The sequence below is a fragment of the Candidatus Pacearchaeota archaeon genome (genome assembly GCA_035404185.1).
GTDB lineage: Bacteria > Patescibacteriota > Minisyncoccia > Minisyncoccales > Minisyncoccaceae > UBA2211.
This window is the reverse complement of the sequence record DAONGN010000001.1, coordinates 286,548-401,890: the sequence shown is the minus strand read 5'-3', so window position 1 is coordinate 401,890 and position 115,343 is coordinate 286,548. Positions and strand designations below refer to the sequence as shown.

Genomic DNA, 115,343 nt, shown 5'->3' with positions numbered 1-115,343 from the left:
GACAAGGAAAATCATATTTTTCTAAAATTGTTTGTGCTTTCTTCTCATCTATTAGCTTAGATAGTTTGGTTTTTTGTGTAACTTTCATATTATCTACTCATCCTCTTCTACTTCTACTCCATTTTCAACTTCAATTGCTCCATATGGACATAAATCTACACCGCCACATTCTTCAACCTTAGCAGAGCTAATAACTTTTGCTTTGCCATCAGTATCCATTTCTGTTCCTTCTGGACAAGATAACGAACAGCTTCCACAACCAAGGCACTTTTCCTTGTTTACTTTGTATTTCTTGTTTGTATTTTCCATAATTTTATTTTTTACACTTTTCTATTATTCTTTCCGCTTCATCTTTTGATTTAAATCCCACTACTTTAACCCATTTATTTGGTTCAAGTCTTTTGTATGTTTCAAAAAATTCTTGAATTTCTTTTTTCTGATGTTCTGGCAAATCATCAATACTGTTAATGTGTTTAAATCTTGGATCAATTTTGTCATCAGGAACAGCAATAATTTTGTAATCAATTCCACTCTCATCCTCCATGTCTAACATTCCAATAATCTTACAAGGAATGACACAGCCAGGAAAAGTTGGTTCATTAACCAAGACTACAGCATCCAATGGATCTCCATCTTCTGATAAGGTGTTTTCTATAAAACCATATTCAAAGGGCCAATAAACAGAAGAATATAAAGCTCTATCAAGCATTATCTTTCCTGATTCCTTATCTAATTCATACTTATTTGAACTGCCTTTTGGATTCTCAATAAAAATATTTAATTTCATGTTTTTAATTATTATTCTTTATTTAACCTTATCTTAAAAAGGTAAATTTTTCAAGATTATTCTGGCTTTCTTTTTCTTTTCATCATATCAGATAAAGCATCTTTTGGAGCCTTATTCTTGTATAAAACTTGATAAACAGATGAAACAATTGGCATATCTACTTTGTATTTTTTACTTAATTGATATACTACTTCGGCGGTTGTTGCTCCTTCAATTATACTTGAGGTTGAATTAACAATCTCTTCTAGCTTCTGTCCTTTTGCAATCTTCTCTCCCAAAGTTCTGTTCCTACTCTCAGGACTAATACAGGTAGTAGATAAGTCTCCTAGTCCAGCTAAACCGTAGAAGGTTTTTCTTTTGGCTCCCATTTTTTCTCCCAATCTTTGTATTTCCACTATCCCTCGAGATAATATGGCTGCCTTAGTATTAGAACCAAAACCAAGACCATCAGATATTCCCGCCACCACAGCAATAATATTCTTTAATGGTCCACCAAGTTCAACTCCAATAACATCAGTAGAAGTATACACTCTGAAATATTCATTGCTAAATATGTCTTGAATTTTTTTAGCAATAGCATGATTTCTTGAAGCTGCAACAACTAAAGCTGGTAATTCTCTTGCTACTTCGACAGCAATTGTCGGACCAGATAAAACAGCTGTCTGAACATTTCCTAGTTCTTCTTTTAAAATCTCTGTCATTCTTTTTAATGTTTTTTGCTCTAATCCTTTAGCAACATTAATAAATACTTTCCCTTTTAAAGAAACATTTTCTTTTTTAATCTTCTTGGCTACATCTCTAAAGAATTTAGATGGAATACTGAAAACAATATATTCACCAAATTCAATTGCCTTGCCTAAATCTTTTTCAAAAACAATATTAGAAGGAATCTTTATTCCTTTTAAATATGTTTTATTCTCCCTTTCTTTATTCAGAATATCTAAATATTCCGGAAAAGCACTCCAAACTGTAACCTCGTGTCCATTTTTAGATAATAAAATAGCTAAGGTTGTCCCCCATGCTCCATCTCCTAAAATTATTAATTTTGTTTTTTTCATATATATAATTATACCTCAAATCTTCCTGTGAGCGCAAATATCTTTAAAGTCACAATATTGGCAGTGCCATCCAGGCGTAGGCTTGAAATTACTCCTTTTAATTTTCTCCAATAACTCTCTAATTTCTGTTTCTGTATTTTCAATATCTCCATCTTTAATATCGAAAGAACAGGTCGTTCCATCATCAAGATAATAATAAGTTAACTTAAGAGGATTTAATCCTAAAACTTTTTTTGCTGCCACAGCATAAATCATTAATTGAAGCTTTTCTTCTTTGGCTAATGTCTTTTTAGGCGAACCAGTTTTATAATCTATAATTTCTACCCCATCGCCTAATTTATCTATCCTATCTATGGTTCCTATAAAAACATCTCCGTTTAATTTTAAATTAAAATTCTTTTCTAGCGCTGGTTCGTCATTAATAAAAAGAATCTCTGGTTTATTTTTAATAAAATCTTCATAAAAAAGCTTCAAGCTTTCTTTTCCTTTTTCATAAAATTCTTTTTTAATTATTGATGATTCATACCAATCACTAATCCATTCTTTTTCATAGATTTTCAATAAATCTTCAAAACTCAATACTTCCGAACTAGTATTTTTACCAAAAAGAGTTTTCTGTTCAATTGAAGAAAATTTTAATGATTCCAAAACAAAACTATGCAATGTCTGATGAATACTTTTTCCAAAACTAAACACTGACTTTCCCCTTATCGGTATTTTAAATATACTTCCGAACTTATACCCTAAAGGACACTTTCTAAAAGATTCTAATTGAGAATAAGAAAAATGATCAGGAAGGAATGTTCTTAAATCTCGCCCCGAACCATTTGTTTCATTCGATTCTAATTTAAATCCCATTGAACGCTTAATACAAAAACCAGAACTTCTTGTAAACTTCTGTTTGTCTAATACTTCTTCAATAATTAATCCTGATTCAATCAAAAACCTTGACGGCTTCTTTAAATCTTTGCCTCCGTAATCAGCAGCCCAAGTCAAAAATAACCCTCTTTTAGCTCGTGTTAAAGCAACATAAAATAACCTTCTTTCTTCTTGCATGTGAAAATCTCCTTCTGGCAAGACTTCTTTAATTAAAGCTTCGGGAATTTCTATTGGATTCTTTTTCTGATCAGAGGGAAACTTTCTTGAAACTAAATTAGTTAAAAAAACGTATTTAAATTCAAGACCTTTTGAAGAGTGAATGGTCATGACTCTAACCGCCTCAAAACTCAAATCAATACTATTTCTTATAGAACCATCTTCACCAGCATCTAGTTCCATTTGTAGATTTTCCACAAAAGAAAGGATAGTTGGATCAACCTGTGAATTTTCAAAGCTTTTTATTTTCTCAAAAAACTGATCAATCATCTCCCATTTTTTCAAACTCTCTTCATTGCTTTCTGGAATATACTTTCCATATTCTAAATCATTAATAATGTGAATAAAAACTTCACTAGCATTCTTTTCTTTTGATAATTTATAGTGTTTCTTTAAGTTTTCAACAATCTTTCTTAATTTAACAACTGTGTCTGTTGTAAATTTACTTAAAAGATGACTATCTGTTATGGCTTCGAATATTGGAATTCCTTTTTTGTCGCTATATTGAATAATTCTCGAAACTTCTTCAGGAGAAAAATCCATCATCCTTAATATTCTATAAAAATTAGGAGAATCATAAAAATTAATAATAACCTTAAGGTAAGAAATTAAATCAAGTATCAAAGGATTAGTGTATAAGCCTTTTGAAGAAACGAATTGATAAGGAATACCAGCTCTTTCTAATGCTCGACTAAAATTATTAGCCGATTCATTAGTTCTTGTTAAAATAGCAAAATCAGAAAACTCTGCCTTATCGTCAATTTCTTTCAATTCCCAAATTTTACCAATAACTCCTGATAACTCATCATCAATCGTTTCAAAACCTAATAATTCTATTGCTCCAGATTTATCTTGATTACTTTTAAGCTTTTTATCAATTTTCTTAAATGATTTCAAATCTATTCCCCTTTCTTCTGCCCTTTTATTAATCCCCTCTATTTCATTTAATTGATACTCTAAACGATTAGGGTTGTTTAGCTGTATAAATTGATACGATAAATCAAGAATGTTTTGAGGTGATCTATAGTTTTCAACCAAAACAATTTCTTTTGATTTAGGATAATCTTGTTTAAATCTTAATACATTATTAAACGAGGCTCCTTGAAAACCCATTATTGATTGATCATCATCACCGACCACCGTAATATTATTCTCTGGATAAGTTAATTTTTGAACTAATTCATATTGAACCCAGTTTGTATCTTGAAATTCATCAACCATTATGTATTTAAATTGATTTCTGTATTTCTCTAAAATCTCTGGTCTTTTATCAAACAATTTCAAAGTATAATTTATCAGGTCACCAAAATCCAAAACATTATTATCAAGTAAAAGCTTCTGATAAACATGATATGCTTCGGCTACTTCTTTTATTCTTTCATATTCTGCCTGTTTATTGCTTAAATCTTTTTTGTCTTTCGATTTAACTGATTTAGATCCAACAGGAATATCATCCATGTTTAATTTTAAAGAATCGGCGTGTTCCAAATAATTTTCTGGATAAATGCCCTCATTTTTACAGTGACCAAAATGAGAAACTAAGGCTTCTATAAATTTAGTCGGATTTCCCAGAGGACGATATTCTTTTAAAAAATTAAATTTATCAAAATTCTTTTTAATTAAAATCCAGCTTCCAGTTTGCTCTAATAACTTGTAATTAGTTGGTATCCCAATACTTAATCCATATCTTTTTAAAATTCTATCGCAAAAAGAATGAAAAGTTGATATCCAAAAATCGTAATATCCAAAAGGAAGTAATTTTTCAACTCTTTCTTCCATCTCTCTGGCTGCTTTTTCAGTAAAAGTAACAGCTAATATTTCTTCTGGCTTAATCGCCTTTTCCTTAATTAAATAAGCTATTCTGTGGGTTAAAACAGTAGTTTTGCCAGTTCCTGCCCCAGCAACAATCAAAAGAGGCCCCTTATCAAAGGTAACAGCCTCTTTCTGCTCTTTATTCAATTTAGATAATAAATCTGACCCCATTAATATTCTTATACCACAAATTAGAAAAGCAAAAAAGGACATATGTCCTCAATTTGCAAAAAATCATTTAATCAAAAAACTTACTTTTTATTAATGTTTTTATTCTCATCAACTATCTTGTCATGCAATTCATCTAAACCGTACGCTCCCAAAGCTTTCCTCGCTTTACCTATCACTTTCGAACCAAAAATACGAAATTCCTTAACAAAACTATCAACTTTTTTTTCAACAACATCATTTGTTTCTTTAATTTCTAGTTTTGCACTTACCACATCATCCTTATTGTATATTTTTTTAAGAAGATCTTCTTTGTTCGGTTCATTGCTTTCTTTTATCGCTTCAATTTTACGATTATCATCTTGTCCTTCTTTGGTTTGTTCTAAATTAATAACCTCCCCTATTTCTGGTTTTTCTATTTTTTCTTGCATTTTATTTTTTACTTAAAAGCTCTTCTTGCAATAAAACAATTTGTTCGGATAATATTTTATCAAAATTAGGAACTTTCTCATCTAATATTTTAATAGTTTCTTCGGTATTTCCAGAGGTTAAACCAGTATTAATATTCTTAACTTCTTCTTCAGACAAGCCTTCTAGCGCCTTTAAAATACTTTTTCTTAAAACTATATCTGTCATTCTTTCTGCTATTTTTTCTTGAATCTCGAGAGGAGCTTGATCTATCCCAAGTTCTTTCATTATGTCTATTTCTTTTCCTTTAATTATTATTTTATCTAAAGCCATAATTTATTTATTATTTTAACTAATTATATAAATTACTCTACCCAGTCCAAACCCTTCTCTTTTGTATCTTTCTTAATTAATTCTTGAACTTTTGCATTTAATCCTCCACTAACAGGAATGTCATCATAATGACCTTCGAATGGACTTCTCTTTTGAGATAAATAAAGTATTCTATTTTTCAATGTTTCTGCACCATCTATTCCTAATCTATTATAAACTTCATCAATTTTTTTATATAATTCTTCAAAATTATTAACTTGCTTAAATTCATCATCTTTTATTAATTTTTTCTCAATCCCACTATTATCTTCTTTCTTTTCGATAGATTCTGTTTTAGAAATAGGAGATTCTGGTGTAGGAATTTCCTCTTGCTCTTTGTTTTTGTCTTGAGGAATTCTAGATTCTGCATCTTCTAAATCTTTTATTGCCTTGTGTAATAAAGCCCCTCCGCCACCAATGCCTCCGACAGCAAAAGCTGTATTACCAACTGCTAATCCCAAAGCAGTTGAATAATGAATAAAAGAATAACCAATTAATGCTTCACCTAGTCCCATTCCTAAAGCTCCAGCAGCTATTCCTGCGACAGGAAAAGCAATCATTCCTCCAGCAATAGCAACTTTTATAGCAAACTTTACCCTTTCATCTTTTATCCCAGTAAGTTTTTCTATTAAATCTTTTTTCTCTTTGCTTTGTCCTTCTTCAGTCTTTTCTAATCCAGCCTCTATATCGTCTAAATTTTTATTTACGTTTTCAACAGAATCTTCATTTCTTTCTTTCCCACTTAAATATTCTTTTATAATCTGATCTTTTGATTTTCCTGTAAGAGCTTCGACTTCTCCTAATGATTTACCGTATTCATCATAAACAGACCCGTACTCATCTGCTGTTACTGATTCGCCGTCTTTATCGCCAAATAAAGCTTTAAGTTTATATGACAAACTCTTTTGCTTTTCTTTTTGGGCAAAAAGTTTGTTCTTATTATCAAATAAAGCTTTAAGATTTTCAATCGCTCTCTCTGTTCTAGCTTCTTTCTCTTGTTTAGCCTCTAAGTCAATTTTCTTTGTTTCTTCAGACTTTATTTCTTCGGGAGTTTTTACTTTCTCAGGATTTTTTATTTCTTCAGGTTTCTTTACTTCTTCAGGGGTTTTTACTTTCTCAGTACTAGGCTGTTTTATTGATGATTCTTCTTCTATATTTTCATCTTCGCCTTTATTAGCTAAATACTGGTCAAATTCAGGCTTATAATCACTCTGATGTTTTGTATTTTCTATCTTCATTTTTGCAAGTTCTTCTTCGGCAATTTCAGCCCTAGTTCTTTCTGGCTGCTCTAATAATGGTTCTTTTGGTTCATTCATATTATTTATTATTTATTTTATTAAATTCTTCTTTGTTTTATTTCCTGCTCTATAAAATCCTTACTCCTTCCATAAGTTAAAGCATAGTATTCTTTAATATCTTTAACTCTTTCAAAATCTCCTTTAGTTGGAGGATAAGTTTTTACATTAAACGGCTTAGATATCTGTCCGTTCATCATCATTTTGACATAGAAATTAAAGTTGTCAATATTGATTAAATCTTGAGCACCAAAAGATGGAATGAACTCTTTTTCTAAAAATTGTGCATCTTCTGCTCCAACCCTAAAGGAAATTATTGTTCCAATATTGCCAAAAACGCTATCCCTAATTAAATCAGGGAGCTGTCCGATAAATTGATGAGAAATAATTAATGATAGTCTGTATTTTCTTGCCTCCGATAATATTTGAGAAATACTATTTGTAGCAAAGTTTTGAAATTCATCAATATATAAGTAAAAATCTTTTCTTTCACTTTCCTGAGTATCAGCCCTAGAAAAAGCTGCCATGGCTAATTTGCTAGTCATAATCAAACCAAGCAAAGAACTATTCATTTCTCCTAATTTTCCCTTACTTAGATTAACTAAAAATATTCTTCTATTATCTAATATCTCTCTAAAATTAAACGAACTCTTAGTTTGTCCGATAATCGGACGCATATAATCATTAGAGATAAAAGTATCAAATTTAGAAGTAATATAAGGAACCATGTTTTTCAATGCTGCTTCTCCTCCGGCCTGTTCAGCTTGTTTCTCCCAAAATTCTTTAACTAATATATTATTACATTTTGCTAATAATCTATGTCTAAATTCCGCATCAGCTAAAACCTTAGGAACTTCCATTAAAGTATATGTTTCATTGGGGTCATCCATTAAAAGCATCAAAGCGTTTCTAGTATACTGCTCAAACATTGGTCCTCCGGTTTGTTTTAAGTCGTACAACTTATCAAAAATGTTAATCATCTCATTTACAATAAAAGTTTTCTGCTCAGGAAAACGCTTATCATATTCAAGCATGTTTAAACCAACTGATCTTTCTAAATTAGTTGGGTCAAATAAAACAAGATCTTTAATTCTTTCATTGGGAATCTTACTCAAAATATCATCCACCAAGTCTCCGTGAGGATCCAATAATCCAATCCCTTCACCATTATTAATATCCTGCAAAGCCATGTTAGATAATAAAGCAGATTTACCTGTTCCAGTCTGACCGATAATGTAAGTATGTCTTCTTCTGTCGTCTTCTTTCATTCTAATATCTTTCTTTTCTTCCCTATATTCATTATATCCCAGTAATAATCCATCTTTTGGTAAATCGGTAGGAGGAGCAGAATTCTTCGCCTTTACTCCTTTAATATTAGGAGTTGAAGTTAATGGAGTTGGAAAATGAAAAACACTAGTCAATTCTTCTGAATTTAAAATATTTCTTTGTGAATGGTCAAATAATCTAAAACTGTATTGATAGATTAATTCATTAGCACTTTTTCCCTTAAGTATGGTTAATCTAAAATTGTTTGTCTTTGGAGAATTGAATTGCTCAAAAGAATTAGCCATTTGTATAAAAACTTCTTCGCATCTCTTTTTGTCTTCTATTGAAACAACTAAACGGATATTTGCTTCAAAGTTATCCTTGCTTATTTTCTCTTCAAGCATTTTCAAAAGAACTTCATCAACCTTAGGTTGAGTAAGCTTATTTTCTTCTTTTCCTTTAATCACGCTTAAAAAATTAGTAGCTCCCATTGCTTGATTAAAATTCTTTCCTTTAGCAACTTCATCAATAATCATCTTCGCTCTGGTATACCAATCATTATTGCCCTTCTTTATAACAAGCTGTATAGCTGCCTCTTCATTTTCATCAAGCTTAGTTAAAGCGCTGGTTATACTTGATAAAGGATCTGTTTCAATATAGTTATATGTTTTTATAGGAAGATAAAAAGGTTTTGTTGTCTTTAAGTATCCACAAGAAATATTTTCAGTAGGAGAAAATATATTATAATCATCTGTTTTTTCAATCTGAGCATTAGGATAAATACTATATATTTCTTTTTCTATAAAGCCTTCGAATCTTTTTGGAGCAGCAACATAAAAAAATATCTGTTCTTTTATCTTCCCGATCTCTAAAGCAATCCATGGATCTATTCCCAAAACCCCTTCCTTATTAAATGAAGTCAAACTACTATAAAAATCTTCCATTAATCTTATCCAATCTTTTTCCTGTTTTCCCGCCTTCTGCAAGTCTTCATTAGACTCCTTAGTCATTTTGACCGAAAATAAAACAAATTCTAAAGATTCTTTTAGTTCTTTAGCTTTGTTTCTTTTTTTAAACCAGAATACAAAAACAAGCAATAAAATAATTAAAGCTGCAGTAACGCAATAATAAATGTAGAAATTATTAATAAAATCAAACATGTTATTTTGAATTCATTATATAATGAATAAAATAAAAAAGGAAGCTAATTAAGCCTCTTTTTTCATATATTTTTCTTTTTCTTTTAAATTAAACTTCTCAATTGAATATCTTAACATTGTTCTGGGCATCACTCTATGGTATTTTTCCAAAAATTTAATCTCTATCTCTTTATCTCTCTTGCCAATCTCTCTTAACATCCAGCCAAGTGCCTTGTGTATCAAGTCATGCTCGTCTTTTAATAATAATTCTGAAATCTTTAAAACATCTTCATATTCTTTTTCTCTTAAAAGAGTAAAAGTAGATAAAACAGAAATTCTTCTCTCCCATAAATTATTTGATTTAACTAAAGAATATAATATTTTCCTTTCTTTTTTATTTTCCAAAATAAAACCGCCAACGATATGAGGAGCGGTCAAGTCAACTAAATCCCAATTATTAATATTTTTAGTATTTTTTAAATAAAAATCGTAAATCTCTTTTTTGTTTTCTGCTTTCTTATTTTTTTCAACCAAGATTAATAATCCAGTAAGCCTATGTTCATGAACTTTGCTATTTAACAATTCCTGAATATCTTTTAAAGAAGCTTCTTTAAATTTCTTAACTGTCTCTCTTATAGCTGGGACCTTAATTCCCCAAAAAATATCTCCTTCTCCATATTGACCCTTTCCGGTTTTAAAAAATCTAGACAAATTTTTTGCCTGCTCAGCATTCTTTTTAGATTTTAACTCTTTAAGTATTTTATCAATCATTTTACATTAAAAATTGAAATAAAGCTCCGATTAAACAAAGGAGTCCAAATATTAAAGTAAACTTAGAAAAATTAACCTTCTTTGAAAAATCTAATAAAATCTTCAACGATATTATCCCGAAAATAAAACTGAAAACTACCGCAATCCAAGAGGAAGAAGCAATAGTAGGATTATCCAAATAGAGATACAAAGATGAACCCAAAACTACTGGCACTGATATTATGTATGATTTCTTTAATATTTCAGTTGGATTATTCTCAGTTAAGGATAACCCAAATACCGTTGAGCCAGAACGAGAAACTCCAGGAATAGCTGAAATTGCTTGCAATAATCCCACAATAATTGAAGATAAATCTTTGTTAATGTTTAACTTAATATTTTTCTTTTGAAACCATGAAGTCAATAAAAGACCTAAACCTGTTAAAGCCAAAAGTCCCGAACCCATAGAAACATCTCTGGCCATTTTATAAACAAAAAAACCCAGTGTTCCAGAAATAAAAGTTACAATAATAAAAAACCTTAAAAACTCTTTGTCTTTGAATAAAGCTAAACTAATCCAATCTCTCCAAAAATAAACTATTACTGCAAGCACTGTTCCTAAATGCAAAAATAAGGCTAAATCAACACTATTAAAATCTTTAACTAAATAATTAGAAAAAATAGCTACCACTCCTTCACTTGAAACTGGTATCCACTCAAAAATTCCCTGCAAAGCTCCTAATAAAATATATTCCCACATATTATTTTTCTATTTTAATAAACCTGTATTTATTGAACTGATCTTTTAAAAATTCAAATCTTGAATACTTACCATTAATTATTTCTTCTATTGAATCTTTTTGCTCTGGGTCAAATTCAAGATAAATAATTCCATTATCTTTCAAATATTTAATTGCTTCATTCAAGAAAATTTTAATATATTCCATTCCATCGTCTCCACCATATAAAGCGATAGACGGCTCAAACATTTTAACATCTTCTCCAACTTCATCAATCCTATCTTCTGCAACATAGGGAGGATTAGCTAAAATATAATCATATTTCTTTTTAATATTTGAAAAAACATCTGTCTTAATCAAATCGTATCTTTCCTTATTTATGTTATTCAAATCAAGACTAATTTTTATTTGTTCTAAAAATAAATCTTCTTTTTCTCCAAAATCACAAAAAGAATTTTTAATATTCTTTAAAATCGATACTCCTATACATCCTGAACCAGCAAACAAATCAAGACATTCTGCCCCTTCTTTAATTTCTTCAATTGCAATGTTCACCCAATATTCAGTCTCATCTCTCGGTATCAATGGTTTTTTTGATAAATCAATTCTTACTCCTAAAAAATCTTTAAAACCTCTTTTGTAATCTTCTGGCAAATCCATGTGCTATCCAATGATTATAACCGCTGCTAATATTCCAATAATAATTCCTCCTAATATTTCAATCATACTATGTCCCAGTCTTTCTCTCAATTTATCCAAATCTTCTTCTTCCTCCTCGTTATAAGTCTCTATTAATATATTTAATGATTGAGCCTGTTTACCAGCTGCTCCCCTAATAACCTTTGCATCATAAATCATAAAAAAGGCTAAAATAATCGAAATAGCAAAAGCAACCGAATCAAATCCAGAAATCATACCTACAGCTGTTGATAATCCGACAACAGAAGCAGTATGAGAAGAAGGAAACCCTCCTGGCAAAGAATACAAATCAAATCTAAATTTCTTTTGTTTTATAGTTAAAAAAATAGCTTTTATTGTTTGAGCGATAAACCAAGATAATACTGCTGATGCTAATGCCTTATTTAATAATAATTCTTGTATCATATATATGTATATTATCAGATTTAATCTTTAATATCAAAAATTTTACTAGACTCTTTAAACCCCTTGATCATCTTTGCTTTGTGTTGAGGAATATTAAAATAATCTGCTATTAATTCAATAATTCTTTTATTAGCCATATTTCTTTCCGCCTCTTCGCAAACAAAAACATCAAAACTATCAATACTTTTTTTAACTATCCTTTCTTCTTTTGAGCAAGGAAAAGCTTTAACTTTAATCAACATACTTTTTTAATATTTTAAAATCATCTCTTAAAACATCTTTCATTTTTGGATTATACAACGCTACTGCTGGATGATAAAAAGGAATAATTATTTCTTTTCCTTTAAAAACCTTACCATGAATTTTACCAATAACATCAATATCATCAATAAGTCCAAATTTTTCCATAACAAATCTCATTGAGTGCCTGCCTAGAGGACAAATAACATTAGGAGAAATGATTTCAATCTGCTTTTCAATAAAACAACTACAAGCTTTGATTTCTTTTTCCACTGGATCTCTATTTTCTGGTGGCCTGCATTTAATAATATTGCAAATATATACTTTTTCTCTGTCTATCTTGGCTGATTTCAATAATTCGTCTAAAAATTTACCAGACCTTCCACAAAAAGGGATACCAGTTGCATCTTCTTTGGCTCCCGGAGCTTCCCCAATAAACATTATTTTTGCTTTTAAGCTTCCCTGTCCAATAACTGGAGCCTTTCTTTTCTTATACAAAACACATTTCTTACACAAAAAAGCATCCTTGGTTATCTTTTCAAATTCTTTCTCTTTTTTACTTAACATATAAAAATATTAACACAATTTTAGGAAACAAAAAAGCCCCGAGAACGGGGCCTTTTAATTAATTTATTTTCAGCAACTCAACTTCAAATATCAAAGTAGCATTGCCTGGGATAACGCCAGGGTAGCCCTGAGGACCGTATCCTAAATCTGAAGGAATAGTTAACCTTCTTTTTTCTCCAACTTTCATATTAAGCATTCCCTGCTCCCAACCTTGAATAACTCTATTTTCTCCTAAGGTGAAAGAAAATGGTGTTTTTCCTACACTTGAATCAAACTGAGTTCCATCTGTTAATGTTCCCGTATAGTTAACAGTAAGAGTATCTCCTTTTTTTGAAACCTCCCCTGTCCCTTCTTGTAATACCTCTATTTTAACTTCGTCCATTTTGTTTACTAAACTGGCTTGATCTGTATTTTTCGCACCGTTAGGAGCCATTAATTCTTTTGGCTTCATTAAAAGAAAAATAGCCAAAGCAATAACCAGCAATATTACTATTAATAAAACTGTCTTTTTTTCAACTTTCATATATTATTTAATATCGTAAGAAATGTTAACTGTTACTTCTATCTTATTTTCTCCAACAACTATTTGGAAATTACTTCCTGTACCAGAAGTAGCTGTTCCTTTTGAATTATAAACTGGAGAATAATATGATTCAGTAAAGCTTACTGGATTACCTAGTCCCACTTTTAGATTTTTAGCAATTTCTGCTGCTTTAGCTTGAGCACTAGCAACAGCTTGTTCTCTTGCTTGTTTTTTAAGTGCTTCTTCATTGCTAATTATAAAGGTTAAACCTGAAACTTGACTGGCTCCAGCATCAAGAGAACCTTGTATATTCCTTCCAATTTGTTCAGTATCTCTCATGGTTACTTCAACTGATTCAATAGCTTCGTAACCGACAATAACTCTTTTACCCAAAGGATAAACAGTTAAATCAACCCCCTTTGTTTGCCATTCATATTGAGGATAAATATTAAAATCAACTGTCTTTACGTCGCTATCTGCAACATCCTGCCTCTTTAAAAAATCTAGAATCCTGTTTGTTTTTTCTTGATTATTGGTTAAAGCTGCATTAATTGTTGTTGCATCAGTCATTGTTGTAAATGTTACTAAAGCAACATCAGGAACAGCATAAACTGTTCCGGTCTCAGAAACATTAATAGTATTTTCTCCTGTAGAAGATCCTATATATTGGGTTGTTTTTGAAGTGTATTGAATTCCAAAAATAGTATAGATTGTTAAAACTAGCAAGAAAATAATTCCCACTATCATTAAAGTCTTAATCATGGGATTCTCTGTTCTTGCTTCTTTTTCGAAATATTGTGCTTCCATTTTTTTAAAAAAATAAATTAATTTTGTTATCTATGCGACCTTTAGCTAATTTTGGAACCGGGGACTATTTCTTTTTCCGGAACCAAAACTGATAAATTATTATTGTCTTTGACGGCCAGGACCATTCCTTGACTCTCAAGACCCATTAAAACTCTAGGCTCAAGATTGATTATAACAATGACTGTCTTATTAATCAATTCTTCGGGAGCATATGCCTTGCCGATTCCCGCCAAGATTTGTCTTTTTTCTTCTCCCAAATCAATTTGTAACTTTAAAAGCTTGTCCGAACCTTCGACTCTTTCCGCTTCCAGTATCTTTCCCGCTCTCAAATCAATTTTTTCAAACTCCTCAAAATTAATTACGTTTTTGATTTCCATAGCCCGTGTATATTACAGTATATTCTTGCCGAAACTTCTCCCGAAACATTAAATTCGGCAGAAGGATTATCTCCTGGTTTCAAAAATACCTTACAATTATTTATTTCTATCCATTCGATATAATGACCATCTTCCATCGGATGAGAAACTTCTCCGACTTTAACTAAAATTCCTTTTTCCGTCTTCTCAATCACCGGAACGTGCTTTTCTTTTCCCTCATCAATTTCTTTTTCTGTTTGAAGTTCCATCGGCTGACCGCAGCAAACAAGTTCTCCGGCGCCAGTGTGAACCATTTCAACAATATTTCCGCAAATATTGCATTTGTATATTTGTTTTTGTTTTGTCATATACAAATATTTTAACATTGAAAAGAAAATAAGAAAAGACCCCCGAATGGGGGCCTTGTGAATTATCAACGATTATTCACCTTTGAAGTTGTTTTCCTTCATTGGTCTAGCTTCGTCAACGATCATCTTTCTTCCTTCTACCTCAGATCCGTTGAACATTTCTTTTGCTTTAGCAGCCTCTTCTTCAGTGGCCATTTCAACAAAACCGAATCCTTTTGATCTTTTGCTAAACTTATCGATAATGATTGAAGCTGCGGCTACGTTGCCAGCGGCTGCGAACATATCTTTTAGAGAAGCATCAGTTGTTGAGTAAGGAAGATTTCCTACGTATAACTTCTTTTCCATTTGATTTTGAAAATTGATTAATAAACGACCTACTCTCACTACTCTGTAGAGAAGAGCACGACACCTAATGTGTATATGATAAGGATACAGTAATTAGTTAATAATGTCAAATATTAATAACAACGATATTTCGTATAATTATCTAACAGTAAAAGACATTATTGTTTCCGAAACTAATCCCGAATATTTATCCCAATCATTTTTACCTGTATTAAAAGAAACTATCCAAACCCCGTCTTCTTTTCCCTTTATAACAACAGCGAGCAATTTAAAATCAGCTCCCTGTTGACTTAGGCTGCCCTCTACAACATAACTTTCATTGGCATTAATTATCAGTGCCTCTTCTTTGTCTACTTTAAAATTACTATTTACGGCAACAATTTCTTCTTCAAGATATTCTGCGTACTGTTTAATGGTTTTTCCGTTTAATTTATCATAAGTTACGGCAAAATAGCTTCTGAAATTAATATTTTTCAATTCCGGCTCTTCGTGGTCTTCAAACTTCTTAATGATCATAGCGGAAATTCCGGTAATGGCCTGCGTCTCTTCCCATCCCTCAGGAATCTTTATCGAAAAACCGTCTTTTAATAAATAGCCATTACTGTTTTCTTTTTGTGATTCAGTGTTAGAAAAATCATAATTCACCAAAAAATATCCTCCGATAATAAGAATAAGCGCTATTATAAAAAATATTATTGCTTTTTTATTCATATTTTTTGTTCTTTTATTATATGCTATAATTATAACATAATATTATTTAAAAACCATGCATAGAATACTAAAAATAAGCTTAATTGCCGTTCTTCTTTTTATAATTACTTATTTGGGATACATCTACTATGAAGATCGGAATCAAGATTACGAATTAAAACAAAAAGTCGGACAGATGCTGATTATCGGATTCCGCGGAACTGAAATTGACCGAACATCATATATTTCCAAAGCGATAAACATTCTAAATATTGGAGGAGTAATTCTTTTTGACAAAGATAATCCTTCGGGAGAATTTCCTAGAAATATTGTTGACTACAATCAGACAAAAAAACTAATAGAAGATTTGAACAGATATTCACCTACTCCTCTTTTTGTTTCGATTGATGCAGAGGGAGGATATATAAACAGATTGAAAACAAAATACGGATTCACCAACATTCCCTCAGCTGAAGAATTGGGGAAAGGAACCACAGAAGAAACAAAAAATCAGGCTAACATTTTAGGCCAACAATTAAAAGCTCTTGGATTTAATATGGATTTTGCACCTGATGTTGATGTTAACGTTAATCCAGAAAATCCAGTGATAGGATATTTGGAAAGGTCTTTTAGTGCCGACCCGATTAAAGTTTACGAACACGCTTCAAGCTTTATTACCGGACTTCATCAAAATAATATCATTACCGCCATCAAACATTTTCCCGGCCACGGCAGTTCCACCTCTGATTCTCATTTAGGAATAGTTGATGTGACTAATACTTATCAACAAGACGAACTGATTCCCTATCAGAAACTAATTGAAAACGGATATTCTGATATGGTTATGACCGCCCATATTGTCAATACAAATGTTGATCCAAATTACCCCGCAACACTATCTCCCCTGTTTATTAAAAATATTTTAAGAGACCAATTGAAATTCACTGGTATTGTCGTTTCTGATGATATGCAAATGGGAGCCATTGTTGATAATTACGGATACGACGAAGCAATCATCAAAGCCATTAATGCTGGCTGTGATATATTGATTATTTCTAATAATGGAAAAACCTACGACGAAAAAGCTCCCTACGATGCTGTTGATATTATCTTAAAAGCCGTGAAGGATGGAAAAATATCTATCGAACAAATCAACGATTCTTATAATCGAATCCAAGCTTTAAAAGAAAAATACGGAATAAAAAAATAAGGAGCAATCCTTATATTTCTATTTTTAAATTTGTCAATGTTTGAGCGATGTATTTTGCATCGCTTCGACTACCTTCTTCAAGTAATTGAAAGACGCTGTTTCTAAAATTGCCAATGTTTTTAACTTCAACACTGGGAAAAAGTTCCATATCGGGAAACTAAACCTGCGCTCTCAGCCTCGCCCCGAAAGAAGATTCATGGATGGCAGTCATCTTAGTCGAATCATCGGCTTCTTTGTTTTCCTATTAATTTTGTCAATTTACAAAAAAATAAGGTTTCGTCCTTATTTGTTAAAAAATGGCGATTGGAATATTTCCAATCCAACTTTTTTCATAATTTCCTCTGCAGGCATTCTCGCAATCTCGGCTATCTCTTTATTCGAAAACCGTCCTGATGACTTCATTTCTGCTGCTATCCTTCCGACAACTTCAGCATCTGCTTCGTATTCATCCCATGAATTGAAAAGCAGTGAATCCATCCATTTGTAAACACCCGGATCGATGATGTAAGGAAACGGTTGCGGCTTATCGTCTCCGCTTTGAGCTCTCCGACGAACCCATCTCATAGCAACCATGATTGCCATTATTTCGTCGTCATACCAAGGTGAAGATTCTGTACGGGTATTAAGAACGTACATCGTCGGATTCTTGGGATAACTATGTCTTCCGTCAGAAAGATAAATCCTTCTTTCGCAATTAAGATCCATTTTGACGATTTCCAGCTGAGGAGAATAATCAAAGCATCTAAGCTGCCTTTCAATGTGGTCAGCTAAGGTCTTTTCTCTTTTCCATCCTAATCGTGATAACAATTTTGCAATCATTCTAACCTCCCTTAGTACTCTAGTGAAAAATATTATAAAAAATGCTACCATTGATATATCACAAAACTATAAAATTAACAACATGAAAATCAAAGACCCAATCAGCGGAATAAGTCACTTAATCGGAGCAATTCTTTCTTTAGTCGGAACTATTTTCCTTCTTTATTCCGCCTACAAGCAAAATGATTTAACAAAAATAGTTTCTTTTTTTATTTTCGGAGGAAGCATGATTTTCCTATACACCTCGAGTGCTATTTACCATCTCTTCGGACACTCTCCCGAAGAAGTTGATGTCTTCAGAAAAATAGACCACGCTATGATATACATTCTGATTGCCGGAACATACACTCCTTTTTGCTTGATTGCCCTAAAAGGAATAATGGGAATATCAATTTTAATAACAATTTGGATATTGGCAGCCGCTGGGATTTCAACCGTCTTCTTTAAATCATTCTGGACTAAAGTTCCCCGCTGGTTCGCCACCTCTCTTTATCTATTAATGAGCTGGCTGGTAATAATTGTTATTTACCCTTTATTTAAAGCCACCAATCTTGATACAATCATCTGGCTTTTGATCGGAGGAATATTTTATACCGTCGGAGCGGTAATCTATGCCATGAAAAAACCGAACATTTCAAAAGGATTCGGTTTTCATGAAATATTCCATATCCTCGTTCTTTTAGGAACCGCTTTTCATTTCTACACTATTTACAAATATTTAGCCTTCTTGCCAAAATAACGGCAATAAGATATATAGTTATTATAAACAAATTAATCGAGAAGAAAAACATGAGCAAACATACCTGTTCAACTATTATCTTCCACTGTATTGATTTCAGGCTAATCGCCGAAACAATGAAATTCATTGACGACAATTACGGCATTGGAGACTGCGATATTGCTTCCGTCGCCGGAGCTGGGAAAGGAATCGCCGACGATAATGAAATTTTAAAAAATTATCTTTTAAATCAGATTAAAATATCTCACGATCTTCATGAAGCGAGAAAAGTTATTCTCATTCACCACAGCGACTGCGGAGCATACAAGAATTCCTATCAATTCAATTCTGAAGAAGAGGAAAAAAATAAACAGACCGAAGACATGAAAAAAGTGGCGGAAATAATTAAAAAAGAATTCCCTGACATGTCGGTTGTAAAAATATGGGCGCAAATGCTCGACCCTCACGGACACGAAGTTAACTTTATTGTTATTGATTAATCAAAAAAGAGACTATTAAGTCTCTTTTTCTTTTCTCTTTTGTCTAATTCTTTCAATCTCAGATAAGTACTGTTTTCTTAAACGGATATTATTAGGAGTGATTTCTAAATATTCATCATCTTTCATAATACTCAATCCTCCCTCTAAAGAAACTCTAACTGGAGGAGTTAATTTAATCGCTTCGTCCGATCCAGAAGCTCTCATATTTGAAAGCTCTTTTCCTTTAGTCGGATTAACCGCCAAATCATTTCCTTTAGAAACATTTCCGATAACCATTCCTTCATAAATTTCTTCAGCGTGGCCAATATACAAGACTCCTCTTTCCTGTAGGCCCCATAAAGAAAATCCTGAAGATTTGCCAGTAACCATAGAAGTCATGGAACCAGTAGTTCTGGTCTCAATTTCACCAGCATATGGTCTAAAACCTAGTACTCGACTGGCTAAAATGCCCTCTCCGCGGGTATCCATAACAAAGTCTGGCTTATACCCCAATAGACCTCTAGTTGGCATCTCAAAAACAATTCTAGTGTGTCCTTGTTCTGGCCTCATTTCTGTCATAATTCCCTTTCTCTTAGAAAGTTTTTCGATAACAATACCGGACATATCATCGGGAACATCAATAATAACTTCTTCAAAAGGTTCTAGTTTCTTTCCATTCTCTTCTTTAATAATTACTTGTGGTTGAGAAACTTGCAACTCAAATCCTTCTCTTCTCATTTTCTCCAAAAGAATGGCAATATGCAATTCACCTCTGCCGTACACTTTATAGAAATCGGTTGAAGAAAAATCTATTTTTAATCCCACATTAACTTCCAATTCTTTTTCCAATCTTTCCCTTATCTGTCTGTTGGTGACATACTTTCCGTCACGACCGGCAAAAGGAGAATTATTAACCAAAAAGTTCAAAGAAATAGTCGGTTCATCAATGCTGATTACCGGCAATGCTTCCTGGTCCGGATTGCTGCAAATAGTTTCTCCGATAAAGATATCGGCGATACCGGCAATCATAATAACATCTCCGGCAATAGCTTCTTCGGAATCTCTTCTGTCTAATCCGTAGAAAGTATATATTTTAATAATCTTTCCTTTTCTGGTTTCTTCTTTAATTCCTTTGATATACACTTCGTCTCCTTTCTTGATCTTTCCTTCGTAAACTCTGCAAACAGCCAATCTACCCAAGAAATTATCATAAGCAAGATTAAAAGGCTGAGCTCTTAGTGGTTTATTAGTCAATTCTTCAGAAGAGGCAGCCGGAACTTTTTCCAAGATTAAATCCAATAACGGAGTTAAATCTTTTGATTCGTCTGTTAATTCTTTTTTAGCTATTCCGTCTCTGCCGATAGCATAGATGTATTCGAAATCAAGCTGTTCATCGTTAGCTCCTAAATCCATGAATAATTCCAAAACCATTTCTTTCACTTCTTCTGGTCTGGCCGCTGCCTTATCAATCTTATTGATTACTACGATTGGCTTCAATCCCAATTCCAGTGATTTTTTCAAAACAAATTTAGTTTGAGGCATCGGACCTTCCTGAGCATCAACAACCAACAAAACTGAATCGATTGACCTCAAAACACGTTCTACTTCCGAACCAAAATCAGCGTGTCCAGGAGTATCCACGATGTTAATTTTAGTATCTTTATAGAAAACAGAGGCATTCTTTGAATAAATAGTAATTCCTCTTTCTTTTTCTAATTCATTTGTATCCATCGTAAACCCTTCTTCGGCCACTCCAGTCTGCCTCATTAAAGCATCTGTTAATGTTGTTTTACCGTGATCTACGTGGGCTATAATGGCTATGTTTCTTATTTCCATAATTTAAAAAATCTGCCAAGAAGCAGAAAGCTTTTTACGTATATACTATATATAGAATAGATTTGATTTTTTGTCAAAAAAATTACAGCCACAAGGACTGAAATTATATGTATTTATTAATTTCTTTGATATTAAATTTTAAATGATTGACACAGCCAGTATTCTTACAATTGAAACAATCCTGATTGCATATATGATTCAAATCTTCGAAGCGTCTGTTGTTATAACAACTTATAGCCATACAGTTGCTACAAAAAACAAGTTTTTCAAAAGATTTACAAAGGTTGAGACAAGAAAAGCAGCAGCCATTACATTTTCCGATTCTTATAAAATAATTGGCTTCAAACTTTCCTTGTTGTTCTTCTTGTAATTGTTCTTGCAATTGATTTAAGCTTTCTCTAAGTAATAAAGAAAACTTGGAAATGAAATCTATAAACTCGTCCATATATTTCACGCTCCTTTTTGTGAACTAAAAACAGTATATCATATAATACTGTTCCTATTCAATCTTCTTGTTTTTTAAAGAAAAAACTACTAATCCCTTCTCTCTTATCAATTCTTCTTGTCCGAAATCGTTTAATTTAAATTTTAAAACATATCCGACCTCTCTTTCTATTATTCTTCCGGTGTATTCCTTTGTTTTAGGATCCCATTCTTCAAGAATAAGAGTGTCTCCTTCTTTGACTTCGAATTCATTTAATCTCAATTCAAAATTCTTTTTGTTGGAATTAACTAAGTCATAGAAATCTGGAGGAATTTTCTTTTTGATTATAGCCATATCTTAGTATTATTTAATAATACCACCATGATATATTAATTCATAAACCTTCTCTTGTTTAAAATAGATTGATTCTTTTCCAGTAAAATTATTTGCTATACCATTAATTTTATTTTTATAAATCCAATTATTCTCCTGAAAATCAATAGGCCCTCTAAATGGGTATTCTATTTTTGCTAATCGTAGAGACTTTTTAAGAAATTGGTAAATCTGTTCTGTTTCAACTTTATCAGAAATAATTCTACCATAATAATTCATGCCCCAAAAAATTTTACTATCCTTAAAAATAATTTCTTCTCCGATAAACGGATTGAATCCAAAATATCTATCCCTATATTCCCATTCATTATTTTTATAGACTAACTCCTTGCTACCATCTTCTAGTATCTTTTCTTCATTTTCTCCGTTGCTAGCGTATGTATTAATTTTTGCTTTTAACAAAAATTCTTCAAACATCATTTTTTTATACTACAATTTACCCTTTACTTCTAAATCAAATCTCTTAAAAAAGTTTGCCATATATTCGTGTCTATCTTCGGCAATTTCTTTTCCTGTTTTAGTTAACATTCCTGACTTAACTTTTCTTAATTTGTAATAATATTCTAATAATGCTGTGTCCTTTTTGGTATAAGCATAGTCTCTTGCATTTTCTGCAACCTGTTTCTCATTACCAACATAGAGAAGCCCTCCATAATATCCAGCAAAAAGAAAGTCTCTCGCCACTCCAACTGCACCAATAGAATCAAGTTTATCGGCGTCAAATAAAACCTTAGCCTCGATTGTTTCTGGTTTACAGTCATTCCTATATCTATGAGAAAGAATACAGTGCTTTATATTTTCAATGATATCATCATTTAAATTAAATTTTGATAAAATTTGTTCAGCCAATTTAGAGCCTATTTCAGCATGACAAATCTTCCCTTTTTTATTCATCTCTTCCTTACGCCCAATATCATGAAGATAGACAGATGCCTTCACAATATCAATATTTGCTCCCTCTTTTTTAGCAATTTTAATAGCTAGATTATAAACCCTTTCAATATGAGTCCAGTCATGACAACTACTAGCACCAACAAAATAACCTTTGGCTATCTTTTTAATCTCTTCAATTATTTTGTTATTTATTTTCATATTACTTCCCGCAACAATGCTTATATTTCTTCCCACTGCCGCAAGGACAAGGATCATTTCTGCCAACTTCTGATTTAGAAACACTGTTTCCTCTGTTTTCCGAAACAGCTTGCATCTGATTGGGAGTATTTTCTACTTTAATTGATGCCCTCATAATACTCTCTACCAACATTCTTTCATAGTTCTCTAGTAATTCCTTAAACATCTTGTATCCTTCCTTCTTGTACTCAACTAGAGGATCTCTTTGGCCATAAGCTCTTAATCTAACCGAATCCTTTAAGCTTTCCATGTTTTCCAAATGCTCAATCCAAAGATTGTCTATCACCCTTAAACCGGCTATTTTTTCAATCTGTCTCATATTTTCCGCTCCCACCTCTTTTTCTTTCTTCTCGTAATCTTCTTGAGAATAATTGTATTTTTCCAATAACGGCAAAACTACTTCTTTTAATTCTCCTTTTTCTGATTTCTCCAATATCTCAACTCTTTTTGAATAAATTGTTCCTCTTTGTTTGTTTAAAACATCGTCATATTCCAAAACATGTTTTCTAGCATCAAAGTTAAATCCTTCTATTTTTCCTTGAGCCGATTCAATGCTTTTAGAAATCATTCCATTTTCAATTGGAGTGTCTTCAGGAATATTAAATCTTTCCATTAAGGATTTTATTCTGTCTCCTCCGAATATTCTGATAACATCATCATCTAAAGAAACAAAAAATTGAGTTGTTCCTGGGTCTCCTTGTCTTCCAGCTCTTCCTCTTAATTGATTATCAATTCTTCTTGCTTCATGCCTCTCGGTTCCGATAACATGCAAACCACCTAACTTTTTAACTTCTTCGTTTTCTTCTGGTGTTGATGGTTTTCCTCCTAAATATATATCGACTCCTCTTCCTGCCATATTAGTAGCAATAGTAACACCACCCTTTCTTCCGGCTTGAGCAATAATCTCACCTTCTTCTTCGTGATGCTTAGCATTTAAAACCTTATGAGGAATTCCTTCTCTTGATAATAATTTATCTAAATATTCATTTTTTTCAATCGAAGTCGTTCCAACTAATACTGGCTGACCTATTTTGTATTTCTCTTTAACTTCTTCGGCTACGGCTTTAAATTTAGCTTCTTCTGTTTTGTAAACCTTATCTCCTAAATCTTTTCTAATGATGTTTTTATTGGTTGGAATAACAACAACGTCCAAGTGATATACCTTGTCAAATTCTTCAGCTGATGTTTCAGCGGTTCCTGTCATCCCAGCAAGTTTTTCATACATTCTAAAATAATTCTGGAAAGTAATTGAGGCTAAAGTTATTGATTCAGGCATAATCCTTACACCTTCTTTGGCTTCTATCGCTTGATGAAGCCCACCGGACCATCTTCTTCCTGGCATCATTCTTCCTGTAAATTCATCAACAATGATAATTTCACCATTTTTAATAACATAGTCTTTGTCTTTTTTAAAAAGTATTTCTGCTTTAAGGGCCTGCTCCATATGATGAAGATATTTTATTCCTCTCTCATCGTAAATATTTCCCACATTTAAAATTCCTTCTATCTTATCAATTCCTTTTTCTGTTAAAGTAACAGCTCTTAATTTTTCATCAACTTCATAATCTTCTTCTTTGCTCAATCTAGGAATAATTTTTGAAAATTCGGTATACCACTTTGATCCTTCTTCATCGGGAGCAGAGATAATCAAAGGCGTTCTAGCTTCATCAATTAATATTGAATCCACTTCATCAACGATTGCATAATTAAATCCTCTCTGCATTCTATTCTTTAAATCATAAACCATGTTATCTTTAAGATAATCAAAACCAAACTCATTATTCGTTCCATAAGTAATATCACAATCGTAAGCTTCTTTTCTTGAGCAAGGCTTTAAAAAATCTTCTTCAACCAAGAATCCTCCAAGTTCATCTCTTATTTCATCTTTTTTTTCTTCAGCTTTTTTATATTCTGAATCATAGATAAAAGACTGGTCATGATTTATACAACCAACTGTTAAGCCAAGAAAATTATATATCTGTCCCATCCAAACAGCATCTCTTCTTGATAAATAATCATTAACGGTAACTAAGTGACATCCTTTACTTGAAAGAGAGTTTAAAACTAAAGGTAGGGTTGCGGTTAGTGTTTTTCCTTCTCCTGTTCTCATCTCAGCAATTTTACCCTGATGTAAAGCTATTCCTCCGATCAACTGACAATCAAAATGCCTTTGATTAAGAGTCCTCTTGCCAGCCTCTCTTACCAAAGCAAAAACCTCTGGCAAAACATTGTCTATTGCTTCCCCATCAATTAATCTTTTTTTAATATCTTGTATCTTAAATTTAACCTCTTCAGGATTTAAAGCCGAAACCTCAGTCTCTAAATCATTAATTTGATTGATTAAAGGCTTTAAACTGTTTGCGTATTTAGTGTTTGCGTTGCCAAAAAGGCTTTCTAGAAATGCCATATATTTTAATTATTATACCACTACATACTATATTAAGAAAGATAAAACGTCAAAGACTTTACCAACGTATAAAAACATGCTAATAAACAAACAATCCGTAAATGGAGATAGTACTTAAAAGGAGTCATAAATGGCAGAGTCTTTTGGAGAAGGACATTATAGCAGAAAAGAAAAATATCCCAAAAAAGGGATTATTCATTGGGTGATAGAGCCCCACTGCTACAATATCGACCACATAGAAATATGGGGTGAAAAAGTACAAAAGGTTGAAAATCTTGATGAACTATTCGAACAAAGGGTCTTTGTCAGGACATTTATGAAAAACGATCTTTCAAATCGCTTCCTCGGCTTATTTAAAAAAGAACCTGAACCGATTCAAACAGAGGAAACAACCACCATCAAGCTGATTGGCTACGACGGCAGCATTCCTATTTTAGAAATAGGAAACAGAAAGCTGTTCGCCCATGTCATCACAAAAATAATTGAATGGCCCGGATACGAATATCCCCCATTCAAAAAAGGCACCTAAACAATAGGTGCCCTTATTTATTTTTTAACTCTCCTTCTTTGTTCTAAAGATATCTTTTCTTTGTGTTTTTTAATTTGAACCTCTAGCTCTTCTCTAACATCAGTTAGAGCAGAACGGAAGTCTTCTTTCTTTGAAACGGCTCTTAATAATTTACCACCCGGAACTTCAACTTGAACCTCTACGCGGAATAAATCTCCCTTTTGATGATGTCTAGTTGTCTTTTCTAACTCAACCTCAATAATTAGGTCTGGATTGTCTGGAAGTAATTTTTCTACTTTCTTAATTTTTTGATCAATCAATTTTAATAAATAATCTGTTAACTCAACATTAGTTCCTTTTATTTTTATATTCATGCTTTTAAAAACATTCTAACTAAAACAACTCCTAGTGAGTTGTTTTAGAGAAAATTTATTTTCTTTTCTTTGCAGTCTTCTTTTTAGCTGTTTTCTTTGCTGGTTTCTTCTTTGCAGCTTTTTTTACAGCTTTCTTTTTTGTTGCCATTTTATTTAGAAAAAGTTTGATTTTTAATTAGTCGACCTTTTTCATTACCAAAAAATTATCTACTAATTATATTTTCCTCTTTATTAAAAAATTTGTCAATAGTAAAATGCTAAAAAATTTTAATTTCTTCATTTAGATCGATTAAAAATTTTTCTTTGACTGATTTTTTTATTAAATTTATCAAACTCACAACATCATTTGATGTTGCATTTTTTAAATTGATGATAAAGTTGGCATGTTCATCTGAAATTTTTGCATCACCGATTTTTTTTCCCTTTAAGTTGCACAATTCAATCAATAATCCAACTGGAATAATTCCTTTTTCATTAAAACTTTTTAATTGAGGATAATTTTTAATAATATTTTCTGATAACTTTCCTTGATAATTTTTAAAAATAGAACCAGCGGAAAATCCTTTTGGTTGTTTTATTATTCTCTTGTTTAAATTGTTATTTATTCTCTTTTTAATCTCATCTTCGCTATCTTTTAATAAACTTAATTCAGCTGAAACAATCAATAAGCTGCTATTATTCTTAAAAATGCTCGTTCTGTATCCAAAAAGACATTCTTTATTTTTCATCTTTTTTTCTACAACACCATCAGAAGAAATATTTAAAACATCTACACTTTCAATTGAATTAGAAATTGATTCATTAAAGGCACCGGAATTGCCATTAATCGCACCACCTAGTGTTCCCGGTATTCCAACTCCCCATTCAAGACCAGATAAATTATTCAATTCAGAAATCAAAAAAGACAACGGAATAGATGTGTCAACCTTAACAATCATGTTGCTTCCATTTTCTTTTTTCTCAATATTAAAATTTTCTTTTGACAAATTTTCTGCCCTATAAGCGACAACTAATCCATCAAAACCGCTATCAGAAAAAAGAATATTACTTCCACCCCCTATGACCAAAAAAGGAATATTTTCTTTATTCGCTCTTTCGATTATCTTTCTTAGTTCTTTTTTATCAGAAGTTCTTAAAAAATATTTAGCTGAACCACCTATTCTAAAAGTAGAATAATTCTTAAGAGGAATATCTTTTTCTATTCTAGGAAAATCGTTTTTTAATTCATTAAATATATCCATATTTCAATTATAACACAAATTATTGTAGTTGATTTATCTTTTTTAAAACATTTTCATCTAAAGGATTCAAATCAAAAGCCTTCTTGTATTCCGCTAAAGCTTCGTCATACTTTTTGTCTTCTTCTAATAATCTAGCTACTGCTACATAAATATCATAATTCTGAGGAGCTAAAGCTTTAGCTTTTTCATATGCAACAATTGCTTCTTCTGTTCTGTCTTCTACGAGAAAATTTGTGTTCTCATAAACTAAACCTAAGTTCTGCCAACTTTGAAAATTATTCTTATCAGACTCACAAGCTACTTTGGCTGATACTTCAGCTTTTGAAGCACTATCTTTAATAGATTGTTTCTGTTCTTCTTTCTTGTCTTTAGTGGTCCATTTTTGTTCAAAATCTTCACTAGCTTTTATTAAATATAATTGAGAAAGACCGACATAATAATCCCCTGACTTCCATAAATTTGAAGCTTTTTCCATTTCTGATATTGATTCGCTAATAGCCCCTTGATTATTATAATTATTTATTGATTTTTGATAATGAGTTTCGGCTCTATAATAATTTATAAAATTGAAAACAATTGATCCCCAGACAATAAAAATAAAAGAGAGAACTACCTTGGCAATATTTTGGGAAGGAATATCGATGATTTTTTCTTGTCCTTTCTGTTGTCCATCCCAAAGACCTAAAGTAAAAAATAATAAGAAAAGAGAACTTACATCAATTTTATAAAAAAACATTAAAAGCGTAAGACAAAAAATAGTTGGAAACAATAAATCTAAAACATTCACTGGATCATTTTTATTTTCTTTTCTAAAATTTAAAAAATAAGTAAACCCTTGATAATAAAAAAAAGAAATTAAAAGTAACAATGCAAAAACTAATAAAAATCCGCCCGTGACAAAAAAAGTTAAAAGAGGAATAGATCCTTCTTCAAATATTAATGAGGAATCAGCCATATTAAAGCTTTTATCCTTATATAAAGAAAACTGATAAGAATAAGTTGATAGCCCAGAGCCTACAAAAAAGTTTTTAAAACTCTCCCCTAAACTTTTTTCTGCTATGCTCCAACTTGATTCATAAGAAAGCTTTGATTCATCAATCTTATCAGTGAAAGGAATGCGTAAAAAAAATAAAGATAAAAAAACTAAAAGTAAAGACACTGAAAGAATTGCTTTCTTTCTTTTGAACACAAAATCGCTTTCAAGCATGCTTCTCCAAAAAACAAAAAATGTTCCTATTGATACAAAAAACCAAGAAAGTTTGAAGTCTATCAATATTAAAGAAGTTAAAAATAAAATAAAAAATGTTCCCATTGAGGCTACTCTCACAATACTATAACCCTTACCTTTTCTGAAATAATTTAAATTGTTGAAAACAAAAGATATTAAAACAACAAAAGCCATTGAAATAACAATTGCTGTTCCAGATATACTATCAAAAATAACTGGACTTACTCCTGTAAACTTTTTAATAAGATAAAGTATTGATAAGATAGCTGAACCAGCAACGAAGTACTCTAATATTTTTAAAACGCCTCTTCTTTTGATGGTGCTTGATAAATAAAAAACCACAAAACAAGCTAAAAAAACTATAAAAGCATCGGCTTGAAATGGACGGCCCCAAAAACTTAAAAACATATTTTTAGAAAATAACAACGATAATAGAAGAGAAAAAATCAAAAAGACTATTATTCTCTGTAATGGGCTATCTCTAAAAGTAACCTTCTTTGAAAGAAAAATATTTAATAATTGAAGAAAAAAAATAGTAAAAGCAAAAACTAAAAGAAATGCTTTTTCATTTAAAACCTGCGAGACATTTATCTGGGGAATGAAAAAAAATGGAAAAAAGAATACGAATAAACAAAAGGTGTTTTTTGATATTTTCTCAAGATTAATCATGATATTATTTTACACTACTTGCTGCATTCTGCCCAGCCACATATCCCGTAGTCCAGCACATCTGTAAATTATATCCTCCACAAGGACCATCAAGATTAATTGCTTCTCCGGCAAAATATAAATTATTGATTAATTTAGATTTCATTGTCTTTGAGTCTATTGTTTTCAAAGAAATACCACCATGAGTTGCCATGGCTTTATCAAAACCAAGAAGACCAACAATACTAATTTCAATCTTTTTCAAAAATTTAATCATCCTCACTCTTTCATCTTTAGTAATATCATTTCCCTTTCTGTCGAAAGAAACACTGCTAAAGTTAAGAATAAAAGCAGAAAGTTTTTCTGGAAAAAAATCATTCAAACATTTTAAAACATGTTTCTTCCTATTTTTATTAAAGACAGATAGAATGAACTTATCTAATTGTTCAGTGTTCTTGCTTGGAAATAAATCAATCGTCATTTTGACTTTTCCTCTTTCTAATAAGTCCCCGATTGTCCTACTCATGTCTAAAATTAATGGACCACTAAAACCGAAATGAGTAAACAATATTTCTCCTCTTCCTTCGCTTTCTTTTTTTTGATTGCAAAATAGAGAAATAGAAACATCTTCTAGAGAAATTCCCTGAAGACTTTTAGTCCACTGCTCCTTAGTTTCAATTGGGGTTAAGGCTGGCTTCGTATCAACAATATCGTGACCTAATCTTTTAGCCCAAATAAAACTATCTCCCGATGATCCTGTACTAGGATAAGATCTTCCTCCCGAAGAAATAATAAATTGATCAGCTTCAATTTCTTTTCCATTTAATAAAGAAACGGAAGTAATTAATTTACCTTTTTTATTTATTTCCTTAACCTCTGAAGAAAACAAAATATCTACTTTGTATTTTTTTAATAAAGAAACTAAAACATTTAAAATATCTTTGGCCTTGTCAGAAGCTGGAAATACTTTACCCATTTCTTTTTTTAATTCTATTCCATTATTCTCAAAAAATTCCATTGTTTCTTTGGTTCCAAAAATAGAAAAAGGAGATAAAAGAAAATCTCCTTGTTTTCCAAACTTACCACAAAACTCACGTATACTTTTTTCAACGTGAGTTAAATTACATCTTCCCCCGCCAGTCATTAAAAGTTTAACACCAATTTTTTCATTTTTCTCAATTAAAACAACCCTTGCTCCTATTTCTCCCGCTCTAATTGCTGCCATCATTCCCGCTGGTCCTCCTCCAATCACGGCAATATCATATTTTTTTGAAACTTTTTCCATATTATTTTCCACTTTTAATTTCAATAACATCTCCATCTTGAACAACATATTCTTTTCCCTCGGTTCTAATCATTCCCTTTTCTCTTGCTGCAGAAAAACCACCACACTCTATTAATTTTTCCCAATTAATTACCTCTGCTTTAATAAATGTTTCTTCAAAATCAGTATGAATTGCACCTCCAGCTTGAGGAGCCTTGTCTCCCTTGTGTATTGTCCAGGCTCTTGTTTCATCGGATCCAGTTGTTAAAAATGTAATTAATCCCAAAAGATCATATGATTCTTTGATTAATTCATTCATTTTTGGTTCCGGAGAAAGACCAAAAGATTCTCTTTCTTCGGGACTCATGTCTCCACTTTCTGATTCAGTCAAAACATCCATGAAAATGTATCTCCAGTTATTCTTCTTGAACACCTCTAAAACATCTAAAGAAACATCTTTTTCTTCTCCATTCAATAAATACAAGCGGGGTTTTGATGATAATAGTTGATAACTTTTAATTATTTTTATTTCCTCTTCGTCCCAATTAAAGTCAGATGGCATCTTTCCTTCTTTTAGCAAAACCTCTACCTTCTTTAGTACTTCTAGTTCTTTAATTGCTTTCTTGTCTCCCGACTTTACTTCTCTTTCTAGGGAGCATAATCTCTTTTCAACCGTCTCTAAATCTTTTAATATCATCTCCATATCCAATATCTCCTTGTCTTTTAATACGTCTATTATGGGACGAGTATTAACAATAGTATCATTTTTAAAACAACGTAAGACATATACGATGGCATCGACTTCTCTGATATTAGCTAAAAATTTATTTCCCAATCCTTCTCCCTTACTTGCTCCTTCAACTAATCCTGCAATATCAACAAACTCAATCGTGGTATATATTTTCTTTGCTGAATGCGTTAATTCGACCAATTTATCAACCCTGATATCTGGTACAGCAACAACACCGACGTTTGGGTCGATGGTACAGAAAGGATAATTAGCAATATCCACTTGTTTTTTTGTAATTAGTTGGAATAAGGTTGATTTTCCAACGTTAGGAAAACCAACTATTCCGATATGTAATGACATTCTATTTTAATAATACCTCAGCTTCTCTTTTTAAGTCTTCTAGTCGTTTCTTTGGTATATTAACCTTTTTAGAAAATTTATCAATATCAAGACTTAAAATTTCATTAACAAGCATAATTCCTTCATTCTTAAATATGTCAGCTTGATAACTTTTAAAAGAAGGAAGAATCGTTATAGGATATAGTTTGTTTTTATCAATTATATCCTCTAGTCCTTCATTTTTAGGATAATCCCATCCTAATAATTTTATTCCTTTACAGTTTGAATATTTAATGGCTTGATTAGTAAATCTAGAATTGGTTACGATAAAAAATTTAAGATTATCATCAAATTTTCCGCTATTTTTAATGTCATCTAAAACAGCAAAGCCTTTCAAACAGACATTAACATCAATCTTGTCTCCTCCATTGTTCCTATACTTACATTCTCCAATATAGTTCGTTCCTTCTTTTTCAGCTAAAAAATCTATTTCGTAACTACTACATCTACCAGATAATATTCTGCTTCCTTTAATTTTTATTCCTGACTGGGAAAGAACTTGTCTCGCAAAATCCTCAAACACAAAACCAGCTGGTCCTAATTTCTTCATTCCTTCTTTTAGATTAAATCTTAAAGAAAATTGAAGATTTTCTCTTTTTAACTTATTCTTAACTTTTTTAAATATTTCTGATGTTTTAATTCCATCATAAATATCTCCTTCTATTTCTTTTGAAATTTCTTTGGCTAAAAAAGCAGGAGCCCCTGCTTTAATTGCAGAATAATACACTTTTTTTACAGAAAAGTTTTCCTTTTCTCCATTAAGCTTTATTACCTGATAAGCCATATATATTATTCAAATTTTGACTTAATATCTTGTTTTACTTTCTCGTATTTATTTTTAATCCCTTTAACTTTAAAGCTCAATCTGATGTATTGTAATCCAAAAAGAATAATAATCGCTCCGATAAAGTAAGCAAATATTTTTAAAGCTTCTTCTGGCCAAGCCATAAAAGAAAGACCAAGAGCGATAGCTACTAAACCATTCAAGAATACAAGCCACCAATTTCCACTCACTTCTTTAATATAATTATCTACTATATTAATTACAAAAAAATTTGATTTTTTTTCCATATATTTTTAATTACTTCTTATATTATGAAAACATTTTCTGCAAACAGGAACATATTTATAAGTTCCATCTTCAGGAATTACAGATGGAACACCATCAATAATTATTTTACCATCTTTAAAGATTGAAGTATAAACAGCATTTGGCTCTTTGCAAACTTCACAAACTGATCTTTTAAACCTAACTTCTTTGGGACCTAATTCCATCAACTTTTTAACTATCCCGAACATTTCTCCTTTGTAATCCATGTCTAATCCAGAAATAAAAACTTTAACATCTCTATTTAACAACTCTTTAATCGCATCAACATCTTTCTCATCAAACATATGAACCTCATCTATTCCTACAACCCTAGCATCTTCATTAAGAATATCATTAAGAGAAGAAATCTTTTTACAATTAATAGATAGTCCGGTTCTTGACCATATACTTTCGTTTCTGACATCTTTGATTGGCTGATAAACTTGAAAAGGAATATTCGTATACTGTAAGTGATTAAAAAGACTAATCATCTCTAAAGACTTTCCACTCTTCATTGGACCAACTATTAACGTTAAATTCATATTTACCTATTATCTCCACTTCCATGAAGTTCATTTCTCTGTTGTCTTGACTGTAATTTTTCAAGATTCTTTTGGGCAACATCTTCTAAAAGAATTCCTAATTCTTTTGACAAATTAGCAACATACCACAAAACATCTCCTAGTTCTTTTGTTATTTCTTCCTTTTTTTCTTCCGATACAATTCCATTACCATCTCTAATAACTTTCTTTATCTTTTCAGCCACTTCTCCTGCTTCTCCAGCTAAACCAAGCGTTGGGTAAATAAAATTATTATCTTTGTTTGGATAAATAGCTGTCTTTCTTGCTTCTTCTTGATATTCTTGAAATGTCATATTTTTATTAATTATTATTTTTATAATTTTTACCGATTATGAAATAAGCAACAATTCCTCCCATTAAAGCTGTAACCAATTGAGGATAACTCATCATTACTGCTATCTTATCAGCAACGGCTTGCTTAACAAAGAAACTAATTAAAAAGTTGCTCACTAAAAATAAAAATGAAAATTTTACTAGTGCTGCTGGAATCAAACCTAGGAAAAAATTACTCTTTCTTAATAGATTAAATATATATACTAAAGAAACATTTCCAATGATTATAAAGGGAACCATCGGAGCCATGACCATAGGTAATAAACCGAATAATAAGGAAATCACACTTGGCAAAAAACAAAGTAGGGTTGATCCTCTCATTCCTAATAAAACTACGGCTATTAAAAGCGAGGCATTAACTATTGTTCCTGTTATTATTTGATTATTTATTAATGGTGCAAAACAAACGACAAGAAGTAAAACTAAAAATTGTACTAAAGATAATACTATTTTTTTGTCTAACGATAATGTCTGTTCCATATTATTTTTCTTTTATTATTTTAATCTTGTCCTTTTCTTTTTTAGAATAATGAGTATGGCATATTTTATGAACATTCTTTTTATTCTTAAAGAAATCTTTATAAAGAAGATTTACCACTGGACTCTCATGAGCCATTCTTAATCCCCATTTTTTATCTACCTCATACAAAGCTAATGCTCTCTTCTTTCTTATCTCTTTATCCGTCGGGGTTGGTTGTCCACCACCGCCAACACATCCACCAAGACAAGTCATCACCTCAACATAATCATATAATTTAGGATTATCCTTTAATCTCTCTAATAAATTCTTAGCATTTCCTAATCCATTGATAACTGCCACCTTAACAATAATATTTCCTATTTTAATTTTTGCTTCCTTGCACTCCTGCATTCCTCTTATTTCTTTAAAATCAATTTTCTTTAATTTCTTTCCTGTTACTTTTTCATAAACAGTTCGCAAGGCTGATTCAGTCACTCCTCCTGTTGCTCCATAAATAACTCCTGCACCGGTATATTTATCCCAAGGAGCGTCTGGCTCCTCTTCTTTAATCTCATTAATATCTATCTGTCTCTTCTTTAATAATTTACCCAATTCTCTAGTTGTTAAAACATAATCTATCGGTTTTAAATCATCGACGAATAGTTCTTCTCTTGTTGCTTCATATTTCTTTGAAGTACAAGGCATAACAGAAACAACGACTATCTTTTTAGGATTAATTTTCTCTTTCTCAGCTAAATAAGTCTTAGTTAACCCTCCTAAAATTATTTGCGGAGATCTAACGGTTGTTAAGTTCTTCATGAATTGAGGATAATTAAGTTCAACAAACTTAACCCACGAAGGACAGCAAGAAGTAAACATCGGCAGTCCTTCTTGTTTGGTCAATCTTTCAATTAGCTCTCCACCCTCTTCTATCGTTGTAATATCTGCTCCAACTGAAACATCGAAAACCTTATCTGCTCCTAGTTTTCTTATTCCAGCTATCATTTTTCCCGTAACAACCGTTCCATAATCCATTCCAAATTCTTCTCCTAAGCTACTTCTAATTGAAGGAGCAAACTGAAAAACAACGTATTTATTTTTATCATCTAAGGCACGCTCAACATTATTAATAGAATCAACTTCTTCAAAAGCTCCGCTCGGACAACGAACTAAGCATTGGCCACAATAGATACAATCTTTATTCTCTTCTTTTGACGGACTAACTTCCCAAAAAGAATTATTCTCTTCTACAGTTAGAAATCTTACCCCTTGCCTATCGCACATTTCAACGCAATTATGGCAATCAATACATTTTGAAGAATCAAATATAATTGATGGTCCAAATTGATACTTTGGAAAAAACTTTTTCCTATCTTCAAATCTAGTTATTTCTATACCACATTCTTTGGCTAAAGAAAGAAGTCGACAATGATAATTCCTAATACAAGTAGGACATTGTTCAATGTGTTGAGAAAAAAGAAGTTCTAAATTAGTTTTTCTAATTTTTTTTATTTCTGGAGAATCAGTAATAACCTCCATTCCTGGTTCTATCTCAACAGAACAAGAAGTATATAATCCTTTTCTATCTTTAATTGAAACTAAACACAATCGACAACTGCTTTTCGGTTTTAAGTCGGAGTGATAACAAGCAGCAGGAATCTTAATATTATTTCTTCGTGCTACTTGAAGAATGGTTTCTCCTTTCTCTCCGACAACCTCCTTATTATTAATTTTAAATTTAATATTTTTCATTTTTAATTACCTTTTCAATTAAAGATATAAAAGGAGTTGGAATTCCCCTTCCTAAAGCACAAAAACTTGACTCTTTAAGGCTCAAAAATAAATCATCTAAAACATCATAATCGAGCTTTTTCTTTTTGACCATTTCATAAATCCTATAGGCTCCTTCTCTACAAGGAACACATTTATCGCAATTTCCAAGATGAAAAAATTCAGCCCATTTTTCCATTAAAGTAAAAACGTTTGTTTTCTTTTTGTTAAAAACTGTAATTGAGCCGGCGCCAGAGACAGGTCTGTTTAATTCTTCCATAATCATTATCTCTCCAGACGCCCCCCCTCCAACTTGAGCAAAAAAATCAAATAAAGGATAATTACCCGTCTTCTTTAAAACCTCAAAGATTGTCATCTCTTCTGGAAGTTCATAAACTCCAGGATTTTCTACATCTCCATTAACAGAATAAAACCTCTTTTTTTCGTATTTGCCTTGAACAATTTTAGAAACATAATAAAAAGTTTCAACGTTATTCATTAAAGTTGGACAATCAAATAATCCACTATCTGTTAAAAAGGGCGGCTTCTTTCTTGGTTCGGCTCTCTTACCTTCTATTGATTCACAAATAGCTGTTTCTTCTCCTCCAATATACCTAGCCTTTTTTTCAAAAATAATTATTCTTCTTTTCCCAATCGCCAATTTAATACTCTCTTCCATTTCTTTAAAATATTTACTATTAATGTAAATATATCCAGTTTCTGCAGAAATAGTTTCCATGGCCAAAATAATTCCATTGATAACATCACTTAAATAATTTCTTAAAATATATCCATCTTTAAAAACATTTGGCTCTCCCTCTGAAGCATTACAAATTACATACTTAGTCTTTCCCTTAGCTTTCTTAGCCAATTCCCATTTTAAACCGACGGGAAAACCTCCTCCTCCACGGCCTCTTAGTCCTGAATCCTTAAGTTTTTCTATTATTGAATTTTTTACCATATTATCTATTAAAAACTATTGCCAAATTAAGTATTGATGCAAATCCAACCCAAAACAAATACGGAAGAAGAAGATATGCTGAAAGTTTTGAAATCTTTTCAAAAGATAATACCATGACAATTATCATAATTAATAAAATTATAATATCAATAAAAGCCCACAGATACTGTCCTAAACCAAAAAATATAATTGGCCATATTAAGTTAACAAACAATTGAGCAAAGAACAAAATTAATAATTTATTAACTTTTTGTTTTTCTTTTAATCTCCATAACAAGTAAGCTGATATTCCCATTAAAGTGTATAAAATAGACCAAACTGGAGCAAATATCCAGGTTGGAGGAAAAAAAGACGGCTTATCGCTTATATTCAAATAAGTTTCGGGTATAGAAACTCCAGTTAATTGAGATCCAAGATATCCAGTCAATAAAGACAAGACTATAAAAGAAAATAGAAAAATGATTTGTTTTGTTTTTTTCTTCATATTTTATAATTACTCAATAATTTGATTATATTTCCTTTCCATCTTTTACACAATGTTGACATAATAATAAAATATTTTAATCACTAAGCCCATAATTCGATACTGCATCATTTCTTAAGATATTTTTTAACGACTTAAATGAAAAGATAACATCCTGTCTTCCAGCAGTATAAGCAGCAACTATGTAGGGGTCAAAATAAAAGACAATAGTATCCTTACTAAATGTAAATGTTTTAAAATTATCTTCTTTTGGTCCTGCTCCATCTCTTATCCATTCTTCGTCGCTAAATTCATTTTCAGTGTTCAATTTTAATAAATACTGTATTGTTTTTTCAGAAATTGTCTTTATATAATTCTTATTAGAATCAAAAATATCAGAAAGTGTAATTATTTTATTATTCTTTAAGTCGTAATTAAAGCTCTGAGAGGAACTTATTGGGTGAGCACCGCCAGTATACTCAGAAACCTCAAACCTAATACTTACAAAACTTTTATTAATTTCATATGGTTCATAAAATACTTTCAATGAATTCTCTCCGCTCCAAGCATCAGCCGCACTTACTTTTTCCTTGAATGAAGAAATAATTTTTTCAACAAAATTATATATCTCTATGTCAACTTGTCCGTTTTCAACTCCTAAAACATTAGGATACATTATTTCAATAGTATAATTTTTCCCAGACTCTTTTTGACTTTCTAAAGATATATATGGTCTGGTAATTTTAAAAGTGCTTTTGATATCTTCTACTCTAGCAATCATTTTTAAATAGTCTTCTCCCCATTGCTTATCACTTCTTGTTGGATCAGTTGAAAGTATAAAAGCAAAAACATCTACATCGTTTCTTCCCAAATACTCTCCTTCTTTTTTATCTTGTTTTTCCCAAAAAGAATAAGGAACTATTGATATCTTAAAAAGATTTGGTTCTCCGTAATTAAAAGAAATATATCTAATTCCATTTTCACCGTCCTCTTTTTTTACTTGATATTTATTTTCCCAGTCTCTAGGTATTGTTAATGAAAAATTGAATTCTTGGTTTTCGTAAACAATCGCATTAACTATTCCTTTTTCACATTTTCCATTATATAACTCCCAAACATTACAAATATTTCCATTAAAAAAAGAACAATTACCATCTTCCGTATTATTATTCATTCCAGTGCTATTATATTTTCCTCCTAAAATAGCACAATATACTGCTGCTTTTGTAATGTATCCAACTACTTTTAATCCCCCAATAGGACAATCTCCGGTTAAGAGAGAATTTGTTTCACATTGCTTATTATCTTCAAAGACACAAATATTATAATCTTCTCCGTCACCTCTTTGTTCTGCCTTAAGAGTACCTCCCTTATCTTTACAATTATTAGCAGCTGCATCTAAATTATTTAATCCAGAAAGATTGGGGGTCTTAATTTTTACTCCCTTATAAAAACAAAAAATTACTATAAAGAGAATAATTAATCCAATTATTAAAATTTTTTTATTCATATTATTTAATTTTTTATTTCTATCTTCCCATTTTTAATATTTTCTCTTAATGCTTCGCTAGATTTTTCGGCTAAAGAATTTAAGAAATCTATTTTATCTTGTTCTTCCATTAATTTAGGTTGAGATGATTTATTTATGATCGGATAGAGAGTATAAACTTTTTTGTCCTTGTATATTTCTACTCCCACACCTAATCCTTCTTGTGTGTCTTTGGAAAAATATTGATCAAAGATAAAATTACCCAAAGAATAAAATATCAATTTGTTATTGTACTGTTCAATATTTTGAACGACATGAGGATGACTACCAATAATTAAATCGGCTCCAGCATCAATCATTATATGAGCCAAATTTTCTTGCCCCTTAGAATCAACTGTTTTATATTCTGTCCCCCAATGGATTAAAACAACTAAAAATGTTTCTGGATTATAAGATCTAATATCTTTAATCTGCTTAGCTATCTCTTTATCGGAACAGTTATTAGAAAAAGTAACATTTATTCCATAATAAATAATTCCGTCTTTTTGATAAATATAATCAGAATCACAGTCTATTGGATCACCCGTAAAAGCAATATTGTTTTCATTTAATATTTTTTTGGTCTCATCAAATCCTTCCCAATCCATATTAAGAGTATGATTGTTAGCCAAAGAAACCAAAGAAAAATTTCCTGTTTTTAATGATTCAATGCTCTTTTTATCAAAAGAAAAAGACAAAGAACTATCAGAGAAATCTTTAGGATTTTCATTAATTGGTCCTTCCAAGTTTCCGACCACAAAATCAAAACTATTCAAAAAGTCTTTAATAAGGTCTACGGGATAGCTAAATGATGATTTTTGCATTAATCTTTCAACCCCCCTATCAAGCATTATGTCTCCTACAAATAAAAGACTTTCTGGTTTGTATTCTATCTGCTTTGGAGTCTCAACTACTGAAGATATATCAGCCGGAGCAGTTTCGGGCTTAAAAACTTGACTTCCGCAAAACAAAAAAATCGCTACAAAAATAATTGATAATATTTTCCCTTTCATGGTTCAATTATATCACAAAAAACCTTGAGAGGAAATGATTTAAATGGTATATTAAATAAAAATATGAAACAAGAATTATTAATATTACCGTTTGATCATCGTTCTTCTTTTTCAAAAGATATTCTTGGCTTAACAGCAAAACCCAATAAAGAACAGATCAATGAAATTAAAGAGTTTAAAAAGATAATTTTTGATGGTTTTGTTCTGGCTATCGACAAAGGAAAATCATTTGGCATTCTTGTTGATGAAGAATATGGCGAAAATATTCTAAGGGAAGCTCGAAAAAGAAAAATTATAATATGTCTACCGGTTGAAAAAAGTGGCGAAAAAATATTAAAACTAAATTATCCAAAAAATTTTGAAGAACATATTGATAAATTCAATCCTGATTTTGTAAAAATATTAATCAGATATAATCCTTTAAACAAAAAAGATAATCAAAAACAGTTAAAGGTTCTTTCTAAAATTGATACTTTTTGCGAAAAAAGAAATTACAAAGTTATTTTAGAACTTTTGGTTCCTCCAGTAAAAAAAGAACTAAATATCGAAAATTACGATAAAGACATTAGAGTAATGAGAACGATAGAAGCTATCAATGAAATAAAAGAAAAAATTAAAGTTAATATTTGGAAATTAGAAGGATTCGAAAAAAATCAATGGAAAGAAGTAATTAAAGCAATAAATAAAGATAGTAAAATAATATTCTTGGGACGAGGAGAAGATAAAAAGAAGGTAATAAAATGGCTGAAAGCTGCAGCTCACAACAAAGAAATTATCGGATTCGCTATCGGCAGAACTATTTTCCTTGAAACCATTAAAAAATACTATTCAAAAAAAATATCAAGAGAAGTTGCCGTAAAATTAATAAGCAGAAATTTTAAAGAATTTATTAATTTATGGAGAAAAGAAAAATAAAAATATATAAAGAAAAATTCTTCCCTATTGAATTTCCCAAGGATGAACAAAAACATAACCACATTATTGAATGGTGGTATTTTAATGGAAACCTTGAATCAAAAGATGGGCAAACTTTTTCATATATGAACTGTCTTTTTGCTGCTGACCCAAAAAAAATTAATATTCCCTTCTTAAAAAATAACGTAATGAGTCAGCTATTTTTCTCTCACTACTTATTAAGTGATAATAAAAATAATTTTGAAAGCGTAACTAATCCTATATCTATTGTTGATAAAAATAGTTTTACCAAACCTCTTCTCTGGGTTAATTATGATAATTCTTGCTTAATCGAAGAAACATCTCCCTTCAAATATCACATAGTCAATGACTTTATCGACCTTACTTTAGAATCACAGAAAAAACCCCTTTTATTAAACAAAAATGGCTTTTTAAATTTAGAAGTTAAAACAACTTATTATTATTCTTTAACAAGCCTTAAAACGTCTGGAATTATAAAACAAAAGAATAAATGGATTCCTGTTAATGGACTATCGTGGATGGATCACCAATGGGCTCAAACTCCATTAACTAATGATGATAAGTGGAGATGGTTCTCCATGCAATTAAATAATGGCTGTGATATTATCTGTTTTGTTTACGGAGACAAAATAAAAACAAGCCATGCCAGCATGATTAATAAAAACAATGATATTAAAACAACGAATAATGTTGAAATAATCCCTAAAAAAATAAATTATAAAAATAAAACAACAGGAAACGAATATTGCTTAGAATACGAAATTAAAATACCGGACTTTGGTTTGGAATTAAAAACAATTCCCTTTAAAAATGATCAAGAAATGATGTTTGAAACAATTAACTATTGGGAGGGCGGGATAGGAATAGAGGGAGAGATGTATGGGAAAAAAATTAAAGGAAAAGGATTTTGTGAATTATTAACTTCAAAAAGAGTAAATTTTATTAAATATGCCATCAAGAAAGCTAAAGAAAATCCTATCAAAAATATCAAAAATATTTCTGATATCTCTATTAAATCAATCTATCTCTTAAACGAAAAAAGAAAGAAAAACTAAAAATGAGTTAAGCCTCTTTCTTTCCATTTACCATTAATAAAAACAAAGTAACCGATAGCAACTGCTATCGTATTTGCTATTGGGAAAGATAAACAAATTCCCACAAATCCTAAAATACCCGATAAAAAGAAAGCCATTGGTATTCTTAAGACCCAAAGAGAAATAACAGCTAAAAACATAGAAATTTTTGTATCCCCCGCTCCATTAAATGTTCCATTAAATATCTGCTGTAAGCTTAAAAATCCGAAGAATAGCGATATGGTTCTAAGATAAATAACGCTCTCGGTTATAACAGCTGAATCGTTAGGAACAAAAAGAATTGAAATCTCTCTGGCAAAACAAAACGATAATATTCCTAAAAAAGTCATAACCAAAAATGACATTTTAGCTACTGATTTAGTGATAAATTCTGCTCTTTCAAAATTACCATAACCAATACTTCTTCCCACCATGACTGAGGTGGCCATCATAAATGACATTGAAACAACCATAACTAAGCCTAATATTTCTCCCCCAATACCATAAGCGGCAATACTAGTTGTTCCTAATTTAGCAACCATAAACGTAATAAACACAAATCCCATTGATCGAGAAAATTGTTCCATAGAGCTAGGAATTCCAACTTTTAATATCTTTTTTACCATTCTTAGATTAATCTTAAAATTTTCTTTCTTTAAAACAATTCCGCTTTTTCCTTTTAAAATAATATATCCAGCTATTATAGTATTAATTACTTCACAAAAAATTGTTGCTAGTGCCGCTCCTTCAGTTCCCATTTGAGGAATAAAACCAAAACCAAAAATAAAAATAGGATCTATCAAAAAATTAATAAGAACTGTAATTAATATAATATACATTGGAGTTTTTACATCTCCCATTGCCCTCATTAATGATTGATAAAGAGCAAAAGCGAAAATAAAAATAGTGCTAACAAAAAAAAGCTGCAAATAGGAAATAATGCCAAAAGGAATAAGCTGTTCGGCTCCAATCATTTTGACCAAAAAAGGAGAAATAAAATATCCTAAAATTGATAGCAATAAAGAAACGATAATCATTAATAAAATCAACTGAGCCGAAATTAAATTTATCTTCTCATGATCTTCTCTTCCTTTATGGTGAGAAATTAAAACGGTTCCTGAAATAAATAATCCTGCCCCTAAAGAAATAACAAGAAAAACTATTGAGGAACAAATAGAAACGGCTGCTAAACTTTCTGAGTTCAATCTTCCCAACCAAAAAGCATCAGTAATAGAATATGCTGATTGCAAAAAATTAGCGATGGCAATAGGAATAGACAATTTGAAAAACTGTTTCCATATTGATTCTTCATTGATTTTTCTTTTTCTTTCTTCCATGTCGATTTAAAAAATCAAAAGGCTAGGTCGCCCTAGCCTTATACTTTAACTTAAAGATTTACTTTAACGAAAATGAAGCTTTGACGGTAATCATAATCTGTTTATCTACAGTAGAGGTATCATAATTCCCATAATCAGAAATGTCAATCGAATTAGGCTGCATCACTTGGACCACGCCCATACTAGCAGATTTTAAGGTTCCGACCTTCTTTCCAGTACTCTTTGCAATACTTTCGGCTCTTGCTTGAGCATCTTTCATCGCTTCGGGCAAAAGCGTTACCCTCATTTCGGGAAGTTTACTATAATAATATTCAGGAGAATAGGCGGAAAAAATAACCCCTTGATCAATAATAGTTTGAATGTTTTTTGAAATCGTCTGTACTTTTTGAATATCTGACGATTGAACGGTTACGTTTTGAATTAATGCATATTCGGTTGGAGCTCCAGCACTTTTATTATAATCATACTGCTCTTGCATTGATACGGGAGAAATGGTCAATTCAGCATCAGTAATTCCACTATCTTTTAAAAACTTTGTTACTATGACTTCGTCATCTTTCATTTGAGCATAACCAGTCTTCAAGCCAGAAGAATAAACGGTTCTTGAGAAACTACCATTCCACTTAACAATATCTGCTGTAACAGATTGTTTAGCTGAACCAGTTACACTTAATGCATTATCTGCTGCTTTGATTTGATATAAAGAATACGAAATTATACTAACTCCAATAATTAGAAAAATTCCTAAGATTATCGAAGTTTTAATTAGACTCTTCTCTAAGATTTCCATATTTTTTTATTTATTATTATATTTAAATAATAACATTATTAAATATTTTGTAAAGCTACGCCTCATAAACTTCTTTATATTTAGGAACTATTAAATCTCCTCTGCTCACACCATCTAAAGCCTGAGCTAAAGATAGGCTAGCTTCCTCTTCTCCGTGAATTATAAATATTTTTTTAGGAAATGGTTTATTAATTGTTTCTATCCAATTAAACAAAAATGCTCTATCTCCATGCGAAGAAAAGGAAAAAATACTTGCTACCTGTGCCAAAACTTTTATTCTTGTTCCATCTATTTCAACAAATTCTCCTCCCTGCAAAAGATTAATTCCTAATGATCCTTTCGATTGGAAAGAAATTATTAGTAAAGTGTTTATAGAATTACCTAAATATTTTTTTAAATAACTTTTAATTTTACCTCCCTCAAACATTCCGCTTCCAGCAAGAATTATTTTAGGTGGCATTGCTTTATCAACTTTCCCAGTTTGAGCCTCATTTTTAATTATTTCTAATCCTTTAAAATTAAATAAATCATCTCCTTTAGAGATTAACTCTTTTGATTCTTTATCATAAAAATCAGCATAATGTTTATATATTCCCGTAGCTTTTATAGCTAAAGGACTATCCAAAAATATTGATATATTTCCTATTTTTTTATTTTCTATAAAATCATTCAATATATAAAGTAATTCCTGAGTTCTTTCTAATGCAAAAACTGGAATCATTAATACTCCTCCCTTTTTAATTGTTTCTTGAATTTTCTGCCTCAACAATTCTATTCCTTTTTCCTTAGAATCATGCAATCTGTCTCCATAGGTAGATTCTACAAAAACAACATCTGCTCCAGATATAAACTCTGGATCGTTAACAATCGGGGCTGGAGGATTACCTAAGTCTCCCGAAAAAACAAGTTTCTTTTCTTTTCCTTGATCATTTATCCAAACCTCAAAGATAGATGATCCTAAAATATGCCCAGAATCTCTCATCTTTATTCTTATATTTTCATTAATGTTTCTTTCTTCCCCATACTTTAAACAAGTATAAAAGTTTATCAACGAGGAAATATCATTTTCTGTACAAAAAGGAGCACAAAAAGGAATTCCTTCAATTCGAGCAACCTTAAGCGCATCTGAAAGTATTATTTCTGTTAAATCTCTAGTTGGAGCAGTAGAATATATTCTACCGCAAAATCCATCAGCAAAAAGCTTAGGCAATCTTCCACAGTGATCTAGGTGAGCATGTGTCAAAAGAACAAAATCTATTTGTCTCGGATCAAAAGAAAAAGCTTCTAAATTTTTATTAGAATCGGCTCCTTGAAACATCCCACAATCAACTAAAAATTTAGTTTCACCAGACTCAATTAATATGCATGAACCGGTTACCTCTCGACAGGCACCATCAAAAGATATTTTCATTATTATTCTTTCCTATTAAAAATAATTCTTAACCCAATCAAAATTATAATTAACGCCCAAACAATTCCCCAATTAACAATTGAGAATGGATTAAAATCAAAAATCTGCTCAAAAAGAATGTCTAATCCTACGAAAATAATAATCAACCCTATAATATTTTTAATATTCACAATCCAATTTCTATTTTTTTTAATTTCTTCGGCAAGCTGTTGAGTCTTCTCCTGCGTTCCGCTGACTACCTCTCCCATGTTCTTATTGATTTTTCCTTCACTATCAGGAATCATTATGGCTAAAATTAAATAAATGATGATTCCTGAACCCCCCGTAAAAGTTAAAAGAATGAATAATATTCTAAAAATTAAAGGATCTACTTCAAAATATTCGCCTAGACCCCCACAAACTCCAAAAATAATACTATTAGTATTTGAACGATAAAGTTTTTTTGTATTGGTCATATTAAAATTTTTAAACTATTATTATCTATTATACCATAAAGCACAAAAGTAAAAAATCGCCAAAGCGATTTCTTACCATTATGATTACTCTTTACCCATAAAGTAAGCAAAGATTAGATATATTGCTGATAATCCGACTAAATCATACACTATACTAGATAGCATAGATGCGCTTCCGAATAATGCTGTAACTAAATTAAAACTAAAGAAACCAACCAAGCCCCAGTTTAATCCTCCAATAATTACTAGTGTTAGAGCAATTAAACCTATAGTGTTTAGTTTTTTCATTTTATTTTTTTGGTTTATTAAACGACCTTTGACGTGCTAATAATATTTTACCTTGCCATATTTTTATTAGCAATAAAATTATCCACAAAAGATAAATTCAATTTAATATTTCTATCAATTTAAGCTCTTTAACTAAAACATCTCCATTTTTTTCTACCCCTTTAACTTCCACGCTTTCTCCGGCAGCCAAATCTAAACATGAGTCTGTTTTATTTTTACAAACACTGTCTTTATTAAAAAACAACTTTGCGGTATTAATTGAAGAATTTTTAGTCTCATACGATAAATACCAAATATCTTTGATAAAACCAGGATTATTGATAATAATATTTCCTTCCTTGAAAAAATTAATATTATCATTTTCTCCCGCGGAAGAAAAAAATTCCCAATAAACAAAAAGGCTGATGATCAGTAATACTATCACGCTCAAAATTATGATAACCAAAGAGGTTCCCTTATTTGCCTCAATCATGTTTTTTTATTTATGGCTGAAGAATATCTTCTGTTCTTCCGTCTATACTAATTATTACTTTTTTAACTGAAGAAAACTGCATCAAAGTTTGTTTGATTTGTTCTCTAATTGCTAGTACTCGACATGAGCCTCCAACTCCTTTTTCTAATGTTTCATCAAAGTCTATTTTCGCTGTTCCATCAGTAATTATTAGGCTATTAATTTTCACTCCTTCGTTGATAGTAGTAAAATATCCCGCTTCTTTCTCTTCTTGAGTCAGTCCCTTTAATAATTCCTCTATGGTTGCCCTAGCAATTCCCTCTGTTTTAATAATTTCTCTTTCTACTGGAAACAAACTTTTACAATCATCGCTTTCTCCTTGTTTTCCAAAATATAAGGTAACTTTAGTTTTTTCTTGAGAAAGTTTAATTGAAATAGAAAACGTTTCAGACCTTTCTGGTAATCCGCTTGGATTTTCATTATAAAAGACAAGGGATGCCTCTTCTGTCTTAGAAGAAACAAAACTTAAATTTGCCTCAAAGTTAGTAGGAAATTTAGTATAATCAGAAGTAGTAATTAAAGGAGCGGTGCCCAATATTGTTCCATCTGGTTCAACTAATTCAACTCTTCCCACCTGACCTTCAAAACCTCCCCATTTTCCTCCAGTAGCAACTCCTTCAATAAATAGAGGCGACTTAACAATCTTTCCCTCCATAATATTACTTATTTCTATCCCTTGATTATTAATAACTTTTTCTTTATTTATTAAAAAGTACTCTACCAAAAAACACGCTCCGATTATTAAGAGTATTATTACTCCAATGATTGATTGCTTGTTTTTTGTTATCATATTGTTTTAAGATTATAATTTAATAATTTATCATTATCTTCAAAAACAAACTCTCCATTAAATTTATCTCCATTCAAAAATAATGGCATCCAATAAATATCATCAGCCCACATTTTTTCAAAAGGAATTTCTTCCACATTAAACCATTTAGGATTCATCTCTTCTGTTTCTGTCATTTCTCCACTATATTTTAAAACATCAAAAACGTGAACCTCTAGAAATTTTCCCGTATCTAAAAATTTAAAAAGAAGTATTCCTTTTTCTTCCAATTCTTCTACTTTTAGCCCAGACTCTTCCTTCATTTCTCTTATTGCAGCTTCGATAATGGTTTCTCCTTCTTCTACCTTTCCGCCAAATCCATTCCATCTACCCTCACCAAATCCTCGTTTCTTCATTCCCAAAAGAATCATTTCATTCTTTTTAACAAGACAAAGTGTTAATATTTTAGGCCTTAATAATGTCTCCATACATACATCTTAATACAAAACAAATATTAAGACAACTTCCTAATATTTTAAACTTAGGATATAATCAAAACATGATTGAACAATTTTTAACCGCTATCTTAATGGGAATATTAATAAACATAGATATTTGCCCTTTAATGGCTAATTTAGCGGCTATTACCTATATTTCTAAAAACTCGAAAAAGAAAAGCATAATCATGCACGGATTATTTTATTCCTTAGGAAGAATTTTAAGTTATACTATAATAGCGCTTCTTGTTTATTTCGGATTGTCTTCTTTTCATTTTTCTTTCTTGACCAAATACGGAGAAATAATTGCTGGAATAATTTTAATTATTTCTGGAATAACAATGTTTATTTTGGCTAATAAAGATGATGAAAATGAAAAGGAAATAAAAAATATCCCTTCTCGGGGTTATTTTGGTTCTTTTTCTTTGGGAGCGATATTATCTTTGGCTTTTTGCCCACATAGCGCTGCCCTCTTTTTTGGAATATTGATTCCACTAACGATAAAATCTGCTGTTGGATTACTTCTCCCTCCCTTTTTTGCTATCGGAGCTAGTCTTCCAATTATCATACTCTCTTTCTTTTTAAGTTATAATACTGAAAAGATAGATATTGTTTTTAATAAAATGGAAAAAGTAGAAAAACCATTAAGATACACTACGGCTTTAATATTTTTAATAACTGGAATAATATTTATTTTCAATTAAAAAAAGGAAATTAATCCTTAATCTTTGGAAGCACATGAACAATTGCCTATAGGACAAAATTTGCCGATACAAGCATCGCTCACTGCTATATTTTTGCCTTCAAACCATTCTCTTCTTGCAATGGCATACCGCACAGCACTTTTTGAATCTCCAAAATACAATAACATTCCAGAGCTATGTAGCGGATTTAGCACGGTTCCCCTGCTTGTCCCCGAATTTGATATAATCAAATATCTACCCGCAGGATCAGAGAACAATTCTTTACCAAAACGTTCCTTAAGAAACTTGTCTTGAGCAATTAAGTCAAGACCCCAAAAACCAATCCATTTATTGGTTTCTGATGATGAAGCCCCTTTTTTCTTTTGGTTCATTGGTATACACCTAGGCGCTAATTTTAAGGACGCCATAAAGATACTACAAAAATTAAAGAATATTGTCAATTTACTCTTGTCTCAAAGCATTAATCGGATCCATATTGGCAGCCTTTTGAGCCGGATAAACTCCAAAAAACATTCCAATTATGGCCGAAAACAATAAAGATAAAATAATTGAAAAAGGAGAAACCGCATAGGTCCAATCTAATCCAAAAGATACAGCAACGTAATAAATTAAAAATGAAACCCCCATTCCAATAATTACCCCCAGTAATCCTCCTAAGAATGTTAATATCGAGGCCTCTAATAAAAACTGCCAAAGAATATCATTTTTCTTTGCTCCTACCGCCCTTCTTAATCCAACTTCAAAAGTTCTTTCAATAACTGAAACATACATAATATTTGTAATACCAACCCCTCCCACCACTAAAGATACTGCTGCTATAACTGCTAAAAGCATCGTAATAGCCGATAAAACTGTTCCTACCATAGTTTGAGCATCAGCCATAGTCATAACTTCAAAATCGTCCTCATCTGGACTATTAATATTATGTAATTCTCTCATTAAAATGGTTAATTCATCTTTAGTTTCATTAATTTTATTAACATCATTAACTTTAACTGATAAACCAATAATATAATCTGTCCCTAGAAGTTTTTTCTGCATCGTTAAAGTAGGAATATAAACAATAGAGTCCATATTCATACCAAAAGTAGCTCCTCTTTCTTTTAGAACTCCGACCACTTTAAATGGCTTACCTCTTACGTAAACCGTTTTGTCTATTGCGTCATCATCTCCAAAAAGATCATCTTTAATTTTACTCCCCAAAACGATAACTGAAGATATAGACTCTTCTTCGTCTACACTATAAAATCTTCCAACATCAATTGGTATTTTTTCAATTAGTGGCGCATTGGCTCCATAGCCAAAAATCATTGTGCTTTTAGCTTCTCCTTGATATTTAATAATTTCTTGTCCGGTAATGTAGGTATACAGAAGTTCTACATTATCAACTTTTCCTATTTTTTCAGCGTCGCTATTTTTAAAAGTAGTAATCGTTGTCCCTGTCGCAAAACTAGTAGAACTTCCTGTCGCTCCTTTTCCCGGCACCCTCACCTCAATATTTATCATATCTGAGCCATATGCTTCTAGTTCTTTTAAAACCATAGCCTTAAGACCATTGCCAGCGGCAATCATAGTAATCAAAGAAGCTATACCAATAGCAACCGCGATTATAGTTAAAGTCGTTCTTGATCTTTGACGCATCAGACTAGAGAAAGCTGATTTAATTTGAATAAATATTTTATTCATATCTTAATGCCTCTATAGGATTTAAAAGACTGGCTTTTCTAGCTGGAGCAATTCCAAATATTAAACCGATTCCAATTGAAACAATACATCCTAAAATTATTGAAATAGGAGAAATTATTAAATCCCAATGATAATTCAAAGCATTAATAATTACAGATATTAAAATTAAAATAAGAGAACCTATTACTATTCCTATTATTCCACTAATAAAAGTAATTGCCATTGCTTCAATTAAAAATTGCCTTGTAATGTCAGTATTTTTTGCTCCAATTGCTTTTCTTAAACCAATTTCTTTGGTTCTTTCCTGAACCGTGGCTAACATAATATTCATAATTCCAAAACCACCGACAATTAAAGAAATAGCAGCAATAGCAACTAAGAAAAATCTTAAAGCATTAGTAATAAGAGAAATAGTCTCTAAAGCTTGGGTTGTTGATCTAACAGTAAAATCATCTTCTTTTAAATCAATTATATTGTGTCTATCACGCAAAACATCCTTAATATATTCTATCGCTCCATCTATATTTTCAGTTTTATCAATTTTTGCCCTCATGAAACTAATATGATTAATTCCTAAAAGAATATTTTGAGCTGTTGATATTGGAACAAATAAATTGCCGTCTTCATTTTGAATTAAACTTCCTCCTTTCTTTTTTAAAATACCTATAACTGTAAAGTTAGCTTTTTTAATTTTTATCTTCTTTCCAATTGGATCTTGATCACCAAATAAGTCTTTTGCAATCTGATTACCTAAAACTAATACCCTAGCATTAGCAACCTCTTCTTCTTCAGTGAAGAATCTTCCTTCCTCTATTGAAGAATTCTGAACATCTAGATAACTTGCTGTCGTTCCATAAAAAGTAGTACTCACCTTATTATCTTCTACTGTTACTATGTCGCTTCCTGAAACATACATTGCTAAAGATTCTATATGTGGATAGTTACCTTTTAATATCGCTTCCCCATCTCCATACTTTAATGAAGTTATAACAACTCCAAAAACAGAAGATGGCGGACTGTTTTCATCTGAATAGCCAGGCAAAACTCCAACTAAATTTGAACCAATGCTTTTTACTTCGTTTAAAATTAGTCCTTGAACACTTTCTCCGACAGATAAAACTATCATTACTGCGGTAATTCCTATAACAATTCCAAGCATAGTCAAAAAGGATCGCACTTTGTTGCGAACTATCATGTGCCAAGAATTTTTTATTGACTCAAGAATGTTCATATTATTTATTAAGCACCTCTCCCCCGGCTCTTAACCTTTGAAGAACCTTTGAATCATCAAGAATAACTCCATCTTTTATACGAATTATTCTTTCGGCATGCTCAGCCGTTGCTTTTTCGTGAGTAACCAAAATAATAGTATGACCCTGATCATTTAAGTCTTGAAGAATTTTCATAACCTGAGCTCCTGATTTAGAATCAAGATTCCCCGTAGGCTCGTCAGCAAAAATAACTTCTGGAGAATTAATTAAAGCTCTAGCTATGGCGACTCTTTGCTTTTCTCCTCCAGAAAGCTTATTAGGAGAATAATTGAGTCTATGGCTTAACCCAACTTTCTCTAATAAATCTTTAGCTCTCTTAACTCTTTCGTCATTTAATGTATCAGTATATACCAAGGGAAGCATTACATTCTCTAAAACAGAAGATCTATTTAAAAGATTGAAAGATTGGAATATAAAACCAACTTTTTTACTTCTCATTTCAGCTAATTCATCATCATTTAACTTGCTAACATCTCTAGTTTCAAAATTATAGGTTCCTCCAGTTGCTTTGTCTAAAAAACTTAAAATATGCATTAAGGTTGATTTTCCAGAACCAGATGGTCCCATTATAGAGACAAATTCACCTTTTTCTATGTCAAAAGTTACTCCTTTCAAAACCGAAGTAACGACATCGTCGTTAATAAAATCCTTTTGTAAATTCTTAACACTGATTAACATGTTATTTTCCAATTTTTAATACTATTTCTTCATCTTCAGATAATCCTGATAAAATTTCTACCATGCCATTATCAGCCCTTAATCCTAATTGAACATTTTTTTCTTCAATCTTTCCATTAATTAAAACTCTTACATATTTTTCATCACTATCACTTCTTGATAATACAGCTCTATAAGGAATGTATAATACATTATCCCTGCTATCTGTTTTAATTAAAACATCTGCAGTCATTCCTGATTTGAATAGTTCAGCATTTTCATCACTAATACCAACCTTTACTTTATAATAAACAACATCTTGAATGTCTGTTGAAGCAGGGTCAATTGATAAAATGCTTCCTGTAAACTTAATATCGCTACCTAATGCATCTAAAGTAATGGTGGTATCATTTCCTGTTTTTAACTTAACAACATCTGTTTCGGGAATATCAACTTGAATTTCATAATGAGGAGAAAGAAGTTCTATCATTGTTTCAGATGAAGAAATCAATTCCCCTTTTTTCTTATTAACTTTAGTTATTACCCCCTCAATTGGAGCATAAATTATGGCTTTATTCCTACTAGCAATAGCCTGATTTAAAACAGCCTGATAATACGCAATATCAATATCTCTTGGTTTGGCTACCAAAGAATCATAATTAGCTTGTTGTAACTCAAGAGCAGCTTTAGCAGTATCAACGGCAGCCTGGGCCGAATTCAAGCTATTTTCATTTTGAGTTTTTAAAATAGAAATTTCATTCTCTAAAGAAGAAATTGTTGTTTGGGCTGTACTAATATAGGACTTCTGAGTATCAAGAGATAATTTTTCAGTTGAAGTAACCCTATTTTGATAAGTCGATTCATCACAAACACTCCTAATTACAGTTAAACCAATAAGTATCTTACTTAAAGACGTTTTAGCATTCAAAATTGCTCCATCAATATCTTCTGTTTTTCCAGTAGTCTTAGCAGTATCAATATATGTTTTAGTTTCATCTTTAGGTCTCTTTATTTGATATTCTTCATTGTTTCTTACAGTTAGACCTTCTTGATCATTACTCTCAAAATAGTTATCCTTTATTCCGTCAACGACTGTATAAGCATTATACATTTTAATATAGGTATCATCTAAAACGTTCAAAGCATATGAATATTTAGCAGCTAAATTCTTATCAGTTAAAACCTTAGTATCATTTAATGTCTCTTCTGCTTTATTTAAAGCAAGCTGTGCCGATTCAACTTGCTTTTGAGCTACATTTATCTGTTCATTAGTTGCTCCTGCCAATTTCTGATCTAAAGAAGCTTGAGCCTGAGCGACAGCAGCATTTAATTGAGATAAAGATAAATTAGCCAACCACTGCCCAGCCCTTACAGTATCACCTTCTTTTACTTTAACATTCTCAACTATTCCCACTCCATCAAAATGAAGAGATAAATCGTTGGCTGATTCTACCTTTCCCGTAGCATCAACTGTTTGAACTAATTCTCCTCTTACCACCTTAACTGTTTCATATTTTGAAGCCTTTTTTTCGCTAAACAGAAAGGAAAAAGCAATAATCAAAACCAGAGCTATTACTGCTATTATAATCCATGTTTTTTTTGATTTAAAATTGGGTTTAAATTTATATTTCATTTTCGTATTTTTTATTATGTATTACAACAATACCATTTTAAGGCTTATTTTTCAACAACAATAACTTCCATCTGGCAACTAATACAATTAAACTTAAGGAGGAACTTTTGACCCTTTTCATTGATTAAATAAAGAGGTTCTTTGATTATCTTGTGGTCTTTAGGACAAAAACCGAAATAGTTCTTTAAACAATGCTTAGTGGTCATTACCTTGTCTCTTTTTTTAATTTCAAAAGCCGGTTCAATATCAACTACTCCATGTTTTTTATAAAACTTTTCGGCTAATTTGTTGGAAACGTTCCATTCATAAGAAAGTTTTTTTGTTATAAATTGAATATTATTATCTTTAATTTTAAATTCTTCTATCTTGTAATTCTTTTTTCTTTCAAAAGAAAGATTATCTATGGCCTCTCTTCTCATTTCATTAATTTGTGATATTGGAATAAAATATGGTTTTTTCCATTTAATATTAATTTCTTTAATTGTATAAATGGTTTCTCCTAATTTTCCTAATTGATTGATTACGTTCTCTATGGCTTTCTCTTTCTTTTCTGCTTCTTGTTTATTAATCTTAATTTCACCAATTCCTTGATTACCATCATCATCCTTAACAACTAGAGAGAATCCTTTGCTATTTTCTTTAAATGAAAAAGATAAAGGTATTTTTCTTTCTGCTTTTATGCTTTTTAAAAACTTTGTATCAGTATTACGATATATATCAAGTCCTTTAATAATCCCCGACATATCATTTAAAAATATCTTATTTCCCAAAACAACATTCACGTTGCTCCCGATAAGATTACCGAATTTATCAAAATAGCAAAGTCCGTCTCCGTTGTTTATCTCAACATCATTCTCTAAAATAAAGTAATCATTCAAAACATCTTTTACCCTTCCCAATAATTTTCCAATTGATTTAGGAGAAGAAGAAAGGATGTCTTTTTGTCTTCCTTTTAAAAAATATATTGTATAGGTTCGATGAAATGTCTTTTCTAAGTCAGGTTCAAATCCCAAGGAAACAATACCAGTAGAGGTTCTTTTTATCTTCTTAATACTATTCAGTTTCTTATTGTAATAAGCCACAACATTAGAAACATAATCTTCGTCTTTAAGTCTTCCTTCTATTTTAAATGAAGTAATACCAGCATCTATCAATTCTTCAAGATTATTAGAAAGATTAAAATCCTTTAAACAAAGGAGGGGTTTATTTTTAGCAATAACATTGTTTTCTCCATCAACTAAGGTATACGGTAAACGACAAGCCTGGATGCATTCGCCTCGATTAGCGCTTCTTCCGCTTAAATATGAACTTAAATAACATCGGCCAGAAAAGCTCACACAAAGAGCTCCATGAACAAACGATTCTAATTCTAAATTAGTGTTATCTCTTATTTCTTTAATCTGTTCTAAAGAAAGCTCTCTAGCTAAAATTATTCTTTTAAATCCAATATCTTCTAAAAACTTTATCCTCTCTAAAGAATAATTATCGGTTTGCGTGCTAGCAATTAAAGTAACTGGAGGCAAATCCATCTCCAATATTCCCATGTCTTGAATTATTATTCCATCAACTTTTAGATTATAAAGACTCCAAATTAAATCATTAGCTTCCTTTAATTCATTATCAAACAAAATAGTGTTTAAAGTAATATAAACCTTAACTCTAAATTGATGAGCGTAATCTATTAATTTTTCTATTTCCTCTAAAGAATTAGAAGCAGCTGCACGAGCTCCAAACTTAGGAGCTCCGATATATACTGCATCAGCACCAGCATTAATAGCAGCTATTCCCGTATTTAGATTCTTGGCCGGAGCCAAAAGCTCTATTTCTTTAATTTGTTTTTCCATATCTTTTTCCTAATCATATTACCATTAACGATAATTTTCAATCTCTATAAAAAGAGTTCCTCAATATGAGGAACCGTATATATCTCTTCCTGCTATTTCACAGAGAGCAAAGAGACCGGAAAGAGGAACCAGGACTTCAGCTCCGTGACGTACTTCACTTGAGTCGAATTCTACTCCTCTATGTCCCACCCTTGACGATCTGGGATAAACGACACAATGCGATGGGCACTGAAGAGTCAACCCTCCTTCTTCGTGAGGATAGACTTGGAAAATTCCACTCCTGGGCCTGTTCCAGATATAGGAATAGGTTTGCTCCATCGCTCTTTCGGCGTTTTCAAAATCATCTCTTGAAGCGATGTCATTAAGCCAATCGCAAAAAGTGGGTGAATAGTCACCGGCGACGGCATACAATCCACGCTCATGATTGGCAACAACATATAAAGAAATAAGTTGTTTCTTTTCACGGAAGCCGCCTTCTCTATAAGAAGAACGAGCAAGTTCGGTGAACAAAGCAATGCTTTGAACAACTGCATGAATAGATTTCCACGATGGAACGTGAATTTTTGATGCCTTGGGAATAGGAATGATATATTTAATATCTTCTTGCCGTTCCTCGTTCTTTTGAAAGGCACCATCAAATCCGAAATTTTCATCAAAGCCAGAAAAGCTTTGGAAATCAAATTGCTTTATTTTTTCTGCAACCGGACTCTGGTTAATATTTAAAGACTCTGTTAAGTCTTTGCGGATTCTGAACGACAGAGCTGGATCTGCGTTGGGCATAAAACCCATTTCATATAGCGATCTGCTATCTTTACTAAGACCGAACATTATTATCACCAATGTACTGCCACTTTAATTGTGGTAATCACACATTATCAAAGACAATCAAGAAGTCAAGCTACGTCTTTTCAGTTCTCTTTGATAGTTAATAGCAAATCGATGAGCCTCATCTCTTACTCTAATTAAAAGATTTTCGTTATTTAAAATAAATTTATTATTTTTATTAAAAAAGAATTCGTTCTTTTTCCTTTCCGGCCCTTTGGCAATGCCAACCACATCAATATCTAAATTATTATTCTTTAAAATATTATTAATTGCATTGACTTGAGGTTTTCCTCCATCAACTAAAATTAAATCTGGCATCGGCCATTCAGAATGTTTTAACCTCCTTTCTAAAATTTCTTTTAAACAATCCACATCGCTTTGTCCGAAAACGCTTTTTATCTTGAATTTCTTGTATTCGCTCTTCAATGGTCCGGACTCATTAAAAACGACCATGCTTCCAACCATTGCTTCGCTCCCTAAATTAGAAATATCATAGCCTTCGATTCTTAAAGATTTTTCTTCCTTTTTTTCACTAATCAAAAAACTCTTATCAAGCAAGGCAAAATCCCTTATTTTATTCAATGAAAAAATCTGATCTCTTAATCTTTTAGCTTCTTCAAAGTCTTCTTTTTTTGAGGCTTCTCTCATTTTTTTCTCCAGAGAAGATATTAATCTCTTTTTCTTTCCCCTCAAAAATACCACTAAAGGTTTAATGACTTTTTCTTTGTATTCACGAGCAGATATTTCTCCTGTGCAAACTCCCAAACAATTATTCAAATGATAATCAAAACAAGGTTTTTTTTGACTAGAATTACATCTCGAAACTTTAAATAAAAAGTGAAGAAGTTTTAAAATCTGTGCAGTCTTCATTTCGGCGTAAGGTCCAAAGGTATACAAATAATTTTCTTTTTTTAAATTATGTTCTCTGACTGCAATCAACTTAGGAAATTCTTCCTTGGTTATGGCAAAAAAGTTCCAACTCTTATCATCCTTTTCTTTGACGTTGTATTTTGGCTTAAATTCCTTAATGTAGTTAGCCTCGAGAATAACAGCCTCCAAAACTGAATCTGTTGTTTTCCATTTAACATCACTCACATTCTTCATTAAAACCTCTATTGGACGTAATGTCTTGGGATTTAAATAACTTTTAACTCTATTTCTCAAAGAAGTAGCTTTGCCAATATAAACAAGCTCTTTTCCTTTATAAAAAAGATAAATCCCGGGAGTTTCTGGTATTTTTTTAATTTTGTTTTGCCAATTAGACATTTTTAAAAACTCTCTTTAAATATTTACCAGTCCAAGTCGGCATCTTGGATAATTCTTCGGGAGTTCCCTCTCCCACTACTTTTCCTCCTTCATCCCCACCTTCAGGTCCCAAATCAATAATCCAATCAGCACACTTGATAAAATCTAAATTGTGCTCAATCACCATCACTGTGTTTCCTTGAGAAACTAATTTCTGCAAAAGAATCATTAATTTTTTAATATCGTCATAATGAAGCCCGGTTGTCGGTTCATCTAATAAGTACAATGTTTTAACTGTTCCTTGTTTTGATAATTCTCTACTTAATTTTATTCTTTGCGATTCTCCGCCCGACAAAGTTGTTGCTGGCTGACCTAAAGTTAAATATCCTAAACCAACCTCATTTAAAACTTTAAGTTTGTCGTAAATAAAAGGAATATCCTTAAAGAATTCTACCGCTTCTTCAATGGTCATGTTTAAAACATCTGAAATATTCTTTTCCTTATAGTGAATATCTAAAGTTTCTTTATTAAATCTACGTCCCTTGCAAACATCACAAACCACTTCAACGTTAGGCAAAAAATGCATTTCTATTTCCAAGGTTCCCTTTCCTTCACAATTCTCACATCTTCCTCCTGGACGATTAAAACTGAACCTTCCCGGCTTATATCCTTTCATTCTTGCTTCGGGAGTTACAGAAAATAAATTTCTTATCTCGTCATAAACCTTAGTATAGGTAGCTGGATTAGAACGAGAAGAACGGCCAATCAAAGACTGATCCACTCTAACTACCCTATTTAAATATTCTATATTTTTAATTTCCTTTACTTTGATGTCCCTTTTAAAACGATTAAGTTTTCCGGTTACGTATTTATATATAATATTATTCATTAGGGTTGATTTTCCTGAACCAGAAACACCGGTCAAGCAAACTAGCCTGCCCAAAGGAATGTCAACGTTAATGTTTTTTAAATTATTTTCCGTAGCACCAATAATTTTCAATTTCGGCATAGCACTGTGAACCCCTCTTTTTTCTTTAGGTATTTCTATCTTTTCTTCTCCTCTTAAATACTTTCCGGTTAAAGATTTCTGAGCACTTCCATATTGTTTGCAATTTGAAGTCTCTTTTCCTTTTAACAATAAATTATTTAAAGGACCAGAAAACATTATTTCTCCCCCATGTTGTCCGGCTCGAGGACCAAAATCAACAACCCAATCACTGGTCATAATCGTATCTTCATCATGCTCGACAACGATAATGCTGTTTCCAATATCACATAGATTTCTTAATGTTTTAACCAACATTTCATTATCTCTCTGATGTAATCCGATGGTCGGTTCATCCAAAACATACAATGCTCCGACTAATTTAGTTCCAACCTGTGAAGCTAAACGGATTCTTTGCGATTCTCCACCCGATAAAGTTCCGGACATTCTATTTAGAGTGATATAGTGCAAACCAACGTCAATCATAAATTGAAGTCTATTCTTTATCTCATTAAAAATAACCTCAGCAATTTCTTTATCTTTCTTGCTTATCTCTTCTCCTGTTTTAGAAAAGAATTCTAAAGCCTTCTCAACGGTCATATTGGTTGCCTCCCAAATATTCTTATTATTAACTTTAATCGATAAAGCATTATTATTTAATCTCTTTCCTTCGCAAACTGGACAAGGATTAGTTGAAAAAGGATTTTCAGTCCCCAATCCATTACATTCAGGACAAGCACCATATGGACTATTAAAACTGAATAATCTCGGCTCTATTTCAGGAAAACTGAATCCGCATTTAGGACAAGAATATTGCGTGCTGAATATCTTTTCTTCTTTATTGGGGAAAATAATCGTACAAAGACCATCAGACATATCAATTGCTGTTTCAATAGCTTCATTCAATCTAAATTCAAAATCATCATCAATCTTAGAAAAATATATCTTATCAATTACAATTTCAATAGTATGAATCTTTGCTTTTTCTAAAGGTATTCTTTCTTTCATACTTCTTATCTTCCCATCAATTCTCACTTCAGAAAAACCAGCTTCGTAAGTATCCTGAAGCATTTGAAAATATTCTCCCTTTCTTCCTCTTACTACTGGAGATAAAATAAACAAAGGTCCCTCTTCTTTGAGTAACTCTTCTGTTTTTTTAAATATCTCATCAGTCGTCATTTTTTCAATACTAATCCCGCAATTAGGACAGTGAGGTTTTCCAATTCTAGCGTATAGAACTCTTAAATAATCATATATCTCAGTGATAGTCGAAACAGTGGAACGCGGATTACTACTATGAGCTTTCTGACTAATTGAAATAGCTGGAGACAATCCTTCTATTTCATCAACGTCTGGTTTTTGCATTCCTCCTAAAAACTGCCTAGCATATGAGGATAAAGATTCAATATACCTTCTCTGTCCTTCAGCAAAAATTGTATCAAAAGCCAAGCTTGATTTTCCCGAACCCGACAATCCGGTGAACACAACCATTTTATTTCGGGGCAATTCCAGAGAAACATTCTTTAAATTATGTTCTCTTGCTCCTTTGATTATTATTTTATCCTGCATATTATTTTTTTTTTACCTCTTTCTCCAATTGATTAATTTCATCCCTTAAGATGGCTGCCAATTCAAATTCCAATTTATCAGCCGCTTCCTTCATTTTAAGCTTCTTATCTTTCAGTATCTCTTTTATTGATCTAGCATCTCCCTCTAAATCCATCTCTAATATTTTTTGATTACGTTTCTTGGACTTTAATTGTTTTGAAGTAAGACCAAACTGTTCTAAAATATTCTTAATGCTCTTTTCGATAGTTTTTGGAGTAATTCCATATTCCTTATTATACTCTAATTGAATCTCTCTTCTTCTGGCGGTTTCACTAACCGCTTTCTCAATTGATTTGGTAATATTGTCAGCATACAAAACAACACGACCATTAACATTTCTAGCCGCACGTCCAATAGTTTGAATTAAACTAGTTTCGTTTCTTAAAAATCCTTCTTTGTCAGCATCAAGAACTGCCACCAAAGAAACCTCAGGAATATCCAATCCTTCTCTTAATAGGTTGACTCCAACAATAACATCAATGCTTCCTCTTCTTAGTTCGGTAATTGTGTCAATTCTTTCTAATGTTTTAATATCGCTATGTAAATACTTAACTTTAATTTTTTTCTTTTCTAGATAATCTGTTAAATCTTCAGCCATTCTCTTGGTTAGAGTAGTGACCAAAGTTCTTTCTTTTATGGAAACTTGATCTTCTATTCTTTTAATCAAGTCATCTATCTGAGAATCACCTCCTTTGGCTGTAATCGGCCTAATGATAACCTCTGGGTCAATCAATCCAGTTGGTCTGACTATCTGTTCAACTATTTGTTCGCTTTGACTCAGTTCTTCTTCTTTTGGTGTCGCTGAAACATATATCTTTCTTTTAGTTAATGCTTCGAATTCAGAATACTGCAATGGTCGGTTATCATATGCGCTCTCCAAACGAAAACCATAATCAATTAAAGACTTCTTTCTTGATTTGTCACCAAAATACATTCCCCCAATTTGAGGAACAGTAACGTGCGATTCATCGATAACAGTTAAAAAATCAGGATCGGCTGCTTTGAAATAATCTATCAGAGTAAAGGGAGGCTGTCCTAATTTTCTTCCATCAAAATGTCTTGAATAGTTTTCTATCCCTTGGCAATAACCGATATTCTCAATCATCTCTAGATCATAATTGACTCTTCTTTTCAATCTTTCGTGTTCCAATAATTTTCCTTCACGTTCAAAAAACTTTAACCTTTCTTCTAATTCTTCTCTTATTTCTTTTAAAGCTTCTTTTTTTGTTTCGTCATTTAAGACATAGTGCTTGGCGGCAAATAAAGAAATCTCATCAACTTCTTCCAAAACATTCCTTCTAATCGGGTCGATTAATTCTATTGAATCGATTTTATCGGAAATACTCATTCGATATATTACTTTTTGGCTTACTGGCATTATTTCTAAAACCTGACCTCTTAATCTAAATTTTCCCAAAAATAAATCTTCATTGGTTCTTTCAAACTGCAAATCAATTAATTTCCTGACCACTTCTTTGCGACTAATCTTTTCTCCTTTTTTAAAAATATGCATTACTTTCTTGTATTCATCGGGAGAACCTAATCCATAGATGCAAGAAACAGAACAAACGATAATAACGTCTTTTCTGGTCATTAATGCTTGAGTGCAAGCATGTCTTAATCTATCTATCTCTTCATTAATCTGGGCTTCTTTTTCTATATACGTATCTGTATGAACCATATATGTTTCTGGCTGATAGTAGTCATAATAAGATACAAAATATTCAACCGCATTATCTGGAAAGAATTCCCTAAACTCATTACATAATTGAGCAGCCAAAGTTTTGTTATGCGAAATTACCAGTGTCGGCTTCTGCACCTTATCTATTACATTCGCTATGGTAAAAGTCTTACCAGACCCAGTAACTCCAAGCAATGTTTGTTTTCCCATTCCCTGTTTTAAGCCTTGAACTAACTTTTCAATAGCTTGAGGCTGGTCTCCTTTTGGTTTCATTTCCCCTTTTAGTTTAAAATCCATAGGTTTTAAAACTTAGGAAAATATATTATACCATCCAAACAAAAAGGAGGCAATATGCCTCCTAGTATAAAATATTACTCCTTTATATCAATTAAAATACTTTTTTAAACATTCTTCAAATTTAAAAATATTGCTATTGTTTACTGTAAATCCAGCTGCGGGAGGATGCCCTCCAAAAGTCACTAATAATTCCTTACAGCTTTCCATAGCTTGAACTGCATCCATTCCCTTAGGAACCCTCACTGTTCCTCTACTTAATTCCTCTCCTTTTTTATAAAGAAAAACTGGCTTTTCAAAATAGTTGCATAAACGAGAAGCAGCTGCTCCTAAATATTCTGGCTCCCATAAATGAGAACCCTCAAAAATAATACTGGAGTTATTGCTCATTGAAATCTTTTCTATTAAATCGTTAGTTATTACTGCTATCTCTCTTTGCTTTTCGTGACTTTCTAAAAATAATTCTTGGGCAACTTGTTTAGCTTTATCAAAATCAGACTCAATTAAAAATAAATAAGGTTTAGGAATGTGGTTTTCAATCGTTGCAGAGTTTAAGGCGCTATTAATCTTTGAAACCATATCTCTTTTTGATCCAAAATCCATTGGATTAAGAATTGAAAATATTGCTCTGATTGCTGGTCTTTGACTATATTCTATTTTTTCCAATCCCTCCTTAATCCATTCTTCATTTTCTCCCACCTCAGGCATCATATCAGAGATGGTTGCTAAAGCTGTTAATTCTAAAAAACTATCTCTTAACATGGGTGATAATTTTTCTCCCAATAATTCTTCTGATAATTTAAAAGTAATACCAACGTTAGCATATTCTTTGAAGGGGTAGTCATCGTCTGGTTGCTTCGGATCAACAACAATCTCTGCTGCTTCGGGTATACCTCCAATCGCCTTATGATGATCTACTACAACAACAGAAAATCCGCTATTTTTAGCGTCTTCGATTTCTTTAAAATTAGTTATTCCACAATCAAGAGTGATAATTAAACCCTTATTAACTTTTGATTTAATAAAAGCTAAAGCTTTATCATTCAATCCATACCCTTCGCTTTTTCTTTCTGGAGAAAAAGCAAAAATAGTGGGAAAAGATTCTTTCTTCTCTTTGGAAAGCAGAGAAATCAAATTATCTATTGACTCTTTAACTATCACCATTGAAGATATCCCATCTAAATCAGAATCTCCATATATAACTATTTGTTCATTGTTTAAAACTGCTTCTCTTATTCTGTCAGCCGCCTTATCAATATTTTTAATCTTCAACATCTTTCTTTTTATTACTATTCTCTTCTAAAGCCATTATTCCCGGCAAATCTTTCCCAGCCATAAAATCAAGCATTGCCCCTCCACCAGTTGAAATATGATCAAATTGATCCTCTATTCCTAATTGTTGTATTGCCTCAACAGTCTCTCCTCCTCCAATAATTGAAAAAACTTGACTATTGATTGCTCCTATCATTTTAGCAATATCCACTGTTCCTTTATCAAAAGGTTTTTTTTCAAATAAACCTAAAGGTCCATTCCAAATTATTGTTTTAGCCTCGCTTAATATAGCTATATATTTTTCTACTGTTTCTGGTCCGATATCAAATATTCCTTCTTCTCGCCTTACTGTTCCAACTGCCCCTACCCTTGAGTATTCTTCGTCAAAATTGTTCAAAGCCATTATTCCATCAATTGGCAAATGAAGCTTAGGACTTGTCAAATCTATTCCTTTAACAATTTCCATTAAATTTTCTTCATCGCTGCTCAATAAATCTTTAATACATTGGCCCTTAGCCACTAATAGAGAATTAGCAATTTTCCCTCCCAACAATAAATAATCTGATTTATCTAACAATCTTTCAATTACTCTAGTTTTGGTTGAAACTTTTGCTCCTCCAATAATTGAAACCAGTGGCCTATCTGGAGAAACTAAAGCATTAGATAAAACCCTAATTTCTTCTTCGAGTAATAATCCAGGATATGAAGGAAGAAATTTTGTTATGCCTATCATTGAAGAATGTGAGCGGTGGCAAACTCCGAATCCATCCTGAACAAAAATATCGCCCAATCGAGCAAGTTGACGTGAAAATTCTTCACTGTTTTCTTCTTCTCCCTTGTAAAATCTCAAATTTTCTAAAACTATAACGTCTCCCTCTTTCATCTGGGAAATTTCCTTTTCTACTGCTTTCCCTATTGTATCGTTAATAAATTTAATTCTTCCACCCATTAACTCCCATAATCTTCTTGCAATAGGCCTAATTGAATATTTTAAATCTTTTCCTTTGGGTTGCCCTAAGTGAGTAATAACTATAACTTTTGCTTCTTTAGTTCTTAAATATTCTAAAGTTGGAATAGCTTTTTTAATTCTAAAATTATCGCTTACTTCTCCTTCTTTAGTTAAGGGAGCGTTAAAATCTACCCTAACCAACACTTTTTTCCCTTTAACGTCTACATTTCTTAAATTATTCATATTGTGTATATTTTACAAGGTAAACGATTAAATATCAAGATATTATTTAGGAGCATCCATTTTTAATATTTTTTTAGCGATAATAAAAATCACTAATCCCAAAACTATAAAATTTAAAAGTTCTCCCAAGAATGATCCGTATTTAATACTTATTGGCCCCAAGTTTAATACTGCATTCTGCCAATCTCCCGATGAAGTCAAGGGAGAAAATATTGGCATAATAATATCTTTAACTAATGAATTAACCAAGCTAGTACTGGCTGCCCCCATAATAAAAGCCATTGTTAAAGAAACTATATTGTATTCTTTTAGAAAAGCAATAAAATCTTTAAGCATATTTTTATTTTATTATTATTTAATTAAAGGAAATTCTAATGTAACTTGTGTTCCTACGTTTTCCATTGAATCGATTGTGATCGTTCCTTTCATTAATTCGATAATTTGTTTGGTAATCCAAAGACCTAATCCAGTTCCAACAATGTCTTCTGTTTTTTTAGTCTTAATTCTATAAAACTTTTCAAACAGATGTTCTCTTTGTTTGGCTGTCATTCCAATTCCAGTATCTTTAATTATTATTACTAAATTACTATCTCTATTTAAAGCCTTCACCTCAACACTTCCTGAGGGAGTATATTTAATAGAATTACCGATGATATTAATTAAAACTTGCTTTAAACGATCTTTGTCGGCAAAAATAAAAGATTTCGTATTGGGCTCCAAAACACAAGACAAAACTAATCCTTTGTTGTCTGCCTGTATTTTCATTTCTTTTATTGTTTCTTCAATTAATGGCCATATTTCTATTTCCTTGATATCCATCTTTAACCTTCCTTGCTCAATTCTTGAAACATTTAAAAGATCTTCAATTAAATTATTTAACCTTTCTGACGAAACATCTATGATTGATAAATATTCTTTAGCTTCATTGTTGACACCTAATTTTTGAGCTTCTTCAATCATCATAGTTGCATAACCACGAATAACCGTCACTGGGGTTCTTAATTCATGAGAAGCCATAGAGATGAATTCGTCTTTCATTGCATCAACCTCTTTAATTTTATTATACAAAATAGAATATTCAAAAAGACGAGAATTTACCAACAAAAGCAATACAATAAAAATGATTGTTATTAACAACATCCAATACGACTTACCTAAAACAATAGCCATAATTGTGTCTATAACATCAGCCGAGAGCTTCATTGATAATAGGGCTTGTTTCTGTCCATTCAAGTCTTTTAGGGGCATAACAACCAACCAATAACGATGATTATTGGTTCCATCTGATTCATATATCTTTTGTGCACTTGGCCAATTATTATTCCAAGCAATAGTATAGACTAAAGAATTATCTTCTTTGCCTAATTTCTCATTATTATTCATTGTTGCAACCAGCTTGAAAGTATCATTATCACGATAAAAAATATCTAAAGATTTTGTATCGCTATTATATCCTTTCCAATTATCAATAAAAGTCTGCATCTCTTCTGGTGAATTAAGTTGATTCGAAAGTCCAGCATTAACTGATTCTCCAATACCAATAGCTTTATCCTGTAAACTTTGATCTATTGTTTTTCTAAAAGATGTTGAAAATATCCAAGTATTCAAAATTATCACTCCTGGAATTAAAATCATTAAAGCTATGGAATATACAACCTGTTTGTTGTCTCTTAAAAATTTAAAATTCATATTATTCAGAATATTTCTGCCTAATAATCAATATCCCAGCAATAAAAATAAATATTACTATTAATCCTCCTAATACATACAATATTATCATTCCGTCAGTTTTATCAGAAACTTGACTAGCATCACCAGCTGCAATGAAATTATCGACTGAAACAGCTTGTGCCTGAGCTATGAAAAAAGGTGTTGGTAAGCTGGTTTCTACAATCTTTCCTTCATCATCGTTAATTGCCACATATGCTTCGTGTGTTCCATCAACTAAAGTTTTGTCTAATTCATAAACCCAGTTTCCATTCGAATCTGATTGAACCGTTACCACAATCGGCATAACACTATAAATAAATAAAGTAATTACTTTATTGGGCTCAGCTTTTCCTTGAAGTTTTAAATTATTTTTTTCAGCAGTTAAAGTTGATTCAATTGAATTAACAGTTAACGTTTTACTAATAGTTGAATTAGAAAGTTTGGGTTGTTCTAATGTTTTTCCTTCTACTAATGCTTTATCAACTCCCGATAAAACTGTTACAGTTGAATTTGCCAATGGATCTAATGGATTTGTTCCATTCTTTAGTTCTTCATTATCATTAATTCCGTCGCCATCTGTATCTTTTTTATTAGGATCCGTTCCTATGCGTTTTTCTACATCATCAGGCAAACCGTCTCCATCGGTATCAAAAGTAATACCAACTGGAGATAAACTATCTTGAAAAGAAGTACTACTTGTTGGTATTAAATTTACTGATATTTGATCTGAATTGCTAGTGGCTAATGGCATCTCTTCTATTTTAATTTCTTTGCTTTGAGTGGGTTCTCCTGAAATTGTTGATTTAATTTGAACAGTTATAATTCCTTGTTGCGCATTAATTATACCAGCACTACCAGCAATACTAGAAAGTTGCTCTTTAGAGACTGTTGAAATTTTATCTTTAAGTCCAGAAAGAATAAAATCATTAATTAGGTTATCACAAGCTAATCCACTTATTTCGTTACATTTAGACGGTTTACCATATGTAAGTATATATTCTCGACAACTATCAAAGGTGGTTAAATTCTTAGCCCTACAGTCTGACAATACTTTCTCTTTATAAGTATATAATTCGCAATCACTTAAATTAGTCCATCCAATATTGAGACATTCTTCAGAAATTTGAGTATCCACGCATGTATCTTCAAGAATAGGACCGTCAGTACAAGTGCTCGGATATTTTGAAATAACCGTCCTTGTTTTTTTCCCGTTAACACAACTTCCCCAATCACTGTAAGTATATTGACAAGAGGAAGATGAATTACATATTTTTGATAAAGATTCTGTTGTTGTATTCTCGCATCCATCTGGTGAACGAGTTGCTATATCCCTATACTGCATTCCATTAATACAATCCCCCCAAGGAGTATATGTATACTGACAATAAATATGATTGACCGTTTGAGGGGTACAAGTTTGTTCTGTTTTATAGGGATTCTCGGTGATAACCTCTTCACAATCATAAGAAAGAGAACAAATTCTTTTCTGAGTATTATTTAAACATTCACTCCATTCTCCACAAGTCCATTCATCTTTAGTGCAAGTAGGAACAACTATACACTGCTTCTCAAGAGCTTCTGGAAATCCACTAGAACAATTATCAGGTATTCTCTTTGTAATAGTTCTTTTTTGAACTCCATTTACACATTCACTCCAATCAGAATATTCAAAACCATTACAAGTAATGTTTGTATATACACAAATTTTTCCATCAAGATAATGATTAGCAGGACAAGTACAAACACATGTATTTGAATTCCATGTTCCTTCACTATTTTTACAGCTATCTCTATTTTGACTATTTAATAAATAATTTGTCATATCACAATAACTATATTCACATGACTGAGATAAAGTTGTTGGACCTGAACATTTAGCAGTAGACAAAAGAGTTTTAGTTTGAGTATTGTTTGGCTTACAAGCTGACCAAGTAGTAGAATAATCAGCGGTCGTACAGGCCGACAATGTAGATGTGTTATTGGTTGTTGTAGTTATAGTATTTGAAACCGTACATGTTTGAGTTGTAGGCACATTTGGAGTTGGCGTACAGGCTACGCCAGTATTAAGAGTCCTGGTTTGTGTTCCTCCGGTCGCAGGACAAGTTGACCAAGAAGAATAATCAGCAGCTGTGCAGTATCGCAAGGAAGTGGTAGTAGCAGCAGTTGCATTTGTTGAAATCATATTAGTTGTACTTAAACATGCTTGAGATGTGGATACACTTGAAGTTTCTGTACAGACTACGCCAGCATTAAGAGTCCTGGTTTGTGTTCCTCCGGTCGCAGGACAAGTTGACCAAGAAGAATAATCAGCAACTGTACAGGTACGTGTATACAAGCAGCTTGTTCCCTCAAAATGATAACTAGTTGAACAAACACAGTTGCAAGTATTTGAGTCCCATACCCCCCCGCTCCAAATACAATTATTTATTTTTATTGCATCATCAGTACTAGAACTACAATTATTAATATATGTACATTGATTATTTTTTAATACTGGACTGCCTCCTGTGCAACCAAAAGGAAGGGCGCTAGCAATTGCTCTTAATTGTGTTTCATCTGCTTGACAGCTCCACCAATTTCCATAATTAAATGAAGTACAAATTGGATTAGTTGATTGAATATTTTCAGTTCCTGTTTTTACTTCAAAGGTATAACCAATCTTATCACCAAAATATAATGTTGTTGTATTACCAGGTTCATCTGCAAGATAAATTGATCTAACTTTCCATGTTCCCGCTTCATAACCAGAAGGCATTAATATGGTATAAGTCCTAGTGCTTGTACTTGAAGAACTTAAAGAGGTTGATTCTGCGTGTAAAATATCGTTACCCGACGGACTCTCAAGAATAATATTAGCTGCTTGAATATTTGAAATATCGTCTATTACCGTCATGGTTATTGTAAAATAAGATCCAGTCAAGACAATTGATGGATTTATAATTACGCTTCCAGTTTTAATTGATGGAGCTGTAACATCTGTATTTACCGCAAAAACATCAATAATTGTTCGCCCACCATAGAAAATAACACTAAAGAAAAATACTATTAAAAGAAAAATATTAAATTTTTTAATTGACATATATCTAATCTTAAAAACATCTCAAAAAAGATGTTAAATTATTAACCTAATAAATAAAGTTGTAAACATTTAATCATTATTTTATTATAAAATATGTTTCGAAATAAAACAATACTTATTTAGCCACATTTAGCTTTTTTATTTTTAAAAAAACAAAAAGACCGGTTTAAAACCGGCCTTCTATTTTTAATTTTATCTTTTAATAATCCTAGTTGAATCAGAAACAGATACCGTTGTTGTTTCTCCTGTATCTAAGCTCAAAACTATATTATCAATATTAACTTCCGTAATTGTTCCCGATAACATTGTTTTATTTCCCGCATTACTATCTATTGGAGCATTCCCTGATGAAACATCTCCTGTTGGAGCCCCACCTGTTGGAGGTGTCCCCGATGAAGGTTGATTATTGGTTCTTCCGTTTTGACAACTATCCTTACTATCACATGCCATTATCATTGAAGCAACATATAAACCATTGTTTTTTTCTGCAACAACTGAAACCCAATTACCAACAGACAAAGAATCTAAAGTAACTTCTTCTATATTTTGCATTTGAGGATTAAAATTATTATCTTGTTTAGACTTAAAGAAAAATAATCCTCCCCCAATTACTAATACGATTATTATTAAAATTATTAAAATATACTGTTTTTTCATTTTTTTATTTATACTTATTATTCATATCTTAATGCTTCTATTGGATTCAATTTAGAAGCTCTTTGGGCTGGATAATATCCAAACACAATTCCTATCCCTGCTGATACAAAAAATGATAAAAGAACTGACTGGATACTGACAACTGTCGCTGTGCTCCCAAACTTAGAAACCAAGTAGGAAGCTACTAATCCTAAAATTATTCCAACGATGCCTCCAATAAAAGTCAAGGAAATTGATTCTATTAAAAACTGACTATTAATATCCTTACCTCTAGCACCTAATGATTTTCTTAAACCTATCTCTCTTGTTCTTTCGGTTACAGTAGTCAACATCATATTCATGATTCCAATGCCTCCGACCAATAGGGATATTCCAGCAATAGCACCCAATAATAAAGTTAATGTTCCAGATATTGAAGACATGGTACTCATAATATCAGCTTGATTAGCAATGCTAAAATCTGCTGAATCAATACTATCTATCTTGTGTCTAGTTAATAATAAATTTTGAATATCTGTCTCGGCAGTATCCATATATTTAGCCTCAGAAACCTCGACGTTAATACTAGAGACTGAATTATTTCCAGTAAAATAATGTTTAGCTACAGTTATGGGAATATATATTAAATCATCAGCACTATTCATCCCTGAAGTTCCTTTCGATGTCGTCACTCCGATAACGGTGAATTCTATTCCATCTATCTTTATCTTTAATCCGGTTGGATCAACATTTTCTCCAAAAAGAGTATCCCTCGTTGTCGGTCCTAAAACGGCAACCTTGGCAACATTTGTTATTTGTGTTTCATTAAAAAAACTTCCAACAGCTATTTCTAAACTTTTAACAGTTTGATATGTACTATCTATTCCGTAAATACTTGTATTAGTGTTGTTTCCTTTATATATCACTTGCTTTCTAGAAGAAATAACTGAGGCAACAGCTTTTAAATTATTAATTTCACTTTTAATTGCTTCTGCGTCGGATAAGGTTAAAGTACTCGCTGAACCAGAACTACCCCTCACCATTGAACCGTAACTTTTTGAAGATCCAGGGGAAACTACTAAAAGATTAGAACCTAAAGATTGAATACTACTTTCAATGCTAGCGGTCGAACCTTGTCCAATCGCAACCATGGTAATGACCGAAGCGATACCAATAACAATTCCTAGAATAGTTAATCCTGACCTAGATTTATTAGATGAAAGGGAAATATATACTTCTTCGATTAAATCAGTAAATACCATATTATTTATTCTTTAATAATGTTGATTTATCAGCTTCTCCATCAGCGATTATCACTCCATCTTTTAATTCAATAACTCTATCAGCATGGTCAGCTACATATCTCTCGTGAGTAATCAAAACAATTGTATGTCCATACTCTCTGTTTAATTTTTGAAATGTTTCAAGCACTATGTCTCCAGTTTTAGAATCGAGATTTCCGGTTGGCTCATCAGCCAAAATTAAATCTGGATTATTTACTAAAGCTCTTGCAATAGCTACTCTTTGCATTTGCCCTCCAGATAATTGACTTGATAAATGATGCCATCTATCTTTATCTAATCCCGCCGAAAGTAATGCTTTCTCAGCTTTTGCTTTTCTGCCTTCCTTTTTAATACTACTATCGTAAATTAAAGGAAGTATGACATTTCGAAGTACAGTAGTTCTTGATAAAAGATTAAATGATTGAAAAACAAATCCAATTCTTTGAGATCTAATCTTGGCCAATTCATCATCAGATAAATTAAGCATATCTTTGCCGTTTAAAAAATATTTTCCGGATGTTGGCCTGTCTAGTGTTCCTAAAATATGCATTAAGGTTGATTTACCAGAGCCAGAAGGACCAATAATAGCAACGAACTCCCCTTTTTTTATTTCAAAGGAAACTCCTTTTAAAACAGCTGTTTCTGTATCGACCGTCTTATATGTTTTTACAATATTATCACATTTAATCATATCTATCTTGTTAGCATCATCATATCACTACCACCTCCTGGTCCTCCCTGATTAGTGGTGGTAGTTGTTTTGGTGGTAGTTGTTTTAGTTCCGCTACCACTATTGGTACTTGTAACAACCTTGTCACCCTCTGATAATCCACTCTTAATTTCAATCGTAGCGTCGTCAGTTAAACCAGTCTCAACAATTTTTCTTTCTATTTTTCCGCTACTATTCATAACCTGAACATAACTTTTTCCTCCTACTGTTTTGACTGCGGCACTTGGAACAGTTAAAACATCAGAAACAGAATCAATAATAATATTTGCCGATATACTCATTCCTGGTTTTATACTTTCGTTATCCGTACCAAATGATATTTGAACACCATAACTAACAACTCCTTGACTCACTGTTCCCACAGCATCAACCTCAGCAACCTCTCCTTGAATAGTTACACCGTCAAGAGCATCAAAGGTAATATCTACTTTTTGTCCAACTTTAACTTTAGCAATATCAACTTCATTTAAGGTAATAGTTGCTATCTTTTCTTGAGTAATAATTGAACCCATTATTGTCCCTGAATTTGCAGTATCACCCTTGTCAACATTGACAGTAGAGATAGTTCCACTAAAAGGAGCTGTAATAGTATATTTTGCTAATGTATTTTTAGCCTCAGACAAATTTTGTTCTTTTTCCTCTACGGCTAATTTTTGAGTTCTAATCTCTAAATCAGTTGCTCCTTCTTTTACTTTTTCCAAAGATAGTTCTTTTACTTTGATTGATCTTTCAGCACTAATAATACTATTTTTGCTGTCTTCAATGGTGCTCTTGGCGGAAAGAAGGCTCGAAATATGACTATTGACCTTACTTGAATAACCACTTAAAGATGAAATATTCGCTGTAGCAACCGAACTATATGACTGTTGTTTTTCTGACATAATATATTTATAATATTCAATAAAATCAGTAGAACTCTTTATTGACTCAGCAATAGCTTTAGTGGCATCGTAAGTTTGCGTAATTAAAGATTCTATAGTTTCTTTATCAGAATAATGACTGGTTGTTTTATAAATAGATAGAACTTCATCGTATTTTTTCTTTGCTATTATGTATTTATCATATACATCATCCCTATATTGAGTTACATTTCCTTCGTAATAATTAATGGCAGTCGTATAATAATCTATATTTTGTTGACAACCATTAGAACTTGCAGTTGTAGAAAACAAAACACTATAAATTCCAGTCACTATTGATGGTAAATCAAGAAATGCGTTAGACACATCTGTAAAACCATCGTCATATGATTTTTCTAAATTACTTTCGGTTTTAGTTTTTGATTCTTGAGCATCGGTTAGAGCATTTTCCGCCTGAATAAGAGTTAATTCATCGACTGGCTCTTGCATCTCTTCTAAAGCCAACTCCGCACTCTCCAAAGCAATCTCGGCACTTTTAACATTTTGTTGACCATCGGTACTATTTATTCTAAAAAGAACATCTCCTTTGGTAACCTTTTCTCCTCCAATAACATAGACACCTGTAATATTTCCTGAAACTTCAGCAGTCAAATCAACATCTTTTAATGAAGAGACTTGTCCTGTTCCAGAGACAGAAACACTAATGTTTCCTTTTTTAACTGATTGGGTTACGTAGCTAATAGTAGTTTTGTGGGGTAAAAAATAGTTAACAACAAATGGTGATGATACGATAACAACCAAAATAAACACCGATAGGATCTTGTGGCCCAGTGCAAAAGTTTTAATTTTTGAAAAAAGATTTATAGTGTTTGAAATAATGTTTTTGATCTTTGCCATGTTTTAATTTATTATTCTATACTATTTATTACCTAGGCCACTAACCTTTTATTTCAATTAAAAAACCGCCCAAAGGCGGTTTATTATTAATGGCATTCCTTAAAGCAGTCTGGACCTTTGTTTAATTCAAAACACTGTCTAATGCATTCTCTTTCTACTTCATTAAAATATAATAAATCTGGAGGAATAGACTTAGTATTTTTATTATCAAAGTCTTTGAATTTAAAATCAATTCCTCTATTTATCGCTGGCATATCTTCTTTATTCACTATCTTTATCTTCGTGGCTGTAAAATTAAATTCGCCTCCATTCCCAACAGTAATAATAAATTGTCCTTTTTCAATTTCAGGAATATCTTCTACGTTCTTCGTTTCAACTCTTCTTAATCCTTGAGGAGTTTGAATAATTAAATAACCATCTCCTTCTTCAAAAATAATACCGGCTATTCCATTATTACGCACATCGGTTAATGGCTTTAAAAATGTTCTTACTGGTTCATTTCCCATTCTAGCCTGTTTTTCAATACTTTGACCTAAATTAGTATAAGTTAAAAATCCACCAAAAATCATAATTAAAACTACCATTCCAACAGCTAAATAACCAAATGGCCTCTTATATGAAACATCACTTCTGGTCAATAAATATCCCGAAAGAATAATCAACAAAATAAAGACTATCACCAATAAATAAGGAAACGATTCTAAAAAAGCAAATATCCCAAACTTTCCGAAACTTAAATATTTAAGGTTGTCTGTTTCCTTAAGATAGAAAAAAATCAAATTAAAGAAAAGAATAGACAAAAGCACGCTTAAAGTAAAGGCCGTTCCTAGTCCTAATTTCTCAGCTAAAAATATATACTTTGATTTAAGCTTGACTTGACCAGACTTAATCTTTCCCATTATTGAATTTTCTAACTTTTCATCTTGCATGTTTTTTATTTATTTCTTCTAACTTGTCTTTTATTGAATTCTTCCCTCTCATAATTAGTGTTCCAACGGTATTTTTTGGAATTCTCAAAATATCACTAATTTCATCATATGACATATTCTCAAAATAAAACAATACGATGGGCTCTTTATACTTAATATTCATATCATTAAGAACTTTTTCTACGTCCTTCTTTAAAAACATTCTATCTGCTTCTCCGCCAACATCAACTTTCTCGTCTATAAGCTTATACTCCACATCGTCTAAAGAAATTCTTCCGTTTCTTCGTTTCTTCAGGTAATTAATTGCTTCGTTGTGAGCTATCCTATATATCCATGAAGAAAACTTCTTATTTATATCAAAACCATATAAATTCTTGTATACCTTAATAAAGACGACCTGAAGAATATCCTCCATGTCGTCTCGATCACTTAAAAATTTAAGCAAATAGTGAGATAATTTCTTTTCGTAGCGCCTGATAATTTCCCTATATAGGTCCTTTTCACCATTAAGAATTGCACTAACTATTTGTTCGTCGGTTAATTGATCCATGGTTTATACATTCATAATACCATATATTAATACAACTCCAAGTGATGATATATTTCTTAATGCTCGGGAGGTGGAACAAACTTGGAACCTTTTTGCGTTTAAGCTCTTAGCATTTAGAGATATGTATTATCTTGGGATATTCCCAATTAACATTATCGATTACAATATCAGCCACCTCTATAGGAGGGTATTCTTCTAAATATTTCTTTTGAGCTGGCAGGTATTTCTCATCATACTTTTTGATAATTTCCTCTCCAAAAATTGGTACATCTCTGACTACTGCCCTATTCTTGCTTTCTTCAAAAGGAATATCTATAAAAATTTTATAATCAATATAAGGAGACAATTCTTCTCTAAATAAAAAGACTCCCTCAAAGATAACTATCGTGTCTTTGTCAAAAGAAAAATCTTTCTCAGTTTCATATTCATCGGTATGCAAATTCAATAACGTTAATTTTATAGAAAAATTACTATTTTTACTAATAGGCATTAATAGCTTTTCAACGATTGTCTTAATATCAAAACCCTTATTGTAATAATTATCTACTTGATTGTCTCCCGATGACCTTATCGCTTTGGGGTTGTGAAAATCATCCAAATTAATTACCTGGACTTTGAATTCTTTAGAAATTAAAAACTGGCAGAATGCTTCGGCGAACTCTGTTTTGCCGGATGTGTCGATTCCGCTTATCCCCACCACAAAGGACTTGTTCCCGTTCTTTCTTTTATTAATCTCTTTTAATATCGTTTCGAATATCGGTTTTTTTCTGTCAAAAATGGTTAATAAATCGGTAAATTTACTTATGGTCAAATCCGCCTTTTGAGCCTCTTCTTTATTGTAGCCGTACAGCGCTCCAACAGAAATAATACTATTCTCTTTTGCCGCCTCTATATCATGAATTCTATCTCCGACAACAGCGGCATTTAATTCTGCAAATCTTGTCCTGATTTTCTTAATTAATTCGGCCTTCGTTAAATTATTCTCTTCCATACACTCCGTATAATCAAAAAACTTTCCGATATTTAAAAACGAGACGACCTCTTTGAAATAATTGGCAGATGCGTTTGAATATAGCACTATCTTATATCCTCTTTCTTTAAGCGTTTGCAAGGTTTTTGCAACATCAGGAAATACCTCTCCGTATTCTAAAATCGTGGAATGGCGATACATTCTCACTTTTTCCGTCAATTCTTCCCATTTTAAATCTTTGTCCGGTGGCAGAATAGACTTATATGCCTCTTCCGATGTTTTTCCTATATATCCCCTTACCTTTTCTTCAATATTATCAAGATTCAAGCCAAGCTCGGAAAAGGCTCTTTTTACAGCCTCAATCTCTGGTTTTATAGTTTGAAAGATGGTTCCATCAAAATCAAATATTAATAATTCTACCTCATTTAAATTAATCATGGTTCTATTATAAAAGATATATTTAAATAAAGCAAAAACCGACAAGAGTCGGTCTTAATTTTGCTCGGGAGGTGGAACGAACTTGGAACCTTTTTAGGCCAAGAATTTTCAATATTAATAAATCTTAAACAAAAAATTTAAAACCCTCAATTAATAAGCTAATAGCAAAATACGCAAGAATCAATGAAAAAATCTTAAAAACAATTGGAATAACCCTTTCTTTAGTTAAAAAGTTTCTAAAACGAGAAAAAATGAACGTCCAAGACACTGTTGCAATAATCCATCCTAATTCAAATAATAACAAGAATAGAATATGACCCTGAGGAATTTGTTCTTTTAATAAGAAAGCTTGAGGAACACATATGGTAATCCAGAAAATCCAAAATGAACCATTTAATATTGTTAAAATGAGTATCTTCCAAAAAGAGAATATCTCTCCCTCCCCTTCGCCAATTTTATTTATCTTCCAAACTTGCAGAGCAAGATAAAACAACATGATAGCTCCGGCAAATGAAATTGCATAGAAAATAGATTGAGGAATGCTAAAAGAAAAGAACAAAGTTAATATAAATATTGCCACTATTGATTCGGCAATAAAAGCTCTTAAAATTACCAATAAACTTTTAGCAAAGCCTCTTCTTATTGATTCAGTAAAAGCAGCTGCCATTATTGGCCCTGGAACAGAACCTCCAATAATGCCTAGAATTAAGACACTAAAAATTTGTATTATTAATTCCATGTTTTGATTATATCACAAAACAAAAAAGTAACAAAAGTTCCAAAGCCATATCACGGTATTATAAAAAGCCTTATAAATAAAGGCTTCCTAAATTTGCTCGGGAGATGGAACGAACTTGGAACCTTTTTAATTAGTAATCAGATGAAAATTGACCAGGAAATACCTGAGATAAAGCTCCCCCTGCCTTCACTATTGATAAATTATCGACAAAACTAAACCTTAAAGGATAATTCTCTTTAAGATATTTTGGGTTAGTCACATAAATTCGGATTGTTTCAGCAAAATCTTCGGTAGTAATCGTTTCTTTATTGCTGCCATATAATTTTATATGATTATTAACGTATTCGCTGACAGCCTTATTTTCTTCTTTAATTAGGCTTTGATATTCTTCTAAATTAATTTGCTTTTCGTATTTATGAGCAATTTCATGAGCAATAGTTCCTAAAACATATAAAATGTTTTGTTTGTCTTCTGATTCAATTTTTAAGCTTTTAATGTGGTCGAGAATGGATGGATTATCAAATTCAAAATTACCTAAACGTATAGTTTCTTTATAATTATCCCCTCCAACTTTAGCTCTGATTTTATATATATGTTTAAGCTTCTCAAAGCTATCAACTCCTTCCAATTCCATTTCTTCTTTTAAGTATGAATCTCTATCTTTTGCGGTTTCGATAAAAGAATTTTTATTATAATAATAATTTTGGCTCTTTAGTATTCGACTTATCCCATTATTTTTAAGAAAATCCTTAGGAAAAGTATTGTTCAAAAAATCTTTAATAAAATTAGCTGACATCGGCGGGATATCTTTTGAATTTTCAAAACCCCTAATTACAATTCCAGAAGTTATTAATTCCTTAGCTTCGCTCAAATTCTCAATTTTATTCTCTGTTATTATCCCATCAATCTCGTTTTTAATGTCTTTAGGATCTTTATTGGTGATACTAACTATTTCGTCAATTGTTTTATTAAAACTACTTTCAATATCTAAATTCAATTTGTTTAAAATTTCTAGCTCTTGACTACTAGTTAAGCCTATATCCTTTAAGCAAAGCAGTTGATTTCTATTATTAAATTTTCTTTGGATAGAATCTTCTGGATAAATTACAGCATTGTAATTATTTTTTTCTATTACCTTTTTAGCTATTTCATCAGCCTTTTCTTTAGAAGAACCATTGTCTTGAAGTTTAGTACTAATTTCTTCTTCTGCAACAGAAGAGCTTTCGATAATATCAATTCCATCGTCACTCTTACTTTGATCTAAATTTTCTTCATTTGGCCCTGATTCTGGATTAAACATTTTTAGTAATTTATCAATATTAAAATCATTATATCATAACCAAAAACCGACTGGAAGTCGGTCTTAATTTTGCTCGGTAAGTGGGACGAACTTGGAACTTTTTTGACGAAAAATATGTTTTTAATAAAAAATTAGGCGCAGTTATCAACCACGCCTCCGTTTTCCTTTGGACCTTTGTAGCCCACGATACTTTTCTGCCTTACAGGTTCATTCTCAAAGCGGATAAAAGCCGCTCTGAGGCCGAAACCACCAAGATCGATACCGGGCATAGTATCATCGCTTTCAAGGTACTCATTAATGATACCCAGTTCGTCGGACCATACTTTAAAAGACTGGATTCCCTCTCTTGCGTTATTAATAACCAATTCGTCATTAATAACCTTAATGCTGGCCAGTCCCTTTGCCAGATTGCCTGGAAGATTCCTTATGAAGAAATCTTCTTCGGTATAGCAATTGGATCGGAGATCAAAGCCAATGATGGCATTTTCTGAATCTCTTACAGCTTGAAATTCCATTTCTCCCAACCTCCTTGGGTATGATTTTTATACAATACAAAAAATTAAATGTCAAACAAGTTCCAAAGCCCTATCACGGTTATAATAAAAAGCCTTATGAATAAAGGCTTTTTAAATTTGCTCGGGTGATAGGATTCGAACCTTAGGCTTTATTAAATATAATATAAGGAAAACCAGCTTATTCAGCTGGCTTTTCCATTCTTTCACCACCAAGTCCCGGCCCAAAACCTTTTCCGTTTTTAAGCATGTCGACTTGCCTTGTTTTTATCTTATCAAACTCTTCTTGGGTTGTTGCGTTAATTTTGTCTATTTGCTGTTGTTTCCAAGTTGCAAGATCCATGGCTTCCCATTTAGCTAGCTCTGTAGCTCTTTGGGTTTCCATTTCAGTTTGCTTTGTTTGGATTTGATTTTTTTGCTCATCAGTCAACGTTATTCCAAATCTGTTTTGAAGTTCCTGAATCTTGTTTGAAATACTAGTTGAATCAGATGCAAATGCATTTATCACTCCAAACCCAGAAACAATTAAGGCTGAAACTGCTGACAACAATAAAAGTTGTCGTTTATTCATATATTGTTATTTATATTTATTATTATTTTTAGAGGTCCTCTAAATATAAATACAACTTCTAGCCTTTTTTATTTCGTTTAGATAAATGTTAGTGCTTCTCCCTTTCTCTTTCCTCTCCCAGTTCTTCCTATTCTGTGAACGTAATCATCGTAAGTTGCAGGAATATCATAATTAATAACGTGACTAACATTATCAATATCTAGTCCTCTAGCTGCGACATCGGTTGCAACTAAAATCTTCACTATCCCTGTTTTAAAGAAATCGACAGCTCTTTTTCTTTTTGATTGATTTTTATCTCCATGTATTGATTCAGCCTTAAATCCTCTTTGAACTAAAGACTTAGAAAGTTTTTCTACTCCATGTTTCGTCTTTCCAAAAACAAGCACTCTAGTAAATTCTTTTTTACCTAAAAGATCACAAAGAACATCTAGCTTCTTAGCTGGATCTCCAACCTTAACAATATCTTGATTAACATTGGTTGAAGATTCTTTTGTTTTAACTGAAACTTTTTCTGGATTTCTTAAAAATTGTCTAGATAGTTTTTCTATTTCATCAGGAATAGTTGCTGAAAAAAGTAAGGACTGTTTCTGTTCTGGCATCTGAGCCATTAAAAATCTCATATCTTCAACAAAACCCATATCAAGCATTCTATCTGCTTCATCTAAAACTATTGTTTGGAAGGTAGCCATATTTAATGCTTTTCTTTGGACTAAATCTTTAATTCTTCCTGGGGTTCCAATAATAAAGTCATTGTTCATTTTTGCCTTTCTTAATTGATCCCTTACACTTGTTCCTCCGATACAAAGCATCGAGAATAAATGCATTCCAATCGTAAATTCTCTAAATTCCTTCTCTATTTGAAAAGCTAGTTCTCTTGTCGGAACAATAATAATTGTTTTATTCCTTCTATTTAATAACGTTTTATTAATCGCTGGAATTAAAAAAGCAGCTGTCTTTCCTGTTCCAGTATTAGCAATACCAACCACATCTCTTCCTTTTAAGATCAAAGGAATAATTTTGTCTTGAATTGGAGTCGGATCACTATATCCCTTACGGACAATGCTACTTTTTAATCTATTGTCTATTTCAAAATCAATAAACTTGTTTTCTGGTTTATAAGCGATATCTTCTTCGGCTGGCATTACTTTCTGAATAAATTTAGAAATATCTATCCTTGTAGCCGAAAATCCTCTCTTTTTCTGAGAAAAACCTTCTTTTCTAAATCTGGAACGATCTCCAAATTTTCTATTATTACTATTAAATCTTCTTTTTTGCATATTATTAAAAAAACGAATTCTCCTTAGTACAGAGAACCCGCTTTACGTATCTCAATATCTATTAATAATATAACTATATTATATTTTAACTATTTTGTCAATGATTTACTCCGGACAAACCTTACTTAACTCAATCAAATCAACATCTGTTATGGTGTCACTTTTTCCAATATTATAAGCATACATAATGTCTTCTGGGTTATCTATGTGATTTATTCCTAAAGCATGACCCAATTCATGAGCTAAAACCCTTACTAGCTTTTCTCTATTTTCGAATTGATAAATATTTATCACTTTGGAATCAAGACCAGAAATATAGTTGCCCTGTTCAAATTCCTGATCAGAAGATTGAACAATATTGTTATATTTTTCAATGTTTAAATTTAAATTACTAGCTAATATATTCAATTGGCTAGCTAACTGATTTATTTTTGAAACCTCAACATTAATTTCACTTTGCTTATTTTTAATAATTATCGCTGAGCTCTCTAGTTCCTGCCTTTCTTGATTCAACTGATTGTATTCATTTTGACTTCCATTTTTTTTATTCCATAAACCAACTCTACTCTCATAAATTGAAGATTTTTGATTGTATGAAGAAATCAAACTATTTAATTCTTGATTATCTTTGTTGTATTGAGATATTAATGATTCGTATTGTGATTTAAGTGATAAATAATAATTATTATCTTTACTTAAACTGCTGTCTAAATTACTAATTTTTGAAGTCGACTCTTGCCTAGAATCATAGATAAGATTAATTTTCATCTCTCCGTCTGAAGAATACTCAAAAAGATTTCTGCCAGAAGCCTTTTCCCAGATGTCTTCAGCCTCCTTAATTGCCGACTCAAATTCTTTTTCGGTAATATTAAATTCTGTATCAAATTGACCAATTGAATATGTAATCGGCGTAGGACAAGGATTAATTTTATCTAATATATTTTTATATGCCTTAATTATGTCGCTCTGAAACAAAAAAATATATGATAATATCAATAAAACAAAAAATATTGGAATTATTTTTTCACTTTTCATTATCTTACAATTTTCAATGGCATATACCATCCTTGAGGTTTTTGACAAAGAGGACATTTCTCGGGAGCACTATTTCCTTTATGAATATATCCACAATTTAAACATTTCCATTCAACCTCTTCGTCTCTTTTAAACATCTTTCCTGTTTCTAGCAAATTAGCCAATATATCATATCTTTCAGCATGCTTCCCTTCTACTTCCTGTATTTTTTCAAACAAAGTAGCTATTTCTTCTTCATTTTCTTCATGAGCTATTTTAGCAAATTCAGGGTACATTGTTCCAAATTCGTACTTTTCTCCGTTAGCAGCATTCTTTAGATTCTCTAATGTAGTTGATAAAGGATGAATATCGTAAGTATTATTCATTTCCACTGTTTCATTAATCTTTTCTAGTTCCTCTTTAGCGTGAGCTCTTTCATTGTCAGCTGTTTCTTCAAAAACCTTAGCTACCCAAACCAAATTTTCTTTCATGGCAATCTCTGCAAAATATGTATATTTATTTCTAGCCATTGATTCTCCTGCAATAGCTTTTAACAAATTTTCAAATGTTTTTTTCATATTATTATGTATTATTAATATATTATAATTATATCAAATAACACTACAAACAAAAAGGGTAATATATACCCCCTATTATGTAAATCGCGCTATTGTTTATCATCAAACTTAATATCTATATGACTTCCATCACAAAAAGGTTTGTTGCAAGACTTTCCACAACGACAAATTGTTTGTCTATTTCTAGTTTCATACATTGAACCATCAGAAGATTCTATTTTAATCTCTCCCTTGATCCACAAAGGTCCACTTACTTTCGCTGGAATATCTTCAGTAACACTAATTGAGGGAATAAATTCTGGCTCAATTGGTTTGCCTGTTTTTTTATCAATTGCGGTCAATCTTCCAGAAGGACAATTACAAGCCTCTTCAATAGCAGTCTTCTTTGCTTCAGGATCATTAGATTTCATTGTTAAGTCCCAGGTTCCTCCTTGTCGATGACAAAATCTAGCTCGGGAACACAAACTAGGCGCATCTATTAAGTCCATTCCTGGACCAAAATTTTTCTCAGCCTGCTTTTCATAACTTTCTTTGCTTGCCGTTTCTGTTCCATCAAATTTTACTTTTTGATGGGTATGGTCACAAAAAGGTTTATTTCTTGATTTTCCACAACGACAAAGATAATATTCTCCCTTTGTCAAATACTTTTCTTCTTTCTTCCAATTTAAAGGATCATTGTTCTCGTCGGGAACAACAAATTCTTTCTCTAACGGTATATTACTAGGAACGCAGTATGGACCATTCTTTTCTATTTTTATTTTATTATTATTTTCCATATTTATTTAAATTATATTTAATTAAAAATTTCATTTAATAATTCTTTAACTCCTATTTTCTTCTTAGCTGAATAAGGAATAATCTTATGATTTCCAATAAGTTCTTTTATGGTTTTGAACTGTTCTTCATATCTTGTCTTTTTTATCTTATCTATCTTATTCGCCACAACAATAATATCTTTTCTATAATCTTCTAGAGCATAAAGCATTTCTAAGTCATCTTTAGTCGGACCAACGTTAGCATCAATTATTAAGACAATCTTTTTTTGTTCATAGTTAGAAACAAAAAAATACCAATTAACCATGTCTTTAAGAACATTTTTTAGTTTGTCTGGAACTTTAGCATAGCCATATCCTGGCAAATCAACAAAATACAAAGAATCGTTAATTAAAAATAAATTAATCTTTTGCGTACGCCCAGGAAAAGAACTAGTTGTTGCTAAATTATTTTGATTAACTAAAGAATTAATAACACTAGATTTGCCTGAGTTTGAACGACCAATAAAAGCGACTTGAGGAGTGTTGCTCTCAAGAGAACTATCACTGCCAAGGACACCTTTTATAAATTTAGCTGATTCTATGTTCATATATAATGTTGGGAGCAAAAATAGATACTTTAAATTAAGTATCTATTTATATTACTTAATTGCAAATAACTAAACTATTTCTTCTTGTTTTTCTTTGGCTTTTTTACCTCTTTTTTCCTAGAGTTGTTTCCTTTTGCCATAACTTTATATTAATTATTATATATAAAGTATATCATTGTATTTATTTTTAGACAATCAAAAACCGACTTTAGAATCGGTTTTTGATATTTTATTTCTTTGTTTTCTTCTTTTTGGCGATAAGCTTACTAGCTATAATCTTTTTAGATTTCTGTGGTCTCTCTTTCTTCTTTTCTGACACCACCTCTTTCTTTTCAATAATTACATCTTTTCTTTCTTCTTTTGTTGGAACAACTGGAATTAATAATTTTATAATTCTATCAAGTTTAGTATTCAACATTTCAAACTGTTCTTTGTATTGATTGACAGCAACATTAACACTTTTACTAACAGAACTTCCTTCCTTATTAAAACACTCATTACAGTAAACTGGTTTTTCTCCGGTTGGCCTAAAAGGCAACTCAAATCTTTTTCCACAGGTATCACAAATTGCACTAAACATTGGTCTGTCTTGTCTAGATTTATCACGTCCTCCTCTTCCAGAACGACTATCAGATCTTGAACTTCCTCCATGACTTGTAAAGCATTGACTGCAATAAACTGGCTTATCTCCAGTTGGTTTAAAAGGAACTTCGCATCTCTTACCACAGTCACTACAAGTAGCTTCAAACATTTCAGGTCTTTCTCTGTCTCCTCTATCTCTATTGCCAAATCCCCTTCTTTCGCCAGAATCTCTCCTTTTGAAATCTCTTTCTCTAGGGCCATTATCTCTTCTATCATGATCAAATATCTTGTTAAAATTTGCCATATGTTTTATATATATTAATCTGTGAGGATATTATAGGCTATATATAGATATAAAGCAAACAGAGATTATTTTATGCCTCAGAGCTGTGGATTGTTTATTATTGAAATTATAATTTAAATAGTATAATTATTTCTGTAATTAAATTATGTAAAATATGAATCCAAAGATTATTGTGACCATCGGACCGAAGTCAGAAGACTATGAAACACTTAAAAATATGGCTAAGGCTGGCATGAACATTGCTAGGCTAAATTTTTCTCATGCAACACACAATCAATGGGAAAAAGTAAGAACCTCTCTGATTAATATTAAAAAAGAAACAGGAATTGAGGTAAAAATGATGATGGATCTTCAGGGTCCACGTATTCGTGTTGGTAATTTTTCTGAACAAATAGAAATGAACAAGGATGAAACTTATACTTTCTTTTATGGCAAAACCAATATCAAACATAAAGAGATACCAATTGACCATCTCGACCTTTTCAATGATGTTAAGATTGGAGAACCTTTTTATCTAGCTAATGGATTAATTAAATTAGAAATAACTGCAATTAAAAACAAAAAAATATTTGCAAAGGTTGTTCGTGGGGGAATTTTACTTCAAAGAAAAGGAATAAATATTCCTGAAACGCATCTTTCTAGTAACGTCTTAACCGATAAAGATATTGAAGACGCTAAGTTCGGAATAGCTAATGGTGCTGACTATATTTGCCTTTCTTTTGTACAAACAGAAAATGATTTAAAAAAATTAAGAGAGATTACAGAAAAAAGATCATTAATTATTGCCAAAATAGAAAGAGCAACCGCCTTAAGAAATTTGGATGGCATTATCAAAAACTCAGATGGTATTATGGTTGCTAGAGGTGATTTAGGAATCGAAGTACCAATTGAAGAATTACCAATAATACAAAAAGAATTAATAAGACAAGCTCACTGGTACCAAAAACCAGCAATTGTAGCGACAGAAATGTTAACCTCAATGATGACTCTTCCCAATCCTACTCGTGCAGAAGTTTCTGATATTGCCAATGCCATCTTTGATGGCGCTGATTCTGTTATGCTTTCCGATGAAACTGCTTCAGGAAATTATCCTCTAGAGGCGGTTAGAATTATGAAAAAAATAGCTAAAAGAGCTGATGACTATTTTAATAGCACTAATTATTTAGAATAAGCCTAATCTTCTAAATCCAATATTTTATCAATACGAATTTTGCTTATAAAATCTGGTACGTGACTTACAATAATCATTGCTCCATCATATTTATTTAATGCTTCAGCAATAATAGGAATATGGCGAAAGTTTATATGATTGGTTGGCTCGTCTAAGATAAGAAGACCAGGTTCCTGCAAAACAAGCCTAGTAAAAGCAACTAAGCCTTTTTGACCTTCTGATAAGTCTCCAATTTTAGTACTCATTATGTCCCCAGTAATAAGAAAACCTGCGGCCACCTTTCTCATTGCTTCTTCAGAATACTTCTCCGAAACCCTTGAAAGTGACTTATAAACCGTATCTTCGAAATTCAAAGTTGAAAAATCTTGACGATAGTATCCAATATTTACATCGGAAGCAATCTTTGTCCCCTCGGCTTCATTTTTTGCAATAGCTTCAAGAAGGGTGCTTTTGCCAATGCCATTCGGCCCCTTGAGCAAAAGATGCTCATTTCTTCTGAGTTCCACATTTGCCTTCTTTTGTACTGACTTATGATTCTTTACAATTTTAAAAGCAGAAATATGAACAATCTCTCCTTTAATATCTTTTTGCGAAGGAATAGTAAAAGAGCGAATCGTTTTATCTTCTCTCCTTATCTCAACTATTTGTTCTTCTGCTGCTCCTGCTTTTTCTCTCATTTTCTTGGCAACAAAACGAAGATTACCTCCTTTGTTAGCAAAAAAATTAGCCTTATCTTTATTTTCTTGAATTTCTTTTTTTAATTGAGCATTCTTTCTGTTTTCCTTTTCCTGACGAAGAATAATTTGCTCTCTTACATCAAAATAGTTTCCAGTATACTGTTCTATTTTTCTGGTAAAAACATCTAAATACAAAACTCCATCAGTAAAACTATTTAAAAATTCTGCATCGTGTGAAATCACTATGCAAGTTTTCTCGTATCCAATTAAAAATTGCGTAAGATGCTCTATCCCCGCTTTATCTAAATTATTCGTTGGTTCGTCTAATAAAAGTAAATCTGGATTTTGAATAAGAGCTGAAGCAAGAAGAAGTCTAGCTTGTTGTCCACCAGAAAAAGATTTAATAATTTTGTCATGAGAAGCTTCAAAATTAACTGCCTCCAAAGCTTCATCTATTTTAGGATCAATGTCGTAAACTTTTTTTGAAAAACACTTTGATAAAGATTTTTCAAAAAATTGTCTAACTGTCAAATCAAGCTCATCTCGTGGAATAACTTGTCGAGAAACAGCAATAGAAAGACCATTTGCAATATTTATCATTCCGTCTTCTGGTGAAATATCTTTAGTAATCAATCCAAATATAGTACTCTTGCCAGCTCCATTCTGTCCCATAATGGTTGTTTTTGTGCCCCTTCGAATAGAAAAATCAACTTCTTCTAGAAGAGGCCTATTATCTAAATATTCAAATGATACTTTCTTAAAACTAAGAATTGTTTCGTCTACTTTGGGCATATTATTGAGAATACTTCATTTTAAGAAAAATAGAAAGAGCCTGGACTTTAATATAACTCAAGAAGTGCCATTGTTAACGTACCATCAAAGCAAAACCAATCGAATTAATCAAAATTTCAATAAAGAGGATAAGTTATAACTACTCTAAACCGAATCAGTAAGCGAGGCGAACTTGGACTTCTTTAGTTCTAAATTTGAGATAAAAATATCAAATTAAACAAATAACCGGTAAAAACGATACCCAAGCCAACAATTATAGCATAGATAATAACAAGTTTAGTTTTCATTATTTTTTTAAGAATTATGAATTCTGGTAAAGATAGCGCCGTAACAGCCATCATAAAAGACAAAGCCGTTCCCATTGCTACCCCTTTTTCTGTTAAGGCTCCAATCAAAGGAATTATTCCCGCAGCATTAGAATAGAGAGGAATACCAATAAGGGTTGCCAATGGAACAGCAAACCAATTATCGCTTCCCGCATACTTTGCCAAAAAATCGGTTGGAACATATCCATGAATCCACGCTCCGATTCCAATACCCAATAAAACATACATCCAAATATTTTTAATTAAAGCCAAGGTATAATTATTTGCATAATTCAACCTTTCCTTAAAGCTCTTTTCTTTTATTTCTGTTTTTTCGCAACCGCACCGATTTTGTTCTTTAGAATTTACGATTAAGCTTTCTACTTTTAATCTTTCAATGACTATTCCTGAAAAAATAGCTATTAATAATCCACTGATAATATATATAGCCGCTATTTTAAATCCGAACATTCCCCATAACATAATCAGGGCAACTTCATTGATCATCGGAGAAGCTACTAAAAAAGAAAAGGTTGCGCCCAGTGGCACTCCGGCCTCGCTAAATCCTAAAAACAACGGCACTGCTGAACAAGAACAGAAAGGAGTAATAATCCCCAATAAAGAAGCTAAAATATTGCCTAAATATTTATTCTTCTTAGCCAAATATAGTCTTACTTTTTCTGGAGTAAAGTAGGTCCTAATAAAAGAAACTATAAAAATTATTACAGCTAATAGTATTAGTATTTTAATTGAATCGTAAATAAAAAAATTAGTTGCCGAATAGAGTTGAGTTGAGGAATCAAGCTTAGACGTCAATAAATCAGTAAATATTTTTACAGGGTAAAATATATCCATTGGGCTATTATATCACAAACAAAAAACCGACAAAAGTCGGTTTCTATCAGGGCTCGGTAAGTGGAACGAACTTGGAACATTTTTACTATTTATTAGTTAATTTTTTAATAACGAACACGATAATTGTTATTAATAAATCGGCAAGAATTAATACACACAATAACATTACATCTGCTTCTCTGGCACCAGCACCACGTTCAAATAATGAAATTATCGTTATAATAATTGAGTAAATGACTATTCTTATTAATGACCATTTTATAATGCCTTTATTTTTTGTTTCACTTACAATTAACCAAATAGCTCCAAAAAATAAAGAAAAAATAATACTTAGAGGTATTATTGGATAAACACTAAGAAAAGCATAAAAATTGTATGAATTAACGCTGCAGATAATAAGGGTTAAAAATGACAACAAAGATATCCACCCACTTAATTTAGCAATTTTATTTTTAGTTTCCATATTTTGATATTATTATATCACAAACAAAAAACCGACAAAAGTCGGTTTCACAAGAGCTCCCGTGTACGGTCTTGAACTATTTCTAGCCAATAACTGTAAGGATTAATTAGTTTATATTTTTATTTTGGTACACTGGCGGACGGTCGGAAGATTAATCTTTTATTATTCCCAATAAACCAAGTGACTTAATCCTCTTAAGAGCATTTTTATAGGCAACATCATCATTAGTAATTAATTTTAAATAATCGTCAACTATCTTTTCTAACTCTTCAACAAAGTTTTCTAAATTTATTATAATCTTATTAGATTTTTTATATTTCTTAAGATGTTCGATTGGTTTATTATCTTTAAAAACATAAGATCCTCCTTCGGAATAATCATGAACTAATTTACATCTTAAATCTTCATAAAAATTCCGAGAATCATATTGTGGTAAAAACTTATCAACAAAAGATCTGTAATTTTTTCCAGTCGAACAATTACCATAATAAAATGTAGCTAAACAATCCATCAAACAACTTCCCAAAATAATTGACCCCATCTTTGATTTGCCAATCATAGCTCTTTTTACATCTCCAAGAGCCATTTCTTTAATGCTTAAAGTAATTCTTTTGATAATTTCTTGCTTTGACATATTTAAAAAATTAATAATAAAATAACAATAAACAAAAAAAGGGCTACAATTATCATTAATTTTTTAATAGAAAGTAAGATATCAATCGTCTCAAATACTCGAGACTCAACGCCTTTTATTCTATTATAAATATCTAAACCATCCCAATCTTCTTGTGGATAAATTATTGCTGATAATTTTCCTAAGTCTTCCATGATAATTTCTAAAAGTTCTTTTTCTGTAAATTCTTTTTCTGTTTCTGGATTTATCATATTTTTATAAATTAAAACACCTTAAAAGGTGCCATTAATTGGTTATTTGATTATTGATTATTTGACCATTTTCGGTCTCTCGATAAAGTTTCATATGGCTCCCCATCGTAAACAAGTTCAGAACTATTAATTGGAACGAGATTAAGATGGATTTAGAATTAATGTCTTCTCTTCTTTCTTTTTAACCTCTTCTTTTTAGTTGCATTGTTTTTAGGCTTTCTTTGCTCTTTCAAGAATTGTAACCTATTGTAACGTTCTGTTTCTGGAATATAATCGTGTTCTACCATTGATGGGATACGAAAAGACATAACCGTATTCCCATTTTTATTAGTTATAGAAAAATCACCCAACGTAATTACATCCATACCGACAAGAATATCAACCCCCTGAAGTTTTCCCTCTGTTACCTCAAGTCCACTTATTAAAACATTGCCTGGCAACAAAAAATCTACAAAATAAGTATTTGTTGTCATATTTCCGTTAGCAGTACCGACTTGTTTTTGACCAATCGGCTTTAATCCCAAAGCATTAACAATCTTTTCCGTTATGACAGAACCAGTCGCTCCAGTATCCCAGACTCCATTGAACTTGTCTTTAATGTCTTGAATATTTCCCGACGTAGATGTTAGACGAACACCTATTTCAGACATAATGCCTCTAAGTCTTCCCTGACTACTACGTACAGTAAGTGCGTTAGATTGGTTCATATAGAAACACGAGAATAAAAAGTTTGAGTATAGTTTTCCTTTCCTTTTTCGACAAATTGGATAAGAAATGTTCCTAATTCGTGTTCTTCTTTAGTTTTCTCGTATGCTTCAAGTTGCGAGTCGTAACTTCCAATTACGGTCTTATTTTTAAGTACAATAAACTTGCCTTCGTATTTTTCAACAAAATTATTTTGGTTTTTTATATAGTATTCAAACTCTTCTTTTAGTATTTTTGAGTCCATAGAGTCATTATATATTAAATTACTATTTAGGCAATAGAACAAAAAGTATTACAAACTAAGAATGTCTGCCAATAAAAGATAGATATAAATTACATACCTTTCAGCCTCTTCTTGCTCAACCACACTGTGAGAACCTTTAGTTGATGACTCATAAAGAGCATCTACTCTATCTCCAATAAAATCTAAATGACTTCCAACAACTTTATTAAACTTTTCACTACTATTTTTATTTTTTATATATTGCTTTAATCGTGCAATATAGTTTTCATCATTTAGCTTCAATTTTTTACCATTACCAATATCGATTTCTTCCTCTGATGCTGGATATAATTTATCAGCCACATCTTTAATTATTCTTCTACAAGAATGAACTGCATTAGCCCAATCTTCAGAGTTTTTTGATTTAATATTTTCATATACAGCAACAAACTTTTGTATTGCATCAGGAACTTCTTCTGCTAATCTTTCGTCAGCTAAAAGTTTCTTCTTCTTAAATATATCTTCTACTATATTTTCAAATCTTCTTTCGTAATAGATAGTTAAAACACACGAATAATAGCCATTTTTAAGTAGCTGTAGTTTTCTTGATTTTTCAGTTATGGTTTGCTTAAGACCAGCCCTTTCAAAAGAATTGTTAGGAGGATTAATAACATATTGCGAAGGATTTGAAGATGCAATAGATACATTTCTGTCGTACGCCACAGACATCTGCGATTGAGCAGTGCTTATTTCAGCCTCAAGCTCTGCTACTGTTTCTGAAAAAATAAAATCCTGCTCTACACCATCTTTATCTTTTTGCTTAAATCTCCTATTGGACTGCCGAGAAAGCTCAAAAGCATCACATAAAACAAAACCTTTATCATCTTTTGGATAACCATTTAATTCGTAGTTGAATAGATTGATTGTGTTTACATCACCAGTTAATCTTGCCAACCTCGCACACTTCAAAAGAATATTTCTTAATGGTATTTCATCCAATTCAATATTCTTAAGTATCTCTTCTGACAATTCAAGTATTTCAATGTTTCTATCTTTTGTCATATTATTATTTCTAATTTCTTATTTGCCAAATAACAAAATCTAACATTTTGATTTTACTTATTTCTGTTTCTGGATATCTCTTAATAAATTGTTCTATTAAATATTTTCCATTTTCTGTTTGGAGAAAAAAACATAACTCATTAATTAGGGTCTGATATTGCCCTTTAATTATTAAATCTCTATTTTTAATACCAGTAGATGGTAAGGTCAATCCAAGATTATCAAAAACAATTTTATCAATAATAGGCATTTCTGGATTTATGGTTGCTATAAGTTTACTAACAAAAGAAGCTTCCATCTTTCCCGTTCTTTTATACATCTCATCAAGCACCTCCCCAAAGCTAACATTTTTATTTTTACTAGATTCCATTAATTGATAAAAATCTTTTTGCCAATCTGAGTTTCTACGCACCCTATAAAAACCATTAAACCTCCTTTGAAACTCTCTATCAATAGAAACATTTCTCTTGGTAATCTCGTTTTGAATCCATAAATACTGCTCAAGAGGACTCTTTAGTCTGGGTATAATTTCTAATATTTGTTCTTTTTCTATATGTATCATTGCTTACTATGGTACTTGATATTATTTACTTTGTAAACTAAAGTAAAGTATATGAAGGTAGATTTTATCTCTTGCACAAAAATGTTATATGTAGCTGAAAAACTATTAAAAAATGGCGATTTTGAAGTTCCAGAAAAAGAAATCCTTACAAAACAATTAGAAATAACTGAACAAGAACTAGATATTATTTATGACCAATTTGAACACGATGGTATTTTTTATCTAGACCACGTTGGAATGGAAGTTGAAGATAAGTACGGAAATATGGAAAGAGAGATAACGTATGATGCTTTAATAGTCAATAAAGAAAAAATTAAGGAATATATTAAATACACAAAATGGCGATATCGCCTAAAGGATGAGCCATTACTCCAAAGAGAAGCCATCTCTTCTATTTCAAAACAAATAGAAAATATTATACCAAAAGAAAAAATAATAATAGCTCTACACTCTTTTCCTGAAATAAATCATTCTGTTTGGCAATTTAGCGAGGGAGCTTATTCTCTTACTGATTTCTTATTTCGCTGTTCTTACGCAAGGACTTGGACAGAAGAAGTTCAATCGATTATTGCAGAGTTTCTTAATCCGATTTATTACGATATTAGCAATAAAAACATATCTATAAAATTATTTGATTATATAAATGAAATATTTATAAAAAATGTTGACCCAAATAATTATCAAAAATGGTTACAGTCTGCGTCAAAATACATAATTATTCCACAAGAAATAAAAATTGAGAATAATAATGAGCCAGTAAAAATAACTAATAAAAAAAACCAGATTACTATTTTTGAAGAAAAAGGAAGTGGCTACTTAAAGTTTTACAAAGAAGGTAAAAAAATAAAAATAGGAAGTATTAAAACTAGAAAGTTTAGACTCCTTAAGGCACTTTCAGACCCCCTTGAGGTTGCTAAAAAGGTAAGCATAGTATTTAGTCAAATATCACTACCAAAAGATAAGAATGATAGCTCTCTTGAAGATACTTACCTTTCAGCAGACAGACAAAGGAATCTTATTGAATACACGGTAAAAGAACTACAAAAAATGGAAGAATTAAAGGGAAAAATAAAGCTTGAGTTCACGGACAACAAAAGAAATGTACGCTTATTTATAGGTTCTTGAGAGGGATTTTCGATACAAAGCTTAATTGAGCAAAGAGGAACTGCTTACAGTTCCTCTTTTTTATTACATAAAAACTACATAGTTCTTATCAAAAACCCTCTTTAACCCTCTAACTAACTTCTACCTAGAGGGTATTTTATGATGAAAGTATGCAGGAAGCAAAAGAAAAAAAATTAAATGATTTGTTGATAAATGACAAACAAAAATTGGTCGAAGTATTTGCTTGGCTCATACAGGAAGATAAAAAACAAAATCCTGAACTTTATAAACTTAAAAAAGAACAAAATGATTGATACGATATGTCTCTTAATACCCAAGAATAAGATGCTTTATCTTTCGGGGATATCTAGTTGGGAGCTATATTCTAAAACTGAATATTACGCAAAGTTTGTTCGCAATCCAAGTAAATTAGAGAAAGAAACTAAAAAATACTTTCCCAGACTAACGGAGTATAGAAGAAACCAATATAATGCAAATGTTCGCATAGAGTTTTCTATCCCTAAGCTTTTATATCTTAATAATCTAGATGAACTTGAAGATAATGATTTTCTTAAAGTAATCGAAAAATTACAATATAGACTTAAAGATATGGGCGTAATTGTCCAAAAACCAATACTCGAAAATGCTTCTGTAAGCTCAGTCCATTTCTCAAAAAATATTTTACTCCAAGATGGATATACGGCTAGTCATTTAATTTCTGAAATAAATAAAGTTAATCTACCAAAAAGCTTTGATTTTGCGAAAACAAGATTTATTAATGATGGGCAGAGCATTTACGCTCACGCAACCTCACATCAGCTTGTAATCTATGACAAAATAGCCGACTTAGCTAAAGATAAAAAAAGAGCAATAGATAAAGAACAAACCCACTATCAAAAAAGCTTATTTTCCGAATTAAATAAAAAAAACGAACTACAAGAAATAATACGCTTTGAAGTTAGATTAAATCATAAACAAAAAATGAATAAAATAATTGAAGACTTAGGATATCAAAAAAACCCAACTTTCAAAGAAATATTCAATACCGAATTGAGCAAAAAGGTCGTAAATGATTATTGGAGAAAACTTATAAAAGAACGTAGTCTTGGACTCTTCTCAATATCAATAAGTGTTAAAGATATGTTGCAAATCTTATTCTTGGCAGATAGAACAATGAAACCAAAACAAGCCATATATTTACTCGGACTTTTTATGCTCGCTAAAGATGAGAATGGAATGAGACAACTTAGAACAATCCTTTCCAAAAGGTCGACCGAAAGAAATTGGTATCGCATAGTTAAAGACTTACAACAATCCAGCACATTAATTACCCAGAATAAAATCCAAGACTGGGTTACGCAAATAGACAAAGCATTAGAAGATTATAAACCCTATAAAATTAAAAACTATGAAACGAGTTAAAATGAAAATGAGCAGAGATTTTTCGGAAGAATTAATGAACCTTTTCATTAAATACCACGAAAAAATGTGGATAGAAAAAGTAAAGGAGAATATCTCTTATAAGAAATCGTTAAATATTAAACAAAATGGAAAAAATAAAAATAAATAAAATACAACTTAGCCCAATTAGACAGACAATATTACCAGAAGGTTTTATAGTGAGGGTTCAAAAATATAAAGAAATACTAAAAGAAGTTGAAAAAACATCCTTAGAAGAAACTATTAGTAACTTCCAAAGAGACTTAAATCCAGAAAGAGAGCTTGCGATTTGGGAAAACATAGCCTATATGTATCAAACAACTAATAAGGACTACCCTAATCTATCAATTGAAAAGAAAAAGGAAGCATTTGGACTTATACTAAAATCCTCGCTAGAATAGTCAATATTGCAATGTAAAGTATTGTAAAGTATAATATAAACATATGGCAAAACAAAAAGATTTTTATAAAGCAGAAGAACTTGCTAAATCATTGGAAGTAAACATTATGACAATCTACCGATATATAAAGGCTGGTAAACTTAAGGCATATAAAATTGGCAAAGAATACAGAATCGATAAAATAGAGTTTGATGACTTTCTAGAAAAAGTAAAAACAAAATAAATCTGTATGAAAAAAGAACCAATCACACCAAAAAAAGAAACGAAAAGAAAAATCGTTATAAACGACTTATTTTCTACTACTAAAAAGAAGGAGGATACAAAGTTTACTTTTATAGATTTATTCGCTGGTATCGGCGGCATCAGAATAGGATTTGAAAGTGTTGGAGGCGAATGTGTTTTTACCTCTGAATGGGACGAGCCTGCCCAAAAAACATATCAAGCAAACTTCAAAGAGCTACCCTATGGAGATATAACGAAAATAGACCCAGAAGAAATACCAAGCTTTGATATATTACTAGCTGGTTTTCCTTGCCAACCATTCTCTCAGGCTGGACTAAAAAAAGGTTTCGAAGATACGCGAGGAACTTTATTCTTTGATATCGCAAGAATCATTAAACACCATAATCCATCTGTTATATTTTTAGAAAACGTTAGAAATCTAGCAGGACACGATAATGGAAATACCCTAAAAACAATTATTAATACGTTAGAAGAATTAGGGTATAAAGTTTTTAATAAGATATTAAATGCAAAAGATTTTGGTGTTCCTCAGAATAGAGCTAGAATATACATTATTGGCTTCAAGGATGATGTTAACTTTACATTTCCAGAGGGATTGCAAAAAAAGACTAAAGTTGGAGATATTTTAGAAAAAAAGGTGGAAGATAAATACACAATCTCTGATAGGTTATGGGCTGGTCACCAAAGAAGAAAAAAAGAACACAAAGAAAAAGGAAATGGCTTTGGATATTCACTATTTGATGAAAACTCTGAATATACTAGCACAATATCAGCTAGATATTATAAGGATGGCTCAGAAATATTAATCAAACAAGAAAACAAAAATCCTCGAAAATTAACACCAAGAGAGGCTGCGAGATTACAAGGATTTCCTGAAAACTTCATAATACCCGTAAGTGACGCACAAGCATATAAACAATTCGGAAACAGTGTTGCTGTCCCTGTTATAAAAACATTAGCAAAACAAATTATAAAAATATTAGAAGTATGAAAATAAATAAAATTAAAATAAAAGAAAGTGTATTTGATATTAATCTTGTTTTTTATAATTTTCTAAAAAAAATAACCCAAGCTAAGTTTACTGATAATCAAGTAAACGACTTACTTTCTATATATTTTTCTAATTCGAAAGAAAACGTAGAAACGTTAAAAGAATTATTTTATGATTATATTGAAACAAAGATAGATAGAGCTGATTTATCTCATATTTCAGATGTAATTTCAGAAATAACCGAAGATACAATTGATATTTTCTTATTCTCACTAAAGCTAAACCTTATAAAAGACTTACTTCTTCAGGAGGCAAAAATTGCTCAAACAATAAAAACTCAGGAACTAGAAGGATTGAATCAACTTTCTATGGCTTATGATAAAGTTTCAACGCAAGTAGCTTATGCGACAAGAATCAGCGGAGCATTATTATCATTACTTTTCTTTGAAAAATTAGAAAAAGGTGAAACAAACTTTATTTCTGATAGTACTGAAACCTTTCTTAAAAGCCTTGTTCAAAAATACACTGAATTGTCTAAAAAAGGCATTGAACCAAACCAGATTTTTATGCTTCTTTTTTCAGAAAGCATAAATCAGTCAATTATTAGCTCTGCTGGCACAAGCTATGAAGATAGGATTAAAAATATTTTAATAGCTATGGGAATACCTAATGAAAATATTGAAAAAACTCACGATAATGTTGATAGCTCTACGGAGTTTGATTTCTTTTTTGAGTATAAAAAAAGACAATACGGAATCGGAGCAAAAAGAACATTGAGAGAGAGGTATAAGCAGTTTATCAAAACTGTCCAAATGTCAGAACTCGACGTAATGATTGAAATTACCCTTGGAACTGACTTAAGGGAGAATATAGCAAATGCAATAAGAGCTCACGGAGTATACTTATTTGTTGCAGATGAAGTTTATGAAGCTAAAGAGTATCTACAAAAAATTGAGGGGATATTCCCTGCAAGCAAATTAAGCCTTGCCCTTCTTGAAAAATTAAAATAAATCTTAAAAATGGAGGTGCTAAATAGTTCGAACATAAATCAATTTTCTAATATTAACAATGAAGAACTTTGGCTTTTATATGCCGAGGCAGAATTAGAATTGAAAAATAGAGGACTTGTACGTACAAGAAATATTGTTGGAGAACGTGGGGAGTTTTTAGCTATAGAAACATATAATAAAATTAAAGGATTACCAAAACTACAAGCCGCTCCTGAAGGCACGCAAAATGTTGACGCATTAAGTCGTAAGGGGGAAAGATACAGCATAAAAACAATTTCTGAGCCAGGCAGTACTACAGGAGTATTTTATGGCTGTGGAGATGCTGATGATGATGCTCAGCCAGAAAAACATTTTGAATATGTCATTATTGTGCAAATATCAAAAAATTATAAGCTTAAAAGGATGATAGAACTAACTTGGGAACAATTTATAAAACACAGAAGGTGGCATAAAACTATGCGAGCTTGGAATCTAAGCGTAACTCAAAACTTACTTAAAAATGCTAAAATAATTATCACTAAAGAAACTTAATTTTAATAAGTCTGAATATGAAAGCAATAATTGTCGCAAGAGTATCAACTGACGAACAAAAAGAAAACTCTCCTGATGCTCAAATATTTAGAATGCAAGAGTATTGCAATAATAGAAACCTAACTATTATAGAAAAGTTTAGCTTCATTGAAAGCGCATACAAAACCAAACGAGACGAGTTTGATAAAATAATTGAAACCATCAATTCACAAAAAGAAAAAGTTGCGGTTTGTTTTGATAAAGTTGATAGACTTTCAAGAAATATCTTTGATAAGCGCGTTTCCCTACTATACGAAAAAGCAATAAATAATCAAATAGAACTTCATTTTGTTTCCGATGGACAAGTTATTGATGCTAATATGTCAGCTGGCGATAAGTTTGCTTTTGGAATGAAACTAGGACTTTCTAAATATTACTCTGATGCAATCAGTGATAATGTTAAACGAGCATTTGAACAAAAGAGGAGGAATGGAGAATGGACAGGAACAGTTCGTTTAGGTTACTTAAATATTCCCCTAGACGAAAAGAACAGATTACGCAAAAACATCATTATCGACCCAGAGAGAGGACATTTACTTCAAAAAATGTTCGAACTTTATGCTACAAATCAATATTCACTAGAAACAATCCGAACAAAAATAACAGAGCTTGGACTAAAAACTCTTAAGGGAAATAAATTATCAAAAAGTGGCATCGATAATATCTTAAAAGATAGTTTTTATTGTGGTACAGCAATTTCTAAAAAATATGGTTCTTATCCACATAAATATCCCCGCCTAATAACAAGAGAATTATTTGATAAATGCCAAGAAGTACGAACTGGACGCTGTAAAAATATTTACAAGGCACATTCTAAAGATTTCGTATTCAAAGGTTTAATCAAGTGCCAAAATTGTGGCTGTACTATCACAGGTGAAACACACGAAGGTAAACCAACCTACTATTCTTGCACTAATGGCAAAGGTGTATGTAAAAGAGTATATGTGAATGAAAAAGACCTTCTAAGACCTATTTATGAGGTTCTAGAACGATTTGAAACCATTACAGAGGAAACCCAAAATGGATTAGTAAACGAACTTAGAAAAAATACTGAAGCAGAGGTCGTTTTTCACAAAGCACAAATAAATCGCATAATGACTGATTGTAATAATCTTAAAATAAAACAAGACCGATTGCTTGATGCTTATATAGACCAGAGTATTACTAAGGATATCTATGACAAGAAACACCAAGAATACCAAGACAAGATACAGACACTTGAAATTGAAATGTCTGAACATCGAAGAGCCGATTATGAATACCAAACAACTATAGCCACAGTGATTTCCGTAGCACGCAGAGCAAAGACCATATTTGAAAATAGTTCTGATGTTGCAGGAAAAAGAACATTTTTAAGTTATCTACTTCAGAACCCAACCTTAGACGAAAAAAAGCTATGTTTTACAATAGCTTCTCCGTTTAATCTAGTACTAGAACTAGCCGACTGTCCTAACTGGCTCCGGTGGTAGGATTCGAACCTACAACCTAATGCTTACACGTAATCTTACTATTTCTAATAAGCGTGGACTATCTCATCACCCTCAACTTAATGTTAGGGGCGAGGCGCTTCCTCCTAAAATAAGGAGTACTTCCTTTCGGAATAGTCTCTGAACCTTCCCATAAATTATGGGCTTGGCTGCGGATTGCCATAAGTATTAAACCCTTAGGTTTCCCGCAATTCACCTCGTTTTTCAATCTTGATTACTCAAGAAAGCTGCAAGTATTGTCTACAGGCATCCGCGCTACCATTGCGCCACACCGGAATAAAAACATACTAATAATATAGCTTATTTAAAGATTCCGTCAACCCATCCCATTATTTTTCTATGAAGATTTGCGTTTGAAACTTTTATTCTAAAAATGCCGTTCTCGTGTTTTTTGTTTCTCAATCTTTTTTTATTATTTTTTGCAATATAGCTTTTTGTAAAATGACTTAATGGTATCTTGGTTAATTTAGACCAAAATTTCTTTGCTTTCTTTTCATTTAAATCATTATGAATATATAAACTACCTCTAAACTTATCGAATGGAACGTTACAAAAATCACTAAACCAATTCATCATAAATTTAATAAGCTTTGGATCTGAATTTACAAAAGAAATATCCCTATCGGTTTTCCCTCCTTCTCCGGCATAAATAGAAACTCCTACTAAAAATCTTTGTCTATCTGTTAACATTCCAATTTCTTTAAATCCTTCTTCCTTTAGCTTCTGCGTAATTAATTCTCTTTTTCTTATTTTATTCTGGGCAGCGATTATGCTTCCTTTAAGGTTTCCTGTTTTTTTATTCAGGTAAAGATCTTCTAATTGTTTTTTATTTAATTTAATATCTCTGACCCAAATACTAACAGAAGAAAGAGAAACATTTAAATTTCTCTTAATTTCTTTAATAGATTTACCCTTTTTCCTTAATTCCCTAGCCTTAATTTTTAAATCAAGTTTTCCCTTCATTAACTATATTTTCCTCTTTCGAACCAAGAATGTCAAGTTGGAAAACTTAGTATCCCTCTAATTTCTTCAAATCCTTGTGTCCTCTGATCTTTTCAATCGCTTTAGCTTCAATCTGCCTGATTCTTTCTCTGGTTACACCGAATTCCTGTCCTACCTCTTCCAAAGTATGGGTAACCCCATCTTCTAAACCAAAACGCATCGAAAGAATTTTCTGTTCTCTTTCAGCCAAATCTTTAAATATTTCATCCAAATGCTCTCGAAGCAATGTTCTTCCGGCTTGAGAAGCTGGAGATTCAATCTTCTCATCTTTAATGAATTCGCCCAAAACACTGTCTTTCTCGTCTTCTCCGACCGGAGTTTCCAAAGAAACAGCTTTTTGAGAAATCTTCTCTAAATGTCTCACCTTTTCAACTTCGATTCCCATTTCCGCCGCAATCTCTTCGTCTAACGGTTCCCTGTCTAATTCTTGTAATAACTTTCTTTTAGCTTGAGTATATTTAGTCAAAGTTTCAATCATGTGAACCGGAATACGAATAGTTCTGGCTTGATCAGCTAAAGCACGGGTAATCGTTTGCCTGATCCACCAGGTAGCATAGGTTGAAAACTTGTATCCCTTTCTCCAATCAAATTTCTCTACCGCTCTAAACAATCCCAAATTACCTTCCTGAATCAAATCAAGCAAAGTCAAATTAGGAGAGCGTCCGATGTATTTCTTGGCAATTGAAACAACTAGTCTTAAATTAGCTTCGGCTAATTTTCTCTTCGCATCCTCGTCTCCCGCTTCAATTCTTCGGGCCAAATCCTTCTCATCGCGGGCGGTAATCGGATCAATCCTTCCGATTTCTTTTAAATATGACTGGATGGAATCAATCTTTCCGGTCGAAGCTCTTTTCCTTCCTTTCTTCTTGGTTGTATCAGTTGTATCCAAATATCCTTTAGAATCTTTCACATCAATACTCAACTGCTCCAATTTACCGAACATCTGGTCCAATTCAATCATGTTTTCTTCAATATTGGGAAAATAATTTAAAATCTCAGAAAAAGTCACAAAACCTCTAGTCTTGCCTTTCTTTACCAGTTCATCTAATTTTTCTGGAGTGATAACATTAATGACTCTCTTCTTCCTTTTCTTAACTTTCTTTACCAGAGCTTTCTTCTTCGCAGGCTTCTTTTTTTTCACAGCTTTCTTCAACGGCTTTTTGGGCTTCGCCTTTTTGATTAACTTCTTTTTTGTTTTCTTCATTGTTTTTTATTAATTTATTAAATTTTAATAAAAGTTCTTTGACGTCTGCGAAAGCTCCTTCTTTCTCCTTGCTTTTTATCTCTTGAATCAGCCTATCTCTTTCTTGCTTTTTAATCAAGCTTTGCAACTCATTCAGGCATTTATTCCACTCTTCGTTTACAATCAAATCTTCCACTTCTTTCATCAATTCCGACCTGATTAAGATATAGCTTGCGTAGTCCGATACGCCCAAATCTTCCTTGTTTTTGATCTTTAAAAACACTTCTTTAGCCTCGGGAGAAAAGACTTCAATCATTTCTTCGGTTAATTCAAAGGCTTTTACCGGTTCAAGCAGGGTTAAAGACAAAATATCCTCTTCCAGCATCTCTCTCCTGGTTTTCTTCTCTTTAATATTAATTACCTCTTTTTTGAAAATATTATTCTCCTCTATTTTGACTTTTTTCATTTCCGCCCTAATGTCTTCATCCTTTATCCTCAATCGCTGACTCATGTTTTCAATCCAATGGCTCTGTTCTATGTTATTATCAATTTTCTTTAAAACGGGCAAGAGTTCGGCAATAATCTTCTTCTTGTCTTCAAAAACTTCGGGATTCCTGTTTTTAAAAGCTAATTCGAAATAAAATTCATTAATCGGTTTGGCTGAATTAACCAAATCTCTCCATTTCTCTTCTCCCTCCAAAAAAATAATATCAGCCGGGTCTTTTTCCGCAACCATCGAAATAACCTTCACATTAAATCCGTTCTTGAGAGCCAAATCAATTCCCTTTTTGGTCGCATTATTCCCGGCAATATCCATATCAAAAGCCAAAACCAAATTGGAAGAATATCTCTTAATGATTCCCAAGTGCAAAGGAGTTAAGGCGGTTCCCGAAACAGCAATACAATTTTTAATTCCCGCCTGATGAGACATAATACAATCAACGTTTCCCTCAACCAAAACGCAAAAATCTTTCTGGCGAACTTCTAGTTTTGCTTTGTCCATACCGTATAAAGCACGGCTCTTGTCATATAATAAAGTATTGGGAGTATTTAAATATTTAGCCTCGTCTTCAGAATTAAATATCCTACCTGTAAATCCAGATACTTGAGAATTCAAATTGAGAATAGGAAACATAATCCTGCTTCTAAATCTATCAAAAAACTTAGCCGAATCTTTTTTAATTCCTAATCCTCCACTAACAATATCTTTTCTTTTAAATCCTTGTCCAATTAAATAATCAGACAAACCAGTCCAAGTATCAGGAGCATAGCCAAGTCTCCACTCCCTTATTGTTTCTTCTTTCATTCCTCTTTTTAAGAGGTACTCAATTGCTCCTCTTCCAGTTTTACTTTTTTCTAGCTGAGCGGTATAAAATTTGCAAGATCTTTCTAGCAAATCAATTAATATCTGTCTTTCATTTTTCACCTTCTGCCAATCTTCCGAATCTCTTTTTAAAGCAACACCTGCCTTGTCGGCTAAAATCTTTAAAGCATCGATAAAATCAACTCCCTCTATTTTCATCACAAACTTAAAAATATCCCCTCCCTCATTACAGCCTCCGAAACAATGCCATAATTGACGAGAAGGAGAAACAAAAAAAGAAGCCGATTTTTCATTATGAAAAGGACAGCGAGCTCTATAATTTATTCCCGCTTTTTCAAGTTTAATGTAGCTTCCTACGACATCGACGATATTTAAACGAGACTTTATTTCTTCAATGTCAGAGTTCATAGTATTAAAATACTAACACAAACGAAGGAAAAACGCTATTGCTTCCATTCTCCTAAAACAAGAGGAATTGTAAGCTCTTCTTTGTCTCGTAATACCTTTAAATCAACGGAATCGTATGGATTGTATTTAGAAATAATTTTAGATAAGGTATTATCTTCTGTTATTTTTTCGCCTCCCATTTCTAAAATAATGTCACCTTCTTTTAGTCCTGCTTTTTCGGCAGGAGATCCAGAAATGATAGCTGGATCGCTAGAACTTATTCCTTTAATCACCAAAGCCCCGTAATCAACTGATAGTTTTTTATCTTCTGCATATTTTTTATTTATCACGACATATCTAACTCCCACATATGGATATGATATTTTGCCAGAACCCTTAACTTGTTCAATATCTTTTTTAGCCTTATCAATTGAAATAGCAAAAGAAATATTTTGTCCCGAAGAAGATACGGCTGTATTAATTCCGATGACTTCACCTTTTAAGTTCAATAATGGTCCACCTGAATTTCCTTTATTAATAGCAGCATCAGTTTGAATAATGTCTTCCAATGTTTCTGTCCCTATTGTTTCTCCTGAAGCAACAACTGTTCTACCTAAACCAGAAATAACTCCGACTGAAACCGTATTTTGAAATTCTCCTAAAGCATTACCAATAGCAATCACGCTTTGCCCTATTTGGATATCAGAAGAAGAACCAAGAGTTAATGCTTTAAATTTGGTATCACTTTGTATTTTGATAATTGCCAAGTCTTGAACCGGATCTTTAGCTAAAACCTTAGCTGGATATTCTTTATTGTCACTCATAACTACTGTATATTCAGCTGAATCATCAGAAACAACGTGCTTATTAGTTAAAACTAGTCCATCTTCAGAAACAATAAATCCCGTTCCAGCTCCAACCTGCTGTTTTTCTGTTCCAGTTTGTTTTTGTTGAGGAACAGTAAAAAAACCATCCCCAAAAAGATCTATATACTGCTCTTCATAGACGGGAACTTCTTTCATAATAACAACAGAAACAACTGAGGGAGAATTTTCTTTAACCACGTCTATTACTTTCTGCTCTTGAGTAGTTTGAGGAACATAATCTTTTTCAACAACTTTTTCTGAATGAATAATCGGAACCCCAGCACTAATAATTTCTTGTTTTAATTTAAGATAAAAAATATAGCTTGAAGATAGTCCTCCAATCAATCCTATTAAAAAAACTAAAATCAAAAACAATCCTGGAAAAGGCATTTTTCCTGGAATTAACTTCTTCATTTCTGGTCCCTTTATTTTATGAAAACTTATTGTTGGTAATTGATATATTGACATAGTTTTGATGGTTTATTTTTTATCATAATGTCCAAAATCGTATCTAATCTTTCTTTCTGGCTTTCGTCTTACTCCCATATTAAAAGCACATATAAGATACTTAAAGGAGGTTCTAAAATATCCATCTTTTTCAAATCTTCGCAAGGGCATATATATTTTAACTCCTTTAATTATATCAAACTTTCCAAATTTATTAGCTTGTTGTACAAAATAATGATCTTCAGCTAAAGTAATGCTTTCATCAAATCCTTTAACCTTTTCAAATACATCTTTTTTAACCATTATTCCCATAGCTCCCATGGGAAATACCTTCTTTAATAATTCTTGAGGAATATTATAAAAAAGATTCAAAGTAAAAGGATTCATGTATATATTATTTTTTTGGGGTAAGATTGCAAATGAAGCCACCGATAAATCATTTTTAGTAAAATAATCAACTGATAATTTTAAAAAATTCTTAGGATAAAATTTTAAATCAGCATCTAGAAAGAAAAGGATATCACCTTTAGCGATTTTTGCCCCAATATTTCTTCCTCTAGCTGGCAAGCCTCCCTTACTAATAATACAATTATTTTTTCTTGCGATTTCAATTGTCTTATCGATTGAACCAGCATCAGCTATTATTACTTCATAATCATCAAAACCGCCTTTCTGAATTATAGCAAGCAAGGTTTTAATATTTTTTTCCTCGTTTAATGTCGGGATAATTATACTTATCATATTTATTAAAATAGCTTTTTAGCCTCGTCCCAAATGCTTGAATCACCATAAACGGTCTTCATGTAATACCACCATTCAGCTCCCCAAAAGTAAAAAGTATCTATTCCAGTATTTTTAGCAAATTCCACATTTTTTTTGAATTGACTTAAATCCATAGTTTTCTTTTGTTCACTTAAAGACGAGTTCATAATTGAATTAGCACACCAAGGCTCAGCTTGTAATTCAACCCCAATTACTTTTTTATTAAAAATATTCTTTACTATATCTGCTCTACGGTTATAAAAAACCGATGGAAAAGGATAGGAAACATAAAGATGAACTTGCTGTTGCCAAACCTTCTTATAAGTTGTAACTCCGATGATATCTCCTCCGGCCTGAGCTGCCTTAATCCAAAAAGATAATTCTCCACTATCAGTAATAATAATTTTGTGATTAGAATCTTTTGATTTAACAAGAGTAATTTCCTTTTTTAAAAAATCTTCATCAGTCCAAGGACAAGCTCCGAACTTAAGAAAAACCTCATTTTCTACTTGCCACATAGTAAGGGCTGAAGAATCTTTATATCTTAAAACTACTTCTTGCAACATATTTAATATTTCTGTTTGTTGTTCTGATTTGCTAAGATCCCTAGCCCAGGTTGGTAAATGACATTCTGGCCAACGAGGCACTTTCATCCCAATAGCTAAAACAACATTAGCGTTATGTTTTTCTGCTTCAGCAACCTGCCAATCTAGTTCATTAAAATCATATACTCCCTTCTCTTTTTCAATTAAATCCCAATAAACTGATATTTTAATATTTTTTGCCCCTAAATCGTTCAAAATAGCCGAGTATGTCTCTTTTGAGTCTAACTTTAAAAAATCCGTCTGCTTGACCGAAAAATCAACTCCCCACGTCATATTCTTTGATTGATTAGCAAAACCAACGAAAAAATAGACAATAAAGATAATCCCTAATCCCGAAAAGGACCATAGGATATATTTTAATAGTGGAACCATTAGATACATTATATTAAAATTTAGGTAAAGAATCAAACCCTAAATTTTATAGCACTAAAATGGCCAAACCCAAACCAATAAGAAGGATAGAAACAATTTTCTGAATAATTATCTTATTATTAATTTCTTCTTTTAAAACCTTAGGTAAAAATGAAGAAATTAAAACAACTAAAACAAACAAAAAGACATACTGTATTCCTTTCATTGAATTCATTATCGCTAAATAAGAAACCGGAACAAGAAATATGGCCCAACTTTGAAGGATATTTGCTAACCCTCCAAATATTTGGGCAACGATAAAGACGATTCCTGTTTTTTTATTAAATCCACTATTCTCTTCTTCCATTTCTTTTCTGAATCCTTTATCAAACAGAAAAATCAAAACAAAAATAAAACTAAATATTCTCATCCAAATAAATCCTTGCCAAAATGACATTTCTGTAAAAACAAACTTAGAATAAATAAAATCTAAAGAAAAAAGAAAAGAAGCGATTAAAGATATTTCCAAGCTTTTTTTAGTAATTTTTGGATTTTTATCAATAGATATTAAAACGCTTCCCGTTAAAAGAATAATGAAAGCTAAAATTTCATTTCCTTCTAGCTTCTGATAGCCCCAAAAGAAAACAGACAAAATCGCAATAATAACTGGCTGGGTTGCTCCAATCGTTGGCATTACTTTGGAAACATCGAAATTCTCTAAAGCATAAAACATAGCATAAAGACCAGCAACATAAACAATAGCTTCAAGGACTATAAAGGCTAATCCAATTCCACTTGGAAAACCAAACTCAACAAAAGGAATTATAAATACCGAAAAAAGACTAAGTATTCCAACAAAAAAAGTATATGACTTTGGTTTAGAAGGACCAGACAAAACTATCTTATCCCCCAAAGAGGCAAGAGCAAAAGATAAATATGAAAGAATTATTGCTATGAGCCAGAACATTTTTGTATTTTTTCTTTAATTTTTATTGTTCCCATCTGTTCTCCATCAATAAAACCATTCATAGCCGTTTGAGCTAAATATCCTGAATGAAGATAATCATAAAACCAATCTTTAATATTTTCAATATTTCTTTGTTCTATTCCAAAACCCGATTTCAATAACCAACTCCTGTTAAATTCTTCTTGAGAACCAATGATTGGAGCTATAATAATCGGAAGCCCTAAGGCTGAATAAAAAGAAAGTTCTGATGGTTTAGTCCATAAAACATCTGTCTTCCTTAAGGCTAAATTAAATTTATTGTAATATTCTTCGAAATTATTTTCATATAAAATCTCTATTCCAGCACCCAATAATTCTCCTAGACCTCCGTTTCTAATTTCTTTTTCAAAATAATCTTTTATCTCTTTCTTGATTCCAGCTACAAGAATGACTTTTAATCTTTTATTGTATATTATTTTTCTTAGATTTCTAATTATTTTTATGCCTAATTCTTTTTGTGCTCCTGCTCCTCCAACCGTAAACATGATAGTTAAGGGATGATCGGATACCTTAGGCAACTTACCAAGTTTTTCACGAATAATAAAATCATGCTTTTCTCTGTATTTCTTTAACGGGTCAAGATTAATAATTCTGTTTCTTAAGTCTTCTTTTAGTATTTCCATATCCTTACTTCCGATATTTTCCATGGGCAAAGGATATCCAGTTAAGATAATATTATCCTCTTTAACTCCATACAGCTTTAATCTTTTAACTACTCTTGCGTTGGGAGCAAAATATTTTATTTTTGATTTTTTACCTGAAAAAGGAGCCCAACTTCGACTAATATCAGCATCACAAATAACACAAAAAATATCATTAGGATATTTAAAATATTCTGCCATAAAGACGGGGTTATAAAAAGTAGAAATAAATGGAACTGGATTACTTTTTTTAAGTTTTTCTATCAGATCCCTTCCCCATCCTTTTTCGAATAAAGGAATTGTCCCTTTCTGGGTAAAATTAGGAATTGATAAATCTTTGTTGCTATGAATATCGTTAATCTTTTGGGTCATATCAAAAAGAGAAAAAGCCCATTCTCCCAATAAAGGAAATTTTTTAAAACGAGAAATGAATTCGTAAAAACTTCTTGAATTTTCCCAAATCTTTCTATCATTTTCAGGAATTCCACGATAATCATTAGCACAAATAATCTCTTTGCCCTCAGCAAAAAATTTTAAAGGATAGGCAGTTCTTTGATGCCCATATCCCATATTTATGGAAACAATCCAAGCTGTTTTATTCATATGTTTAAATTATACATTATCCATTCAGAAATTCCAATTCTTTTTTCTTTCCTTTATAAATTAAATATAAAAAGGGGCTATATGTAATCAACAATACAGTAAAAGGTAAGTCAACTTTCATTATTGCAAAAGATGCACGAGAAGAAAAATCTACCACCCACATTAAATACGACAAAAGAAATGAACAAGGAATGGCTACGATTGGTCCTAAAATAGGAACCAGAATTCCCAAAGCCATTAATATCGGTGTAATCGGTAAAACAATAATATTTGAGAACAAAGAAATTATTGAAAAATAACCGAAAGAAGAAATTAATAAAGGTAAAGTAAACAATTGAGCAGAGATTGTCATCGCCACAATTTCTTGAAGCCAATTTATTTTTCCCCTAAAAATAACGTCTAACCATTTGTTAAAAATAGGACCCATTAATATAATTCCTAAAACAGCCATAAAAGACAATTGAAAACCTAAATCAAATTTTAACAATAAAGGATTAAATAATAACATGACTGAAGCTGCAATCACTAATGTCCTCAAGTTAAATGATTGACGAGAAATCAATTGAGCTAAAAACAAAAGTCCAACCATTATTCCAGCCCTTACTCCTGAAGCTGGCATTCCAACTAAGAAAACGTAAAAGAGAGTAAAAACAATTGAACTAAGTAGGGCCTGTTTCCTCCATAAACCAAAGAAAAGCAAAACCTCAAATAGCATCGCCGAAAAAAGAACAATATGAGAACCAGAAATAGCAATCACATGACTCAATCCACTCTTGCTTAATTTGTCTTTCGTTTCTTTATCCATCATCTGGTCATTTCCTAAAATCATTGCTTCCAATATTGAACTTAATTTCGGAGAAAGATTATCTTTTATCCTTTGCTCTAATTCTTTTTTAAAATCATACACCTTGCCAATAAAAGTTTTCTGGCTTTTAATAATTTCTATTTCAGGAAAAGAAATAATAGCCGATATTCCGTCTTTAGCAAGATAACCTCGATAATCAAAATTATCAAACTTTTCGGGAACCTTAATCGTTCCCTTAATCTTAATAATATCTCCAAAATTAACTGGAGAATATTTATCAGTAAAAACTAAGACTCTGCCTAACTTTTTATCATTATTTAAAATATCCACTGTTGTCTGAATTTTTTCACTTCCTCTTTCTGGATCATTAGAAATCACACCTTCAAAAATAACTTCTTTATTGTTGAACTTAATTAATTCATTATTTTCAATTTTAAACAAATTAAAACCAAATAAAAACATTCCAATTGAACAAAAAATAAAACAAAAACCAGCTACTACGATTATTTTGTTTTCATAAAAAGCCCCAATCAAGATAAGACCAATAATTAATCCGATAATTTCAACAATAATTGAATTAACAAAAAAGGAAGCCATACAAATACCTCCTACAAAGCTTAAACAAAAATATATTAATGATTCCGATTTTGTCATTTTCTCTTTTTAATCATTTTAACAAAGGCTAATCCTGAAACAAAACCTCCGATATGAACCCAATAAGCAACGGGCGTATCTATTCCTGAAGTAGAAAAAAGCTGTAATAAAAACCAAACAAAGATATAAATAACCGCGGGAATTGAAGCGACAAAAAAGAAGAAAAAAGTCTTAATTTTATTCTTAGGAAAATAGACTAAATACCCTCCTAACACTCCTGAAATAGCTCCCGATGCCCCTATAACCGCAGCAGTGGGGTCAGACATTGCCAAAGCATAGACAATAGCCCCACCGATGCCGCAAAGTAAATAAAAGGCTAAGAACTTACCTTTGCCTAAATGAGACTCGAGATTACTTCCAAATACCCACAAAAACCACATATTAAAAATTAAATGCCAAATATTGCCATGTAAAAACATATAAGTAAAAATCGTAAAAAATCTCCCATCCAACAATTTACCTGAGGTGAAACCAAAAAGATCAATATAATGATTAAGATTAGAAATAGTACAAAGAAAAAAAATCGTATTAATAACGATTAAGAAAGCTGTTATCAAAGGAAAGCTATTCCCTATCTTTCTTTTATCATAAAGAGGTATCATTATCTTATCCTAAAAGTATTAAAAAGATCTTTAATTTTCTCTTCTATTTTTTTATAAAATTCATCAGGAAAAGGAACTGCTGCTTCAAATCTTTTATCAATTGTTCCTTTTTCTACTCTAAATCTTTGTATAAAATACTTACTAGCTGGAGCAATATCATTAGCCATTTTAATAACATCTTCTTCGGTATGAATTCCTGGAACAACTGTTGTTCTAAATTCATATTCAATTCCTGAATCCTTAATAATCGAAATTGATTCTTGAATTTTAGAGATGTCAATTATTGCTCCACAAGCTTCCTGGTATTTTTCCTTTATTAAAGAAGCTTTAATATCCATGGCGATATAATCAATTAATTTTTGATCAATTAATCTTTTAATAACTTCTGGATTAGATCCATTGGTATCAAGTTTAATTAAAAAACCTTGTTTTTTTATTTTTCTTAAAAAATCTACTAAAGCTTCCCCATGAATTGTTGGCTCTCCTCCACAAATAACACAACCCTCGAGTAATCCTTTTTTTTCTTCTAAAAAATCAAAGAAATAATCTTCTGATATTTGTGGATGATTTCTAATTTCTTGATCTAAAACAAGTTCTTTAGAATAACAAAAAGGACAGCGGAAATTACATCCCGAAAGAAAAACCGTACAAGCAAGTCTGCCTGGGTAATCAACTAAGGTAACTTTTTGTAATCCTCCTATTGTCATAAGATTAAAAATGTGCGGAAGCCCGCACACTCATAATTAAGAAATTTTAAATTCTTTTCTATCCTTGAATTCCTGTTGTTTGCCTTCGTTCCATTGCGAGACTGGACGCAGATAACCAACAACTCTTGAATAAACTTCCGTTTCCTGATAATTCTTCAAACTTTTACTTTCAGCAAAACATTCATTACACTTAAAAATTAATTTCTCTTTTCCGTCTGGTAAAGAATATTTCAATAATTGACCATTAAGTATTTCATTATTTCCAGAGATAATAATTTTCTTTCCGCAATCATGACAAACGTTTTGAGTGTCCATGTTATTTCTTGTTTAATTTTGCTAATGAGGCTTTAACTTTAAATTCTTTTCTATCCTTGAATTCCTGTTGTTTGCCTTCGTTCCATTGCGAGACTGGACGCAGATAACCAACAACTCTTGAATAGACTTCGCAAGGCTGCTCAATTGCACATTTAGGACAAGTAAAATGTTTACCAGCAATATATCCGTGAGTTGGACAAATAGAGAAAGTTGGAGTCAGAGTGATATAAGGCAATCTGTTTTTCTCAAAAATCTTTTTAATTAATGTTTTAACTGTTTCGATATCAGAAATTTCTTCTCCAATAAACAAGTGTTCAACTGTTCCTCCTGTATATTTGCATTGAATATCATCTTGTAATTTCAATTCCTCAAAAATATCATCTGTATAGTTTACCGGCAATTGAGTTGAGTTAGTATAGTAAGGAACTTTCTTTGTCCCCAAGGTAATAATATCGGGATAAAGTTTTCTATCTTTTTGAGCTAATCTGTAAGAAGTTGATTCAGCAGGAGTAGCCTCAAGATTATAAATACTATTAGCCGCTTGCTGATATTCAACTAATTTAGAACGCATAAAGTCCATCACCTCTAAAGCAAACTGCCTTCCCTTTTTTGAACCAATGTCTTCTCCCATATAGTTCAATAATGCTTCATTCATTCCGCAGATACCAATAGTTGAAAAATGATTAGCATAATACTGTCCTTTGGCTTTTTTAACTCCAGATAAATAATATCTAGAATACGGATACAATCCTTTAGAAGTAAATTCTTCAATTGTTTTTCTTTTAATTTCTAGGCTCTCTTTAGCAATATCCATCACTTTGCCTAATCTTTCAAAGAAATCTTTCTTTGTCTTAGATAAATATCCAATCCTTGGAAGGTTAACAGTTACAACTCCAATACTTCCTGTTAAAGATCCTGAACCAAATAATCCTCCTCCACCCCTATTTGATAATTCAGTCATATCAAGCCTTAGTCTACAACACATTGACCTTACATCTTCAGGCTTCATGTCTGAATTGATATAATTAGCAAAATAGTTAATACCATATTTAGCTGAGGCCTCAAACATTGGATCTAGTGCAGGATCATCCCATGGGAAATCTTTAGTAATATTGATTGTTGGAATTGGGAAAGAGAATGGTCTTCCGCTCCTATCTCCCTTAATCATGGTTGTATAGAAAGCTTTGTCTAACATTTTCATTTCTTCTTCAAACTCAGAATAGTTTTCTTTCTGAGGAGTTCCTCCAATAATTACTGGCTGATTAGCAAATACAAGAGAAGGTTTTAAATCAAGAGTAATATTAGTAAAGGGACATTGGAAACCAACTCTAGTTGGAACAGCCATGTTGTATAAAAATTCTTGAATTGCTTGTTCAACTTGAGCATAACTCAAATTATCATAACGAATAAAAGGAGCAAGTAACGTATCAAAATTAGAAAACGAAACTGCACCAGCTGCTTCGCCTTGAAGCGTGTACATAAAATTTACTACTTGTCCTAAGGCGCTTCTAAAATGCTTTGGAGGAGCTGATTCAATTTTTCCATTAACTCCACCAAAACCTCTTAGTAATAAATCATACAAATCCCATCCCACACAATAACAAGCTAATGTGTCCAAGTTGTGCAAATGAATATCTCCCGATTCATTTGCTTTCCTAACTTCTTCAGGATAAATTTTATTCAACCAATATTTTTTTACAATGTAAGAAACTCCGTAATGATTCAGACCTTGTAAAGAAAATGTCATATTTGAATTCTCTTGCACCTCCCAATCCAATTTATCTAAGTAATCATCAACACGATCAACCGCTTCTTCTGCTACCGCTTGCGATTCTCTCAAGATTCTTCTCTGTTCTCTGTATAAAATGAATGCTTTAGCAGCAATTGCCTCTCCTTCAAGGATCATGACCTCCTCAATGATGTCTTGAATCTGCTCAACGTGAGGAATTTCATTAACTTTAAACCTTCTGTTTAAAATTTTGATGACACCATCAGCCATTTTTTTAGTTTTTTTTCCGTTTCCTTGCTTAGTAGCAGTAATTGCTTTAAAAACAGCATTGAAAATTTTCTCTGGTTGAAATTCTACGATGTTTCCATTCCTTTTTTGGACTTTAGTAATGTGGTTGGTTAGTTTCATATTTAATATTCTATACTCCTAAAAAATTACTGTCAATTTTGACAAAACATTAGAAGATTTTCTTATGCGCCCCTCGTATAAGAGCCCTTATAATTTACGATTTCTCTGAACTAGTAGCTATTACGGTCACTCTAATCTCATCTTTTAATAAACTATTATCAAAAGACGCTCCAAAAATTATCTTTGCCGAGCTTGCTGTCTTCTTTTTTATTATCTCGGCTATTTTTTTTACTTCTGATAAGAGAAAATTCTTATTTCCCGATGCAACATTGAATAAAATTCCCTCTGCTTTGTCTAATGGGAACTTAGAAATCGGAGAACGCAATGCTTTTTCTACTGCTTGAATCGCTCTATCCTTCCCTTGCGCTTTACCTGTTCCAAAAAATGCTGAACCACTGCTTTTTAATATCTCTCTAATGTCAGAAAAATCTAAATTAAATATTCCTGGGTTCATTATTACATTAGAGATGCTTTCAACAGCTTCTTTTAAAAGTTCGTCACACTTATTAAAAGCTAATTCAACTGAAGATTTTAAAGGAATCATTTCATGAAGCTTGTCATTAGGAATAACAACCATCGCATCAATTTTTTTTCTTATATCTTCTAAACTATTTAAGGCAATCTTTTTTCTTTTTTTTCCTTCAAATGAAAATGGCAGAGTAACAATTCCTATTGTTAAAGCTCCTGATCTTTTAGCAATCTCTGAAATAATTGGCATTGCTCCAGAGCCAGTCCCTCCTCCTAATCCTGATGTTAAAAAAATAATATCGCTGTCTTTCAAAATTTCTTCAATATCTTTATAACTTTCCTTAGCTG

The 115,343-nt window shown here is 31.7% G+C and carries 124 protein-coding genes (2 of these 124 cut by a window edge); 18 read left to right on the top strand and 106 right to left on the bottom strand.

Annotated elements, in window-relative coordinates:
• The 21 genes from PLD14_02190 to PLD14_02090 form a co-directional block, all read right to left on the bottom strand.
• Nucleotides 1-88, bottom strand: the 5' end (the start) of a protein-coding gene (locus tag PLD14_02190; GenBank protein ID HPR80011.1) for a hypothetical protein. Its footprint begins 122 nt before the window's first position; 88 of the gene's 210 nt are visible here — the first part of the coding sequence; its start codon is at nt 86-88; its stop codon lies off the left edge, out of view.
• A 5-nt stretch (nt 89-93) separates the two neighbouring features.
• Nucleotides 94-309: a ferredoxin gene (locus tag PLD14_02185; protein HPR80010.1), complete on the bottom strand. Its 216-nt coding sequence runs from the start codon at nt 307-309 to the stop codon at nt 94-96.
• A 4-nt stretch (nt 310-313) separates the two neighbouring features.
• On the bottom strand, nt 314-787 hold the full coding sequence (locus PLD14_02180) for an inorganic diphosphatase (GenBank protein ID HPR80009.1): 474 nt from the start codon (nt 785-787) through the stop codon (nt 314-316).
• Nucleotides 788-843: 56 nt separating this feature from the next.
• On the bottom strand, nt 844-1,845 hold the full coding sequence (locus PLD14_02175) for an NAD(P)H-dependent glycerol-3-phosphate dehydrogenase (protein ID HPR80008.1): 1,002 nt from the start codon (nt 1,843-1,845) through the stop codon (nt 844-846).
• Nucleotides 1,846-1,860: 15 nt separating this feature from the next.
• Nucleotides 1,861-4,923 carry a UvrD-helicase domain-containing protein gene (locus PLD14_02170; protein HPR80007.1) on the bottom strand — a complete coding sequence of 1,021 codons (3,063 nt, stop codon included), beginning with the start codon at nt 4,921-4,923 and terminating at the stop codon, nt 1,861-1,863.
• 80 nt (nt 4,924-5,003) lie between these two features.
• On the bottom strand, nt 5,004-5,351 hold the full coding sequence (locus PLD14_02165; protein HPR80006.1) for a hypothetical protein: 348 nt from the start codon (nt 5,349-5,351) through the stop codon (nt 5,004-5,006).
• 1 nt (nt 5,352) lies between these two features.
• Nucleotides 5,353-5,661, bottom strand: a complete 309-nt coding sequence (locus PLD14_02160) for a hypothetical protein (GenBank protein ID HPR80005.1) — start codon at nt 5,659-5,661, stop codon at nt 5,353-5,355.
• Nucleotides 5,662-5,693: 32 nt separating this feature from the next.
• Nucleotides 5,694-7,016 carry a hypothetical protein gene (locus PLD14_02155; protein ID HPR80004.1) on the bottom strand — a complete coding sequence of 441 codons (1,323 nt, stop codon included), beginning with the start codon at nt 7,014-7,016 and terminating at the stop codon, nt 5,694-5,696.
• A gap of 20 nt (nt 7,017-7,036) precedes the next feature.
• Entirely contained in the window at nt 7,037-9,421 is a 2,385-nt protein-coding gene (locus PLD14_02150) for a type IV secretion system DNA-binding domain-containing protein (GenBank protein ID HPR80003.1), read from the bottom strand.
• A gap of 48 nt (nt 9,422-9,469) precedes the next feature.
• Nucleotides 9,470-10,171, bottom strand: a complete 702-nt coding sequence (locus PLD14_02145) for a DNA alkylation repair protein (GenBank protein ID HPR80002.1) — start codon at nt 10,169-10,171, stop codon at nt 9,470-9,472.
• 1 nt (nt 10,172) lies between these two features.
• Entirely contained in the window at nt 10,173-10,910 is a 738-nt protein-coding gene (locus PLD14_02140; GenBank protein HPR80001.1) for an undecaprenyl-diphosphate phosphatase, read from the bottom strand.
• 1 nt (nt 10,911) lies between these two features.
• Entirely contained in the window at nt 10,912-11,550 is a 639-nt protein-coding gene (locus PLD14_02135) for a HemK family protein methyltransferase (GenBank protein HPR80000.1), read from the bottom strand.
• A gap of 3 nt (nt 11,551-11,553) precedes the next feature.
• Nucleotides 11,554-11,994, bottom strand: a complete 441-nt coding sequence (locus tag PLD14_02130) for a divergent PAP2 family protein (protein HPR79999.1) — start codon at nt 11,992-11,994, stop codon at nt 11,554-11,556.
• Between the two features lie 20 nt (nt 11,995-12,014).
• Nucleotides 12,015-12,236, bottom strand: a complete 222-nt coding sequence (locus tag PLD14_02125; GenBank protein ID HPR79998.1) for a DUF167 family protein — start codon at nt 12,234-12,236, stop codon at nt 12,015-12,017.
• The gene (locus PLD14_02120; protein HPR79997.1) at nt 12,226-12,801 is read right to left on the bottom strand and encodes a uracil-DNA glycosylase; all 576 of its coding nucleotides are present in this window, start codon (nt 12,799-12,801) and stop codon (nt 12,226-12,228) included. Before PLD14_02120 ends, PLD14_02125 begins: the two co-directional genes overlap by 11 nt.
• Before the next feature lie 58 nt (nt 12,802-12,859).
• Entirely contained in the window at nt 12,860-13,324 is a 465-nt protein-coding gene (locus PLD14_02115; protein ID HPR79996.1) for an FKBP-type peptidyl-prolyl cis-trans isomerase, read from the bottom strand.
• Nucleotides 13,325-13,327: 3 nt separating this feature from the next.
• Nucleotides 13,328-14,131, bottom strand: coding sequence for an SIMPL domain-containing protein (locus tag PLD14_02110; GenBank protein HPR79995.1), 804 nt, complete (start codon nt 14,129-14,131; stop codon nt 13,328-13,330).
• A gap of 41 nt (nt 14,132-14,172) precedes the next feature.
• Nucleotides 14,173-14,508, bottom strand: coding sequence for a methionine--tRNA ligase subunit beta (gene metG / locus PLD14_02105; GenBank protein ID HPR79994.1), 336 nt, complete (start codon nt 14,506-14,508; stop codon nt 14,173-14,175).
• The gene (locus PLD14_02100; GenBank protein ID HPR79993.1) at nt 14,490-14,855 is read right to left on the bottom strand and encodes a desulfoferrodoxin; all 366 of its coding nucleotides are present in this window, start codon (nt 14,853-14,855) and stop codon (nt 14,490-14,492) included. The genes metG and PLD14_02100 overlap by 19 nt, the downstream gene beginning before the upstream one ends.
• A 72-nt stretch (nt 14,856-14,927) precedes the next feature.
• Complete coding sequence (locus PLD14_02095) at nt 14,928-15,200, bottom strand: RNA-binding protein (protein HPR79992.1); 273 nt, start codon at nt 15,198-15,200, stop codon at nt 14,928-14,930.
• A 138-nt stretch (nt 15,201-15,338) separates the two neighbouring features.
• A complete protein-coding gene (locus tag PLD14_02090; GenBank protein HPR79991.1) occupies nt 15,339-15,911 on the bottom strand; it encodes a PsbP-related protein in 573 nt (190 codons plus the stop codon).
• 55 nt (nt 15,912-15,966) lie between these two features.
• Here PLD14_02090 and PLD14_02085 point away from each other — a divergent pair, with 55 nt between their 5' ends.
• Entirely contained in the window at nt 15,967-17,100 is a 1,134-nt protein-coding gene (locus tag PLD14_02085; GenBank protein ID HPR79990.1) for a glycoside hydrolase family 3 protein, read from the top strand.
• A 10-nt stretch (nt 17,101-17,110) separates the two neighbouring features.
• Here PLD14_02085 and PLD14_02080 read toward each other — a convergent pair whose 3' ends face one another.
• Together PLD14_02080 and PLD14_02075 are read right to left on the bottom strand one after the other, a co-directional pair.
• Nucleotides 17,111-17,248 (bottom strand): hypothetical protein, encoded by a 138-nt coding sequence (locus PLD14_02080; GenBank protein HPR79989.1) that lies wholly within the window; start codon nt 17,246-17,248, stop codon nt 17,111-17,113.
• 134 nt (nt 17,249-17,382) lie between these two features.
• Nucleotides 17,383-17,970, bottom strand: a complete 588-nt coding sequence (locus tag PLD14_02075; GenBank protein ID HPR79988.1) for a hypothetical protein — start codon at nt 17,968-17,970, stop codon at nt 17,383-17,385.
• Nucleotides 17,971-18,001: 31 nt separating this feature from the next.
• Here PLD14_02075 and PLD14_02070 point away from each other — a divergent pair, with 31 nt between their 5' ends.
• Entirely contained in the window at nt 18,002-18,658 is a 657-nt protein-coding gene (locus PLD14_02070; GenBank protein ID HPR79987.1) for a hemolysin III family protein, read from the top strand.
• A gap of 50 nt (nt 18,659-18,708) precedes the next feature.
• Nucleotides 18,709-19,137 (top strand): hypothetical protein, encoded by a 429-nt coding sequence (locus PLD14_02065; protein ID HPR79986.1) that lies wholly within the window; start codon nt 18,709-18,711, stop codon nt 19,135-19,137.
• A 15-nt stretch (nt 19,138-19,152) separates the two neighbouring features.
• Here the strand turns inward: PLD14_02065 and typA are convergent, their stop codons facing one another.
• The 5 genes from typA to secA form a co-directional block, all read right to left on the bottom strand.
• On the bottom strand, nt 19,153-20,952 hold the full coding sequence (gene typA, locus PLD14_02060) for a translational GTPase TypA (protein HPR79985.1): 1,800 nt from the start codon (nt 20,950-20,952) through the stop codon (nt 19,153-19,155).
• Nucleotides 20,953-21,451: 499 nt separating this feature from the next.
• On the bottom strand, nt 21,452-21,730 hold the full coding sequence (locus PLD14_02055) for a DUF3850 domain-containing protein (protein ID HPR79984.1): 279 nt from the start codon (nt 21,728-21,730) through the stop codon (nt 21,452-21,454).
• A gap of 9 nt (nt 21,731-21,739) precedes the next feature.
• On the bottom strand, nt 21,740-22,189 hold the full coding sequence (locus tag PLD14_02050) for a DUF5680 domain-containing protein (protein HPR79983.1): 450 nt from the start codon (nt 22,187-22,189) through the stop codon (nt 21,740-21,742).
• Nucleotides 22,190-22,198: 9 nt separating this feature from the next.
• Nucleotides 22,199-22,861 carry an HD domain-containing protein gene (locus tag PLD14_02045; GenBank protein ID HPR79982.1) on the bottom strand — a complete coding sequence of 221 codons (663 nt, stop codon included), beginning with the start codon at nt 22,859-22,861 and terminating at the stop codon, nt 22,199-22,201.
• 1 nt (nt 22,862) lies between these two features.
• Nucleotides 22,863-25,307 carry a preprotein translocase subunit SecA gene (gene secA / locus PLD14_02040; protein ID HPR79981.1) on the bottom strand — a complete coding sequence of 815 codons (2,445 nt, stop codon included), beginning with the start codon at nt 25,305-25,307 and terminating at the stop codon, nt 22,863-22,865.
• 130 nt (nt 25,308-25,437) lie between these two features.
• On the opposite strand from secA, the gene PLD14_02035 reads away from it, so the two are divergent.
• Complete coding sequence (locus PLD14_02035) at nt 25,438-25,836, top strand: hypothetical protein (protein HPR79980.1); 399 nt, start codon at nt 25,438-25,440, stop codon at nt 25,834-25,836.
• A gap of 17 nt (nt 25,837-25,853) precedes the next feature.
• Here the strand turns inward: PLD14_02035 and raiA are convergent, their stop codons facing one another.
• From raiA to PLD14_01960, 15 genes are all read right to left on the bottom strand, one after another.
• Entirely contained in the window at nt 25,854-26,189 is a 336-nt protein-coding gene (gene raiA / locus PLD14_02030; protein ID HPR79979.1) for a ribosome-associated translation inhibitor RaiA, read from the bottom strand.
• A gap of 257 nt (nt 26,190-26,446) precedes the next feature.
• Nucleotides 26,447-27,430 carry a UDP-N-acetylmuramate dehydrogenase gene (gene murB / locus PLD14_02025; protein ID HPR79978.1) on the bottom strand — a complete coding sequence of 328 codons (984 nt, stop codon included), beginning with the start codon at nt 27,428-27,430 and terminating at the stop codon, nt 26,447-26,449.
• A gap of 19 nt (nt 27,431-27,449) precedes the next feature.
• Entirely contained in the window at nt 27,450-29,327 is a 1,878-nt protein-coding gene (locus tag PLD14_02020; GenBank protein HPR79977.1) for a tetratricopeptide repeat protein, read from the bottom strand.
• A 4-nt stretch (nt 29,328-29,331) separates the two neighbouring features.
• Nucleotides 29,332-30,639, bottom strand: a complete 1,308-nt coding sequence (locus PLD14_02015; GenBank protein HPR79976.1) for an NAD(P)/FAD-dependent oxidoreductase — start codon at nt 30,637-30,639, stop codon at nt 29,332-29,334.
• Entirely contained in the window at nt 30,593-31,660 is a 1,068-nt protein-coding gene (ychF, locus tag PLD14_02010) for a redox-regulated ATPase YchF (GenBank protein HPR79975.1), read from the bottom strand. The genes PLD14_02015 and ychF overlap by 47 nt, the downstream gene beginning before the upstream one ends.
• 1 nt (nt 31,661) lies before the next feature.
• Entirely contained in the window at nt 31,662-32,483 is an 822-nt protein-coding gene (locus tag PLD14_02005) for a restriction endonuclease (GenBank protein ID HPR79974.1), read from the bottom strand.
• Nucleotides 32,484-32,488: 5 nt separating this feature from the next.
• Nucleotides 32,489-32,770, bottom strand: coding sequence for a DUF308 domain-containing protein (locus tag PLD14_02000; protein HPR79973.1), 282 nt, complete (start codon nt 32,768-32,770; stop codon nt 32,489-32,491).
• Between the two features lie 6 nt (nt 32,771-32,776).
• Nucleotides 32,777-33,331: a thymidine kinase gene (locus tag PLD14_01995; protein ID HPR79972.1), complete on the bottom strand. Its 555-nt coding sequence runs from the start codon at nt 33,329-33,331 to the stop codon at nt 32,777-32,779.
• 2 nt (nt 33,332-33,333) lie between these two features.
• The gene (locus PLD14_01990; GenBank protein HPR79971.1) at nt 33,334-33,663 is read right to left on the bottom strand and encodes a nucleoside triphosphate pyrophosphohydrolase family protein; all 330 of its coding nucleotides are present in this window, start codon (nt 33,661-33,663) and stop codon (nt 33,334-33,336) included.
• A gap of 7 nt (nt 33,664-33,670) precedes the next feature.
• The gene (locus PLD14_01985) at nt 33,671-34,183 is read right to left on the bottom strand and encodes an iron hydrogenase (GenBank protein ID HPR79970.1); all 513 of its coding nucleotides are present in this window, start codon (nt 34,181-34,183) and stop codon (nt 33,671-33,673) included.
• A gap of 1 nt (nt 34,184) precedes the next feature.
• Nucleotides 34,185-35,915: a [FeFe] hydrogenase, group A gene (locus PLD14_01980; GenBank protein HPR79969.1), complete on the bottom strand. Its 1,731-nt coding sequence runs from the start codon at nt 35,913-35,915 to the stop codon at nt 34,185-34,187.
• The gene (locus PLD14_01975; GenBank protein HPR79968.1) at nt 35,902-36,894 is read right to left on the bottom strand and encodes an NADH-ubiquinone oxidoreductase-F iron-sulfur binding region domain-containing protein; all 993 of its coding nucleotides are present in this window, start codon (nt 36,892-36,894) and stop codon (nt 35,902-35,904) included. Before PLD14_01975 ends, PLD14_01980 begins: the two co-directional genes overlap by 14 nt.
• Before the next feature lies 1 nt (nt 36,895).
• Entirely contained in the window at nt 36,896-37,378 is a 483-nt protein-coding gene (locus PLD14_01970; GenBank protein HPR79967.1) for a tryptophan-rich sensory protein, read from the bottom strand.
• Nucleotides 37,379-37,454: 76 nt separating this feature from the next.
• Entirely contained in the window at nt 37,455-38,867 is a 1,413-nt protein-coding gene (locus PLD14_01965) for a DUF333 domain-containing protein (protein HPR79966.1), read from the bottom strand.
• Between the two features lie 5 nt (nt 38,868-38,872).
• Nucleotides 38,873-39,898, bottom strand: coding sequence for a CapA family protein (locus tag PLD14_01960; protein HPR79965.1), 1,026 nt, complete (start codon nt 39,896-39,898; stop codon nt 38,873-38,875).
• A gap of 63 nt (nt 39,899-39,961) precedes the next feature.
• Between PLD14_01960 and PLD14_01955 the strand changes: the two genes are divergently transcribed.
• On the top strand, nt 39,962-40,813 hold the full coding sequence (locus PLD14_01955; protein ID HPR79964.1) for a DUF2090 domain-containing protein: 852 nt from the start codon (nt 39,962-39,964) through the stop codon (nt 40,811-40,813).
• Nucleotides 40,795-41,889 carry a lipocalin-like domain-containing protein gene (locus PLD14_01950; GenBank protein HPR79963.1) on the top strand — a complete coding sequence of 365 codons (1,095 nt, stop codon included), beginning with the start codon at nt 40,795-40,797 and terminating at the stop codon, nt 41,887-41,889. Before PLD14_01955 ends, PLD14_01950 begins: the two co-directional genes overlap by 19 nt.
• On the opposite strand, the gene PLD14_01945 is transcribed toward PLD14_01950, so the two are convergent.
• From PLD14_01945 to PLD14_01910, 8 genes are all read right to left on the bottom strand, one after another.
• Nucleotides 41,886-43,244 carry an MATE family efflux transporter gene (locus PLD14_01945; protein HPR79962.1) on the bottom strand — a complete coding sequence of 453 codons (1,359 nt, stop codon included), beginning with the start codon at nt 43,242-43,244 and terminating at the stop codon, nt 41,886-41,888. The two genes, PLD14_01950 and PLD14_01945, sit on opposite strands and share 4 nt — an antisense overlap.
• 58 nt (nt 43,245-43,302) lie before the next feature.
• Nucleotides 43,303-44,034, bottom strand: coding sequence for an SIMPL domain-containing protein (locus tag PLD14_01940; GenBank protein ID HPR79961.1), 732 nt, complete (start codon nt 44,032-44,034; stop codon nt 43,303-43,305).
• Nucleotides 44,035-44,089: 55 nt separating this feature from the next.
• Entirely contained in the window at nt 44,090-45,445 is a 1,356-nt protein-coding gene (locus PLD14_01935) for an MBL fold metallo-hydrolase (GenBank protein ID HPR79960.1), read from the bottom strand.
• A gap of 2 nt (nt 45,446-45,447) precedes the next feature.
• The gene (locus PLD14_01930; protein HPR79959.1) at nt 45,448-45,900 is read right to left on the bottom strand and encodes a PspC domain-containing protein; all 453 of its coding nucleotides are present in this window, start codon (nt 45,898-45,900) and stop codon (nt 45,448-45,450) included.
• Between the two features lie 84 nt (nt 45,901-45,984).
• Nucleotides 45,985-46,188: a DUF378 domain-containing protein gene (locus PLD14_01925; GenBank protein HPR79958.1), complete on the bottom strand. Its 204-nt coding sequence runs from the start codon at nt 46,186-46,188 to the stop codon at nt 45,985-45,987.
• Between the two features lie 97 nt (nt 46,189-46,285).
• Nucleotides 46,286-46,660 (bottom strand): hypothetical protein, encoded by a 375-nt coding sequence (locus PLD14_01920; protein ID HPR79957.1) that lies wholly within the window; start codon nt 46,658-46,660, stop codon nt 46,286-46,288.
• Between the two features lie 10 nt (nt 46,661-46,670).
• The gene (locus PLD14_01915) at nt 46,671-47,489 is read right to left on the bottom strand and encodes a GerMN domain-containing protein (GenBank protein HPR79956.1); all 819 of its coding nucleotides are present in this window, start codon (nt 47,487-47,489) and stop codon (nt 46,671-46,673) included.
• Entirely contained in the window at nt 47,486-47,956 is a 471-nt protein-coding gene (locus PLD14_01910) for an 8-oxo-dGTP diphosphatase (GenBank protein ID HPR79955.1), read from the bottom strand. The genes PLD14_01915 and PLD14_01910 overlap by 4 nt, the downstream gene beginning before the upstream one ends.
• Between PLD14_01910 and PLD14_01905 the strand changes: the two genes are divergently transcribed.
• The gene (locus PLD14_01905) at nt 47,947-48,669 is read left to right on the top strand and encodes a sulfite exporter TauE/SafE family protein (protein HPR79954.1); all 723 of its coding nucleotides are present in this window, start codon (nt 47,947-47,949) and stop codon (nt 48,667-48,669) included. The genes PLD14_01910 and PLD14_01905 overlap by 10 nt on opposite strands.
• 17 nt (nt 48,670-48,686) lie before the next feature.
• Here PLD14_01905 and PLD14_01900 read toward each other — a convergent pair whose 3' ends face one another.
• The 32 genes from PLD14_01900 to PLD14_01745 all read right to left on the bottom strand — a co-directional run bounded on the left by PLD14_01900 (nt 48,687) and on the right by PLD14_01745 (nt 85,184).
• Nucleotides 48,687-49,040: a hypothetical protein gene (locus PLD14_01900; GenBank protein ID HPR79953.1), complete on the bottom strand. Its 354-nt coding sequence runs from the start codon at nt 49,038-49,040 to the stop codon at nt 48,687-48,689.
• Nucleotides 49,041-49,110: 70 nt separating this feature from the next.
• A complete protein-coding gene (locus tag PLD14_01895; protein ID HPR79952.1) occupies nt 49,111-50,355 on the bottom strand; it encodes an ABC transporter permease in 1,245 nt (414 codons plus the stop codon).
• A complete protein-coding gene (locus tag PLD14_01890; protein ID HPR79951.1) occupies nt 50,348-51,586 on the bottom strand; it encodes an ABC transporter permease in 1,239 nt (412 codons plus the stop codon). Before PLD14_01890 ends, PLD14_01895 begins: the two co-directional genes overlap by 8 nt.
• A gap of 1 nt (nt 51,587) precedes the next feature.
• The gene (locus tag PLD14_01885) at nt 51,588-52,304 is read right to left on the bottom strand and encodes an ABC transporter ATP-binding protein (GenBank protein HPR79950.1); all 717 of its coding nucleotides are present in this window, start codon (nt 52,302-52,304) and stop codon (nt 51,588-51,590) included.
• A 1-nt stretch (nt 52,305) separates the two neighbouring features.
• Nucleotides 52,306-53,916 carry an HlyD family efflux transporter periplasmic adaptor subunit gene (locus tag PLD14_01880; protein ID HPR79949.1) on the bottom strand — a complete coding sequence of 537 codons (1,611 nt, stop codon included), beginning with the start codon at nt 53,914-53,916 and terminating at the stop codon, nt 52,306-52,308.
• A gap of 44 nt (nt 53,917-53,960) precedes the next feature.
• Nucleotides 53,961-55,760: a U32 family peptidase gene (locus tag PLD14_01875; GenBank protein ID HPR79948.1), complete on the bottom strand. Its 1,800-nt coding sequence runs from the start codon at nt 55,758-55,760 to the stop codon at nt 53,961-53,963.
• Nucleotides 55,761-55,820: 60 nt separating this feature from the next.
• On the bottom strand, nt 55,821-56,588 hold the full coding sequence (locus PLD14_01870; GenBank protein ID HPR79947.1) for a hypothetical protein: 768 nt from the start codon (nt 56,586-56,588) through the stop codon (nt 55,821-55,823).
• Nucleotides 56,589-56,645: 57 nt separating this feature from the next.
• Entirely contained in the window at nt 56,646-57,851 is a 1,206-nt protein-coding gene (locus tag PLD14_01865) for a UvrB/UvrC motif-containing protein (protein ID HPR79946.1), read from the bottom strand.
• A complete protein-coding gene (gene uvrA, locus PLD14_01860) occupies nt 57,844-60,384 on the bottom strand; it encodes an excinuclease ABC subunit UvrA (protein HPR79945.1) in 2,541 nt (846 codons plus the stop codon). Before uvrA ends, PLD14_01865 begins: the two co-directional genes overlap by 8 nt.
• Before the next feature lies 1 nt (nt 60,385).
• Nucleotides 60,386-62,401, bottom strand: coding sequence for an excinuclease ABC subunit UvrB (uvrB, locus tag PLD14_01855; protein ID HPR79944.1), 2,016 nt, complete (start codon nt 62,399-62,401; stop codon nt 60,386-60,388).
• 87 nt (nt 62,402-62,488) lie between these two features.
• On the bottom strand, nt 62,489-63,673 hold the full coding sequence (locus PLD14_01850; protein HPR79943.1) for a DHH family phosphoesterase: 1,185 nt from the start codon (nt 63,671-63,673) through the stop codon (nt 62,489-62,491).
• A complete protein-coding gene (locus PLD14_01845) occupies nt 63,660-64,862 on the bottom strand; it encodes a phosphoglycerate kinase (GenBank protein ID HPR79942.1) in 1,203 nt (400 codons plus the stop codon). Before PLD14_01845 ends, PLD14_01850 begins: the two co-directional genes overlap by 14 nt.
• Before the next feature lie 42 nt (nt 64,863-64,904).
• Nucleotides 64,905-65,198, bottom strand: a complete 294-nt coding sequence (locus PLD14_01840) for an MscL family protein (protein HPR79941.1) — start codon at nt 65,196-65,198, stop codon at nt 64,905-64,907.
• A 15-nt stretch (nt 65,199-65,213) separates the two neighbouring features.
• Entirely contained in the window at nt 65,214-66,551 is a 1,338-nt protein-coding gene (locus PLD14_01835; GenBank protein ID HPR79940.1) for a HAMP domain-containing sensor histidine kinase, read from the bottom strand.
• Nucleotide 66,552: 1 nt separating this feature from the next.
• A complete protein-coding gene (locus tag PLD14_01830) occupies nt 66,553-69,651 on the bottom strand; it encodes an Ig-like domain-containing protein (protein HPR79939.1) in 3,099 nt (1,032 codons plus the stop codon).
• A gap of 192 nt (nt 69,652-69,843) precedes the next feature.
• Nucleotides 69,844-70,308 carry a hypothetical protein gene (locus tag PLD14_01825; protein HPR79938.1) on the bottom strand — a complete coding sequence of 155 codons (465 nt, stop codon included), beginning with the start codon at nt 70,306-70,308 and terminating at the stop codon, nt 69,844-69,846.
• Between the two features lie 17 nt (nt 70,309-70,325).
• The gene (locus PLD14_01820) at nt 70,326-71,549 is read right to left on the bottom strand and encodes an ABC transporter permease (protein ID HPR79937.1); all 1,224 of its coding nucleotides are present in this window, start codon (nt 71,547-71,549) and stop codon (nt 70,326-70,328) included.
• Nucleotide 71,550: 1 nt separating this feature from the next.
• Nucleotides 71,551-72,261, bottom strand: coding sequence for an ABC transporter ATP-binding protein (locus PLD14_01815; GenBank protein HPR79936.1), 711 nt, complete (start codon nt 72,259-72,261; stop codon nt 71,551-71,553).
• A 2-nt stretch (nt 72,262-72,263) separates the two neighbouring features.
• Entirely contained in the window at nt 72,264-74,057 is a 1,794-nt protein-coding gene (locus tag PLD14_01810) for an efflux RND transporter periplasmic adaptor subunit (GenBank protein HPR79935.1), read from the bottom strand.
• A gap of 86 nt (nt 74,058-74,143) precedes the next feature.
• Nucleotides 74,144-74,986 carry a hypothetical protein gene (locus tag PLD14_01805; GenBank protein HPR79934.1) on the bottom strand — a complete coding sequence of 281 codons (843 nt, stop codon included), beginning with the start codon at nt 74,984-74,986 and terminating at the stop codon, nt 74,144-74,146.
• The gene (locus PLD14_01800; protein ID HPR79933.1) at nt 74,976-75,536 is read right to left on the bottom strand and encodes an RNA polymerase sigma factor; all 561 of its coding nucleotides are present in this window, start codon (nt 75,534-75,536) and stop codon (nt 74,976-74,978) included. Before PLD14_01800 ends, PLD14_01805 begins: the two co-directional genes overlap by 11 nt.
• 106 nt (nt 75,537-75,642) lie before the next feature.
• Nucleotides 75,643-76,944, bottom strand: coding sequence for an HAD hydrolase-like protein (locus tag PLD14_01795; protein ID HPR79932.1), 1,302 nt, complete (start codon nt 76,942-76,944; stop codon nt 75,643-75,645).
• Between the two features lie 124 nt (nt 76,945-77,068).
• Nucleotides 77,069-77,683 carry a LysE family transporter gene (locus tag PLD14_01790; GenBank protein ID HPR79931.1) on the bottom strand — a complete coding sequence of 205 codons (615 nt, stop codon included), beginning with the start codon at nt 77,681-77,683 and terminating at the stop codon, nt 77,069-77,071.
• Between the two features lie 130 nt (nt 77,684-77,813).
• Nucleotides 77,814-78,983, bottom strand: a complete 1,170-nt coding sequence (locus tag PLD14_01785; protein ID HPR79930.1) for a hypothetical protein — start codon at nt 78,981-78,983, stop codon at nt 77,814-77,816.
• A gap of 131 nt (nt 78,984-79,114) precedes the next feature.
• Nucleotides 79,115-79,498: a hypothetical protein gene (locus PLD14_01780; protein ID HPR79929.1), complete on the bottom strand. Its 384-nt coding sequence runs from the start codon at nt 79,496-79,498 to the stop codon at nt 79,115-79,117.
• 178 nt (nt 79,499-79,676) lie between these two features.
• Nucleotides 79,677-80,066 (bottom strand): hypothetical protein, encoded by a 390-nt coding sequence (locus PLD14_01775; protein ID HPR79928.1) that lies wholly within the window; start codon nt 80,064-80,066, stop codon nt 79,677-79,679.
• 77 nt (nt 80,067-80,143) lie between these two features.
• Complete coding sequence (locus PLD14_01770; protein ID HPR79927.1) at nt 80,144-81,343, bottom strand: DEAD/DEAH box helicase; 1,200 nt, start codon at nt 81,341-81,343, stop codon at nt 80,144-80,146.
• A gap of 105 nt (nt 81,344-81,448) precedes the next feature.
• Complete coding sequence (locus tag PLD14_01765) at nt 81,449-82,378, bottom strand: matrixin family metalloprotease (GenBank protein HPR79926.1); 930 nt, start codon at nt 82,376-82,378, stop codon at nt 81,449-81,451.
• The gene (locus tag PLD14_01760; GenBank protein ID HPR79925.1) at nt 82,378-82,935 is read right to left on the bottom strand and encodes a ferritin family protein; all 558 of its coding nucleotides are present in this window, start codon (nt 82,933-82,935) and stop codon (nt 82,378-82,380) included. The genes PLD14_01765 and PLD14_01760 overlap by 1 nt, the downstream gene beginning before the upstream one ends.
• Before the next feature lie 89 nt (nt 82,936-83,024).
• Nucleotides 83,025-83,711, bottom strand: a complete 687-nt coding sequence (locus tag PLD14_01755) for a CDGSH iron-sulfur domain-containing protein (protein HPR79924.1) — start codon at nt 83,709-83,711, stop codon at nt 83,025-83,027.
• A gap of 17 nt (nt 83,712-83,728) precedes the next feature.
• Nucleotides 83,729-84,298, bottom strand: a complete 570-nt coding sequence (yihA, locus tag PLD14_01750) for a ribosome biogenesis GTP-binding protein YihA/YsxC (protein ID HPR79923.1) — start codon at nt 84,296-84,298, stop codon at nt 83,729-83,731.
• Nucleotides 84,299-84,527: 229 nt separating this feature from the next.
• Nucleotides 84,528-85,184: a hypothetical protein gene (locus tag PLD14_01745; protein ID HPR79922.1), complete on the bottom strand. Its 657-nt coding sequence runs from the start codon at nt 85,182-85,184 to the stop codon at nt 84,528-84,530.
• Between the two features lie 154 nt (nt 85,185-85,338).
• Between PLD14_01745 and pyk the strand changes: the two genes are divergently transcribed.
• Nucleotides 85,339-86,355, top strand: coding sequence for a pyruvate kinase (pyk, locus tag PLD14_01740; GenBank protein HPR79921.1), 1,017 nt, complete (start codon nt 85,339-85,341; stop codon nt 86,353-86,355).
• 2 nt (nt 86,356-86,357) lie between these two features.
• On the opposite strand, the gene PLD14_01735 is transcribed toward pyk, so the two are convergent.
• The 9 genes from PLD14_01735 to PLD14_01695 form a co-directional block, all read right to left on the bottom strand.
• Nucleotides 86,358-87,824, bottom strand: coding sequence for an ATP-binding cassette domain-containing protein (locus tag PLD14_01735; protein HPR79920.1), 1,467 nt, complete (start codon nt 87,822-87,824; stop codon nt 86,358-86,360).
• Between the two features lie 188 nt (nt 87,825-88,012).
• Nucleotides 88,013-88,984 (bottom strand): permease, encoded by a 972-nt coding sequence (locus PLD14_01730; protein ID HPR79919.1) that lies wholly within the window; start codon nt 88,982-88,984, stop codon nt 88,013-88,015.
• Between the two features lie 85 nt (nt 88,985-89,069).
• On the bottom strand, nt 89,070-89,447 hold the full coding sequence (locus PLD14_01725; GenBank protein HPR79918.1) for a hypothetical protein: 378 nt from the start codon (nt 89,445-89,447) through the stop codon (nt 89,070-89,072).
• A gap of 151 nt (nt 89,448-89,598) precedes the next feature.
• Entirely contained in the window at nt 89,599-90,081 is a 483-nt protein-coding gene (locus PLD14_01720; GenBank protein ID HPR79917.1) for a hypothetical protein, read from the bottom strand.
• 2 nt (nt 90,082-90,083) lie between these two features.
• Nucleotides 90,084-90,332 carry a hypothetical protein gene (locus PLD14_01715; protein ID HPR79916.1) on the bottom strand — a complete coding sequence of 83 codons (249 nt, stop codon included), beginning with the start codon at nt 90,330-90,332 and terminating at the stop codon, nt 90,084-90,086.
• A gap of 158 nt (nt 90,333-90,490) precedes the next feature.
• Nucleotides 90,491-91,039, bottom strand: coding sequence for a retropepsin-like aspartic protease (locus tag PLD14_01710; protein HPR79915.1), 549 nt, complete (start codon nt 91,037-91,039; stop codon nt 90,491-90,493).
• Nucleotides 91,036-91,281, bottom strand: a complete 246-nt coding sequence (locus PLD14_01705) for a DUF5678 domain-containing protein (protein HPR79914.1) — start codon at nt 91,279-91,281, stop codon at nt 91,036-91,038. The genes PLD14_01710 and PLD14_01705 overlap by 4 nt, the downstream gene beginning before the upstream one ends.
• A 48-nt stretch (nt 91,282-91,329) precedes the next feature.
• Complete coding sequence (locus PLD14_01700; protein HPR79913.1) at nt 91,330-92,322, bottom strand: hypothetical protein; 993 nt, start codon at nt 92,320-92,322, stop codon at nt 91,330-91,332.
• Nucleotides 92,323-92,332: 10 nt separating this feature from the next.
• Nucleotides 92,333-92,884 carry a hypothetical protein gene (locus PLD14_01695; protein HPR79912.1) on the bottom strand — a complete coding sequence of 184 codons (552 nt, stop codon included), beginning with the start codon at nt 92,882-92,884 and terminating at the stop codon, nt 92,333-92,335.
• 51 nt (nt 92,885-92,935) lie between these two features.
• On the opposite strand from PLD14_01695, the gene PLD14_01690 reads away from it, so the two are divergent.
• From PLD14_01690 to PLD14_01645, 10 genes are all read left to right on the top strand, one after another.
• A complete protein-coding gene (locus tag PLD14_01690) occupies nt 92,936-94,009 on the top strand; it encodes a hypothetical protein (protein HPR79911.1) in 1,074 nt (357 codons plus the stop codon).
• 149 nt (nt 94,010-94,158) lie between these two features.
• Nucleotides 94,159-94,302 (top strand): hypothetical protein, encoded by a 144-nt coding sequence (locus PLD14_01685; GenBank protein ID HPR79910.1) that lies wholly within the window; start codon nt 94,159-94,161, stop codon nt 94,300-94,302.
• The gene (locus tag PLD14_01680; GenBank protein HPR79909.1) at nt 94,295-95,410 is read left to right on the top strand and encodes a hypothetical protein; all 1,116 of its coding nucleotides are present in this window, start codon (nt 94,295-94,297) and stop codon (nt 95,408-95,410) included. Before PLD14_01685 ends, PLD14_01680 begins: the two co-directional genes overlap by 8 nt.
• Nucleotides 95,397-95,558, top strand: a complete 162-nt coding sequence (locus PLD14_01675; protein ID HPR79908.1) for a hypothetical protein — start codon at nt 95,397-95,399, stop codon at nt 95,556-95,558. Before PLD14_01680 ends, PLD14_01675 begins: the two co-directional genes overlap by 14 nt.
• The gene (locus PLD14_01670; GenBank protein ID HPR79907.1) at nt 95,536-95,829 is read left to right on the top strand and encodes a hypothetical protein; all 294 of its coding nucleotides are present in this window, start codon (nt 95,536-95,538) and stop codon (nt 95,827-95,829) included. The genes PLD14_01675 and PLD14_01670 overlap by 23 nt, the downstream gene beginning before the upstream one ends.
• A gap of 43 nt (nt 95,830-95,872) precedes the next feature.
• The gene (locus PLD14_01665) at nt 95,873-96,052 is read left to right on the top strand and encodes a helix-turn-helix domain-containing protein (protein HPR79906.1); all 180 of its coding nucleotides are present in this window, start codon (nt 95,873-95,875) and stop codon (nt 96,050-96,052) included.
• A gap of 6 nt (nt 96,053-96,058) precedes the next feature.
• The gene (locus tag PLD14_01660; protein HPR79905.1) at nt 96,059-97,063 is read left to right on the top strand and encodes a DNA cytosine methyltransferase; all 1,005 of its coding nucleotides are present in this window, start codon (nt 96,059-96,061) and stop codon (nt 97,061-97,063) included.
• Nucleotides 97,060-98,073, top strand: coding sequence for a hypothetical protein (locus tag PLD14_01655; protein HPR79904.1), 1,014 nt, complete (start codon nt 97,060-97,062; stop codon nt 98,071-98,073). The genes PLD14_01660 and PLD14_01655 overlap by 4 nt, the downstream gene beginning before the upstream one ends.
• 9 nt (nt 98,074-98,082) lie before the next feature.
• A complete protein-coding gene (locus PLD14_01650) occupies nt 98,083-98,604 on the top strand; it encodes a hypothetical protein (protein HPR79903.1) in 522 nt (173 codons plus the stop codon).
• A 17-nt stretch (nt 98,605-98,621) separates the two neighbouring features.
• Complete coding sequence (locus PLD14_01645; protein ID HPR79902.1) at nt 98,622-100,112, top strand: recombinase family protein; 1,491 nt, start codon at nt 98,622-98,624, stop codon at nt 100,110-100,112.
• 318 nt (nt 100,113-100,430) lie between these two features.
• Here PLD14_01645 and PLD14_01640 read toward each other — a convergent pair whose 3' ends face one another.
• From PLD14_01640 to ftsZ, 14 genes are all read right to left on the bottom strand, one after another.
• Nucleotides 100,431-101,093, bottom strand: coding sequence for a hypothetical protein (locus PLD14_01640; GenBank protein ID HPR79901.1), 663 nt, complete (start codon nt 101,091-101,093; stop codon nt 100,431-100,433).
• A 46-nt stretch (nt 101,094-101,139) separates the two neighbouring features.
• The gene (locus PLD14_01635; protein ID HPR79900.1) at nt 101,140-102,336 is read right to left on the bottom strand and encodes a sigma-70 family RNA polymerase sigma factor; all 1,197 of its coding nucleotides are present in this window, start codon (nt 102,334-102,336) and stop codon (nt 101,140-101,142) included.
• Nucleotides 102,224-104,047 (bottom strand): DNA primase, encoded by a 1,824-nt coding sequence (gene dnaG, locus PLD14_01630; protein HPR79899.1) that lies wholly within the window; start codon nt 104,045-104,047, stop codon nt 102,224-102,226. The genes PLD14_01635 and dnaG overlap by 113 nt, the downstream gene beginning before the upstream one ends.
• A 35-nt stretch (nt 104,048-104,082) precedes the next feature.
• Nucleotides 104,083-105,360, bottom strand: a complete 1,278-nt coding sequence (locus PLD14_01625) for a trypsin-like peptidase domain-containing protein (GenBank protein HPR79898.1) — start codon at nt 105,358-105,360, stop codon at nt 104,083-104,085.
• Between the two features lie 12 nt (nt 105,361-105,372).
• Nucleotides 105,373-106,080 (bottom strand): glycosyltransferase, encoded by a 708-nt coding sequence (locus tag PLD14_01620; protein HPR79897.1) that lies wholly within the window; start codon nt 106,078-106,080, stop codon nt 105,373-105,375.
• 5 nt (nt 106,081-106,085) lie between these two features.
• The gene (locus PLD14_01615; GenBank protein ID HPR79896.1) at nt 106,086-107,078 is read right to left on the bottom strand and encodes a beta-galactosidase; all 993 of its coding nucleotides are present in this window, start codon (nt 107,076-107,078) and stop codon (nt 106,086-106,088) included.
• Between the two features lie 46 nt (nt 107,079-107,124).
• Nucleotides 107,125-108,024: an EamA family transporter gene (locus tag PLD14_01610; protein ID HPR79895.1), complete on the bottom strand. Its 900-nt coding sequence runs from the start codon at nt 108,022-108,024 to the stop codon at nt 107,125-107,127.
• A complete protein-coding gene (locus PLD14_01605) occupies nt 108,009-109,307 on the bottom strand; it encodes a hypothetical protein (GenBank protein HPR79894.1) in 1,299 nt (432 codons plus the stop codon). Before PLD14_01605 ends, PLD14_01610 begins: the two co-directional genes overlap by 16 nt.
• A gap of 16 nt (nt 109,308-109,323) precedes the next feature.
• The gene (locus tag PLD14_01600) at nt 109,324-110,766 is read right to left on the bottom strand and encodes a ComEC/Rec2 family competence protein (protein ID HPR79893.1); all 1,443 of its coding nucleotides are present in this window, start codon (nt 110,764-110,766) and stop codon (nt 109,324-109,326) included.
• A complete protein-coding gene (locus PLD14_01595; protein HPR79892.1) occupies nt 110,763-111,368 on the bottom strand; it encodes a rhomboid family intramembrane serine protease in 606 nt (201 codons plus the stop codon). The genes PLD14_01600 and PLD14_01595 overlap by 4 nt, the downstream gene beginning before the upstream one ends.
• The gene (locus PLD14_01590) at nt 111,368-112,075 is read right to left on the bottom strand and encodes an anaerobic ribonucleoside-triphosphate reductase activating protein (protein HPR79891.1); all 708 of its coding nucleotides are present in this window, start codon (nt 112,073-112,075) and stop codon (nt 111,368-111,370) included. Before PLD14_01590 ends, PLD14_01595 begins: the two co-directional genes overlap by 1 nt.
• Nucleotides 112,076-112,111: 36 nt before the next feature.
• Nucleotides 112,112-112,390 (bottom strand): anaerobic ribonucleoside-triphosphate reductase, encoded by a 279-nt coding sequence (gene nrdD / locus PLD14_01585; protein ID HPR79890.1) that lies wholly within the window; start codon nt 112,388-112,390, stop codon nt 112,112-112,114.
• A gap of 1 nt (nt 112,391) precedes the next feature.
• Nucleotides 112,392-114,527, bottom strand: a complete 2,136-nt coding sequence (locus PLD14_01580; protein HPR79889.1) for a ribonucleoside triphosphate reductase — start codon at nt 114,525-114,527, stop codon at nt 112,392-112,394.
• Between the two features lie 94 nt (nt 114,528-114,621).
• Nucleotides 114,622-115,343 carry the 3' portion of a cell division protein FtsZ gene (ftsZ, locus tag PLD14_01575; protein HPR79888.1) on the bottom strand. The gene runs 217 nt beyond the window's last position, so 722 of the gene's 939 nt are visible here — the last part of the coding sequence; the start codon falls outside the window, past its right edge; the stop codon is at nt 114,622-114,624.

Excerpts from the sequence above, each read along its gene's own strand:
- PLD14_02095 (HPR79992.1), bottom strand. The coding sequence starts at position 15,200 with ATGGAAAAGAAGTTATACGTAGGAAATCTTCCTTACTCAACAACTGAT.
- PLD14_01970 (HPR79967.1), bottom strand. The coding sequence starts at position 37,378 with ATGAAGAAAAAAACAAAACAAATCATTTTTCTATTTTCTTTTATAGTC.
- PLD14_01905 (HPR79954.1), top strand. The coding sequence starts at position 47,947 with ATGTCTCCATACATACATCTTAATACAAAACAAATATTAAGACAACTT.
- PLD14_01985 (HPR79970.1), bottom strand. The coding sequence starts at position 34,183 with ATGGAACAGACATTATCGTTAGACAAAAAAATAGTATTATCTTTAGTA.
- PLD14_01835 (HPR79940.1), bottom strand. The coding sequence starts at position 66,551 with ATGAATTTTAAATTTTTAAGAGACAACAAACAGGTTGTATATTCCATA.
- PLD14_01830 (HPR79939.1), bottom strand. The coding sequence starts at position 69,651 with ATGTCAATTAAAAAATTTAATATTTTTCTTTTAATAGTATTTTTCTTT.
- PLD14_02035 (HPR79980.1), top strand. The coding sequence starts at position 25,438 with ATGGCAGAGTCTTTTGGAGAAGGACATTATAGCAGAAAAGAAAAATAT.
- PLD14_02070 (HPR79987.1), top strand. The coding sequence starts at position 18,002 with ATGAAAATCAAAGACCCAATCAGCGGAATAAGTCACTTAATCGGAGCA.
- PLD14_01590 (HPR79891.1), bottom strand. The coding sequence starts at position 112,075 with ATGACAATAGGAGGATTACAAAAAGTTACCTTAGTTGATTACCCAGGC.
- PLD14_01755 (HPR79924.1), bottom strand. The coding sequence starts at position 83,711 with ATGGAAAATAATAATAAAATAAAAATAGAAAAGAATGGTCCATACTGC.
- PLD14_02050 (HPR79983.1), bottom strand. The coding sequence starts at position 22,189 with ATGATGTTTGAAGAATTTTTGTTAAAAGCAAAAATTAATACATACGCT.
- PLD14_02000 (HPR79973.1), bottom strand. The coding sequence starts at position 32,770 with ATGGAAAAAAAATCAAATTTTTTTGTAATTAATATAGTAGATAATTAT.
- PLD14_01685 (HPR79910.1), top strand. The coding sequence starts at position 94,159 with ATGCAGGAAGCAAAAGAAAAAAAATTAAATGATTTGTTGATAAATGAC.
- PLD14_01930 (HPR79959.1), bottom strand. The coding sequence starts at position 45,900 with ATGACCAATACAAAAAAACTTTATCGTTCAAATACTAATAGTATTATT.
- PLD14_01600 (HPR79893.1), bottom strand. The coding sequence starts at position 110,766 with ATGACAAAATCGGAATCATTAATATATTTTTGTTTAAGCTTTGTAGGA.
- PLD14_01900 (HPR79953.1), bottom strand. The coding sequence starts at position 49,040 with ATGAACCAAAAGAAAAAAGGGGCTTCATCATCAGAAACCAATAAATGG.
- PLD14_01825 (HPR79938.1), bottom strand. The coding sequence starts at position 70,308 with ATGAAAAAACAGTATATTTTAATAATTTTAATAATAATCGTATTAGTA.
- PLD14_01700 (HPR79913.1), bottom strand. The coding sequence starts at position 92,322 with ATGACAAAAGATAGAAACATTGAAATACTTGAATTGTCAGAAGAGATA.
- PLD14_01655 (HPR79904.1), top strand. The coding sequence starts at position 97,060 with ATGAAAATAAATAAAATTAAAATAAAAGAAAGTGTATTTGATATTAAT.
- PLD14_01935 (HPR79960.1), bottom strand. The coding sequence starts at position 45,445 with ATGAAAATATCTTTTGATGGTGCCTGTCGAGAGGTAACCGGTTCATGC.
- PLD14_01745 (HPR79922.1), bottom strand. The coding sequence starts at position 85,184 with ATGGCAAATTTTAACAAGATATTTGATCATGATAGAAGAGATAATGGC.
- PLD14_02020 (HPR79977.1), bottom strand. The coding sequence starts at position 29,327 with ATGATTAATCTTGAGAAAATATCAAAAAACACCTTTTGTTTATTCGTA.
- PLD14_01715 (HPR79916.1), bottom strand. The coding sequence starts at position 90,332 with ATGATAAATCCAGAAACAGAAAAAGAATTTACAGAAAAAGAACTTTTA.
- PLD14_01635 (HPR79900.1), bottom strand. The coding sequence starts at position 102,336 with ATGAAGAAAACAAAAAAGAAGTTAATCAAAAAGGCGAAGCCCAAAAAG.
- PLD14_01895 (HPR79952.1), bottom strand. The coding sequence starts at position 50,355 with ATGAATAAAATATTTATTCAAATTAAATCAGCTTTCTCTAGTCTGATG.
- PLD14_01580 (HPR79889.1), bottom strand. The coding sequence starts at position 114,527 with ATGAAACTAACCAACCACATTACTAAAGTCCAAAAAAGGAATGGAAAC.
- dnaG (HPR79899.1), bottom strand. The coding sequence starts at position 104,047 with ATGAACTCTGACATTGAAGAAATAAAGTCTCGTTTAAATATCGTCGAT.
- PLD14_01665 (HPR79906.1), top strand. The coding sequence starts at position 95,873 with ATGGCAAAACAAAAAGATTTTTATAAAGCAGAAGAACTTGCTAAATCA.
- PLD14_02075 (HPR79988.1), bottom strand. The coding sequence starts at position 17,970 with ATGGTAGCATTTTTTATAATATTTTTCACTAGAGTACTAAGGGAGGTT.
- pyk (HPR79921.1), top strand. The coding sequence starts at position 85,339 with ATGAATCCAAAGATTATTGTGACCATCGGACCGAAGTCAGAAGACTAT.
- PLD14_01925 (HPR79958.1), bottom strand. The coding sequence starts at position 46,188 with ATGAAAAAACTAAACACTATAGGTTTAATTGCTCTAACACTAGTAATT.
- PLD14_01865 (HPR79946.1), bottom strand. The coding sequence starts at position 57,851 with ATGTCTAATTGGCAAAACAAAATTAAAAAAATACCAGAAACTCCCGGG.
- PLD14_01640 (HPR79901.1), bottom strand. The coding sequence starts at position 101,093 with ATGAAGGGAAAACTTGATTTAAAAATTAAGGCTAGGGAATTAAGGAAA.
- PLD14_02130 (HPR79999.1), bottom strand. The coding sequence starts at position 11,994 with ATGATACAAGAATTATTATTAAATAAGGCATTAGCATCAGCAGTATTA.
- PLD14_01760 (HPR79925.1), bottom strand. The coding sequence starts at position 82,935 with ATGAAAAAAACATTTGAAAATTTGTTAAAAGCTATTGCAGGAGAATCA.
- PLD14_01780 (HPR79929.1), bottom strand. The coding sequence starts at position 79,498 with ATGGAATTTCAAGCTGTAAGAGATTCAGAAAATGCCATCATTGGCTTT.
- PLD14_01875 (HPR79948.1), bottom strand. The coding sequence starts at position 55,760 with ATGGAAAAACAAATTAAAGAAATAGAGCTTTTGGCTCCGGCCAAGAAT.
- PLD14_01950 (HPR79963.1), top strand. The coding sequence starts at position 40,795 with ATGGAGAAAAGAAAAATAAAAATATATAAAGAAAAATTCTTCCCTATT.
- PLD14_01620 (HPR79897.1), bottom strand. The coding sequence starts at position 106,080 with ATGATAAGTATAATTATCCCGACATTAAACGAGGAAAAAAATATTAAA.
- PLD14_01885 (HPR79950.1), bottom strand. The coding sequence starts at position 52,304 with ATGTTAATCAGTGTTAAGAATTTACAAAAGGATTTTATTAACGACGAT.
- PLD14_01680 (HPR79909.1), top strand. The coding sequence starts at position 94,295 with ATGATTGATACGATATGTCTCTTAATACCCAAGAATAAGATGCTTTAT.
- PLD14_02005 (HPR79974.1), bottom strand. The coding sequence starts at position 32,483 with ATGGCTTATCAGGTAATAAAGCTTAATGGAGAAAAGGAAAACTTTTCT.
- PLD14_01605 (HPR79894.1), bottom strand. The coding sequence starts at position 109,307 with ATGAATAAAACAGCTTGGATTGTTTCCATAAATATGGGATATGGGCAT.
- PLD14_01870 (HPR79947.1), bottom strand. The coding sequence starts at position 56,588 with ATGTTCGGTCTTAGTAAAGATAGCAGATCGCTATATGAAATGGGTTTT.
- PLD14_02115 (HPR79996.1), bottom strand. The coding sequence starts at position 13,324 with ATGAAAGTTGAAAAAAAGACAGTTTTATTAATAGTAATATTGCTGGTT.
- PLD14_01990 (HPR79971.1), bottom strand. The coding sequence starts at position 33,663 with ATGACATTTCAAGAATATCAAGAAGAAGCAAGAAAGACAGCTATTTAT.
- yihA (HPR79923.1), bottom strand. The coding sequence starts at position 84,298 with ATGAACATAGAATCAGCTAAATTTATAAAAGGTGTCCTTGGCAGTGAT.
- PLD14_01890 (HPR79951.1), bottom strand. The coding sequence starts at position 51,586 with ATGAACATTCTTGAGTCAATAAAAAATTCTTGGCACATGATAGTTCGC.
- PLD14_01960 (HPR79965.1), bottom strand. The coding sequence starts at position 39,898 with ATGAAAGGGAAAATATTATCAATTATTTTTGTAGCGATTTTTTTGTTT.
- PLD14_01800 (HPR79933.1), bottom strand. The coding sequence starts at position 75,536 with ATGGATCAATTAACCGACGAACAAATAGTTAGTGCAATTCTTAATGGT.
- PLD14_01770 (HPR79927.1), bottom strand. The coding sequence starts at position 81,343 with ATGCAAAAAAGAAGATTTAATAGTAATAATAGAAAATTTGGAGATCGT.
- ychF (HPR79975.1), bottom strand. The coding sequence starts at position 31,660 with ATGTCATTACATATCGGAATAGTTGGTTTTCCTAACGTTGGAAAATCA.
- PLD14_01805 (HPR79934.1), bottom strand. The coding sequence starts at position 74,986 with ATGCAAGATGAAAAGTTAGAAAATTCAATAATGGGAAAGATTAAGTCT.
- secA (HPR79981.1), bottom strand. The coding sequence starts at position 25,307 with ATGGCATTTCTAGAAAGCCTTTTTGGCAACGCAAACACTAAATACGCA.
- PLD14_01765 (HPR79926.1), bottom strand. The coding sequence starts at position 82,378 with ATGAAAAGTGAAAAAATAATTCCAATATTTTTTGTTTTATTGATATTA.
- uvrA (HPR79945.1), bottom strand. The coding sequence starts at position 60,384 with ATGCAGGATAAAATAATAATCAAAGGAGCAAGAGAACATAATTTAAAG.
- PLD14_02085 (HPR79990.1), top strand. The coding sequence starts at position 15,967 with ATGCATAGAATACTAAAAATAAGCTTAATTGCCGTTCTTCTTTTTATA.
- PLD14_01820 (HPR79937.1), bottom strand. The coding sequence starts at position 71,549 with ATGGTATTTACTGATTTAATCGAAGAAGTATATATTTCCCTTTCATCT.
- PLD14_02160 (HPR80005.1), bottom strand. The coding sequence starts at position 5,661 with ATGGCTTTAGATAAAATAATAATTAAAGGAAAAGAAATAGACATAATG.
- uvrB (HPR79944.1), bottom strand. The coding sequence starts at position 62,401 with ATGGATTTTAAACTAAAAGGGGAAATGAAACCAAAAGGAGACCAGCCT.
- PLD14_02185 (HPR80010.1), bottom strand. The coding sequence starts at position 309 with ATGGAAAATACAAACAAGAAATACAAAGTAAACAAGGAAAAGTGCCTT.
- PLD14_01695 (HPR79912.1), bottom strand. The coding sequence starts at position 92,884 with ATGATACATATAGAAAAAGAACAAATATTAGAAATTATACCCAGACTA.
- PLD14_01595 (HPR79892.1), bottom strand. The coding sequence starts at position 111,368 with ATGATACCTCTTTATGATAAAAGAAAGATAGGGAATAGCTTTCCTTTG.
- metG (HPR79994.1), bottom strand. The coding sequence starts at position 14,508 with ATGGAAATCAAAAACGTAATTAATTTTGAGGAGTTTGAAAAAATTGAT.
- PLD14_01670 (HPR79907.1), top strand. The coding sequence starts at position 95,536 with ATGGAAAAAATAAAAATAAATAAAATACAACTTAGCCCAATTAGACAG.
- PLD14_01980 (HPR79969.1), bottom strand. The coding sequence starts at position 35,915 with ATGAAAAATATTAAATTTAAAATTAATAATAAGGAGGTTGTCGGAGAG.
- PLD14_01625 (HPR79898.1), bottom strand. The coding sequence starts at position 105,360 with ATGTCAATATATCAATTACCAACAATAAGTTTTCATAAAATAAAGGGA.
- PLD14_02155 (HPR80004.1), bottom strand. The coding sequence starts at position 7,016 with ATGAATGAACCAAAAGAACCATTATTAGAGCAGCCAGAAAGAACTAGG.
- PLD14_01775 (HPR79928.1), bottom strand. The coding sequence starts at position 80,066 with ATGAATAAACGACAACTTTTATTGTTGTCAGCAGTTTCAGCCTTAATT.
- PLD14_02165 (HPR80006.1), bottom strand. The coding sequence starts at position 5,351 with ATGCAAGAAAAAATAGAAAAACCAGAAATAGGGGAGGTTATTAATTTA.
- PLD14_01730 (HPR79919.1), bottom strand. The coding sequence starts at position 88,984 with ATGGATATATTTTACCCTGTAAAAATATTTACTGATTTATTGACGTCT.
- PLD14_01710 (HPR79915.1), bottom strand. The coding sequence starts at position 91,039 with ATGAACCAATCTAACGCACTTACTGTACGTAGTAGTCAGGGAAGACTT.
- PLD14_01915 (HPR79956.1), bottom strand. The coding sequence starts at position 47,489 with ATGATAACAAAAAACAAGCAATCAATCATTGGAGTAATAATACTCTTA.
- PLD14_02135 (HPR80000.1), bottom strand. The coding sequence starts at position 11,550 with ATGGATTTGCCAGAAGATTACAAAAGAGGTTTTAAAGATTTTTTAGGA.
- typA (HPR79985.1), bottom strand. The coding sequence starts at position 20,952 with ATGGAAATAAGAAACATAGCCATTATAGCCCACGTAGATCACGGTAAA.
- PLD14_02175 (HPR80008.1), bottom strand. The coding sequence starts at position 1,845 with ATGAAAAAAACAAAATTAATAATTTTAGGAGATGGAGCATGGGGGACA.
- PLD14_02150 (HPR80003.1), bottom strand. The coding sequence starts at position 9,421 with ATGTTTGATTTTATTAATAATTTCTACATTTATTATTGCGTTACTGCA.
- PLD14_01880 (HPR79949.1), bottom strand. The coding sequence starts at position 53,916 with ATGAAATATAAATTTAAACCCAATTTTAAATCAAAAAAAACATGGATT.
- PLD14_01610 (HPR79895.1), bottom strand. The coding sequence starts at position 108,024 with ATGTTCTGGCTCATAGCAATAATTCTTTCATATTTATCTTTTGCTCTT.
- PLD14_02090 (HPR79991.1), bottom strand. The coding sequence starts at position 15,911 with ATGAATAAAAAAGCAATAATATTTTTTATAATAGCGCTTATTCTTATT.
- PLD14_02055 (HPR79984.1), bottom strand. The coding sequence starts at position 21,730 with ATGGCTATAATCAAAAAGAAAATTCCTCCAGATTTCTATGACTTAGTT.
- PLD14_01815 (HPR79936.1), bottom strand. The coding sequence starts at position 72,261 with ATGATTAAATGTGATAATATTGTAAAAACATATAAGACGGTCGATACA.
- PLD14_01720 (HPR79917.1), bottom strand. The coding sequence starts at position 90,081 with ATGTCAAAGCAAGAAATTATCAAAAGAATTACTTTAAGCATTAAAGAA.
- PLD14_01615 (HPR79896.1), bottom strand. The coding sequence starts at position 107,078 with ATGGTTCCACTATTAAAATATATCCTATGGTCCTTTTCGGGATTAGGG.
- raiA (HPR79979.1), bottom strand. The coding sequence starts at position 26,189 with ATGAATATAAAAATAAAAGGAACTAATGTTGAGTTAACAGATTATTTA.
- PLD14_01920 (HPR79957.1), bottom strand. The coding sequence starts at position 46,660 with ATGATTGAGGCAAATAAGGGAACCTCTTTGGTTATCATAATTTTGAGC.
- PLD14_02145 (HPR80002.1), bottom strand. The coding sequence starts at position 10,171 with ATGATTGATAAAATACTTAAAGAGTTAAAATCTAAAAAGAATGCTGAG.
- PLD14_01965 (HPR79966.1), bottom strand. The coding sequence starts at position 38,867 with ATGAATAAAAAAATTTTAATAATTGGATTAATTATTCTCTTTATAGTA.
- PLD14_01645 (HPR79902.1), top strand. The coding sequence starts at position 98,622 with ATGAAAGCAATAATTGTCGCAAGAGTATCAACTGACGAACAAAAAGAA.
- PLD14_01650 (HPR79903.1), top strand. The coding sequence starts at position 98,083 with ATGGAGGTGCTAAATAGTTCGAACATAAATCAATTTTCTAATATTAAC.
- PLD14_01975 (HPR79968.1), bottom strand. The coding sequence starts at position 36,894 with ATGGTAAAAAATTCAATAATAGAAAAACTTAAGGATTCAGGACTAAGA.
- PLD14_01810 (HPR79935.1), bottom strand. The coding sequence starts at position 74,057 with ATGGCAAAGATCAAAAACATTATTTCAAACACTATAAATCTTTTTTCA.
- PLD14_02110 (HPR79995.1), bottom strand. The coding sequence starts at position 14,131 with ATGGAAGCACAATATTTCGAAAAAGAAGCAAGAACAGAGAATCCCATG.
- PLD14_01945 (HPR79962.1), bottom strand. The coding sequence starts at position 43,244 with ATGGAAGAAAGAAAAAGAAAAATCAATGAAGAATCAATATGGAAACAG.
- PLD14_02125 (HPR79998.1), bottom strand. The coding sequence starts at position 12,236 with ATGTTGATTAAAGTTAAAGCTTTTCCTTGCTCAAAAGAAGAAAGGATA.
- PLD14_01845 (HPR79942.1), bottom strand. The coding sequence starts at position 64,862 with ATGAATAATTTAAGAAATGTAGACGTTAAAGGGAAAAAAGTGTTGGTT.
- PLD14_01735 (HPR79920.1), bottom strand. The coding sequence starts at position 87,824 with ATGCCCAAAGTAGACGAAACAATTCTTAGTTTTAAGAAAGTATCATTT.
- nrdD (HPR79890.1), bottom strand. The coding sequence starts at position 112,390 with ATGGACACTCAAAACGTTTGTCATGATTGCGGAAAGAAAATTATTATC.
- PLD14_01725 (HPR79918.1), bottom strand. The coding sequence starts at position 89,447 with ATGGAAACTAAAAATAAAATTGCTAAATTAAGTGGGTGGATATCTTTG.
- PLD14_02180 (HPR80009.1), bottom strand. The coding sequence starts at position 787 with ATGAAATTAAATATTTTTATTGAGAATCCAAAAGGCAGTTCAAATAAG.
- PLD14_01910 (HPR79955.1), bottom strand. The coding sequence starts at position 47,956 with ATGGAGACATTATTAAGGCCTAAAATATTAACACTTTGTCTTGTTAAA.
- PLD14_02045 (HPR79982.1), bottom strand. The coding sequence starts at position 22,861 with ATGAAAATAAATAACAAAATAATTGAAGAGATTAAAAAGATAGCCAAA.
- PLD14_01675 (HPR79908.1), top strand. The coding sequence starts at position 95,397 with ATGAAACGAGTTAAAATGAAAATGAGCAGAGATTTTTCGGAAGAATTA.
- PLD14_02065 (HPR79986.1), top strand. The coding sequence starts at position 18,709 with ATGAGCAAACATACCTGTTCAACTATTATCTTCCACTGTATTGATTTC.
- PLD14_02170 (HPR80007.1), bottom strand. The coding sequence starts at position 4,923 with ATGGGGTCAGATTTATTATCTAAATTGAATAAAGAGCAGAAAGAGGCT.
- PLD14_02015 (HPR79976.1), bottom strand. The coding sequence starts at position 30,639 with ATGTTGTTCAAGATGGAGATGTTATTGAAATTAAAAGTGGAAAATAAT.
- PLD14_01795 (HPR79932.1), bottom strand. The coding sequence starts at position 76,944 with ATGATTAATTTAAATGAGGTAGAATTATTAATATTTGATTTTGATGGA.
- PLD14_01850 (HPR79943.1), bottom strand. The coding sequence starts at position 63,673 with ATGTTGAAGATTAAAAATATTGATAAGGCGGCTGACAGAATAAGAGAA.
- PLD14_01955 (HPR79964.1), top strand. The coding sequence starts at position 39,962 with ATGAAACAAGAATTATTAATATTACCGTTTGATCATCGTTCTTCTTTT.
- PLD14_02100 (HPR79993.1), bottom strand. The coding sequence starts at position 14,855 with ATGACAAAACAAAAACAAATATACAAATGCAATATTTGCGGAAATATT.
- PLD14_01660 (HPR79905.1), top strand. The coding sequence starts at position 96,059 with ATGAAAAAAGAACCAATCACACCAAAAAAAGAAACGAAAAGAAAAATC.
- PLD14_01785 (HPR79930.1), bottom strand. The coding sequence starts at position 78,983 with ATGTTTAATCCAGAATCAGGGCCAAATGAAGAAAATTTAGATCAAAGT.
- PLD14_02120 (HPR79997.1), bottom strand. The coding sequence starts at position 12,801 with ATGTTAAGTAAAAAAGAGAAAGAATTTGAAAAGATAACCAAGGATGCT.
- murB (HPR79978.1), bottom strand. The coding sequence starts at position 27,430 with ATGGATATATTTAATGAATTAAAAAACGATTTTCCTAGAATAGAAAAA.
- PLD14_01840 (HPR79941.1), bottom strand. The coding sequence starts at position 65,198 with ATGCTTAAAGATTTTATTGCTTTTCTAAAAGAATACAATATAGTTTCT.
- PLD14_01790 (HPR79931.1), bottom strand. The coding sequence starts at position 77,683 with ATGGAATTAATAATACAAATTTTTAGTGTCTTAATTCTAGGCATTATT.
- PLD14_02140 (HPR80001.1), bottom strand. The coding sequence starts at position 10,910 with ATGTGGGAATATATTTTATTAGGAGCTTTGCAGGGAATTTTTGAGTGG.
- PLD14_02080 (HPR79989.1), bottom strand. The coding sequence starts at position 17,248 with ATGGAACTTTTTCCCAGTGTTGAAGTTAAAAACATTGGCAATTTTAGA.
- PLD14_01705 (HPR79914.1), bottom strand. The coding sequence starts at position 91,281 with ATGGACTCAAAAATACTAAAAGAAGAGTTTGAATACTATATAAAAAAC.
- PLD14_01995 (HPR79972.1), bottom strand. The coding sequence starts at position 33,331 with ATGAATTTAACGTTAATAGTTGGTCCAATGAAGAGTGGAAAGTCTTTA.
- PLD14_01690 (HPR79911.1), top strand. The coding sequence starts at position 92,936 with ATGAAGGTAGATTTTATCTCTTGCACAAAAATGTTATATGTAGCTGAA.
- PLD14_01940 (HPR79961.1), bottom strand. The coding sequence starts at position 44,034 with ATGGAAATCTTAGAGAAGAGTCTAATTAAAACTTCGATAATCTTAGGA.